Origin of the sequence: Bacteroides sp. AF34-31BH (assembly GCF_003602795.1) — a bacterium.
Classification (GTDB): Bacteria; Bacteroidota; Bacteroidia; order Bacteroidales; family Bacteroidaceae; genus Bacteroides; species Bacteroides uniformis.
Genome location: NZ_QTLV01000001.1, coordinates 358,272 through 473,614 on the forward strand (window position 1 = coordinate 358,272; position 115,343 = coordinate 473,614).

The 115,343-nt window shown below is 47.3% G+C and carries 105 protein-coding genes, 1 tRNA gene and 2 pseudogenes (2 of these 108 cut by a window edge); 55 read left to right on the top strand and 53 right to left on the bottom strand.

Annotated elements, in window-relative coordinates; genetic code table 11:
• The 4 genes from DWZ67_RS01510 to DWZ67_RS01525 all read right to left on the bottom strand — a co-directional run.
• Nucleotides 1-638: the 5' portion of a hypothetical protein gene (locus tag DWZ67_RS01510; protein WP_005833032.1), read on the bottom strand. 541 nt of this gene lie to the left of the window's left edge; only the first 638 of its 1,179 coding nucleotides appear in the window; the start codon lies at nucleotides 636-638; the stop codon falls past the left edge of the window.
• 22 nt (nucleotides 639-660) lie between these two features.
• Nucleotides 661-2,454, bottom strand: a complete 1,794-nt coding sequence (locus DWZ67_RS01515; RefSeq protein ID WP_005833034.1) for a RagB/SusD family nutrient uptake outer membrane protein — start codon at nucleotides 2,452-2,454, stop codon at nucleotides 661-663.
• A gap of 32 nt (nucleotides 2,455-2,486) precedes the next feature.
• The gene (locus tag DWZ67_RS01520) at nucleotides 2,487-5,447 is read right to left on the bottom strand and encodes a SusC/RagA family TonB-linked outer membrane protein (RefSeq protein WP_005827017.1); all 2,961 of its coding nucleotides are present in this window, start codon (nucleotides 5,445-5,447) and stop codon (nucleotides 2,487-2,489) included.
• 206 nt (nucleotides 5,448-5,653) lie between these two features.
• Entirely contained in the window at nucleotides 5,654-7,318 is a 1,665-nt protein-coding gene (locus DWZ67_RS01525) for a DUF6377 domain-containing protein (protein ID WP_005827019.1), read from the bottom strand.
• Nucleotides 7,319-7,549: 231 nt separating this feature from the next.
• Here DWZ67_RS01525 and DWZ67_RS01530 point away from each other — a divergent pair, with 231 nt between their 5' ends.
• Both DWZ67_RS01530 and DWZ67_RS01535 read left to right on the top strand, forming a co-directional pair.
• Nucleotides 7,550-10,015, top strand: coding sequence for a glycoside hydrolase family 9 protein (locus DWZ67_RS01530; RefSeq protein WP_120137997.1), 2,466 nt, complete (start codon nucleotides 7,550-7,552; stop codon nucleotides 10,013-10,015).
• A gap of 35 nt (nucleotides 10,016-10,050) precedes the next feature.
• Entirely contained in the window at nucleotides 10,051-10,854 is an 804-nt protein-coding gene (locus DWZ67_RS01535; protein WP_005833047.1) for a ThuA domain-containing protein, read from the top strand.
• 601 nt (nucleotides 10,855-11,455) lie between these two features.
• Here the strand turns inward: DWZ67_RS01535 and DWZ67_RS01545 are convergent.
• The 7 genes from DWZ67_RS01545 to DWZ67_RS01575 all read right to left on the bottom strand — a co-directional run bounded on the left by DWZ67_RS01545 (nucleotide 11,456) and on the right by DWZ67_RS01575 (nucleotide 25,222).
• Complete coding sequence (locus DWZ67_RS01545) at nucleotides 11,456-13,018, bottom strand: RagB/SusD family nutrient uptake outer membrane protein (protein ID WP_044468636.1); 1,563 nt, start codon at nucleotides 13,016-13,018, stop codon at nucleotides 11,456-11,458.
• A 21-nt stretch (nucleotides 13,019-13,039) separates the two neighbouring features.
• Nucleotides 13,040-16,150, bottom strand: a complete 3,111-nt coding sequence (locus tag DWZ67_RS01550; protein ID WP_120137998.1) for a SusC/RagA family TonB-linked outer membrane protein — start codon at nucleotides 16,148-16,150, stop codon at nucleotides 13,040-13,042.
• 254 nt (nucleotides 16,151-16,404) lie between these two features.
• The gene (locus tag DWZ67_RS01555) at nucleotides 16,405-18,129 is read right to left on the bottom strand and encodes a glycosyl hydrolase family 18 protein (RefSeq protein ID WP_120137999.1); all 1,725 of its coding nucleotides are present in this window, start codon (nucleotides 18,127-18,129) and stop codon (nucleotides 16,405-16,407) included.
• 15 nt (nucleotides 18,130-18,144) lie between these two features.
• The gene (locus DWZ67_RS01560; RefSeq protein WP_008665144.1) at nucleotides 18,145-19,410 is read right to left on the bottom strand and encodes an MFS transporter; all 1,266 of its coding nucleotides are present in this window, start codon (nucleotides 19,408-19,410) and stop codon (nucleotides 18,145-18,147) included.
• 53 nt (nucleotides 19,411-19,463) lie between these two features.
• Entirely contained in the window at nucleotides 19,464-20,195 is a 732-nt protein-coding gene (locus DWZ67_RS01565) for a 6-phosphogluconolactonase (protein ID WP_120138000.1), read from the bottom strand.
• A 22-nt stretch (nucleotides 20,196-20,217) separates the two neighbouring features.
• On the bottom strand, nucleotides 20,218-21,159 hold the full coding sequence (locus DWZ67_RS01570; protein WP_005833057.1) for an ROK family protein: 942 nt from the start codon (nucleotides 21,157-21,159) through the stop codon (nucleotides 20,218-20,220).
• 130 nt (nucleotides 21,160-21,289) lie between these two features.
• The gene (locus DWZ67_RS01575; RefSeq protein ID WP_120138001.1) at nucleotides 21,290-25,222 is read right to left on the bottom strand and encodes a hybrid sensor histidine kinase/response regulator transcription factor; all 3,933 of its coding nucleotides are present in this window, start codon (nucleotides 25,220-25,222) and stop codon (nucleotides 21,290-21,292) included.
• Between the two features lie 125 nt (nucleotides 25,223-25,347).
• Here DWZ67_RS01575 and DWZ67_RS01580 point away from each other — a divergent pair, with 125 nt between their 5' ends.
• Nucleotides 25,348-28,317, top strand: a complete 2,970-nt coding sequence (locus DWZ67_RS01580) for a PEP/pyruvate-binding domain-containing protein (RefSeq protein WP_120138002.1) — start codon at nucleotides 25,348-25,350, stop codon at nucleotides 28,315-28,317.
• A gap of 1 nt (nucleotide 28,318) precedes the next feature.
• Here DWZ67_RS01580 and DWZ67_RS01585 read toward each other — a convergent pair whose 3' ends face one another.
• The gene (locus DWZ67_RS01585; RefSeq protein ID WP_034523237.1) at nucleotides 28,319-29,386 is read right to left on the bottom strand and encodes a metallophosphoesterase; all 1,068 of its coding nucleotides are present in this window, start codon (nucleotides 29,384-29,386) and stop codon (nucleotides 28,319-28,321) included.
• Nucleotides 29,387-29,456: 70 nt separating this feature from the next.
• On the opposite strand from DWZ67_RS01585, the gene menA reads away from it, so the two are divergent.
• The gene (gene menA, locus DWZ67_RS01590) at nucleotides 29,457-30,368 is read left to right on the top strand and encodes a 1,4-dihydroxy-2-naphthoate octaprenyltransferase (RefSeq protein WP_005827044.1); all 912 of its coding nucleotides are present in this window, start codon (nucleotides 29,457-29,459) and stop codon (nucleotides 30,366-30,368) included.
• A gap of 72 nt (nucleotides 30,369-30,440) precedes the next feature.
• On the opposite strand, the gene rfbB is transcribed toward menA, so the two are convergent.
• The 3 genes from rfbB to DWZ67_RS01605 form a co-directional block, all read right to left on the bottom strand.
• Nucleotides 30,441-31,583, bottom strand: coding sequence for a dTDP-glucose 4,6-dehydratase (rfbB, locus tag DWZ67_RS01595; protein WP_087331693.1), 1,143 nt, complete (start codon nucleotides 31,581-31,583; stop codon nucleotides 30,441-30,443).
• 88 nt (nucleotides 31,584-31,671) lie between these two features.
• Nucleotides 31,672-32,544 carry a glucose-1-phosphate thymidylyltransferase RfbA gene (rfbA, locus tag DWZ67_RS01600; protein ID WP_120138003.1) on the bottom strand — a complete coding sequence of 291 codons (873 nt, stop codon included), beginning with the start codon at nucleotides 32,542-32,544 and terminating at the stop codon, nucleotides 31,672-31,674.
• A gap of 364 nt (nucleotides 32,545-32,908) precedes the next feature.
• Nucleotides 32,909-33,403, bottom strand: coding sequence for a metallophosphoesterase family protein (locus DWZ67_RS01605; protein WP_044467334.1), 495 nt, complete (start codon nucleotides 33,401-33,403; stop codon nucleotides 32,909-32,911).
• A 155-nt stretch (nucleotides 33,404-33,558) separates the two neighbouring features.
• On the opposite strand from DWZ67_RS01605, the gene DWZ67_RS01610 reads away from it, so the two are divergent.
• Both DWZ67_RS01610 and DWZ67_RS01615 read left to right on the top strand, forming a co-directional pair.
• Nucleotides 33,559-35,625 carry an RNA degradosome polyphosphate kinase gene (locus DWZ67_RS01610; RefSeq protein WP_120138004.1) on the top strand — a complete coding sequence of 689 codons (2,067 nt, stop codon included), beginning with the start codon at nucleotides 33,559-33,561 and terminating at the stop codon, nucleotides 35,623-35,625.
• A gap of 121 nt (nucleotides 35,626-35,746) precedes the next feature.
• Complete coding sequence (locus DWZ67_RS01615; RefSeq protein WP_034522753.1) at nucleotides 35,747-37,999, top strand: inorganic phosphate transporter; 2,253 nt, start codon at nucleotides 35,747-35,749, stop codon at nucleotides 37,997-37,999.
• 36 nt (nucleotides 38,000-38,035) lie between these two features.
• Here DWZ67_RS01615 and DWZ67_RS01620 read toward each other — a convergent pair whose 3' ends face one another.
• The gene (locus DWZ67_RS01620; protein ID WP_008664002.1) at nucleotides 38,036-39,466 is read right to left on the bottom strand and encodes a CCA tRNA nucleotidyltransferase; all 1,431 of its coding nucleotides are present in this window, start codon (nucleotides 39,464-39,466) and stop codon (nucleotides 38,036-38,038) included.
• Between the two features lie 129 nt (nucleotides 39,467-39,595).
• Between DWZ67_RS01620 and DWZ67_RS01625 the strand changes: the two genes are divergently transcribed.
• Complete coding sequence (locus DWZ67_RS01625) at nucleotides 39,596-40,426, top strand: hypothetical protein (protein ID WP_005827058.1); 831 nt, start codon at nucleotides 39,596-39,598, stop codon at nucleotides 40,424-40,426.
• Nucleotides 40,427-40,494: 68 nt separating this feature from the next.
• On the opposite strand, the gene DWZ67_RS01630 is transcribed toward DWZ67_RS01625, so the two are convergent.
• Nucleotides 40,495-40,896, bottom strand: a complete 402-nt coding sequence (locus DWZ67_RS01630; RefSeq protein WP_005827060.1) for a response regulator — start codon at nucleotides 40,894-40,896, stop codon at nucleotides 40,495-40,497.
• A gap of 86 nt (nucleotides 40,897-40,982) precedes the next feature.
• Between DWZ67_RS01630 and DWZ67_RS01635 the strand changes: the two genes are divergently transcribed.
• The 6 genes from DWZ67_RS01635 to DWZ67_RS01660 all read left to right on the top strand — a co-directional run bounded on the left by DWZ67_RS01635 (nucleotide 40,983) and on the right by DWZ67_RS01660 (nucleotide 50,400).
• Entirely contained in the window at nucleotides 40,983-42,617 is a 1,635-nt protein-coding gene (locus DWZ67_RS01635) for an ABC-F family ATP-binding cassette domain-containing protein (RefSeq protein ID WP_005827062.1), read from the top strand.
• A gap of 83 nt (nucleotides 42,618-42,700) precedes the next feature.
• Nucleotides 42,701-44,077: an FAD-dependent oxidoreductase gene (locus DWZ67_RS01640; protein WP_120138005.1), complete on the top strand. Its 1,377-nt coding sequence runs from the start codon at nucleotides 42,701-42,703 to the stop codon at nucleotides 44,075-44,077.
• A 62-nt stretch (nucleotides 44,078-44,139) separates the two neighbouring features.
• Nucleotides 44,140-44,550, top strand: coding sequence for a DUF6769 family protein (locus DWZ67_RS01645; protein WP_117600050.1), 411 nt, complete (start codon nucleotides 44,140-44,142; stop codon nucleotides 44,548-44,550).
• A 119-nt stretch (nucleotides 44,551-44,669) separates the two neighbouring features.
• Nucleotides 44,670-45,890, top strand: coding sequence for an efflux RND transporter periplasmic adaptor subunit (locus tag DWZ67_RS01650; RefSeq protein ID WP_005833077.1), 1,221 nt, complete (start codon nucleotides 44,670-44,672; stop codon nucleotides 45,888-45,890).
• A 168-nt stretch (nucleotides 45,891-46,058) separates the two neighbouring features.
• Complete coding sequence (locus tag DWZ67_RS01655; RefSeq protein WP_120138006.1) at nucleotides 46,059-49,181, top strand: efflux RND transporter permease subunit; 3,123 nt, start codon at nucleotides 46,059-46,061, stop codon at nucleotides 49,179-49,181.
• Nucleotides 49,174-50,400, top strand: coding sequence for a TolC family protein (locus DWZ67_RS01660; RefSeq protein ID WP_057255759.1), 1,227 nt, complete (start codon nucleotides 49,174-49,176; stop codon nucleotides 50,398-50,400). The genes DWZ67_RS01655 and DWZ67_RS01660 overlap by 8 nt, the downstream gene beginning before the upstream one ends.
• Before the next feature lie 56 nt (nucleotides 50,401-50,456).
• On the opposite strand, the gene DWZ67_RS01665 is transcribed toward DWZ67_RS01660, so the two are convergent.
• From DWZ67_RS01665 to DWZ67_RS01675, 3 genes are all read right to left on the bottom strand, one after another.
• On the bottom strand, nucleotides 50,457-51,689 hold the full coding sequence (locus DWZ67_RS01665) for a serpin family protein (RefSeq protein ID WP_120138007.1): 1,233 nt from the start codon (nucleotides 51,687-51,689) through the stop codon (nucleotides 50,457-50,459).
• A gap of 107 nt (nucleotides 51,690-51,796) precedes the next feature.
• Nucleotides 51,797-52,510: a response regulator transcription factor gene (locus tag DWZ67_RS01670; protein ID WP_120138008.1), complete on the bottom strand. Its 714-nt coding sequence runs from the start codon at nucleotides 52,508-52,510 to the stop codon at nucleotides 51,797-51,799.
• Nucleotides 52,494-53,843, bottom strand: coding sequence for a sensor histidine kinase (locus DWZ67_RS01675; protein ID WP_133302932.1), 1,350 nt, complete (start codon nucleotides 53,841-53,843; stop codon nucleotides 52,494-52,496). The genes DWZ67_RS01670 and DWZ67_RS01675 overlap by 17 nt, the downstream gene beginning before the upstream one ends.
• 909 nt (nucleotides 53,844-54,752) lie before the next feature.
• Between DWZ67_RS01675 and DWZ67_RS01680 the strand changes: the two genes are divergently transcribed.
• From DWZ67_RS01680 to DWZ67_RS01715, 10 genes are all read left to right on the top strand, one after another.
• Entirely contained in the window at nucleotides 54,753-55,421 is a 669-nt protein-coding gene (locus DWZ67_RS01680) for a hypothetical protein (protein ID WP_133302933.1), read from the top strand.
• Between the two features lie 245 nt (nucleotides 55,422-55,666).
• Nucleotides 55,667-57,043 (top strand): radical SAM/SPASM domain-containing protein, encoded by a 1,377-nt coding sequence (locus DWZ67_RS01685; RefSeq protein WP_120138011.1) that lies wholly within the window; start codon nucleotides 55,667-55,669, stop codon nucleotides 57,041-57,043.
• Nucleotides 57,015-57,191 (top strand): hypothetical protein, encoded by a 177-nt coding sequence (locus tag DWZ67_RS20015; RefSeq protein WP_153881081.1) that lies wholly within the window; start codon nucleotides 57,015-57,017, stop codon nucleotides 57,189-57,191. Before DWZ67_RS01685 ends, DWZ67_RS20015 begins: the two co-directional genes overlap by 29 nt.
• A 182-nt stretch (nucleotides 57,192-57,373) precedes the next feature.
• Complete coding sequence (locus tag DWZ67_RS01690) at nucleotides 57,374-58,069, top strand: hypothetical protein (RefSeq protein WP_133302934.1); 696 nt, start codon at nucleotides 57,374-57,376, stop codon at nucleotides 58,067-58,069.
• Nucleotides 58,070-58,558: 489 nt separating this feature from the next.
• Nucleotides 58,559-58,723 (top strand): hypothetical protein, encoded by a 165-nt coding sequence (locus DWZ67_RS20020; protein WP_153881080.1) that lies wholly within the window; start codon nucleotides 58,559-58,561, stop codon nucleotides 58,721-58,723.
• A 109-nt stretch (nucleotides 58,724-58,832) separates the two neighbouring features.
• The gene (locus DWZ67_RS01700) at nucleotides 58,833-59,060 is read left to right on the top strand and encodes a hypothetical protein (RefSeq protein WP_057281623.1); all 228 of its coding nucleotides are present in this window, start codon (nucleotides 58,833-58,835) and stop codon (nucleotides 59,058-59,060) included.
• The gene (locus tag DWZ67_RS01705; protein ID WP_117703640.1) at nucleotides 59,053-59,229 is read left to right on the top strand and encodes a bacteriocin; all 177 of its coding nucleotides are present in this window, start codon (nucleotides 59,053-59,055) and stop codon (nucleotides 59,227-59,229) included. The genes DWZ67_RS01700 and DWZ67_RS01705 overlap by 8 nt, the downstream gene beginning before the upstream one ends.
• A 13-nt stretch (nucleotides 59,230-59,242) precedes the next feature.
• Entirely contained in the window at nucleotides 59,243-59,398 is a 156-nt protein-coding gene (locus DWZ67_RS20025; RefSeq protein ID WP_165852445.1) for a hypothetical protein, read from the top strand.
• 238 nt (nucleotides 59,399-59,636) lie between these two features.
• A complete protein-coding gene (locus DWZ67_RS01710) occupies nucleotides 59,637-60,809 on the top strand; it encodes an HlyD family secretion protein (RefSeq protein WP_120138013.1) in 1,173 nt (390 codons plus the stop codon).
• A 14-nt stretch (nucleotides 60,810-60,823) separates the two neighbouring features.
• Nucleotides 60,824-62,992 (top strand): peptidase domain-containing ABC transporter, encoded by a 2,169-nt coding sequence (locus tag DWZ67_RS01715; protein WP_120138014.1) that lies wholly within the window; start codon nucleotides 60,824-60,826, stop codon nucleotides 62,990-62,992.
• 247 nt (nucleotides 62,993-63,239) lie between these two features.
• Here the strand turns inward: DWZ67_RS01715 and DWZ67_RS01725 are convergent, their stop codons facing one another.
• The 3 genes from DWZ67_RS01725 to DWZ67_RS01735 all read right to left on the bottom strand — a co-directional run bounded on the left by DWZ67_RS01725 (nucleotide 63,240) and on the right by DWZ67_RS01735 (nucleotide 67,596).
• Nucleotides 63,240-64,694: a methyltransferase RsmF C-terminal domain-like protein gene (locus DWZ67_RS01725; protein ID WP_120138015.1), complete on the bottom strand. Its 1,455-nt coding sequence runs from the start codon at nucleotides 64,692-64,694 to the stop codon at nucleotides 63,240-63,242.
• A 90-nt stretch (nucleotides 64,695-64,784) separates the two neighbouring features.
• Nucleotides 64,785-67,208, bottom strand: coding sequence for a TonB-dependent receptor (locus DWZ67_RS01730; RefSeq protein ID WP_120138016.1), 2,424 nt, complete (start codon nucleotides 67,206-67,208; stop codon nucleotides 64,785-64,787).
• A 73-nt stretch (nucleotides 67,209-67,281) separates the two neighbouring features.
• Nucleotides 67,282-67,596 carry a hypothetical protein gene (locus DWZ67_RS01735; protein ID WP_120138017.1) on the bottom strand — a complete coding sequence of 105 codons (315 nt, stop codon included), beginning with the start codon at nucleotides 67,594-67,596 and terminating at the stop codon, nucleotides 67,282-67,284.
• A gap of 271 nt (nucleotides 67,597-67,867) precedes the next feature.
• Between DWZ67_RS01735 and DWZ67_RS01745 the strand changes: the two genes are divergently transcribed.
• The 6 genes from DWZ67_RS01745 (at nucleotide 67,868) to DWZ67_RS01770 (ending at nucleotide 72,045) form a co-directional block, all read left to right on the top strand.
• Complete coding sequence (locus DWZ67_RS01745) at nucleotides 67,868-68,494, top strand: DUF6249 domain-containing protein (protein WP_016272986.1); 627 nt, start codon at nucleotides 67,868-67,870, stop codon at nucleotides 68,492-68,494.
• Nucleotides 68,491-69,036 carry an RNA polymerase sigma factor gene (locus DWZ67_RS01750; protein ID WP_009037971.1) on the top strand — a complete coding sequence of 182 codons (546 nt, stop codon included), beginning with the start codon at nucleotides 68,491-68,493 and terminating at the stop codon, nucleotides 69,034-69,036. The genes DWZ67_RS01745 and DWZ67_RS01750 overlap by 4 nt, the downstream gene beginning before the upstream one ends.
• The gene (locus DWZ67_RS01755; protein ID WP_005827095.1) at nucleotides 69,023-69,349 is read left to right on the top strand and encodes a DUF5056 domain-containing protein; all 327 of its coding nucleotides are present in this window, start codon (nucleotides 69,023-69,025) and stop codon (nucleotides 69,347-69,349) included. The genes DWZ67_RS01750 and DWZ67_RS01755 overlap by 14 nt, the downstream gene beginning before the upstream one ends.
• A 62-nt stretch (nucleotides 69,350-69,411) precedes the next feature.
• On the top strand, nucleotides 69,412-70,641 hold the full coding sequence (gene cls, locus DWZ67_RS01760) for a cardiolipin synthase (RefSeq protein WP_207888797.1): 1,230 nt from the start codon (nucleotides 69,412-69,414) through the stop codon (nucleotides 70,639-70,641).
• Nucleotides 70,642-70,716: 75 nt separating this feature from the next.
• The gene (locus tag DWZ67_RS01765) at nucleotides 70,717-71,511 is read left to right on the top strand and encodes a thymidylate synthase (protein ID WP_120138018.1); all 795 of its coding nucleotides are present in this window, start codon (nucleotides 70,717-70,719) and stop codon (nucleotides 71,509-71,511) included.
• Between the two features lie 45 nt (nucleotides 71,512-71,556).
• Nucleotides 71,557-72,045, top strand: a complete 489-nt coding sequence (locus tag DWZ67_RS01770; RefSeq protein WP_005833093.1) for a dihydrofolate reductase — start codon at nucleotides 71,557-71,559, stop codon at nucleotides 72,043-72,045.
• 2 nt (nucleotides 72,046-72,047) lie between these two features.
• Here the strand turns inward: DWZ67_RS01770 and DWZ67_RS01775 are convergent, their stop codons facing one another.
• On the bottom strand, nucleotides 72,048-72,524 hold the full coding sequence (locus DWZ67_RS01775) for an Lrp/AsnC family transcriptional regulator (protein ID WP_005827104.1): 477 nt from the start codon (nucleotides 72,522-72,524) through the stop codon (nucleotides 72,048-72,050).
• Nucleotides 72,525-72,763: 239 nt separating this feature from the next.
• On the opposite strand from DWZ67_RS01775, the gene DWZ67_RS01785 reads away from it, so the two are divergent.
• A complete protein-coding gene (locus DWZ67_RS01785; RefSeq protein ID WP_016272989.1) occupies nucleotides 72,764-74,041 on the top strand; it encodes an IgA Peptidase M64 in 1,278 nt (425 codons plus the stop codon).
• A gap of 24 nt (nucleotides 74,042-74,065) precedes the next feature.
• The gene (locus DWZ67_RS01790) at nucleotides 74,066-74,602 is read left to right on the top strand and encodes a GNAT family N-acetyltransferase (RefSeq protein ID WP_005827111.1); all 537 of its coding nucleotides are present in this window, start codon (nucleotides 74,066-74,068) and stop codon (nucleotides 74,600-74,602) included.
• Nucleotides 74,603-74,677: 75 nt separating this feature from the next.
• On the opposite strand, the gene DWZ67_RS01795 is transcribed toward DWZ67_RS01790, so the two are convergent.
• The 9 genes from DWZ67_RS01795 to DWZ67_RS01835 all read right to left on the bottom strand — a co-directional run bounded on the left by DWZ67_RS01795 (nucleotide 74,678) and on the right by DWZ67_RS01835 (nucleotide 80,640).
• A complete protein-coding gene (locus tag DWZ67_RS01795; protein WP_005827114.1) occupies nucleotides 74,678-75,142 on the bottom strand; it encodes an ExbD/TolR family protein in 465 nt (154 codons plus the stop codon).
• On the bottom strand, nucleotides 75,142-75,732 hold the full coding sequence (locus DWZ67_RS01800) for an ExbD/TolR family protein (protein WP_005827116.1): 591 nt from the start codon (nucleotides 75,730-75,732) through the stop codon (nucleotides 75,142-75,144). The genes DWZ67_RS01795 and DWZ67_RS01800 overlap by 1 nt, the downstream gene beginning before the upstream one ends.
• 36 nt (nucleotides 75,733-75,768) lie before the next feature.
• Nucleotides 75,769-76,254 carry a hypothetical protein gene (locus DWZ67_RS01805; RefSeq protein WP_005827118.1) on the bottom strand — a complete coding sequence of 162 codons (486 nt, stop codon included), beginning with the start codon at nucleotides 76,252-76,254 and terminating at the stop codon, nucleotides 75,769-75,771.
• 5 nt (nucleotides 76,255-76,259) lie between these two features.
• Nucleotides 76,260-77,063, bottom strand: coding sequence for a MotA/TolQ/ExbB proton channel family protein (locus DWZ67_RS01810; protein WP_009037966.1), 804 nt, complete (start codon nucleotides 77,061-77,063; stop codon nucleotides 76,260-76,262).
• A 77-nt stretch (nucleotides 77,064-77,140) separates the two neighbouring features.
• Nucleotides 77,141-77,228 (bottom strand) — tRNA-Ser (locus DWZ67_RS01815).
• Nucleotides 77,229-77,390: 162 nt separating this feature from the next.
• Nucleotides 77,391-78,170, bottom strand: coding sequence for a TatD family hydrolase (locus DWZ67_RS01820; protein WP_005827124.1), 780 nt, complete (start codon nucleotides 78,168-78,170; stop codon nucleotides 77,391-77,393).
• 8 nt (nucleotides 78,171-78,178) lie between these two features.
• On the bottom strand, nucleotides 78,179-78,880 hold the full coding sequence (locus DWZ67_RS01825) for a hypothetical protein (RefSeq protein ID WP_005827126.1): 702 nt from the start codon (nucleotides 78,878-78,880) through the stop codon (nucleotides 78,179-78,181).
• Nucleotides 78,881-78,898: 18 nt separating this feature from the next.
• Complete coding sequence (locus DWZ67_RS01830; RefSeq protein WP_034525526.1) at nucleotides 78,899-79,873, bottom strand: polyprenyl synthetase family protein; 975 nt, start codon at nucleotides 79,871-79,873, stop codon at nucleotides 78,899-78,901.
• An 80-nt stretch (nucleotides 79,874-79,953) separates the two neighbouring features.
• Nucleotides 79,954-80,640 (bottom strand): energy transducer TonB, encoded by a 687-nt coding sequence (locus DWZ67_RS01835; protein WP_005827130.1) that lies wholly within the window; start codon nucleotides 80,638-80,640, stop codon nucleotides 79,954-79,956.
• Nucleotides 80,641-80,902: 262 nt separating this feature from the next.
• Here DWZ67_RS01835 and cmk point away from each other — a divergent pair, with 262 nt between their 5' ends.
• From cmk to DWZ67_RS01930, 18 genes and pseudogenes are all read left to right on the top strand, one after another.
• Nucleotides 80,903-81,598: a (d)CMP kinase gene (gene cmk, locus DWZ67_RS01840; protein WP_034525522.1), complete on the top strand. Its 696-nt coding sequence runs from the start codon at nucleotides 80,903-80,905 to the stop codon at nucleotides 81,596-81,598.
• A gap of 7 nt (nucleotides 81,599-81,605) precedes the next feature.
• Nucleotides 81,606-82,472 (top strand): 4-hydroxy-3-methylbut-2-enyl diphosphate reductase, encoded by an 867-nt coding sequence (locus DWZ67_RS01845; RefSeq protein WP_005827134.1) that lies wholly within the window; start codon nucleotides 81,606-81,608, stop codon nucleotides 82,470-82,472.
• Between the two features lie 511 nt (nucleotides 82,473-82,983).
• Nucleotides 82,984-83,814, top strand: coding sequence for a DUF4121 family protein (locus DWZ67_RS01855; protein WP_120138019.1), 831 nt, complete (start codon nucleotides 82,984-82,986; stop codon nucleotides 83,812-83,814).
• Nucleotides 83,815-83,826: 12 nt separating this feature from the next.
• Nucleotides 83,827-84,768: a hypothetical protein gene (locus tag DWZ67_RS01860; RefSeq protein WP_120138020.1), complete on the top strand. Its 942-nt coding sequence runs from the start codon at nucleotides 83,827-83,829 to the stop codon at nucleotides 84,766-84,768.
• 80 nt (nucleotides 84,769-84,848) lie between these two features.
• Nucleotides 84,849-87,851 carry an N-6 DNA methylase gene (locus DWZ67_RS01865; RefSeq protein ID WP_120138021.1) on the top strand — a complete coding sequence of 1,001 codons (3,003 nt, stop codon included), beginning with the start codon at nucleotides 84,849-84,851 and terminating at the stop codon, nucleotides 87,849-87,851.
• 11 nt (nucleotides 87,852-87,862) lie between these two features.
• A complete protein-coding gene (locus DWZ67_RS01870) occupies nucleotides 87,863-88,072 on the top strand; it encodes a hypothetical protein (RefSeq protein WP_225226238.1) in 210 nt (69 codons plus the stop codon).
• 1 nt (nucleotide 88,073) lies between these two features.
• The gene (locus tag DWZ67_RS01875) at nucleotides 88,074-88,565 is read left to right on the top strand and encodes a hypothetical protein (RefSeq protein ID WP_032944355.1); all 492 of its coding nucleotides are present in this window, start codon (nucleotides 88,074-88,076) and stop codon (nucleotides 88,563-88,565) included.
• A gap of 12 nt (nucleotides 88,566-88,577) precedes the next feature.
• Nucleotides 88,578-88,892 carry a hypothetical protein gene (locus DWZ67_RS01880; protein ID WP_005801751.1) on the top strand — a complete coding sequence of 105 codons (315 nt, stop codon included), beginning with the start codon at nucleotides 88,578-88,580 and terminating at the stop codon, nucleotides 88,890-88,892.
• Between the two features lie 12 nt (nucleotides 88,893-88,904).
• Complete coding sequence (locus DWZ67_RS01885; protein ID WP_022460396.1) at nucleotides 88,905-89,192, top strand: hypothetical protein; 288 nt, start codon at nucleotides 88,905-88,907, stop codon at nucleotides 89,190-89,192.
• Between the two features lie 84 nt (nucleotides 89,193-89,276).
• Nucleotides 89,277-90,209 (top strand): hypothetical protein, encoded by a 933-nt coding sequence (locus DWZ67_RS01890; protein ID WP_057254240.1) that lies wholly within the window; start codon nucleotides 89,277-89,279, stop codon nucleotides 90,207-90,209.
• Nucleotides 90,210-90,240: 31 nt separating this feature from the next.
• Nucleotides 90,241-90,729, top strand: coding sequence for a DUF4313 domain-containing protein (locus DWZ67_RS01895; RefSeq protein ID WP_025279125.1), 489 nt, complete (start codon nucleotides 90,241-90,243; stop codon nucleotides 90,727-90,729).
• Nucleotides 90,730-90,768: 39 nt separating this feature from the next.
• Nucleotides 90,769-91,350, top strand: coding sequence for a hypothetical protein (locus tag DWZ67_RS01900; protein ID WP_120138022.1), 582 nt, complete (start codon nucleotides 90,769-90,771; stop codon nucleotides 91,348-91,350).
• Between the two features lie 13 nt (nucleotides 91,351-91,363).
• Nucleotides 91,364-91,594, top strand: coding sequence for a hypothetical protein (locus tag DWZ67_RS01905; RefSeq protein WP_005801758.1), 231 nt, complete (start codon nucleotides 91,364-91,366; stop codon nucleotides 91,592-91,594).
• 10 nt (nucleotides 91,595-91,604) lie between these two features.
• The gene (locus DWZ67_RS01910) at nucleotides 91,605-92,201 is read left to right on the top strand and encodes a hypothetical protein (protein WP_120138023.1); all 597 of its coding nucleotides are present in this window, start codon (nucleotides 91,605-91,607) and stop codon (nucleotides 92,199-92,201) included.
• Nucleotides 92,202-92,212: 11 nt separating this feature from the next.
• Nucleotides 92,213-92,422 carry a hypothetical protein gene (locus DWZ67_RS01915; protein ID WP_120138024.1) on the top strand — a complete coding sequence of 70 codons (210 nt, stop codon included), beginning with the start codon at nucleotides 92,213-92,215 and terminating at the stop codon, nucleotides 92,420-92,422.
• Nucleotides 92,423-92,432: 10 nt separating this feature from the next.
• Nucleotides 92,433-93,503: an LPD29 domain-containing protein gene (locus DWZ67_RS01920; RefSeq protein ID WP_120138025.1), complete on the top strand. Its 1,071-nt coding sequence runs from the start codon at nucleotides 92,433-92,435 to the stop codon at nucleotides 93,501-93,503.
• A complete protein-coding gene (locus DWZ67_RS01925) occupies nucleotides 93,500-93,832 on the top strand; it encodes a hypothetical protein (RefSeq protein ID WP_057281950.1) in 333 nt (110 codons plus the stop codon). The genes DWZ67_RS01920 and DWZ67_RS01925 overlap by 4 nt, the downstream gene beginning before the upstream one ends.
• 4 nt (nucleotides 93,833-93,836) lie before the next feature.
• A pseudogene (locus DWZ67_RS01930) lies at nucleotides 93,837-94,550 on the top strand (hypothetical protein).
• A 54-nt stretch (nucleotides 94,551-94,604) separates the two neighbouring features.
• On the opposite strand, the gene DWZ67_RS01935 reads toward DWZ67_RS01930, so the two are convergent.
• Nucleotides 94,605-94,949, bottom strand: a complete 345-nt coding sequence (locus DWZ67_RS01935; RefSeq protein ID WP_120138026.1) for a hypothetical protein — start codon at nucleotides 94,947-94,949, stop codon at nucleotides 94,605-94,607.
• A gap of 335 nt (nucleotides 94,950-95,284) precedes the next feature.
• Between DWZ67_RS01935 and DWZ67_RS01945 the strand changes: the two genes are divergently transcribed.
• The 3 genes from DWZ67_RS01945 (at nucleotide 95,285) to DWZ67_RS01955 (ending at nucleotide 97,717) form a co-directional block, all read left to right on the top strand.
• A complete protein-coding gene (locus DWZ67_RS01945) occupies nucleotides 95,285-95,575 on the top strand; it encodes a DUF4120 family protein (RefSeq protein ID WP_055172636.1) in 291 nt (96 codons plus the stop codon).
• 41 nt (nucleotides 95,576-95,616) lie between these two features.
• Nucleotides 95,617-96,540, top strand: coding sequence for a hypothetical protein (locus DWZ67_RS01950; RefSeq protein ID WP_055172638.1), 924 nt, complete (start codon nucleotides 95,617-95,619; stop codon nucleotides 96,538-96,540).
• Nucleotides 96,541-96,652: 112 nt separating this feature from the next.
• A complete protein-coding gene (locus tag DWZ67_RS01955) occupies nucleotides 96,653-97,717 on the top strand; it encodes a DUF1848 domain-containing protein (protein ID WP_120138134.1) in 1,065 nt (354 codons plus the stop codon).
• A 58-nt stretch (nucleotides 97,718-97,775) separates the two neighbouring features.
• Here the strand turns inward: DWZ67_RS01955 and DWZ67_RS01960 are convergent, their stop codons facing one another.
• The 19 genes from DWZ67_RS01960 to DWZ67_RS02050 all read right to left on the bottom strand — a co-directional run bounded on the left by DWZ67_RS01960 (nucleotide 97,776) and on the right by DWZ67_RS02050 (nucleotide 112,228).
• Nucleotides 97,776-98,288 (bottom strand): glycoside hydrolase family protein, encoded by a 513-nt coding sequence (locus tag DWZ67_RS01960; RefSeq protein ID WP_120138027.1) that lies wholly within the window; start codon nucleotides 98,286-98,288, stop codon nucleotides 97,776-97,778.
• Between the two features lie 13 nt (nucleotides 98,289-98,301).
• Nucleotides 98,302-98,793 (bottom strand): DUF3872 domain-containing protein, encoded by a 492-nt coding sequence (locus DWZ67_RS01965; RefSeq protein ID WP_165852452.1) that lies wholly within the window; start codon nucleotides 98,791-98,793, stop codon nucleotides 98,302-98,304.
• Nucleotides 98,794-98,838: 45 nt separating this feature from the next.
• Nucleotides 98,839-99,717: a toprim domain-containing protein gene (locus DWZ67_RS01970; RefSeq protein WP_120138028.1), complete on the bottom strand. Its 879-nt coding sequence runs from the start codon at nucleotides 99,715-99,717 to the stop codon at nucleotides 98,839-98,841.
• A gap of 6 nt (nucleotides 99,718-99,723) precedes the next feature.
• Nucleotides 99,724-100,296, bottom strand: coding sequence for a conjugal transfer protein TraO (locus tag DWZ67_RS01975; protein ID WP_120138136.1), 573 nt, complete (start codon nucleotides 100,294-100,296; stop codon nucleotides 99,724-99,726).
• Nucleotides 100,297-100,298: 2 nt separating this feature from the next.
• A complete protein-coding gene (gene traN, locus DWZ67_RS01980) occupies nucleotides 100,299-101,270 on the bottom strand; it encodes a conjugative transposon protein TraN (protein WP_120138029.1) in 972 nt (323 codons plus the stop codon).
• A gap of 20 nt (nucleotides 101,271-101,290) precedes the next feature.
• The gene (gene traM / locus DWZ67_RS01985) at nucleotides 101,291-102,583 is read right to left on the bottom strand and encodes a conjugative transposon protein TraM (protein ID WP_120138030.1); all 1,293 of its coding nucleotides are present in this window, start codon (nucleotides 102,581-102,583) and stop codon (nucleotides 101,291-101,293) included.
• A 4-nt stretch (nucleotides 102,584-102,587) separates the two neighbouring features.
• The gene (locus DWZ67_RS01990) at nucleotides 102,588-102,881 is read right to left on the bottom strand and encodes a TraL conjugative transposon family protein (RefSeq protein ID WP_120138031.1); all 294 of its coding nucleotides are present in this window, start codon (nucleotides 102,879-102,881) and stop codon (nucleotides 102,588-102,590) included.
• 12 nt (nucleotides 102,882-102,893) lie between these two features.
• Nucleotides 102,894-103,517 carry a conjugative transposon protein TraK gene (gene traK / locus DWZ67_RS01995; protein WP_120138032.1) on the bottom strand — a complete coding sequence of 208 codons (624 nt, stop codon included), beginning with the start codon at nucleotides 103,515-103,517 and terminating at the stop codon, nucleotides 102,894-102,896.
• A gap of 20 nt (nucleotides 103,518-103,537) precedes the next feature.
• Nucleotides 103,538-104,542: a conjugative transposon protein TraJ gene (gene traJ, locus DWZ67_RS02000; RefSeq protein ID WP_032944415.1), complete on the bottom strand. Its 1,005-nt coding sequence runs from the start codon at nucleotides 104,540-104,542 to the stop codon at nucleotides 103,538-103,540.
• Nucleotides 104,543-104,560: 18 nt separating this feature from the next.
• Entirely contained in the window at nucleotides 104,561-105,193 is a 633-nt protein-coding gene (locus DWZ67_RS02005) for a DUF4141 domain-containing protein (protein ID WP_055172651.1), read from the bottom strand.
• 40 nt (nucleotides 105,194-105,233) lie between these two features.
• The gene (locus DWZ67_RS02010; RefSeq protein WP_120138033.1) at nucleotides 105,234-105,848 is read right to left on the bottom strand and encodes a hypothetical protein; all 615 of its coding nucleotides are present in this window, start codon (nucleotides 105,846-105,848) and stop codon (nucleotides 105,234-105,236) included.
• Between the two features lie 33 nt (nucleotides 105,849-105,881).
• On the bottom strand, nucleotides 105,882-108,380 hold the full coding sequence (locus DWZ67_RS02015; protein ID WP_120138034.1) for a TraG family conjugative transposon ATPase: 2,499 nt from the start codon (nucleotides 108,378-108,380) through the stop codon (nucleotides 105,882-105,884).
• Nucleotides 108,377-108,709 carry a DUF4133 domain-containing protein gene (locus tag DWZ67_RS02020; protein ID WP_120138035.1) on the bottom strand — a complete coding sequence of 111 codons (333 nt, stop codon included), beginning with the start codon at nucleotides 108,707-108,709 and terminating at the stop codon, nucleotides 108,377-108,379. Before DWZ67_RS02020 ends, DWZ67_RS02015 begins: the two co-directional genes overlap by 4 nt.
• Before the next feature lie 2 nt (nucleotides 108,710-108,711).
• Nucleotides 108,712-109,008: a DUF4134 domain-containing protein gene (locus DWZ67_RS02025; RefSeq protein WP_072544864.1), complete on the bottom strand. Its 297-nt coding sequence runs from the start codon at nucleotides 109,006-109,008 to the stop codon at nucleotides 108,712-108,714.
• Nucleotides 109,009-109,304: 296 nt separating this feature from the next.
• Nucleotides 109,305-109,637, bottom strand: coding sequence for a hypothetical protein (locus DWZ67_RS02030; RefSeq protein ID WP_120138137.1), 333 nt, complete (start codon nucleotides 109,635-109,637; stop codon nucleotides 109,305-109,307).
• A gap of 150 nt (nucleotides 109,638-109,787) precedes the next feature.
• Nucleotides 109,788-110,564, bottom strand: coding sequence for a DUF4122 family protein (locus DWZ67_RS02035; protein WP_120138036.1), 777 nt, complete (start codon nucleotides 110,562-110,564; stop codon nucleotides 109,788-109,790).
• On the bottom strand, nucleotides 110,554-111,027 hold the full coding sequence (locus DWZ67_RS02040; RefSeq protein ID WP_120138037.1) for a DUF3408 domain-containing protein: 474 nt from the start codon (nucleotides 111,025-111,027) through the stop codon (nucleotides 110,554-110,556). The genes DWZ67_RS02035 and DWZ67_RS02040 overlap by 11 nt, the downstream gene beginning before the upstream one ends.
• Nucleotides 111,028-111,029: 2 nt before the next feature.
• On the bottom strand, nucleotides 111,030-111,467 hold the full coding sequence (locus DWZ67_RS02045; protein ID WP_005801797.1) for a DUF3408 domain-containing protein: 438 nt from the start codon (nucleotides 111,465-111,467) through the stop codon (nucleotides 111,030-111,032).
• A gap of 5 nt (nucleotides 111,468-111,472) precedes the next feature.
• Nucleotides 111,473-112,228, bottom strand: coding sequence for a ParA family protein (locus DWZ67_RS02050; RefSeq protein WP_120138038.1), 756 nt, complete (start codon nucleotides 112,226-112,228; stop codon nucleotides 111,473-111,475).
• 634 nt (nucleotides 112,229-112,862) lie between these two features.
• Between DWZ67_RS02050 and mobA the strand changes: the two genes are divergently transcribed.
• The 3 genes and pseudogenes from mobA to DWZ67_RS02065 form a co-directional block, all read left to right on the top strand.
• Nucleotides 112,863-113,333, top strand: coding sequence for a conjugal transfer protein MobA (gene mobA, locus DWZ67_RS02055; protein ID WP_120138138.1), 471 nt, complete (start codon nucleotides 112,863-112,865; stop codon nucleotides 113,331-113,333).
• Nucleotides 113,323-114,576: a conjugal transfer protein MobB gene (mobB, locus tag DWZ67_RS02060; protein WP_120138039.1), complete on the top strand. Its 1,254-nt coding sequence runs from the start codon at nucleotides 113,323-113,325 to the stop codon at nucleotides 114,574-114,576. Before mobA ends, mobB begins: the two co-directional genes overlap by 11 nt.
• A 34-nt stretch (nucleotides 114,577-114,610) precedes the next feature.
• Nucleotides 114,611-115,343, top strand: a pseudogene (locus DWZ67_RS02065) (YWFCY domain-containing protein) (its annotated part continues 188 nt past the right edge of the window); the annotation flags it as partial.

Sequence of the window (115,343 nt, forward strand, 5' to 3'; positions counted from 1 at the left end):
TCAAAGTATTTATAGGTAATTCCTTTTATCTCAACGCTACCAGTAGGTGAAATACCGGGCCAACCTCCAAAAAGTTCCGGCAAATCATTTCCCCACGCATAAAGTGTCAGTGCATCCCAACCTGTATTGTCCATCACGAACACAGCATAACCGTCGTGGGTCACTTCACTTGGGTCTTCCGGCTCCTCAAAATAAGCATTCCAGCGGGTTACCGTTATATCAGTGCGAGTACCTACCTTAGCCGAAATTTGATGTAAAGCATCCCCATTCTGCAAAGTACGCTCTATACCTTGTGTCTTAGAAACGAAATAAAAGCCATCGGCAAGTGTCTTTCCATTAACAAAATCTTCCGGATAGAGGTATATGCCCCATTTAACATCATTGTTTGCAGCTTTCTCCATCTGCCACTTAAGGTCTCCGGAAGCAGCATCCTGACCTCCATTGAAATCGCCTGCAATATAAATTATTTCATCGGCACCAGTTCCTTGGGGCATAATCACCTCCAGCAAGATAGCATCGCTACGAAGTTCAAATTGCGGCAACTCATGGTCAAACACAATTTCCTCCTTGTCACAACTACTGATGAAAGCTACAAAAAGCAACAAAAGCCATAGCGGATTACATATATATTTTTTCATTGTTACTATTATTATAGGATGATTAATAATTAGGATTCTGTACCAGTCCCGGATTTACCATAAGGGCAGACTGGGGCAAGGGATACCACTCGTATTTGCGGTCACGTTTAGCCGGATAGCTTAAACCGTCGTCCGTGGCACGGCCAAAGAACCACCATTGCCCTTGCGTAAACTTATCGAAACGACGCAAGTCTGTACGACGACGCCGCCCCTCTCCCAAGAATTCAAGTCCCCATTCACTCAACATCCAATCCATATCAAAGGATGTAAAACCAGGACCGGGCTGTTCGAGAGCCGATTTATCTGTAAAATAGCGTGTTTTAACTCTATATACCAGTTCTTTAGCACCTTCCGTATCACCTGCACGCATTTTACATTCAGCAAGAGTATAGACCACTTCACTCAAACGGAATTCCACCTCATCGATGTTTTGGAAATCAATGCCTGCACTCTCCGGATAAACCGGATATCTTACCAAACGGACACCTGAATTCGTTTCACCCCAGCGAGGTGACATGACAGTCTCCAGATTACGTCCTAAATTAAGGAATGTACCCACCTGATCCACATAAACCAAATCCTGACCGTCACGGTCGGCATCTGCTTTCAAAGCCGCACCCTTACCATAGTTGGCTTTAATAGCCCCTTTCAAAAAAATGCCTTGATAGTTTCCTGTTGTTTCATTATACACATAGTTCTGCTTACGGATATCTTTATCGTGGAAACGTTCATAAACTGCTCCTAACTTATCACCGTAGTCGGTAAGAAAGCTCTTAGGATTGTCAGTACCACCATACGGCTGTACATTTCCAGAATTATCCCATGAAGGTGCCAAGCATACACAATTCCATCCGCTCTGGCTGTATGTACCTCCAAAGTAATCCCAACAATTGTAAGGCATGAAAGGCATGTTACGCATCCAACCGGTATTGACCTGACCGACTTCCATCGCCAATGCCATTACAACTTCCGGACATTCTACATTGTTTATCGAATAAATATCGCGATAGTCATCGGTAATGCTGTAAGTACCATAATCGCCATTCAGAATTTTTTGGCAAAGAGTGGCACACTCATTATAACTGTTTTGTTTGATAAACACCTCAGAATTCAGCAACAAGCGCATCTTAATCATACGATTGGCAGCTTGGTTCATGCGGTTGCGAGTCTTTCCAGAACCATCTTCTTTCATAAGATCTGTAACTGACTCATCTAATTCCTGACTGATAAAATCGTAGATAATCTTGCACCCCTTATCAAAATCAGTATCTGCAGAACCAGGGATTTCCGCACCCGAAGAAATGTTCAAGGGAAGTGCTCCACCCCAAATCTCAAAGATATTGTAGTATGCCCAAGCACGCAGGGTACGTACTTCGGCAATATAACTATTCAAAGCATCCTCAGTCATGCGTATAGATGCGGGGCTGATTGCCTGCAAATCTGTAATAAGCGTATTGCAAAGCCCAATAGTGGTCCACGCATTCTCCCAAGTTTGGCGAATAATGGTTGATTCTGACGTCCAGGTATGTGAAGACAAAGCAAACTTCAATGCCTCATCCCATCCCCAAAGTCCACCGTTCCAACTGCGCCATGCCACCTGGTCGGCAGAAAACTCCTGCAAATACCAGAAGTATTCCAAATAACTATATGCAGCTTTCGAATAGATGGCTGCCACTGCCCCCTGAACACTCGTCTCATCTTGATAATAAATTCCGGCATCCACACGATCGAACACTTCCTCGTCCAAATTAGTACAAGAGAAAAGTGAACATGACATAATCATCGCCAATAACCAACGACATTTTATATATTTCATATCTTTCATATTTTTAATAATTTGTTTCTCATTTATTTGAAGCGAAGAGTCACACCTAAACTCAATTGAGTTGCTGTAGGATAAGCACTATTACTATCTACTCCCGGCTGGATACCATTCACGTCTATAATTGAAGGGTCATTACCAGAATATCCGGTCAAGGTAAACAGATTCTTGGCAGACAGATATATGCGCATATTATCCAGTAACTTACGGTTCTTAGGAGTAAAATTATATCCCAAGGTTACATTTTCCAGTTTTATGAAGCTACCATCCTCCAGGAAATAGGAAGATATTACTCCACCACCGGTACGGATATTCTTATCTTCCAGATACGCAGAGCGAAGAACATTATCTGTACCACATCCCTGAAGCCCCATACCATATTTACGCATATTGAATACATCAAAACCGAATGTACCGCGGAAGAATACACTCAAATCAAAATTTCTCCAAGTCAGGTTGTTACTCCAAGACAAGAAGTGCTTGGGAGCACCATTGCCAATATAACGTTTATACTTGGCATCAGCCTGAGAAATCGGTATTTGCTCATCTTTATCATTCAAAATAAGCATATTGCCATTTTCGTCAACACCTGCATATTCATAACCGTAGAACTGCCCTATCTCTCCCCCTTCCTGCACACGGAAGAAATATTCGCTGGAGCCAGTACCCGGTTTTAAGTAAAGGTCGAGATAAGATGCCTTGTAAATATCGTTAGAAAGTTTGGTCAACTTAGTCTTCCCATAAGAATAATTGATTCCGCTCGTCCACTTCACTGCTGTTTTAGTAAGGATGTCACCATCCAAAGATACTTCTATACCGGTATTTTTCGTTGTTCCAACGTTAACCAAAATAGTGGAATAGACAAAAGGCGGTTGAGGTGCCGTGTACGTATAAAGCAAGTCTTTAGAACTACGGTCAAAATACTCCACTGAACCACGTAAACGATTCCATAGAACAAAATCAACACCCAGATTAATCGCAACGCTCTTTTCCCAAGCCAAATCCGGATTAGCATTACTAGAGGGAGCATAGCCCGTTACCCAACGCCCGTCAAAGAGATAACTACCATTGGTATTGTAAGTAGAAAGTGATTTATAAGCATCAAAATCCGAACGACCGGTAATTCCGAAAGAAACACGCGGTTTCAAACTGGTCAACACTTTCCGGGTATTCTTCATAAAGCCCATCTCCATCATTTCCCAAGCCAAAGAAGCTGCTGGGAAGTACCCCCACTTTTGGTTAGCACCAAATTTGGAAGAGCCTTCATAGCGCAACGAAGCCGATGCAAAAAGCATATCCTTCCAATTATAGTTCAACCGACCAAAGAAGCCAATAAGTGTCGATTCAGAGCGACCGCTATATAAACTTGCCAAACCATCCTTCAGATAAGAGCCACTGCCCAAATCCCAATATTTCGTATTATCAAAAGAGAAGTCGTTGTTACTACCACCAATCTGTTCCCAGATAGACTTCTCATAAGTATAGCCCACTACAGCCTTAATATTGTGGTCGCCCAAGTTCAGTGCATAATTTCCCAACCACTCCAATCGATTGGTGTACCATTTCTGATACTTCATTTCCGCACGTCCTTTATAACCATTCCAATAGGACTCCGAACCGGCAGACGAAGCATAATATTGTTGCTTCATGTCATTGTAATGCAATGAGTAACTTAATGTTGTATTCAACAAATGCTTTTCTGTCTGCAAAATATTCAGTTTAGCCTCAGCCGTACCCAACAAATACATACGCTGGCCGTTGTTATCTCTCAAAGCAAGCTCCGCAACCGGATTGGTTGCACCCGTAGGAGAAGTAGGCTGATAATACGAACCGTCTGCATTATATACCGGCATTGTAGGATTCATTGTGAGTGCCCTATCGAAGAAACCATCATTTCCCCAGGTTTCATTTACACGACGTGCACTCAACGAACCGTTGAATTGTAAGCGATTCTCCAGTACACGCTGTTCCATAGAAAAACGACCTCCAAATTCTTCACGACCACTCACGATGTCAAGTCCATTGGCACTTTTGTAATTGAAGGAAGCACCATAGAAACCATTCTTTGTGCTACCATCAATAGATATATATTGGTTTGTGTCGTATGCTACATCACGAGTAATCAGTCCATACCAGTCAGTGTCGGCTCCATAGTCTGTACCTCGTCTCGAACGACGGAATTCATCAGCCGACAGAATATCCGGAGAGGGCTTGGCTACATTAAAAGCGATGTAACTGTCATATGTGACTACCGTTTTTCCAGCTTCACCCGAGCCACGTTTCGTTGTAACTAAAATCACACCATTAGCACCTCGCGTTCCGTAAATAGCAGCTGAACCCGCATCTTTCAATACCGTAATAGATTCAATATCCTGTGCAGCGATGTTACGGATATCGCCACCTGCCACACCATCTATGACAATCAAAGGACTATTACTTGCAGAAACAGATGTTGCACCACGTACTTGTAATGAAGAACTGGAGTTAGGATTGGCAGCTGCCTGCGTATTGACATTCAAGCCCGCGACTTTTCCCGATACCATTTCCATCGGGTTATTCATAGCCCCCAAATTAAAATTTTTCTTATCCACTTGTACAATGGAACTGGAAACTTCTTTTTTACTCAATGAACCGTAACCCACTACTACAACTTCTTCCAACACCTGCTGGTCATCATGCAAGACAACATCAATCTTGTTTCTACCGGATACGTTCAGTTCCTGCGTTTGGTAACCTACATAAGAAAAAATAAGTATTGCATCAGGATTGACATTCAATAACACATAGTTACCGTCAATGTCAGTTATCACCCCCGAAGTTGTACCCTTTACCAATACACTTGCACCGATAAGACCTTCACCCGTTGCATCGGTCACCTTTCCTTGTACCTGAAGTTGTTGCGCAACAGCAACACCAGTCATCATAAGAAAACCCAGTAAAAGGATCATGCGCTTTTTAAGGCATCTCTTTAGACTTTTCTTTTTCATCTTATTAGAAATTAGTTAAACAATAAATAGATTGATGCAAATGTATTATCAAAACAAACGCACGATTTGGGCTGAGATAAAAATCTAAAGTCCTGCAACAGGCAATCAACTATAATACAACGCATTACAAAAATGCTATTGCTACTAATTTCTAAATCATTTCTAAACTTTTTAAGGCAGAAGAAAGCCTCAAAAGGAGGATAAAATCAAAAAGAAGTTATTTTCATCACTCGTTCTTCAAAGTCCTCTTTACAAAGAGACTTGTTTTTTAGCTTGGAACGATAAGTATAGATGGTAGTTATGGAATAACGCAAAAATTCTGCAATACGCGCACTGTCTGTAATACCTAAACGAATCAGTGCAAATATGCGCAGTTCGGTAACAAGCAATTCTTCATTTTTAGGATGCAATTGTTCTTCAACTGGCAACAAACGATTAAATTCTTCTACAAAGTTAGGGAATATCTTAAGAAAAGATACATCGAAATTGTGATAGAACTCTTTCAACTCTTGATTTATGAAACGGTCGGACTTCAATGTACGATATAACTCCTCAAGTTTACCGGCAGCAGCCTGCTTGTTCAATATGCGGCGATATTCTTCCATCTTACTTATATAAGAGGAACTTAAACTGAGGAAACGTCCCAAATACTCTTCCTTAATATGATTGGCTTCCGTAAGAGTCTGATTAGTATGCAATAATCGTTCATTAGCCTCATGTTGAGACTTGTTCAGCTTCTTCAATTCACTATTCAATATACTCAATTGGGAATTGGCAGCAACAACTTTTTTACGGGCATAAGACAATTTTTTCATTTGCCATAGCACACACAGTACTGTCAATAGAAGGAAAACAGAAAGGATACATATGCCTGTAATAAACATTCTCTGCCGCTGTTGCTGTATTTCCTTTTCTTGCTGATAAGCACGATCTATGAGCGGAAGCATCTTGGAATTCTGCGAACTACGCAACCGAGTAGTATAATAATTAGCATCTTCCATACTAATCTTGATATAGTGATTAGCACGTTCCAAATCGCCCATTCCATAAAGTAATTCCGCTAATGCGCACAAAGAATAATTTTCTTTCACCACTGCCCTAATGTCAGCAATGGCACTGCTAATACGTGCTTCCATTTCTTTCTGCTTGTTCCCCACGACATGATAAGCAAAAGCCAGAATTGAAGTAGCTACTGCATACTCACGCGTATTGGATTTCAACCGAGGTAAAAAATTCTTCAATAAACATATAGCCTCCTGACTTTTTCCCTGGTCAATGAGCTGAGGTGCATGCACGACTACATATCTATAAGTATCTTCCGGTACTAGGCTGATTATAGAATCCCTATACAAATTTGCTATCCGAAGATAATTGTTCACGTAGTTCCGATCAGTGGCGTACTCTGCCTGATAGAGATATAGGTTTTCAAAACATACATAATAGTCCACTATATTTTCACCCTCCAACGTGTTACGAGGAAGCGATTTCAGCAATTCCATTGCTTCAACAAAAAGGCCCGAAGTATTTAGAATATGTACTTTATTTAATATAGAACTATTTATCCATTGCCTATTATTTAGCCGTGTGGCAATAAGAATATTTTCATTTATATAATGTAATGCAGAATCACTAATATAAGAATTATATTCGGCAAAAAGACGATTTTGTATCAGATAACGCTCCATGTCAGTAAGCCTCCCTTGCTTCAACTCATCCTTTATCAAAGAAATATACCGTTCTTTTTCTTCCTCGTATTGTCTACGCATCACGATAGTCTTATCCAGAACAGACAAAAGGCTATCTATTGCAGATGCATACATACCAAGCGAACATGGCAACAGCATTATTATTAAAATCAAGATACGCATCATAGGTTAACATTGTGACATAACTTCGCAAAGTTACAATTTTCTTCTGTTATGAAAATACGATTTTAGTATTTTCTTTGGCATTATAAGTCGTACATCATAGGGATTATACATCTACCGAAATTCATATTTCCTCTACTTCGGATAGCTTTTAAAGCTTTTATGGCAGTTTTCAAACCTCCTTCTGCCTAATAATGGCTAACATTGCAACCGAAACCAAAGGTTGACATCAACATGAGAAAGACATTATTATTTTTATACCTTTTATCTCTCGGCAGTATTGCCGCATACGGTCAGACACGTCTGACCCAAGACCCCAAACTGGAACGACAACTCCACGAAAGCGGACTGATACATCAACCCCTCCCCCTGGATATTGAAAACTCTTTCGAAACCAACGGATGGAAAAAGGAGGTCTTGCAAAGCGCTCCTCTCACCCGCTCGGCAGGTACAGAGGGATGGAGTCATTCCGGCGCAGGAAGCATGTCCTTCAGTACGGAAAAGACCGTTTCCGGCAAAGGCAGCATCAAACTGCAATTCCCCACATTCACCGGGAAAAGGGCGACCGGCTCTCCTTCCGACCCAGACTATGCCACCTACGGAAACAGCAGTGTTACCTATCATCTAGACGGCGCCAATCTGGAGAAGTACAACCGCATCGTATTCTCCATCTATCCCGATTGCGACGGCGCGCGCATCGTCAACATGAACCTCACGTTTCGCAATGCAGATACTCCTGCCAAGAAAGGATATAATCAGCCTTCGGGTTCACACCTCATTAACCTTATTAATAAGGAGTGGAACCAATGCTTCCTCGAAATAGACGAGTATCAGCGCGACAAGGTGATATCCATCACCTTCAGCACAGCCCTCAAAGGCAAAGACCGGACTACAGGAGATTCAGCTATCTACTACCTGGACAATCTACAACTGCAAACGGTGAAAGCCCCTGAGAAAGTCAGCGGATGGATACCTGCCGATGGAAAAATCTCCTACTCGACAACCGGCTATGCCGTCAACCACCCCAAAACCGCCCTCATCAACACAAACCTCACCATAGACGCCGGAAAGCGCTTCCAACTGCTTACCCCAACCGGAGAAATAGCTTACGAAGGAGACATCCGAAAAGAGAAAACCACTCTCGGAGAATTTGGCCTTATTGATTTCACCTCCTTCAATAATCCCGGAGAGTATCAGCTGAAGGTCGGAACATCGCTAACTCCCACCTTCCGGATTGGAGAAAGACTTTGGGAAGATTCACAATGGAAAGTGCTGAACTTCATCTTCTGCCAGCGCTGTGGACATCCGGTTCCCGGCAAGCATTCCACCTGCCACGTAGACCTCATGTCCCGACATGACGGACGCAGCATCTCCTACTCCGGCGGATGGCACGATGCAGGAGACTTGTCCCAGCAAACCTTGCAGACGGGAGACGTGACCTTTGCTCTGCTCGAAGCCTATAATAAACAAAGAAATATCAACCCAGCCCTCGCCGCCCGCCTGCGTGAAGAGGCGGAATGGGGAGTAGAGTTCATCCTAAAGAACCGCTACGGCGATGGTTACCGCGCCAGCAGCATGGGATTGCTTATCTGGCAAGACGGTGTGTTCAATACATTGGACGACATATCTTCCGTACGTGTACAGAACATGGCATTTGACAACTTTCTCTATGCCGGATACGAAGCTTACGCCTCCATGACGCTGGACAACGACCCGATGCTGCAGGAATACCTATTGCGCGTGGCCGAAGAAGACTTCGCTTTTGCTATGGAGAAGTTCAAAAAAGATGGCTTCGACCAGTTCGTCCAGCCTTACGAACACAGTTACAACACTTCGAAAAGTCAGTATATGGCTACCATCTCCTGGTCGGCAAGCCAATTATACAAGCTGACCGGAAAACCTTCTTATGCGGACATCGCCGCCGAATACATCCGCTACACCCTCGACTGCCAGCGCACGGAACCGCTGAAAGACAAAGACGGGACACGCGGATTCTTCTACCGGGACAAATCCCGCAAATCCATCGTACATTACATACACCAGTCGCGCGAGCAGGTCTATATGCAGGCCATGGTGATGCTTTGCGAAACCCAGAAGGAGCACCCCGATTATCCTAAATGGGTGAATTCCATACAACTATATGGAGAGTATCTGAAAGGAATGATGAAGTATACCCATCCCTACGGTATGATTCCAAGCGGTGTTTACCATGCAGAGGAATATAAGGATACCACCAACTTCTACGCCCTCCATCTGTTTCCCCCTGCCAATGCCAAGGAACTGTACACGGAACAGATTAAACGAGGAGTACAACTGGACAAAGAGCACTACATGAAACGTTTCCCCGTGTGGTTCAACATTTTCAACGGCAATACCGCCATCCATCTTTCCAACGGAAAGTCCGCCGCCATCTGCGGAAACTTCCTGAAGGACAAGGAACTGCTCAACATCGGTCTGGAACAGTTGTACTGGACCGTAGGCAAGAATCCTTTCGGACAATCCTTGATTTATGGAGAAGGACACAACTATCCGCAACTGAATACCTTCTCTTCGGGAGAAATGACAGGAGAGATGCCCGTTGGTATCCGTACCCTGGGTAACGACGATGTCCCCTATTGGCCGCAAACCAACAATGCCTGTTATAAAGAGGTATGGATTACCTCGGCAGGCAAATGGCTGTCTCTGACTGCGGAATATTAGATAATGGAGAATTAATAACTTATAAATTACAAATTATGAAACATCTGCTTATTTTATTGTTTACGGCTTGCACCTTGCTGACGTACGCACAAGTCCCCGAAGGTTATCCGGCAAACTATGCCAAAGCTCCTCGCTTCAAGGCCTTGATTTATTACACGCAACATGCGGAAGAAGCACACGTACAATTTGCAGAACAAGCAACCACTTTCTTCAAGAAGCTCAATTACGGTGACGGCTTTGTTCTGGATATTACTACCGATTTTTCAAAATACCCATACGAGAAACTGAAAGAATACAATGTCATTATCATGCTTAACACATCCCCCAACACCAAGGCCGAACGCGATGCTTTTGAGCAATACATGGAAAACGGAGGCGGTTGGGTAGGTTTCCACGCAGCAGCCTACAACGACAAAAACACGCATTGGCCCTGGTTCGTTAAGTTTCTTGGTGGTGGGGTGTTCTATTGCAACAACTGGCCTCCCCAGCCGGTATTGGTCGAAGTCGACAACGAAGAACATCCCGTTACCAAGAATCTGCCTGCATCATTCGTGGCTCCCGCCAGCGAATGGTACCAATGGACTCCCAGCCCCCGCCAGAACAAGGACGTAGAAGTACTCTTGTCCCTATCTCCCAAGAACTATCCACTGGGTATCAAGGATGTAGTGAATTTTGGCGACTTCCCCATCGTATGGTCCAACAAGAATTACAGAATGATTTACCTGAATATGGGACATGGTGACGAAGAGTTTATCGACGGTACACAGAACCTGCTATTGGTTAATGCTTTCCGCTGGGTAGTGAGCAAAGACAAGAACGGTGACCCGTTCCTCAAATGAAACAACTCCCATAACAGTAATCAAAAGAATAAAATAGGATAGTATTCTTCAAATCTTCTCCAAAATACAACACTTTTATGCCGAAACAGATACTTTTCGAAGGAAAAGGTATCTGTTTCGGTTGTTTCATATAGATACCCTTGCTGGTCCCGACAAGTTGGAATGATAGTTTCCTATAGTCGAAACCAAGAGTTTTAACCTTTGAAACGAATGGTTTTATCGAAAGAAACTTTTGGTTTTGCTTGTTGAAACCAATAGTCTTACTTGTCAAAACTTTTCGTATTTAGTCTTGAAACTAAAAGTTTCATGCTGAGAACTAAGATTATAACTATTTCAACGACCCACGAAACAAGTATGCATACCATCTTTTACAAAAATTGGAAAGCGTGATGGATGGTTGTAATGTTTTTTATCTATCACAGGTATCCATCACATTTTAATTAACTTATAATCAAAAGAATAATCTCTTCGCGTGACAGCATGACAGATGTTTTGCCGAAATAAACTTTAGTGAGAGATACCGCCACTGCCTACACATAAAAATCCCCAGTATTCCAAAAGGAAATACCGGGGACTCTTCAGAAAGAAAACCAATCTAAACTTATAACCAGCCAGGGTTCTGTGTCAAGCCACCTTTAGCCCTATCCATTTCCGACTGGTCAATCGGGAAGTACCTGAACTTCTCCGTCCAACCTTTGTTACCTAAAATCTCTGTTCCTTTATCGAAACGCAGAATGTCAAACCAACGCTGCATTTCATCCATAAACTCATACCCACGCTCTTCAAAAAGAATATCCAACAACTCCTGCTTGCTCTTTCCCGCCAAGTTGATACGATGCTCTTTGTCTTTGAAAGCGCGGTCTCTGACCTGGTCGAACCAGCCTTGCGCATCGGCACTGGCAGTTCCGTTGATGCGTACATCAAGCTCCACAGCCAGCAGCAAAACATCGGCATAACGGTAAATACGCCAAGAGTTATAATAGTTATCCGTAGGGTTCACCGTAGACGTCGTCTCCTTTCTCGGATGAATCTTATAGTGCCCCAGGCCTTCATAATTTTCCTGCTGGTCACTGACTTGGAAAGCACTTCCTGCCGGCAGTTCACCTTTGGCCACCATTTCTGCCACTTTCTTAGCCTCGTCCGCATAGACAATGACTGTTCCTTCTCGGCGCGTATCGCCTTCCTTAAACATGTTGTAAACGGAACTCGGCATGGTATTCTGCCCATAACCTTCGCCCAAGCCGCCCTGCTCGGCACTTCTCGGGTCAACAATGTTACGACCACCCAAAGAACGTGCAAGACCAAACCCTTCACCGGAGTTATTGCCGGCATAACATACCTCAAAGATAGATTCCGCACACCATTCTCCGTCTTTCACCCATAAGCTTTGATAATCAGGGTTCAACTGGTATCTTCCACTGGTGATTATTTCTTTCATGTCATTCAATGCCACCTGATATTTAGTCTCATCACGATGGAACAAAATAATTTTAGCACGAAGCAGCTTGGCAGCATCCCGGCAAACGCGTCCCTGCTGTGTAGCACTGCGCTGGGGCAGATACTTAGTCACTTCGTCATCCAAGTCACCCATCATAAACTCATAAATTTCTTCACGGGTTCCTTTGGCAACGCTATACATTTCACTGGCTGCCAGATAATGTTTGATAAGCGGGAATTGCTCATACCCCATAAACAGATGGTAATAGAAAATGGCACGGTAAAAGCGCGCTTCGGCAGAAATGGAATTGACAAAGTCTGCACTGAGGTTGCATCCAGCCAATTTGTCAATCAACAGATTGGCAGCAATGACTCCATTGAACAAGCCAAAATCCCACTCATTCCACCAAGAACCATATCCCCATGCACCGAAACAAGAAGTCGCGTCATAGGTAAAAGTATCCCATTTCGTCTTGTAAGACCCCTCACCGATACCACCGCCGGTTTCGGACTCATCACCCAGCAAAGAAGAGTAAGACCAAACCTCCGGCATGCGGGTCTGCATTTCATTCATCACGGCATACAAGCCCTTCATCATATCGTCTTCCGTCTTATAGAATTCGGTTTCCGACACCTGAGTTCTCGGATTCACTTCCAGAAAATCTGAACAAGCTGTGGTCGACAAAGCCATCGCACCCAAAGCCAATACCTTTAATATCTTATTCATTGTATCTAATTTTTAGGTTAATCAAAATGTAATATTCGCACCGATAGTATAAGTACGTGCTTGCGGATATGTTCCCCCGTCAAATCCATCACGTGTTCCCACTTCAGGATCATAACCGCTGTAGTTGGTAATTGTAAACAGATTTTCGCCCTGCACAAAGAAACGCAGTCCCTTGATGCCGACACGCTGCAACATCTGGCCGGGCAGACTGTAACCTATCTGCAACACTTTCAAACGCATATACGATCCATCTTCTACAAAGAAGTTTGAAACCTGATAGTTATTGTTGTCACCATCTATGATACGTGGTACCCAATTGGAAGTTCCTTCACCGTGCCAACGGTTCAACCAGGATTTGTCGTAGTTACCAAAAGTCACGTTGGAACGTCTGTACAGTTTATAAATATCGTTTCCGATACTTCCTTGAAAGAATGCACTGAAATCCAGCCCCTTCCAATCGGCAGAGAGCGTAAATCCATATGTCCAGTCGGGATTCGGCTTACCTATCATAGTACGGTCATCGCCATTAAGACCATTTTTACCGTCCAAATCTTTAAAACGGATATCTCCGGGCTTGGCATTCGGTTGTATCAACTGAGTCTTTCCGTTAGAATCTACGTAGGTATAGCCGTCTATCTCCTGCTGATTCTGGAAAATGCCATCATGCAAGTAACCGTAGAAGAAGCCGTACGGACGCCCGTTCTCTCTCCAACTGACCTGACCGCCCATACCACCGCCGATATTATTGAGACCGACGCGGTCGGGGCCTTGGTCTGTTACGGTATTCTTCACATAAGAAGCATTTCCATTGATACCCAGATTCACTTCACCCACCTTAAAGCGATAGGACGCTTCGAACTCGATACCTTCGTTCTTCACTGTACCCGAATTGACCGTCATACTGCCATAACTGGTATAAAGAGGAATCGGCATGGAAAGCAGCATGTCCTTCGTCTTCTTCACGAAATAGTCGGCAGAGAATGTCAATGCACTGTTGAAGAAACGCAAGTCAATACCCAAGTCGGTCTGTTCGGAGGTCTCCCATTTCAAGTCTGCATTGGCATAGCCACTGGGCAGCATACCTGTATATACCTTTCCATTTATGACTGCATTCTTACCCTGGCTCATCATACTTGTATAGGCAAAGGAGCCAATACGTTCGTTACCGTTCTGTCCCCAGCTCAGACGTATCTTGGCAAAATCCAACCAGGAAGGTCTGTTTTCCATGAACTTCTCACGAGTCAACACCCAACCCAAAGAAACCGAAGGGAATGTAGCATATTGGTGCTCGCGACTGAAGTTTGACGAACCGTCCCGTCTCACTACCGCTTCGAACAAATACTTTTCATCATAATTATAATTGATACGTCCGAATACGGATGCAATGCGGTGGTCTTCTGCCCCACCCCATACTTTGGACTGCTCTTCGGGCGCTGTGGCCGTGTCTATATATCCCTTGTCTATATCCACCACCAGCAGATTATAATCTTCCGCTTCCAAATTGGAGTAATGGTAGGAAGACATACTTGTACCGAACAGTGCACCTATATTATGACGGCCGAAAGACTTTGTATACGACAGTACATTTTCCCACTGCCAATAGGAAGACTCCCTTTTCTTATCCTCTACCTTGGAAGTGGCATTCTTACTGGTAGCATTCAGCTCGTAGACTGGAGTTACATTCTTAATGGAATTGAACACCCATTCCGCACCATAGGTAGTCTTGAACTTCAAACCCGGTAACAAGTCCACATCAAGGTTAAAGTTCGCACCGAAATTCTGAGGCATAGTCCTCTGGTTATGACTGACCTGCATGGCTGCCAGCGGATTGGTTATTTCACGCATCTCGATGATATTGTATGCCAGGCCGTTAGGAGCAATGACATGATTTGGATAAGTTACGGCATATTGCTCCAGTATAGCAGGGTCGGTCTGATAAACCGGCTCGGTAGGAGGCAACATATTCATGGAAGTAATCAAGCCTGCTGCTTCACTATTGCCAATAGTATTACCAGTCTGGATTGACTTGGAATAGCTTGCAATTGCACCAAAACTAATCTTATTCAACCAATTTCGTGATTTCGTGTCCAGTAATACATTATTGTAATTCAAGCGTACATTGTAGCGTTCATAATCAGCATGTCCTTTAGCATAAATACCTTCTTGCTTTACATAACCGAAAGAAGCATAATAGGTAGAGTTGTCCGTACCTCCACTCAACGAAACCTTGTGGTTCATAATAGGAGCATTCTTGTTCTGCAGTTCCTTTTGCCAGTCGGTATTGACGCTGGAAACAGTCGGGAAATAAGGGTCCTTACCTGCGTTGGCAGCCATTTCATTCATCAACATCTGATAATCCGCACTACCCAGCAAATCCACCTTCTTGGAAGGATTCTGAATACCGTACGTAAATTCATAGTTCAAAGTAGCCTTCCCTTTAGTACCCTTCTTCGTAGTTATTAGCACAACACCGTTAGCACCACGGGCTCCGTAAATAGCGGCGGAAGCTGCGTCTTTCAACACTTCAATAGACTCAATATCAGAAGGATTCAAATGACTGATACCACTTTCAGACGGCATGCCGTCTACTATATAAAGCGGATCGGAGTTGTTGACCGTACCGGTACCCCGAATACGAATCTTTGATTCCGCACCGGGCTGACCTGAATTAGAGATAATCTGTACACCGGAAACTTTACCTTTCAAAGCATTCTGAATATTTGTAGGATTACCTTTATCCAACTCTTCACTGGTAACACGGCTCACAGCAGACGAAAGTACACTCTTCTTTTGTACACCATAGCCTACTACAACTACCTCGTCCAGCAACTCAGAAGAATCAGTAAAACGGACTTTCAGATTTGTATCTGCAGCAGTCAGTTTATACTCAATAGGCTCATAACCGATAAAGGTGAAGACCAACACATCACCCACAGAAGCTTTCAGACTGAAATTCCCATCAATATCCGTCACAGTACCCACAGCCGGATTACTTTTCATACTGACATTAGCACCCGGAACCGTTTCTCCAGAAGGATCATAAACGATACCCTGCACATTAATTTGTTGTGCGAAGAGCTGCAAAGTGCAACTGAGAATGCAAAGCAGCAAAAGGACTCTTTTTCTTTTCATGATAATAGTATTAGTTTATAAAATAGGAAGTTATTCATATTGTATTGATACAAATTCCAATACTTCGATAAGCGAAATTACGTACTAAACAAGAAATGGAAGTTGAATATTTCTCATAAGGAGTTCATTTACTAACACATCCATAAAAAACGTTTTATTTTAAACTTAAAGTGATAAAGTTTAAACCCATAAAAAAACGGATACGTTTCTGTAACGTACCCGTTTTCTTCCAAATCCATTGATTATAAAAAGTATTACCTTTCTAAAGTCCAGTTAATGGCATTTCTGAACATGGTCGTAAACCCTTCCGTTTCGTACAACTTACTACTATGCCCTATCTGGAAATAAACATTGCGTGCCTTTTTGCTTTCATTGACCCAAACCACCGGATGATCGCCCATCTTGATGTCCGATGCAGGCGTGTAGCTCGATTCGTCTACATTGGCTAATACATGTACATTAGGGCGCGGACTCTTGTCATAAGTATACCACTCGTCATCGGGCACCACGAAAGAGGCCAGAACATCCTTCATTACCGGATGCTGTTTATCTTCCACAATCAGCGTACCGTCGGCCAGCGGAGCTATGTAGTTCTTGAAACGTACACCACCCATGAAATCAGAGAACCATTGCCACATGGGATAACCGTCAAACTCGCCCAGCAAAGTAGCATGATGGAAACCGATCCAGCCGCCACGGCCTTCTTCTATATACTTGACGAATGCATCTTCCGCTTCCTTCGGCCAAGTATAAGGCGGGAAATCCAATTGAATAACCAAGCTGAACTGCGACAAGTAAGCCTCCGTTATGTTCCTGGCATTGTTTATCTCGGTAATACTGAAATTCCCTTTTGCACCTTCGGCCGCCAACCACTTCAAGCCGGCATCTGTAAATCCTCCGTGCTGTCCACCACGTTCCGTCAACACCAGTACCTTCGCCTTGTGCGGCTTGCCCAATAGGTTTTCTGCTACCGTACGGCGCAAATCACCCTGCTCATTGTCTCCGCTATAATCCCAATACATGCCTCCCAGCAAATCTTTATCCAGAATATACTGACACTTGATGGCAAGTGAACGGGGATTCTCAAAACCAAATACCAACGTATCATTCTTATCGGCCAGATAAGGCACTTGAGCCACCTCATCCCACTTTTCAGTATATTGGGTATCCGTATTCCCTACCTTATTATAGTCTTGGAAGCTGGGATAACCGTCACCTCCACGACCATAGAAGGGCATACCCATCACCAGCTTGGAAGGCGGTACGCCCGCTTTCAAGTGTGCAGTAACGGCACCGTCCGAAGTAATGTCACCGCTATGTCCTGACGGATAAAGCGCCGAATGGTGCTTGGGAGCAGAAGCCATGTCATAAGCCATGATATTCACAAAATCGACGGAAGGCAAGATAGCCTTGAAGTCAATGTAACGGGCAGAAGCTACGGTGGCAAGTGTCAGTTCCTTTTCATTGCCGATGGCAGCTCTGATATCCTGCATCAGAAGTGTAAAATTCTCCGTATCGTCCGGTGACGAGGATATATTTGCCATAGAGCTGGTGGGATATTCCCAATCGATGTCAATGCCATCCAAAGCGAACTCCTTCACCACACGGTCACAGTCCGCGGCAAAAGCACGGCGATATTCATCATTGGCAGCCATCTCACTGAAACGTCCGCTTCCCCAGCCGCCGATGGAAAGCAGCACTTTCAGCTCCGGCTTCTGTTTCCTCAAATCAACAATCTGTCTCAAACGTTCCTCATTATCAATCTTGACACCGTTAAAGCTCTCGTTTACATGACCGAACGCATAGTTGATATGCGTCATGTACTGCGGGTCGGGCATCACCTCACTCCACGAAGTGACATAAGCAACCACAACCTTTGAATCGCGGGAAGCCGCAACGACCTCTTCTCCCGACTTAACGCTACCGCATGAAACCAATACGCCCAAAGCGGCAGCCATCATCATTCTAATTTTTTTCATAAGTACTATCTTTAATTACAAATTATCGCAGGTCTGACGGACCCGTGAACCTATCAATGCATAATACAGCATAAACGCTTCTCCAAAAAGAACGATGAGCCATGACCATCTCCAGCCTCCAAGAACATCGGCAAGCACTCCTTGCAACAAGGGCAATATGGCACCGCCTACCACTCCAATCATGAACACACCCGAAGCCACCGAAGTGTATTTTCCCAAATGGGCAACGGACAAAGTAAAGATAGCTCCCCACATGATGGAATGGAACAGACCTACTGCCGTGAGCAGCCACGGATTATTCAGAAGAATGGCCAGTAGGGCGAGTAGTCCTGCCGATACCGTAGTAACCGTCAACTGCACGCGGGGAGAAATCCTGCTCAGGCTGCTCCCCACCAGGCGGCCCACAAGCATACCACCCCAATAGAGCGTAGCCATCAGTGCCGGAGAAGCATAATCCATCTCGATGGCATACAGATTGATATTGGCCCCGATACAGACTTCCACTCCTACATAAAAGAAGATAGCCACCACGCCCAATGTCAGATGACGGAAGGACCATACACTTTTTTCCAGCTTTTCTCCCTTCTCTACCCTGGTTCCTTGGATATCGGGCAAAGACAATTTCATCAACAACAATACAATCAAAGAAATAACAGCCATCAATGCCAGGAACGGAACCATCAGCTGGTCAATCTGAATGTCCTCCATAGACAGACCGCCGAACACGACACCGGTCACGAAATAAGGAGCAAGCGTAGTTCCCACAGAATTGGCGGAACCACCTATAGCCAAACGCTGAATGGACTGGGTACCCTTGACATGGCAAGCCGTCAGATAAGGATTTATAACCACTTGCAGAATGGTGGCCGAAGCCCCTACCACGAAAGAACCCAGTAAGAAAATCAAGAACCCTCCAGGGATAACATTATTTCCTGCATGCCAATTCGCTTCAGGAAAGTGTACTGTGAAATAGGAAGAGGCAAAGAACAAACCAAGCCCCACAATCATCACCAGCAATCCACGCATCAATGTTCCTTTATATCCGTATTTGCTAATCCACGACGAGCCTACCCCTCCACAAACCGGATAAGCAAGGAACCAGGAGAAAGTAATCAAAGTAGCAAAAGTATTTTTTAACCCACCCACTTCCGAAAGAAAAGTTTCTTTCAGAGGACCCTGAAACTGAGTATTGGCAGTCGTAAGGAAACCTACAATAAAGAACAAGAACACCATCGTGATGAATGGCCCCATATAGTTTATTTGTTTTTCTTGTTGTGTCATAGTATTTTGATTATTAATTCAAATAATTAGTTATCAGCCGCCTGCAAGGCGACTTAGCAGTTAAGCATGCTTGCCGCCGCCTCATCCAGCAGAAATTCACAGTTGGGATGAAGCTGAAGGATGGAAGCAGGAACATCTGTTGTCACAGGCCCTTCAAGCATCCGCTTGACAATATTCGCTTTATTAGTCCCTTTGGCAACCAGTACAATCCGGCGTGCCTGCATAATGTTCTTTATTCCCAAAGTAGCCCCTCCCAACTCTTTATCGGGAGGAGTACCCGTTTCTCTACGGATGCGTTCTTCCAGTTCCACATTCATCCGGGTCACCCATGCTTCACCGCCAAAGGGAGATTCCGGCTGGTTGAATCCCAGATGTCCGTTCTCACCCAACCCTAAAATCAGCAAATCAATGCCGCCACGGTTCGCAATTTCCTGCTGGAAATCCCTGCATGACTGTTCAAAATCACCAGAAATGGTAGGCAGCATCAAAAAATTCTCTTCCTTGATGCCCAATGTATCCATCAACTCCGTTTTCAGCATCGTGTAGCATGCTCCGGCATATTCGCGCGGCACATTCATTACCTCATCCAATCCGAAGAAAGTAACGGTATCCACCTTAAACGGATATTTAGTATAGATTTCTCCCACCAACCGATGAAGATTGCCGGTAGTACGTCCCGTCGAAAGTCCTATCACACTCTCCGGTTCATTCAACATCTGCCCGATGATGCGCCATGCAGCCGTGCAGTCAAACTCCTTTTCATTCTTTGTTATTGTTATTTTCATATTCTTAATCATTAATTCCTAATCACATATTCATCGCCACCGCACCGGCCCCCAGAAGCCCGATAAATCCGGGATTCAGTTTCGTAATGACAACCCCGTTGCTGACAAAACGCATGGTCGTAGGATGAAGTTTCTCCAGAATCTTCTCGTGCATATATCCGTCGGCCACAATGCCTCCACCCAACACCACCGTGTCCGGGTCAATCACACGTACCAGATTCATGATAAGATTGGCAAGCGCCTCAGCTGCATTCTCCACCAGCACCGTACAGAGAGGGTCACCTTTCTGACTAAGTGCAAACACCTCACTCACAATCACCCGTTCCCCTTTTTCAGCCGGAATATGCAGGCCGGTCTCATACTGGTTGCGGAGCAGACGGGCACAATTGTCAAAACCTATGCCGGCAGCAATCGCCTCCACACAGTCCATCCGTCCACAACCGCATTTAATGCCTATGTTCACACCTACACGCACGTGTCCCACTTCGCCGGCATTGAAATGGCTGCCACGGATTTGTCTCCCATTTATCACCGTACCCACGGCAATGCCTGTACCTACATTTACGTATATAAAGTTTTTGGAAATTTGTCCGAATCCCCAGACACGTTCGGCTCTTGTAGCGCTCTTCACATCATTGTCTATATGGCAAGGCATGCCATATATATCCGACAGTTCCTTTGCCAACTCAATCCGCTGTGTCCTGCTCGGGTCAATCTGCAGCCAGACACCTTCGTTGGGATCTACACGCCCTATCAGCCCAACACCCATCGCTACCGGTTTCTGGTCATACCAGCCCACGGTACGGATATAATCATCGAGCGACGACTTGATGATTTCCAGCGCAGCCTGCTGATTAAAGTAACCGGAGTCATATTTCTTATACCTCAAAATGTTGCCACGGCTATCCATTTCGCCAATCAGCAACTTCGTGCCTCCTAAATCAAGACCTAAATACGTTTCCATTTTTTATATGCGTTTTTTAATATTGTTTACTGTCCACAATATTACGCACTATCAGGGAGACAAGGGTTTATTCTCTGACAAAAAAGGTTTAATACTTGTCAGCGGTGGTTCAAAAGCAGTCTTCATGGCTCTAAATTTTGCTGGGACTGGTGCCAAACTGCTTTTTGAAGCATGTACTAAAATATTTCGGGTCAGAAAATCCGACCATATTCGCCACTTCCCCTATCGAATATTTCCGGGAAACCAGCAGCTCTTTTGCCTTGTTCAAACGGACAATGCGGATGAAGTCATTCGGTCCCTGCCCGGTCAGCGTCTTTATTTTATTGTAGACAGAAGTGCGGCTCATGCCCAGCATCCGGCAGAAGTCATTGATGGAGAATTCCGAATCGGACAACTCCTCCTCAATCACTTTCATAACCTTGTCCAGGAACTCCTTGTCCAACTGGCTGGTATAGTCTGTCTCTTCGGGCTGCGCATCCATCGCCAACACGGTTTCGCGCAAATGCTGCCTATTCTGAAGAATATTCCTGATACGCACTTTCAGCACAGACAAGTCGAAAGGCTTGATGATGTAGTCATTGGCACCGGCCTCCAGTCCGAAGATGATATTTTCCCTCTCACTCAGTGCGGTCAGTAATATAATAGGTATATGGCTTGTATCTACCGATGACTTCAGAATCCGGCACAATTCATCACCTTCCAGTACCGGCATCACAATGTCCGAGATAATGATATCAGGATTGATTTCCCTTGCCGTCTCCAATGCCTTTCCGCCGTCGGGCACGGCAACTACCTTATATTCGGAAGACAAGCTGTCCACCAGATACTCCCTCATATCCGCATCGTCCTCCGCCAGAAGAAGGACATTCTTCCCGGCACGTTCCGTTTCTTCATGCACAGCCCCGGTAGCGGCCTGAGCTTCTTCCCGGCCGTCAGCCTTCGCTTCCACCGCCACGCTCGCCTTTATCCTCTGCGGGAAAGTTACCGTAAACGTAGTTCCCTGTCCCTCCACGCTACTGAAAGAGATGGTGCCGTGATGCTGTTTCACAATGCGGCGCGTAATCATCAGACCGATGCCCGAACCGGTTTCCTCAAAGTTCATGGCATTCTGGGCTCTATAATATTCGTGAAAAATATTGCCCTGCTCCTCTTTTGGAATGCCGATACCCGTATCCTTCACTTCAATAGTCCACTTCTTTCTTGCAGTCTTCACCAGTATGTGAATGACTCCCTTCTCTGTATACTTCAAGGCATTGGAGAGCAGATTGTCTATGATATGATCCATCTTCTCCCGGTCAATCCAAACCTTGGGCATATCCGGCTCCACCTCCAACTCTATCCCGACGCTCTTCTGCATGGCGGCTAAATGAAACTCCGCCATCTTTTCCTCCAGATAAGCCTTAATGTCGTATGGAGAAACCTTCAGACACTCCTCGGCATGCAGTTCCGTTTTCTGCAACTCAAGCAGTTGAGTAATCATTCCCATCAGTTTTTCCACATTCTTCATTGCCACCGCAACGGTTTTCTTACCCTGCTCCGGAAGTCCCTCCTGCGCTTCGAGCTCGCTCAGCGGAGCCTTTATTAAAGTAACCGGTGTACGGATATCATGGGCTATACTGATAAAGGAACGTATCTTGTCCCTTATACGCCCCTCGTTCACCTTATGCCTCCTATACTGCACAAACATGTAGACAAAGACAGACAACAAGATGAAATAGAGGAGCAGCGCCCACCACGAAACCCAGTAAGGGTTATGAATGACAATGTCCAGACTTCTTTCTCCCACCTGCTGCCCGGTGTACTTATCAAATGCCCGCAAGCGGAATACATACTTACCGGACGAGAGATTCATATAGCTCACGTTCCGCACTGAATTGGAGTGTTCCCACTCCTCATTGTGATTTTCGAGCCTATACTCATACCTGATACGATGCGGGACTGCAAAGTTGATGGCAGAGAAGGAAATAGAGAAGGAGTTTTGATTATACTTCAAATCTATTTTCCGGGTATCATTGATATTCGTTTGCAAAAGAGAGCCTTTCATTCCCGCTTTGACCGATTCGTAAAGCAGTTTAAAGTCTGTCAGAATCAGCTCAACAGACACATGGGGCCCTAAGTCCAAAGACGGGAGAAAGGAAAGAACCCCTTCTGCAGTGCCGAAAGCAAGACATCCATTCTTCAACTTAAGGGCAGCATTCGGGTTGTAATATCCCCAGCTGACATCCAAAAAATCATTGGCACTGATGATAATATCCCGGGAGCAGTCCAAGCAATACAATTCCTTCTCCGTACTGAACCAGATACGCCCTTCGTTATCCTCCAGCAGGCTGTTGATGGAATTGGAAACCAGATTGTCATCTACGGTATAGGCATGCGCCTCTTTCCCATCCGGCCCAACACGTATAAGGCCTTCCCCGTCTGTAGCCAGCCAGGTATTGCCGGATGAGGACTGCATCAGGCAACGGACAGGATAATGCAGAGAGATGTCTCCAAACGTCTGATGCCACTGCGTGTCTCCCGACTTCTTATCAAAGACGGCCAACCCGCTGCAACCGGCAATCAGTAATGAGCCCCCCTTACCCGGCTTTATGTCACCTATGCAATCAATCGGGTAATATGTATAAGTATCCGTCCGTATATCGTAACGGGTAAACTCTCCTTCAATACCACCGAACCAGACATAATCCCCTTCCGCATAAATGGCATAAACATAGTCGGTGGCCATTCCCTTCTCCGGATGTGCATTTCTTTTCTCTTTCTTCTGTACCCGTCCGGTCTGTTTATCAATACAATAGACACCGATACCATAGCCACCTACCCAGATGTTTCCCCCGGAGTCTTCGGCAAGCGCCAATACCACTTTGCCACTATATTCCGTACCGTCCAGATAGTGGGTCCATTTGCGTGACCGAGGTTGATAGAGGCTGACGCCGTTGTTTGTACCATACCAATAATCTCCCTCCGAGTCCTGAAACATCACATTTACATGGTCCGACTTCAGGGAATTATCATTATTGCGTTCGTGCCTGATTCTATAGACATCCGGCATCTCCGGATCCAGATAGCTGATGCCATTCGTAGAAGTGCCAATCCATACAACTCCGGATTCATCCACACAAATATCGGATACCGTATTACCACTCAAGCTTTTGTCATCATCCCCGTTATTCATGTAATGGTTCAAAAGTTCTCCGGTAGCGACATCCATGCAAAAAACACCTGCACCGTCGGCTCCCACCAGCAGCAAATTATCCTTTGTCCTTGCAAACGAACGGATAGGTACATGAGGAATCCGGTCATTCAAGGAATGTATTTGCCCTTCGGGACCGTCAAGCACAAATACGCCGTTTGAAAAGGTACCGATGAACAGCTTCGCTCCGAAGACATAGAGCGATTCCACATGCATCTCTGTATGCAGGTCAACCGGCCTCGTCTCAAAAGACGAAGAACCTGCCGCTCCTGCCTTCGTCAGCCGGAAGACACCCTTGTCGGTGCCTGCAAAAAACACTTCATCTTCCATTTGGACCATGCAACGGACAGATTGCCCCTTCAATCCGGCAAAAGACAGTCCTGCACTTTCTTCCCAAGAATAAAGCCCCTTCGACATACACAACCACAAACGGTTTTCGTCATCAAACAGCATATTATACAATACCGGAGAAGGCAGGTAATCGGCCAAGTCCACACGCAATTGGAAAGAGTCCGTCAGTTTGTTGTATGCATAGATTTTTCCATTCTTCAATGCAACCCAGACAATACCCTCCTTATCACACATCATGGTAGTGGAAGACTGGATATTGTCCCTGGAATCAACCATTCCGTCCAGCTTGTAATGCTTGATTTCATTCCCGTCATAACGATCTATCCCGACATGAGTATACACCCAGACAAATCCGGCTGAATCCTTGTTTATCTGGAATACTTGCCGACTGCCCAATCCCTCCTTGATACCCAAGGTGCGGAATGAACCGGCAAACAAGTCAGCGGACAAAAAAACGAACACCCATAACAGCAGAAATGTACATGCAACGGATTTATATGGAAACGGATATGGAGCAGACATAGGTCATATATTGTTTTTCGGATGCAATATTACGCATAAATATAAAAAAAACGGTCGAAAAACTATCCGAATAGGTTCGATTTCTATTACTTTTGCCTTCCGAAACCAACAAATCATGAGAAGCCATGCTCAGTAAGTTCAAATTAAACCAGCTCTATTTCAAGGACACACAGTTTGCCAACCTCATGACACGGCGCATTTTCAACGTCCTTCTGATAGCCAATCCTTACGATGCTTTCATGCTGGAAGATGACGGCCGCATCGACGAAAAGATATTCAATGAATACACTTCGCTCTCCTTGCGCTACCCTCCCCGTTTCACGCAGGTTTCCACTTGCGAGGAGGCGCTGACACAGCTGTCCTCCATCTCTTTCGACCTCATCATCTGCATGCCGGGCACGGGAGACAACGACAGCTTCGACGTGGCACGATACATCAAAAACCTGTATGAACAGATTCCGATGGTGATACTTACCCCTTTCAGCCACGGCATCACCAAGCGTATTGCCAATGAAGACCTCAGTCCCTTTGAGTATGTGTTCTGCTGGCTGGGAAACACCGACTTGCTGGTTTCCATCATCAAGCTGATAGAGGACAAGATGAACCTGGAGCACGACGTCAACGAAGTGGGTGTGCAGCTCATCCTGCTGGTGGAAGACGGCATCCGCTTTTACTCCTCCATCCTGCCCAATCTGTATAAATTCGTATTGAAGCAGAGCCAGGAATTCTCTACTGAAGCACTGAATGCCCACCAGCGCACACTGCGCATGAGGGGACGTCCCAAAATTGTACTGGCACGTACCTATGAAGAAGCCTTTGGCATCTACCAAAAATATAAGAATAATATATTAGGTGTCATCACCGACGTACGCTTCCCCCGCGTAGAACGGGGCGAGAAGGACGGACTGGCCGGTATCAAGCTCTGTGCCGCCATCCGCAAGGAAGACCCGTTTGTACCCCTTATCATACAGTCCAGCGAATCGGACAACGTAGCGTATGCAGCCAAATACGATGCCGCCTTCATCGACAAGAATTCCAAAAAGATGGATGTGGACCTGCGCCGTATTGTATCAGACAATTTCGGCTTCGGCGACTTTATCTTCCGCAACCCGGACACGCTGGAAGAGATTGCCCGCGTAAAGAATCTCAAAGAGCTGCAGAACATTCTTTTTGCTGTTCCGGCAGAATCATTCCTTTACCACATCAGCCGCAACCACGTCAGCCGCTGGCTCTACTCACGTGCCATGTTTCCCGTGGCAGAGTTCCTGCGGCCCATCACCTGGAATAGCTTGCAAGACGTGGATGCCCACCGTAAAATTATCTTCGAGGCTATCGTGAAATACCGCAAGATGAAAAACCAGGGAGTAGTGGCAGTCTTCAGGCGCGACCGCTTTGACCGATACTCCAACTTTGCCCGTATTGGCGACGGTTCGCTGGGAGGCAAGGGGCGCGGACTGGCTTTCATCGACAACCTGGTGAAGCATCACCCCGAGTTCGAAGAGTTTGAGAATGCCCGTGTCGCCATCCCCAAGACCATCGTGCTCTGTACCGATGTGTTCGACGAGTTTATGGATACCAACAATCTGTATCAGATAGCCTTGTCCGATGCCGACGATGACGTCATCCTGCGCTACTTCCTCAAAGCAAAGCTGCCCGACCGCCTGGTGGAGGACTTCTTCACCTTCTTCGACGTGGTGAAGTCGCCGCTTGCCATCCGTTCGTCCTCGTTGTTGGAAGACTCGCACTACCAACCCTTCGCCGGCATCTACAACACCTACATGATTCCCTATCTGGACGACAAGTACGAGATGCTGCGCATGCTGAGCGATGCCATCAAGGGAGTATATGCTTCGGTCTACTTCCGCGACTCGAAGGCATACATGCAGGCAACGAGCAACGTTATCGACCAGGAAAAGATGGCTGTCATCCTGCAAGAGGTAGTGGGCAACCAGTATGGTGACCGCTACTACCCCAGCATGTCCGGTGTGGCACGTTCGCTCAACTACTACCCCATCGGCGACGAGAAGGCAGAAGAAGGTATCGTCAATCTGGCGCTCGGTTTAGGTAAATACATCGTGGACGGTGGCATGACGCTCCGCTTCTCGCCCTATCACCCCAACCAGGTGCTGCAAACCAGCGAAATGGAGATTGCCCTCAAAGAGACTCAGACCCGCTTCTATGCCCTCGACCTGCGCAATGCCGGTCACGACTTCTCCATCGACGACGGCTTCAACCTGCTGAAACTGCACGTCAAAGAAGCGGAAAAGGACGGAGCACTGAACTACATAGCCTCCACCTACGACCCTTACGACCAGATTATCCGCGACGGGCTTTATCCCGGCGGACGCAAAGTCATCACCTTTGCCAACATCCTGCAACACGACGTATTCCCCCTGCCACGCATCCTGCAACTGGCTTTGAAATACGGAGAGCAGGAGATGCGCCGTCCCGTAGAGATAGAGTTTGCCGCCACCATGAGCCGCGAGAAGGACAAAACCGGCACCTTCTACCTGCTGCAAATCCGCCCGATAGTCGACACCAAGGAGATGCTGGATGAAGACCTTACCGCCATTCCGGACGACCAGGTACTGCTCCGTTCCAACAACTCATTGGGACATGGCATCATGAACGAGATACATGACATTATCTATGTGAAGGCAGACGACTATAGTGCCTCCCACAACCAGGAGATTGCCTGGGAGATAGAGAAGCTGAACCAGCAGTTCCTGGACGAAGGCCGCAACTATGTCCTTGTAGGTCCCGGACGCTGGGGTAGCAGTGACACCTGGCTCGGCATCCCCGTGAAGTGGCCGCACATCAGCGCTGCCCGCGTGATAGTGGAAGCCGGACTGACCAACTACCGGGTAGACCCCAGCCAGGGAACCCACTTCTTCCAGAACCTGACCTCCTTTGGAGTGGGATACTTTACCATCAACGCCTTTATGAATGACGGCGTATACAACCAGGAATTCCTGAATACACAGCCTGCCGTACACGAGACGAAGTACCTGCGGCATGTACATTTCCACCAGCCAATGGTGGTAAAGATGGATGGCAAGAAGAAACTGGGAGTGGTGCTGATGCCCGAAGAATAAATCAGTCCGTCAGCCGGTGCAGCACAATCATCACCACCTCTGCGGGAGCAAACATGCGGATGGCCTTCTGCGAAGTGCCGATGCCGTTGGTGACAATCATCGGGATGTTCTTTGAGTTGTACTTCAGCCCGGAGAGGAACCGCTGCCCGTAGTGCGAGGGGACTATCGGTGCATAAAGCCCGAACAGCGTCACCTGCCCGCCATGCGTGTGTCCGGCCAGGATGAGATCGGAGTTTGTCACCGGGACGTCCTCGGCATAGTCCGGCGTATGCGTCAGCAGGATTACGAAATCGTCGGGCGAAAGGCCGAGTGTGGGCGATGTGCCGTTCTTGCCCAAGTCGAAAGGATTGCGCACGCCCGCCACAAGAATCCGCTCACCGCCACGCCGCAGGGTGTCCACCTTATGCTCCAGCAGATGCATGCCATAATGCCTCATTTCGCGCACGATGTCGTCATAGCAAGCCTCGTAGTCATTGTTGCCAAGCACGGCATAGGTGCCCAACGGCGTCTTCACTTGCGCCAGGGCAGCCATGACGGGCGGCACGTACTGGCAGCCTTCGTGAAAGTCACCGCCAATCAGCAGCACGTCGGCCTTCTGGTCTATGAGCAGGCGGACCAGGTCCTTCAATCCCTCCTCCTTCAGCAGGCTTTTGTAGTGCAGGTCGGAGACAAAGGCGATGCGGAAGCCCTCGAAGGCGGCAGGCACGTCGCGATGCGTGAAGTCGTACGTCTTAATGCGGCTGACGCCCTTATAGGCCGAGCCTACGTGGGTGGTTTTCGATGTGATTCTTGTACCTCGCTGCACAATTACCTTTTGTACCGGTGCCGTTTTCTTTATCTGCTGTTTCTTTACCTCGCCCTTCGCCGGCTGGCGGCGGACATTACGCAAATCAGACTGGTCAAAGGTGAACATCGGCGAAAGGCGGGCAGGCAACCCGATAGTATCGCCAAGCTGCGTGCTGTCTGCCTGCATGACTGGCTGCGGCAACGACACGGTAATCATCCGCTTGGAACGGCAGGAAGACAAGAGCAGCAGAGAAAGAATGGATATGTAGACTAACTTCTTCATCATAAGTGGGTACAAATATAGGGATTTTCAGTATTTTTGCTGGCAGATGCCGAACTAAATTGGAACTACGATGAACGAGATTAAACAGAATTCACCCTACGCATGGTTTCTCGCCGCCCGCCCCAAGACGTTGACGGGAGCCATCATCCCGGTATTGCTGGGCAGTGCCCTTGCCTTCAGCGACGGACAGTTCAAGACCGCACCCGCCCTGCTGTGCGCCCTCTTTGCCTGCGGCATGCAGATTGCCGCCAACTTTATCAACGACCTCTTCGACTTCCAGAAAGGGACCGACCGTCGGGAAGACCGGCTGGGGCCGCAGCGCGCCTGCGCCGAAGGTTGGATTACGCCGGCAGCCATGAAAACCGGCATCGGCATCGCACTGACACTGTCGTGCCTGGCAGGGCTGGCAGTGCTGTTCACCGTCTGGGGGCAGCTGCCCCACGGAGGCTGGGAACTGGTGGTGCTGGGCGTGGTGTGCATACTGTTTGCTTTCCTCTATACCACGCTGCTCTCCTATCGGGGCTGGGGCGACGTACTGGTGCTGGTGTTCTTCGGCTTCGTGCCCGTATGCGGCACCTACTACGTGCAGGCCTATACGCTGAATATGGATGTGGTGGTGCTGTCGCTCGTCAGTGGCCTCGCCATAGACACCTTGCTGATGGTGAACAACTATCGCGACCGCGAGCAGGATGCCGTGAGCGGCAAGTGTACGCTGGTGGTACGCTACGGCAAGAAGTTCGGTGAGAATATGTATCTGGCACTGGGCATCGCCGCCGTGCTGCTCTGCTTCTGGTTTGTCTACACGGGCAAGCTGACTCCGCTGGAATTTATCTGGGCTCCCTGCGTCTATCTCTATATGCACGCACTGACGTGGCGCAAAATGATACAGATAGGTAGCGGTAAAAAGCTGAACAGCATACTGGGCGAGACGTCGCGCAATATGCTGTTCTTAGGATTACTGTTAGCGGTGGCGCTGAATTGAGGGGTCAGGGGTTAAGGATTAGCAGTTAGCTGCAACCCTAATCCTTAATCCCTAATCCTTAATCCCTAAACCTTAACCTCTACCTCCATACATCTGTTCGTAATACTTCTGATAATCACCGCTGGTCACTTCTTCCACCCACGGCTGGTTGTTCAGGTACCATTCAATGGTCTTGACGATGCCGACCTCGAACTTCGTCTCCGGATACCAGCCCAGGGCATTGGTAATCTTTGTGGGGTCGATGGCATAACGCTGGTCGTGACCTAGGCGGTCTTTGACGAAGGTGATAAGGTCTTCGTTTATCCAGCTGATGTCAATCGTGCCGTCGGCGGCTTTTACTTGTTTCTTCAGCACTGCACGGTAACGGGGTTCTTCCTCCATCAAGCGGCGGACGGTGGCAATAGTCAGCTTCACGATTTCAAGATTGGTCTTTTCGTTGTGACCGCCTACGTTGTAGACTTCGCCTTCCACACCCTCGCGGACAACCAGGTCGATAGCTTTGCAGTGGTCTTCCACGTAGAGCCAGTCACGCACGTTACTGCCGTCGCCATAGACGGGGAGGTTCTTGCCTTCGAGAATATTCTTGATGATAAGCGGAATCAGCTTTTCGGGGAAGTGATAAGGACCGTAGTTGTTGGAACAGCGGGTGATAGTGACGGGCATCTTATAGGTATCGTGATAGGCCATCACTACCATATCGGCACTCGTCTTGCTGGCGCTGTAAGGGCTGTGCGGGCAGAGCGGGGTTTGCTCTGTGAAGTAGCCTTCGGCACCAAGTGAGCCGTAAACTTCGTCGGTAGACACTTGATGGTAACGAACGCCTTTGCGCCAAGTGGGATAACCGGACTCGTCCTTACCCGTGACCCAGGCACGGCGGGCGGCGTCGAGCAGGTTCTGTGTACCCAGGATGTTGGTCATCAGGAAAAGCTGAGGATTCTCTATGCTACGGTCCACGTGACTCTCGGCGGCAAAGTTCACCACGTAATCGAATTTATACCTGGCAAACAGTTCGTCGGCAAGCACGCGGTCGCAGATGTCACCTTTTACAAAGAAGCAACGTTCGTCGTCAATGTCGTTGGCAATGGTACCCAGGTTGCCTGCGTAGGTCAAGGCATCCAGTATCACCACTTTAATATCATTATGTTTTGCCAGGATGTATTTAATATAGTTGGCGCCGATAAAGCCGGCAGCACCGGTTACGAGATAAGTCTTCATGAGAATTAAAAATTATAAATTAAAAAATTAAAGTCAGCGAACCTTTACAACAAAACAATTCTCCTTCCCTCTTAGGGGAACGAGAAGGTCATCGCTTCGATTCAGCCAGTTCCATCAAGTATTTACCATATTCGGTCTTGCCGAGTTGTTCGCCCAGGCGATACAGCTGGTCTACATCTATCCAGCCCTTGCGCCAGGCAATCTCTTCGATACAGCTCACGCGGAAGCCTTGGCGGTTCTGGATGGTAGCGACAAAGTTACTAGCTTCCAGCAGGCTGTCGCAGTTGCCGGTGTCGAGCCAGGCAAAACCGCGACCGAAAAGTTCCACTTTCAGCGTACCTTCATTCAGATAGAGACGGTTGAGGTCGGTTATTTCGTATTCGCCGCGGGCAGAGGGCTTCAAGGAGGCGGCTTTCTCTGTCACGGTGGAGTCGTAGAAGTACAGACCGGGGACGGCATAGTTGCTTTTAGGGTTGGCAGGCTTTTCTTCCAGCGAGACGGCTTTGCCGTTGGCATCAAACTCCACTACACCGTAGGCACGGGGGTCCTTGACGTAATAACCGAAGATGCAGGCACCCTTGTCTATGGAAGCGGCACGCTTCAGCATGGCGGAGAAGCCTTGACCGTAGAACATGTTGTCGCCCAGGATGAGGCAGCCCGGTCCGCCGTCCAAGAACTCTGCACCCAGCACAAAGGCTTGTGCCAATCCGTTGGGATTCTCTTGTATCTTATAGGAAAAGGACATGCCGAGTTCTTCGCCGGTTCCCAGCAGTTCGCGGAACATGGGTAAGTCACGTGGAGTAGAGATAATAAGCACTTCGCGAATTCCCGCCAACATCAGTGTAGAGAGCGGGTAGTATATCATCGGCTTGTCGTAGACGGGCATTATCTGCTTGGAGATAGCCTTGGACAACGGATAGAGACGAGTGGCACTGCCACCTGCAAGAATAATTCCTTTCATATTTCAGTTCTTTTTCGGTGATACTTCAAAATGGAGAATAAAATAAGAAGGAGGACGATGCCCCACGGCTCTACTTGCTATTCGGGCACAAAGATAATGGAAAAATTCGATTAAGTGAAGGCTTGGTTTCATCTTTTTACTTCATTGCTTTGCTTACTCCGGTACATTGTTTTGCTTACTTCAGTGCGTAACGGCCGTCACCCCTTGATGAAACGGTCTTTACCTCAGCGTGTAACGACCTTTACCAAATAGTGTAACGGCCTTTACCCAATAGCGTAACAACCTTTACATTAGCATGTAACGGCTTTTACACTATAGCGCAAGCAATCGGTAAATACAATCCATTGAAAATAAACAAACTACATCATCGGTCAGCAAGTTCTATCACCTCCAAATCTTTAAACGTTCCCCCATCAACCGCAAAGCGTACCATCGTACGCACCTTATGGAAACCTTGAATGCCCGCAGCGCCCGGATTGATGTGGAGTACATCCAACGTCTTGTCATACTTCACCTTCAGTATATGCGAGTGCCCGCTGATGAACAGCTTTGGGGGACGCACCAGAATGCTGCCCTTGATGGAAGGGTCGTAGTTGCCGGGATAACCGCCGATATGTTTCATCAGCACCTCTGCCCCATCCACCGTAAAACGGAGAATCTGCGGATAGAGCTGCCGTATCTCCTGCCCGTCAATATTGCCATACACGGCACGGAAGGGACGGAAAGCCGCCAGCTTCTGTGCCACTTCCAGCGAACCGATATCGCCGGCGTGCCATATCTCGTCACAGTCTTCAAAATATTGCAGGTACTTTTCATCCCAGTAGCCATGCGTATCCGATAATAAACCAACTTTTGTCATCTTTCCTTTGTTTATTAAGACAAAGGTAATTATATTTGGGAAAGAAATCAATATGCTAATGTGATAATGTGCCAATATGCTAATTGGCTGCGCACCATCCGCGAACTTCTCTTCATTAGCACATTGGCACATTAATCACTTTAGCACATTAAACTATGGAAAACAGATATTTCAAACGTGATATCAGCTGGCTGTCTTTCAACTACCGCGTGCTGCTGGAAGCCGAAGACGATACACTGCCGCTATACGAACGCATCAACTTCATTTCCATATACTCCTCCAATCTGGAAGAATTCTACAAGATACGCGTGGCCGACCATAAAGCCATAGCCACCGGAGCCTCGCAAAGCGATGAAGAGACTATGCAGTCTGCCGCCGAACTGGTAGATGAAATCAACCAAGAAGTCAACCGCCAACTGGAAGACCGTATCCGCATCTACGAACAGAAGATACTGCCCGCCCTACGGAAACACCACATCATATTCTATCAGAGCCGCAACGTGGAACCGTTTCATAACGACTTCGTGCGCAACTTCTTCCGCGAAGAGATATTCCCCTATCTGGCCCCGGTACCCGTAAGCAAGGACAAGGTGATTTCATTCCTGCGCGACAACCGTCTCTATCTGGCCGTACGGCTTCATCTGAAAGGAGCTCCCGTCGGTTCTCCAAACCGCATCCAATATTTCGTGATGAAACTGCCGTACAGCAAAGTGCCGCGCTTCATCCAGCTGCCTAAGGTGGGGAAAGACTATTATCTGATGTTCATTGAAGACATCATCAAGGCCAATCTGGATACCATCTTCCCCGGTTATGAAGTGGACAGCAGTTATTGCATCAAGATTTCACGCGATGCGGATATTCTGATAGACGATGCCGCCAATACCTCCGAAATCATCGAGCAGGTGAAGAAGAAGGTAAAGAAACGCAAGATAGGCGCCGTGTGCCGTTTTGTATACGACCGCGCCATGCCCCAGGACTTCCTCGACTTTCTGGTAGATGCCTACCGCATAGACCGCCGGGAGCTGGTGCCGGGAGACAAGCACCTCAACATGGAGGATTTGCGGCATCTGCCCAATCCCAACCAAAGCGTACGTCCCATCAAGAAACCCCAGCCCATGAAGCTGACCTGCCTGGACGAACGCGAATCCATCTTCCGCTATGTGGAGAAGAAGGACCTGCTGCTGCATTATCCCTACCACTCCTTCGACCACTTCATCCATTTCCTATATGAAGCCGTCCACGAACCCACCGTGCGTGAAATCATGGTGACTCAGTATCGCGTGGCAGAGAACTCCACCGTCATCAACACCCTAATAGCCGCCGCACAGAACGGAAAGAAAGTCACCGTCTTTGTGGAACTGAAAGCCCGCTTCGACGAAGAAAACAACCTCGCCACCGCCGAGATGATGAAAGCCGCCGGCATCAACATCATTTTCAGCATACCAGGACTAAAGGTACATGCCAAAGTAGCCCTCGTGCTACGCCGCGACAAGGAAGGGCGCAAACTGACAAGCTACGCCTACATCAGCACCGGCAACTTCAACGAAAAGACCGCCACCCTCTATGCGGACAGCGGACTATTCACCTGCAACCCGGTGATTGTAAACGACCTGCACAACTTGTTCCGTACTCTGCAGGGAAAGGAAAATCCAGTGTTCCACCGCCTGCTTGTGGCCCGCTTCAACCTGATTCCTGAACTGAACCGCCTCATCAATCACGAAATAGAACTGACCCGGCAAGGCAAGCAAGGACGGATTATCCTAAAAATGAATGCCCTGCAAGACCCTGCCATGATAGACCGCCTCTACGAAGCCTCGCAAGCCGGTGTAGAGATAGACCTCATTGTCCGCGGCATCTGCTGCCTCATCCCCGGGCAGGAGTACAGCCACAACATCCGCGTGACACGCATCGTGGATACCTTTCTGGAACATGCCCGTGTGTGGTACTTCGGCAACGGCGGCGCACCCAAGCTCTTCCTCGGCTCGCCGGACTGGATGCGGCGTAACTTGTACCGCCGTATCGAAGCCGTCACCCCCATTCTGGACCCGGACTTGAAGCAAGAGCTCATCGATATGCTATCCATACAACTGTCGGACAAACGGAAAGCCTGCTTTGTGGACGACCGGTTGCGAAACCGCTGGAAGTCGTCGCGACCGCAAAAGGAGAAGGTACGGTCGCAATATAGCTTTTACGAATACTTGAAACAAGGGATTAAGGATTAACGATAATTATCAATCGTCAATTATCAATCGTCAATCGCTTTGTAACATTTCTGTAACATGTATGACATTTCCCTGCAACACCAAACTCTTTCCTTTGCAGCCGGAAATAAAATACATGTCTATGGAAACAATTTATCTGGGTATCGTCATCTTTCTGTTCGTACTCGCGATTTTCGACCTCGTGGTAGGTGTCAGTAATGATGCGGTCAATTTTCTTCAGTCGGCTGTCGGAGCAAAGGCAGCATCTTTCAAAACCATACTGTTCATTGCAGGCATTGGCGTCTTCATCGGTGCGGCACTCAGCAATGGCATGATGGACATTGCACGACACGGCATCTATCAACCGGAGCACTTCTACTTTGCCGAAATCATGTGCATTCTGCTTGCCGTCATGTTGACGGACGTCGTGCTATTAGATGTCTTCAACACTATGGGAATGCCTACCTCCACCACTGTATCCATGGTGTTCGAGCTGCTGGGAGGTACGTTCGCACTGGCGCTCATCAAGGTCTATAACAGCGATACATTGGGACTGGGCGACCTCATCAATACAGACAAGGCGCTGTCTGTCATCATGGCCATTTTTGTATCCGTAGCCATTGCCTTCTTCTTCGGTATGCTGGTACAGTGGCTGGCACGTATCGTGTTCACCTTCAACTACAAGAAGAACATGAAATACAGCATCGCGCTGTTCGGTGGTATAGCTGCCACCAGCATCATCTACTTCATGCTGATAAAGGGGCTGAAAGACAGTTCATTCATGACTCCTGAAAATAAGCAATGGATACACGACAATACCGCATTGCTAATAACCGGTTTCTTTGTATTCTTCACCATACTGATGCAGATACTGCATTGGTGCAAGATAAATGTCTTCAAAGTAGTGGTTCTGATGGGTACTTTCGCCCTCGCTCTTGCCTTTGCCGGCAATGACTTGGTGAACTTTATCGGTGTCCCCCTCGCAGGATATTCCTCATTTATTGACTATACAGCCAATGGTACGGCCGCCGGCCCCGACGGATTCCTGATGTCCTCACTCCTCGGTGCAGCCAAAACCCCGTGGTATTTCCTTATCGGTGCAGGCGCCATTATGGTTTATGCACTCTGCACATCCAAGAAAGCCCACAACGTTATCAAGACTTCCGTGGACCTTGCCCGCCAGGATGACGGTGAAGAGAACTTCGGAAGTACCCCGATAGCCCGTACGCTGGTACGCTTCAGCATGACTCTGGCTAACGGAATATCCAAAACGATGCCTGAAAGCAGCAAGCGGTGGATGAACACACGCTTCCAGAAGGATGAAGCCATCATAGCCGACGGCGCCGCTTTTGACTTGGTTCGCGCCTCCGTCAATCTCGTATTGGCTGGTCTGCTCATCGCCTTGGGAACTTCCTTGAAACTTCCCCTTTCCACCACTTACGTCACCTTTATGGTAGCCATGGGTACATCGCTTGCCGACCGTGCCTGGGGACGTGATTCGGCGGTATTCCGCATTACGGGTGTGCTCAGCGTTATCGGCGGTTGGTTCATCACTGCCGGAGCAGCGTTCACCATCTGTTTCTTCGTAGCACTGATTATCCATTTCGGCGGTACGGTTGCCATCCTGGCACTGATTGGTCTGGCAGTCTTCATGCTGATTCGTAGCCAAGTGATGTACAAAAAGCGCAAGGAGAAAGAAAAAGGCAACGAGACCCTGAAACAGTTGATGAAGAGTACGGACAACAATGAAGTCATCGAATTGCTCCGCAAGCATACCCGTGAAGAACTGGTGAAGATTATGGAATTCACAGAAGAGAATTTTGAACGTACCGTCACTTCCTTCCTACACGAGAATCTACGCGGACTGCGTCGTGCCATGGGCTCAGTAAAATTCGAAAAACAACTCATCAAGCAGATGAAGCGTACCGGAACACTTGCCATGTGCCGTCTCGACAACAATACCGTACTGGAAAAAGGACTCTATTACTATCAAGGCAACGACTTTGCCAGCGAACTGGTGTACAGCGTAGGCCGTCTTTGCGAACCTTGCTTAGAGCACATAGACAATAACTTCAATCCGCTGGATGCCATTCAGAAAGGAGAATTTACAGACGTAGCCGAAGACATCTGCTATCTGTTACAAGTATGCCGCCACAAGCTGGAAACGAACAATTATGATGAACTGGAAACAGAGATTCGCAAAGCCAACGACCTCAACGGACAGTTGTCTCACCTGAAACGCGAAGAGCTGCAACGCATCCAAAGCCAGAGCGGCAGCATCAAAGTCAGCATGGTATACCTGACTATGATACAAGAAGCCCAGAACGTAGTGACCTACACCATCAACCTGATGAAAGTAAGCCGCAAGTTCCAAGTAGAAAAAGAAGAGTTATGAGTTATAACGCATGGTACATAACATGCAACTTATAACTCATAACTCCTTAAGCCCCATCTTCTCCGCCCGTTGCAACATAAATGCACGGGCGGCTTCGTATTCATTGGGAATGATGCCGTCCAAAATGGCATCCTTAATGGCACTCTTCAAGGCACCTACCTGCTGGCAAGGAGAAAGGCCGAAAGTCTTCATGATTTCTTCACCACTGACCGGAGGCTGGAAATTACGGATACGGTCGCGTTCCTCCAAATCCTTCAGCTTCTGGCGTACCAACTGAAAATTATTAAGGAAGCGTTTCTTACGCTCCATATTCTTGGAAGTAATGTCGGCTTCGCACAGTGTCATCAGGTCGTCTATATCATCACCTGCCTCAAACAAGAGACGACGCACTGCCGAGTCGGTCACTACATCATCCGCTATCACAATGGGACGCATGTGCAGGCTCACCATTTTCTGCACATATTTCATCTTCTCATTCATAGGGAGCTTCATCTTGCGGAAAATATCGGGTATCATCTTCTCGCCAATGAAATTATGGTTATGGAACGTCCAGCCCGCACGGGGTTCCCAACGCTTGGTGGCAGGCTTGGCTATATCATGCAGAAGAGCTGCCCAGCGTAGCCAAAGGTTGTCGGTCTTCTTGCTGATGTTGTCGAGTACTTCGAGCGTATGGTAGAAATTGTCCTTATGGGCGCGTCCATTGCGCGTCTCCACGCCTTGCAGCCTAACAAGTTCCGGGAATATCAGTTCCAGCAGACCACAGCGGTCCAGCTCAATGAATCCCTTAGACGGAATAGGTGACAAGATGATTTTGTTCAGTTCGTCTGCAATGCGTTCTTTGGAGATGATGGAGATGCGTTCGCGATTACGCTCCAGAGAATCGAATGTCTCATCGTCAATATAGAACCCCAGCTGGGTGGCAAAACGGACACAGCGCATCATGCGCAAAGGGTCATCACTGAAAGTTATATCAGGGTCGAGGGGAGTCCGGATGGTCTTTTCCTTCAAGTCTCCAATACCGCCAAAGGGGTCGACCAACTCGCCATAACGCACCCGGTTCAGGCAAACAGCCAGTGCATTGATGGTAAAATCACGGCGGTTCTGGTCATCCTCCAATGTACCGTCCTCTACAATAGGCTTGCGGGAATCGTGTGTATACGATTCTTTTCTTGCACCCACAAACTCAACTTCCGTACCATAGTACTTCAATTGTGCCGTACCGAAATTCTTGAAGACGGAAACATGCGCCCCACGCCCCAGACGCTTACCCAGCGCCTCGGCCATGGCAATGCCACTGCCTACCACCACCACATCAATATCCTTGGAAGGACGTTGCAGGAAAATATCACGTACATATCCACCGACTACGTAACATTCCAATCCCAATTCATCAGCCGTTTCGGATATCCGCTTGAATATATCATCACTAAAATATTGCTTCAGTTCTTCTGCCGTCAAATCTATCATAAATAATGCGCTAATGTAATGAATACGCAAATGTGTTAATGGTCTATTAGCACATTTGCACATTAAAATGCTGCAAAGATAAAGATATTATTTCTATTTTTGTGGACTCTAACTCCAAGAACAACAAATATGAAAAAAGTAATACTCCTTGCATGCCTATGCTGTACACTCTTCTCTTGCGAAGATGTGGAGAAGAAGGCTGGTGAAAAACTACAAGCTGCCCGCGAAGCGTTTGAACTCGGCAACTACAATGAAGCGAAGATTCTGATTGACAGCATCAAGATGCTCTATCCCAAAGCGTTTGAAACTCGCCGTGCAGGCATCGGCCTGATGCAGGAAGTGGAACTGAAAGAGCAGGAAAAGAGCCTGGTCTATCTGGACAGTATGCTTCAAGCCAAGCAAAAGGATTTCGATGCAATCAAAGGGAAATACACTTTTGAAAAAGATGCCGAATACCAGAATATCGGCAATTACCTTCATCCTTCCCAAGTGATAGAAAAAAATCTGCATCGCTCTTTCCTTCGCTTCCAGGTAGACGAAAACGGAGTCATGAGCATGACTTCCATTTATTGCGGAGCCCATAATATCCACCATGTGGCCGTCAAAGTCACTGCTCCCGATGGTAGCTTTGCCGAAACACCCGCCGCCAAAGACAGCTACGAAACCACTGACCTCGGTGAAAAGATTGAAAAGGCAGACTTCAAACTGGGAGAAGACGGAAACGTCATGGGGTTCCTTTATCTGAACAAGGACAAGAATATCAAAGTCAACTATCAAGGGGAACGTCCCTATTCCATCACCATGACTGCCGCCGACCGCCAGGCCCTTGCCAGCGTCTACGAACTGGCACAACTGCTGTCATCCATGACGGAAATAAAGAAGAATATGGAAGAAGCCAATCTCAAAATCGAATTTGTAAAAAAGAAGATGGAAGAGAGAAAAGACAATGCACAAGAATAAAAAGAAGGAAACCGGATGATATATTCATTACTTAGTCATCCGGTTCCCTTTTTATTATCAGTAAAGCCTTACCAAACTAATTTAGGTAAATAACGGCTCAGACATGTACGCAAAGCAGACAGAGTGATGGGTTTTACCAACACTTCCGAGGCTCCGCACTCCAAGGCTTTTTCGCGGTCGGCAGTAAAGGCGTAAGCGGTCTGCATGATGATGGGAAGTTCCTTATCCTTCTTGCGAATAATCACCGTAGCATCCAGCCCGTTCATAATAGGCATTTTTATATCCATCAGAATAGCTTCCGCCTTGTCGCGATTCTCTTCGAACAAATTTACAATATCCTCACCATTCTTTGCCCATAGTATCTCGCATTTCTTGCCGATAATAGCCTTTATCAGTTTAAAGTTACTATCATCATCTTCCGCAACCAGAATAAGCGGACGGTAATCTCCTGACACTTTTTCTATTTCCATGACCTATGCGTTTTGTTTATATAGGGGCAAAGATATAAAAAATAATAGATTTGCACTATCTTTGCAGCTCATTAAAAAAATATATAATGATTTCTATAGACGGACTGGCCGTAGAATTCGGCGGAACTACTTTATTCAGTGACATATCTTTCGTTATCAACGAAAAAGACCGTATCGCCCTGATGGGTAAAAATGGAGCGGGGAAAAGTACATTGTTGAAAATCCTGGCAGGTGTAAGACAACCTACCCGTGGAAAAATCTCAGCCCCCAAGGACAGTGTCATAGCTTACCTTCCACAGCACCTTATGACGGAAGACGGACGTACCGTATTCCAGGAAGCGGCGCAAGCCTTTGCCCACCTGCATGAAATGGAAGCTGAAATAGAGCGCCTCAACAAGGAACTGGAAACGCGTACCGACTACGAAAGCGACAGCTACATGGAACTTATCGAGAATGTCTCCGCCTTAAGCGAAAAGTTCTATGCCATCGACTCCACCAATTACGAGGAGGATGTGGAAAAAGCACTGCTCGGACTGGGCTTTGTACGCGAAGACTTCAACCGCCAGACCAGTGACTTCAGCGGCGGATGGCGCATGCGCATCGAGCTTGCCAAGCTGTTGCTGCAAAAGCCTGACGTGCTGTTGCTAGACGAGCCTACCAACCATCTGGACATAGAATCCATACAATGGCTGGAAGATTTCCTTATCAGCAATGGAAAGGCTGTCATCGTCATCAGCCACGACCGTAAATTCGTAGACAACATCACCACCCGTACCATTGAAGTGACCATGGGACGGATATACGATTACAAAGTAAACTACTCCAAATACCTGGAACTCCGCAAGGAACGCCGCGAACAGCAACAGAAAGCCTACGACGACCAGCAGAAGTTCATTGCCGAAACCAAGGAATTCATCGAACGGTTCAAAGGCACCTACTCCAAAACCCTGCAAGTGCAAAGCCGCGTAAAAATGCTGGAGAAGCTGGAACTGCTGGAAGTGGATGAAGAAGACACTTCAGCGTTACGCCTCAAATTCCCTCCTTCTCCCCGCTCAGGCAATTATCCCGTCATCATGGAGGGAGTAGGGAAAAGTTACGGTGACCATGTGGTCTTCAAGAATGCCAACCTCACCATAGAACGGGGAGACAAGGTTGCTTTCGTTGGTAAGAACGGTGAAGGAAAGTCAACGTTAGTGAAGTGCATCATGAAGGAAATAGAACATGAAGGCACCCTCACGATAGGACACAACGTGCAGATTGGATATTTCGCACAAAACCAGGCCTCATTGTTGGATGAGAACCTGACCGTATTCCAGACCATCGACGATGTGGCAAAAGGGGAAATCCGCAACAAGATACGCGACCTGCTGGGTGCCTTCATGTTCGGTGGCCCCGAAGAGTCCATGAAGAAGGTCAAGGTGCTTTCCGGTGGAGAGCGCACGCGCCTCGCCATGATAAAGCTTTTGCTCGAACCGGTGAATCTGCTGATACTGGACGAACCGACCAACCATCTGGACATGAAAACCAAAGATATCCTGAAGCAAGCGTTACTGGATTTTGACGGTACCCTTATCCTCGTCAGCCACGACCGTGACTTCCTGGACGGACTGGTAAGCAAGGTATATGAATTCGGCAACAAACAAGTGAAAGAGCACTTGAGCGGCATCTACGAATTCCTTGAAAAGAAGAAAATGGACTCCCTCCGCGAACTGGAACGATAAGCATCTGCTAAACCCGGCGTCCGAACAAATGGCCGATACATATTGTTTTCATTTTACTAAACACTTAACTAAGAGATATTAAAATGAAACAATATGATGCCATCATAATAGGATTCGGCAAGGGCGGCAAGTTATTGGCCGCCGAACTGGCCGAACGGAATTGGAAAGTAGCCATCGTGGAACGTTCCCCTCAGATGTACGGAGGAACATGTGTAAACGTAGGATGTATCCCTACCAAAGCTCTGATTCACGAATCGGAATATGCGGAAAAAAGATACTATGACGATTATAAGAACCAGTCCAAACTGTATGCACTTGCCGTGGCGCGGAAAGACAAGCTTGTATCCTTCCTGCGTGAGAAAAATTATGAAAATGTAAAAAACAAGCCTAATATAACCCTCTATGACGGAACTGCTTCTTTCTTGTCCGAAAATACAATCCGTATAGTCTCCGGCAAGGACGAAACGATTCTTGAGGGAAAAGAGATATTCATCAACACCGGGTCCACCCCTATCCTGCCTGCCATCGACGGACTCAAGGAGAGCAAGTACGTATATACCAGTGAGACCTTGCTGCAATCGAACAAACTGCCCGCACACCTGCTCGTCATCGGCGGCGGTGCTGTCGGATTGGAGTTTGCCACTATGTATGCAGGCTTTGGAAGCCATGTCACACTGCTGGAAGCGGGAAACCGCTTTCTGCCTAAAGTGGACCGCGACATTGCCGCCTCCATGCTGGAAGCATTGAACCGAAAGCGTATCAATGTCCGGTTGAACGCCCGTGTCCAATCCGTGTACGACACAGCCGAAGGAATAACTCTGACCTATACGGACAGTGCAAACGGCACTCCCTACTACCTGAAAGGAGATGCCTTGCTGGTAGCCATCGGCCGCAAGCCTATGACTGCAGAGCTGAATCTGGAAAAAGCGGGTATACAAACAGACAAGCGGGGAGCCATCGTTGTCGACAACCAATTACGGACTACAGCCCCACACGTATGGGCCCTGGGGGACGTAAAAGGAGACGAACAGTTCGACAACTTGTCCATCGATGATTTCCGTATCATCCGTAATCAACTCTTTGAAAACAAAAAAAGGAGTACAAAAGACCAGTATCCAATCCCCTTTGCCATTTTCACCGACCCACCGCTGGCACATATAGGACTGACGGAAGAGGAAGCGATGAAGAACGGTTATTCCATACATGTGGCACGTATCCCTGCTGCCATGATTCCACGTGCCCGTACGCTACACAGCATAGACGGTATGCTCAAAGCTATTGTAGACATCCATACCGGACGGATTCTGGGTTGTACCCTACTTTGTGCCGATGCACCAGAAGTAATCAATACCGTAGCATCAATCATGAAAACGGGACAGCGTTACCATTTCCTGCGGGACTTCATTTTCACCCACCCCAGCATGAATGAGGGATTGAATATGTTATTCAAACCTTTTTAGCATTTTCTATTTGGTAATTAAGTCCTTAACCTCTATCTTTGCATCCGTCCAAAGATAGAGGAATGAAAAAGAAACAGTACATAACCTATATTCTTTTTTTCATCAGCTTGATAATGCTGGTGATACCCGTCATTCCCCACCATCATCATGCCGACGGAATGATATGCATGAAGAATGATATCACCGCCGATTGCTGCGGACACCGTCATAGCCCGGGCAACGAGCACTGCTGTTGCGACACGGGATGCATGACAACCCACTTTGTACAACAGACGCCCAGCTCTTCCAATGATGTGTGTTCACATCCGGATGCCTTGTGGACAGTCACCCTACTCATTGAACCTTTTTCCAAGTTACTCATCCTACCCGAGTTTGATATAAGCAGGCAGGAGTGTATCTATTTGGAATCTCTTCATAGTACATTTATCATATGTGCTACGGGACTTCGTGCCCCTCCGTCTCTTCTTGCTTAACTGTTACCGGAACATCACCGGGACAGATTTCTATCCGGCATAAGGAACAATGCAATTTGGTTGCACGCCCTATGCCCTAACTTTGTATTCAAAATCAAAAAGTAAGAACAAATATCATCATGAAAAAAGTTATTTTCATGGGAGTCTTGGGATTATTCCTTTTAGGCTCCTGTAACAGCAAGTCCGGAGACAGCCACGAAGGACATAATCACGAAACAGAAGAGCACAATCATGACGGACATGACCACGAGGGACATGACCACGAACATGAGGGACACAACCATGAGCACGAAGAGCAGGAAAACCATGCCGGAGGAAGCGATGAAATCATCCTGCCACCAGCAAAGGCGCAAGCTGCCGGCGTAGCAGTCAGCACTGTTGAACCGGGTAGTTTCCATCAAGTCATCAAGACCAGCGGCCAGGTGATGGCAGCCCAGGGAGACGAGAGCGTAGCCGTAGCTACAGTAGCAGGCGTGGTTTCCTTCAAGGGAAAAGTTATCGAAGGAATGAGTGTCAGCAAAGGTACTCCTTTGGTGGTATTGTCATCCAAAAACATGGCCGACGGAGACCCGGTACAGAAAGCCCGGATAGCCTACGAGGTTTCCAAAAAAGAATACGAGCGTATGAAAGCGCTTGTAGGCAACAAAATCGTATCTGAAAAGGAATTCGCGCAAGCCGAACAGATTTACGAAAATGCCCGTATCAGTTACGAGGCAGTCGCAAAGAACCATTCGGCAAGCGGCCAGGCTGTTGTTTCTCCCATCAGCGGTTATGTGAAGAATCTGTTGGTGAAAGAAGGGGACTACGTCAGCGTCGGCCAGCCGTTGGTAAGCGTCACCCAGAACCGCAAGCTTTTCCTGCGTGCGGATGTATCCGAAAAGTACTATCCTTACCTAAACAGCATCGGTTCTGCCAACTTCTGTACTCCTTATAATAATAAGGTATATACATTGAAAGAACTGGGCGGGCGCATGCTTTCTTATGGAAAGGCTTCGGGTGAGAACGGATATTATGTACCCGTAACTTTTGAATTCGACAATAAGGGAGACGTTATTCCCGGCTCGTTTGTAGAAGTATTCCTATTATCCTCACCAATGGAGAACGTGTTGTCTCTTCCTCACAGTGCGCTGACCGAGGAACAAGGCAGCTTCTTTGTCTACCTGCAACTGGATGAAGAGGGCTACAAAAAACAGCTTGTCACCCTGGGTGCCGACAATGGCGAAAGTGTACAAATCCTTTCCGGCATAAAAGCAGGCGATCGCGTCGTAACCCAAGGAGCCTATCAAGTGAAGCTGGCATCGGCAACGAATGCTATTCCGGCACATAGCCATGAACACTAATCTCATGTACAATTTGACAATTTACAAAGTACCATTTCGCTATGCAGTATAAGGGTTACGTGACGAATGGGGAGTGTAAAGTCAGATAAACAAGAAATATTAGATAAAACAGCAAGTGCGGCTGACATTGCGCAGCCCAATTGTACATTGTAAATAGTAAATAAAAAGATGTTAAACAAAATAATTGGTTTTTCTCTTCAGAACCGCATCCTGGTGCTGGTAGCATCGGTGCTGTTGCTGATTGGCGGTACTTATACCGCCATGCATACGGAAGTGGATGTGTTCCCTGACCTCAATGCGCCGACCGTGGTCATCATGACCGAAGCAAATGGTATGGCAGCAGAGGAAGTGGAACAGCTGGTCACTTTTCCCGTAGAAACGGCTGTAAACGGTGCAACGGGTGTGCGCCGTGTACGCTCTTCCTCAACGAACGGTTTTTCTGTAGTCTGGGTAGAATTCGACTGGGATACAGATATCTATCTTGCCCGGCAGATTGTCAGTGAGAAACTGGCAGTCGTCAACGAATCCTTACCGGCCAACGTAGGCAAGCCGACACTAGGCCCACAATCGTCCATTTTGGGCGAGATGCTGATTGTAGGTCTGACAGCAGATTCGACCTCTATGCTGGATTTGCGTACCATTGCCGACTGGACCATACGTCCCCGCCTGCTCTCTACGGGCGGTGTGGCACAAGTAGCCGTACTGGGTGGCGACATCAAGGAATATCAAGTGCAGCTGGACCCGGAACGGATGCGCCATTACGGCGTAACATTGAGCGAAGTGATGAACATCACCCGCGAAATGAACCTGAATGCCAATGGTGGAGTGCTCTATGAATATGGCAATGAATATATCGTACGCGGCGTACTTTCTACCGACAAGGTAGACCAGATAGCCAAGGCCGTGGTGCGGAGCAACGGAGTCTCCGGCGCCCCTATCCTGCTGGAAGATATTGCCGACGTTCAAATCGGAGCCAAACTTCCTAAACTGGGTACCGCCTCGGAACGCGGTAAGCATGCCGTACTGCTGACAGTCACCAAGCAACCCGCCACAAGCACGCTGGAGCTTACAGACAAACTGGAAGCTTCCCTGCAAGACCTGCAGAAGAATCTACCGGCGGACGTAAAGGTTTCCACAGACATCTTCCGTCAAAGCCGTTTCATCGAAAGTTCCATCGGAAACGTTCAGAAGTCGTTGTTGGAGGGAGGTATTTTCGTTGTCATCGTGCTTTTCCTGTTCCTTGCCAACGTACGTACCACAGTCATCTCGCTGGTGACACTGCCGTTGTCACTGATTGCCTCCATCCTTGCCCTGCACTATATGGGCTTTACGATAAATACCATGAGCCTGGGAGGTATGGCTATCGCCATCGGTTCGCTGGTGGATGATGCCATCGTGGACGTGGAGAATGTCTACAAGCGTTTGCACGAAAACCGACTGAAACCTGCCGGCGAGCAACTTCCTATTCTGGAAGTGGTGTTCAATGCTTCGAAAGAAGTGCGTATGCCCATCCTCAATTCAACGCTGATCATCATTGTCAGCTTCGTACCACTATTCTTCCTTAGTGGTATGGAAGGTAGGATGTTGGTACCACTGGGCATTGCATTCATTGTGGCATTGGCGGCTTCAACCGTTGTGGCACTGACCGTAACGCCTGTACTTTGCTCCTATCTATTGGGAAAAGAGAAAATAAAGAAACAAAACAACGAAAACAGCGACTCTGCCGTAGCACGCAAGATGAAGCAATGGTATGGTTCTGCACTGACTTTTGTATTGGGGCATAAGAAAGGGGTACTGGGAGGTACTATCGGACTATTTGTAGTGGCACTCGGCTGTTTCTTCACCCTGGGCCGCTCGTTCCTGCCGCCTTTCAATGAAGGTTCGTTCACCATCAATATCTCCTCGCTTCCAGGCATCTCCCTGGAAGAAAGCGACAAGATGGGGCACCGTGCCGAGGAGCTGCTGCTCTCCATCCCCGAAATACAGACCGTGGCCCGTAAAACGGGACGTGCAGAGCTGGACGAACACGCTCTGGGAGTAAACGTCTCTGAGATCGAGGCACCGTTTGAGTTGAAAGACCGCTCGCGCAGCGAGCTCGTGGCAGAAGTCCGCGAAAAACTGGGTACCATTGTAGGGGCAAACGTGGAAATAGGCCAGCCTATCAGCCACCGTATAGACGCCATGCTATCCGGTACAAAGGCGAACATCGCCATCAAACTGTTCGGCGACGACCTGAACCGCATGTTCACTCTGGGCAATGAAATCAAGAGTGCCATCCAGGGGATTCCCGGTATTGCCGACCTGAACGTGGAACAGCAGATTGAGCGTCCGCAACTTGTCATTTCACCCAAACGGGAAATGCTTGCCAAATACGGCATTTCACTGCCCGAATTTTCGGAGTTTGTCAATGTCTGCCTGGCCGGTGAAGCCGTTTCCCAAGTTTACGAAAAGGGAAAGAGCTTCGACCTGACCGTACGCGTGAAAGACAACCTGCGCGACGAAATGGAAAAAATACGCAACTTGATGATTGATACGGGCGACGGACAGAAAATTCCACTGAACTATGTAGCGGAAATCCGCTCGGCCATGGGTCCGAACACCATCAGCCGCGAGAATGTAAAGCGTAAAATCGTCATCTCCGCCAACGTGGCCGACCGCGACCTGCGAAGTGTAGTCAACGATATACAAGCCCAGGTAGACGCACAAATCAAACTGCCGGAAGGATACCACATCGAATACGGCGGACAATTCGAAAGCGAGCAGGCAGCAAGCCGCACGCTGGCACTTACTTCGTTCATGTCCATCGTGGTGATATTCCTGCTCCTCTACCATGAATTCCGCAATGTGAAAGAGAGTGCCATCATCCTTATCAATCTGCCGCTGGCATTGATAGGCGGTGTATTCGCCCTGCTCATCACAACGGGAGAAGTGAGTATCCCCGCCATCATCGGTTTCATCTCACTGTTCGGTATCGCCACCCGAAACGGAATGCTGCTCATCAGCCATTACAACCACTTGCAGCAGGAAGAAGGCTATGGCGTCTACGACAGCGTTATCCGCGGTTCGCTCGACCGTCTGAATCCAATCCTGATGACCGCCCTATCCAGTGCACTGGCACTTATCCCGCTGGCTCTCAGTGGCGACCTGCCGGGCAACGAGATACAAAGCCCGATGGCAAAGGTTATCTTGGGCGGCCTTTTAACATCCACGTTCCTGAACGGTTTCATCATTCCGATTGTTTACCTAATGATGCACCGTAACCAACAACCTAAAACGTCAGACAATGAATAAAAGATTTTTCATATTCAGCGCCGCCATCCTCGCTTTTGCGGGGATGAGCGCACAAACGTCCGGCATTGATGCCGTGCTCCAGCAGATAGAGGCCAACAACAAGGAGTTGCAGGCTAACTCCCACCTCATTTCCTCACAAAAACTGGAGAACAAGACAAACAACAACCTCCCTGACCCTACACTGTCATACGCCCACCTTTGGGACTCCAAGAACAGTGACGAGACAGTCGGCGAAATGGTCATCTCGCAAAGCTTCGACTTCCCCACGCTTTACGCCACCCGAGGGAAGATGAACCGACTCAAGACAAATGCACTGGATGCACAAGCCACCGCCTTCCGCCAGCAGATATTGCTGCAAGCGAAGGAAGTATGCCTGGACATCATCATGCTGCAACGCCAGCAAGCCCTGCTCGACGAACGGTTAAAGAATGCGGAGGAGCTATCGGCCATGTACACCCGACGTTTGGAAACGGGAGATGCCAATGCACTGGAAACCAACAAGATTAATCTGGAGTTGCTGAATGTACGCACGGAAGCCCGCATGAACCAGACGGCACTTAACAACAAACTGAAAGAGCTGCTTGTCCTCAACGGAAACCAGCCGCTCACACCGGGACGTCCCAGACCCGGTACCACACCCGACGCCCAAACACTCGGATTGACAGAATACCCGGCAGTGCCGTTGCCGGCCGACTTCCACCCGCTGGCCGACGAACTGCTGGCTTCAGACCCCACCCTGCAATCCTTGCAGGGTGAAAGTTCTGCCGCCCGGAAACAGATTTCGGCAAGCAAGCAAGGCTGGCTGCCCAAACTGGAACTGGGTTACCGTAGAAATACCGAATCGGGGCATCCGCTGAACGGTGTAGTAGTAGGCTTCTCTTTCCCGCTTTTCGAAAACCGCAATAAGGTCAAGATAGCCAAGACACAAGCGCTCAACATTGACTACCAAAAGGAGAACGCCGCACTGCAAGCCAGCTCCGCCTTGTGGCAACTCTATGAAGAGGCCAAGAACCTGCACGCTTCCATGGAGGAATACGAGCGCACCTTCCATCAACAGCAAGACCTTTCTTTACTGAAACAAGCACTTATGGGAGGACAAATCAGTATGATTGAATACTTCGTTGAAATATCGGTTGTCTATCAAAGCAAGACAAACCTCCTGCAACTGGAAAACCAGTATCAGAAGGCAATGGCACAGATATACAAGAGCCGGTTATAAATAGAAAGAGCTGTCTGCGGTTGGCAGACAGCTCTTTCTATTTCAATATATTGTAGTTATAGTTTTGTGACTTTACCCATAAACAGAATAACTCCCGTACTCTTCTCCTTTATCAGGAAGATGAAAGGACGGTCCACATAGAACGGAATTACCGTACTTGGTCCGGGAGCGGCCACGTCCATTCCTCCGACAGTTACAGCCGCAGCTTCCGTCCCCTCTTCATTCACTTTCACATAAGTGAACTGTTGCAGCAAACTGATAAACAAATCCTCATCCGCCATTCCGGAAAAATCGGCCGATGGAGTAAAAGCCTCTTGCATTCCCATTGCCATCATATCGTCAATGAGTTCTTTATCATATTCCATTTCAAACCGGGGTAACTTAAGGTTCAAGGCAGAGCTTGATAAACTACTGTTCCATTCCCCCCAGCGCTCGTCATTCAGCTGCGGCAGGCACTCATCCAACGATTTTCCCTCTGCCGGCAAGAGCACCACCATACTGAAAGCCTCATTGCCGTAAGGCAACTCTGCCATTGAGAAATACTCATTCTCGGCATAGTTGAATCTCTCGTCACGAAGATTCATCATGTGTACAGTCGATTTGCTTCCGTCAGCATTCGTAAAAGCCTCTTCTGCCGTATCCGATTTTTTGAATTGATTCTTCCAAATCCCCTTGAAATAAAGCGCATTCAATAGATAAAGACGCGCCGTCTCCGGAATCTCATTCAAGACTTTGGGGATGCAATTATTCGTTTTCCCGGCACACCAGCCGTTTATAATGCCCGGAGCTTTGGGAGAGGCAAAATCCAGCTCCTGCACTTGCGCGTCATACATCTTTTTGTTCACGCTTACAAAGTCGTCATGAACACCGAACCCTTGCTTTATCCAGATGGAATTGGCAATTCCCAGCTGCGTGGTATTGTCCAAATCGAGCAACGCCTCCACCAGCTTCTTATTATAGTTGTTCATTTCCTCCAACGAATAGCCCGAAAAGCCCAGGACATCTGTCATCTCAGACAGTGTGTTTCCCGACGCTCCATTGGCAATCATAGACAGACAGAGCGAAGCGCTCAAAGGAGAAATGAACAGATTGGGCTTCTCCACCTCCGTTTTACAAACCTGATTAAAGAAACGGAAAGCAAAATCCGTTCCTAAATCCGTCATCTCCTGCTCGGCACGGGTCAAGGCAATGTCTTTGCGAGGCTTGGGTTGTGGTGAAGAGTTGTCGTCACTCTGGCAGGCTGCAAGGATACAAAGTAGGCTTAACGCAGCAATCGTTTTTTTAAGCATAAGCAAAATAGTATTAGTTTTAAAACAGTTATCTATATATAGAAAATGCTTGAACAAACAAAATACTGCATTGAAGAAACAATAAAAAATGATACACTCCTACTCAATTATTCCTCTACCAACATCAACCCCACCCCTCTGACTGTCTTTATGGACACCGTAGGATCGTCTTCCAAGCATTTGCGTAGTTTCACCAGATAGGTATCAAGGCTACGCGAGATAAAGTAGTCGTTTTCATCCTGAGTCTCCCAATTGTGGCTGACAATAGCACCCCGTTTCACTACTTGATTCTTGTTCTGTGCAAGAAGTCTGAGAATTCCGGCTTCGCGCCGACTTAACACTGTTTTCTCACCGTTTTTGTCATTCCTAAGGGTTGCGTGTGCGGCATCCAGTGTGTATTGCCCGAAGTGGTAGCAATCTGTTTCATTGCGCGAAGGCTGTCCTTTTCTCAATTTAAGCAAAGCATGTATATGTGCATCCAGTTCTTCAGCCACAAAAGGCTTCTTCACGTAATTATCGGCTCCTAACTTATATCCACTGGTCACATCTTTGGGCGAGCCCAACGCCGAAGCCAGTAGGATAGGTATATTTCCATCCACTTCACGGATGCGCTCCACCATCTGAAAACCATTCATCACCGGCATATCCACATCCGAGATAATAATATCCGGATGATACTCCTGATATGCTTTCAAGCCTTCTTGCCCATTAACAGCCGTAATAACCTCATATCCTCCAATCAGTCCTTCCAGACTGCTCTTTACGACATAGGTCAACATGGAATCATCTTCCACCAAAAGCAATTTAATTTTGTTTTCCATCTATCATTTTGTTTTCAGTATCCTCTTCCTCCGATGCCGGCATATACAATGTAAATTCACTGAATTTTCCAACCACGCTGCTTGCCGTCACTGTCCCTCCATGTGCCTCCATCACCCGATACACATAGTTCAGTCCCAATCCAAACCCTGCGACCTTGCCCAAACGGGAGCTTTTGATGGCAGAACCACGCTCAAATTTATCAAATATCTTACGTTTATCTTCTTCAGAAAAACCGATACCGTTGTCGCGCACCTTGATGCAGGAATAACCTCCGCTGCACTCCGAAGTTATTTCTATCTCTACCTCCCCCTCGTCTTTAGAATATTTCACGGCATTGTCCACCAAGTTATAGACAGCCTCTTCCAGATATTCCTTGTCAGCATTCACTTCCTTGGCTTGCAGGTTTAACGTGAAATGCAACGGCTTGGTAGATTTTGCCTTAAAGGTTTCCCTTATTCTTTCAAGCATCGGTTCTAGCTTCACTTTCTCTTTTACCATCGTTAGTTTATCATTTTCCAGCTTCGAGATAGTCAACAGTCTGTTTATCAACTTCAGCAAATGCACGGTTTCAGACTTCACCACTCCCAGAAAGCTTTTTTTCAATTCCGGCATACTTTCTATCTTCTCGTCATTCAACGCATCAGAGCACATCATGATAGAGCTAAGCGGTGTCTTCATGTCATGAATCATAGCATATGAGAAGTCTTCACGAAGCTTGGCCACTTTCTTCTGATAGATGATTACTTTAATCTGATAGATAATGCAACCGATTACCAAAACCAGCATGATAAAGGAGGCTATCATCAACAAGCCCATACGTTCAAAAAAAACTTTATAAGGATTAATAAGGAGAAGTTGTACCGCTTCAGTGGAATCTGATTTTATAAGAAATGGTTCAGATTTTATGACTCCCCAAAGAGATAAATTTTCTTTCTTGCTTACTTGCAAGATACTATCGTTCTGAGGATTCATGGTACAAACAACAAAATTACTTTCAATACTATATTCCTTCAATAAGGCAGATGCGATGGAATCAATTCTTACCATGGATATTTCTCGCCCCATATTAGATAAGTTTTCACAAAAATACGTCAGCGGCTTTATAGTATCATTCACTTCTCCTCCTATTACCTGTGAACCTTCAGGAAGATTATCCATCCTTATTACCATTTCATTTTCAAGAGTCTTTTCTACGACCTCACAACAATCTTTTTGGATATTGTTCCTTATAAGCATATAAGTATTGTATATCCATGCTGCTTGCAATGACAATACAGCCACCAAACCTAAAAAGGTAAACAAGCGAATATATCTATACTTTTGTTTCTTCACTAACTTCTTATTTTTCTGCAAATATACAATTCAAATTAAAGTTTTAACCTAAAACTAACATTTTTCTAACATATTATCAGCAAATAGCACTGTATATTTGCAACATCAAAAGGAAATACAATGTACAACTTTAATTATTTAAAACATGAAACAACTTACTATTGAATTAACGAAGGAAGAACAAAGAAACATTTTTGGTGGGAAAGCCACATACAAAATAGTTATAATTGACGGGAAAATAGTCTATGTTCTAGAAACCAATCAATAACCAAAGATATATAAACACAAGAAGCGATAGGTTTAACGTAAAACTAACATTGTCCTAACATTAATCCCGAAACAAAGCCCATAACTTTGCAACATCAAACAAAAAGAGCACTAACAATTAAAGACTAAAATCAATGAAAACGAAAAAGAAGTATTATAACCCGCAGCATCCGCAGAACACACTAAAGTTTCTGCCCCTGCTCTGTTGAGGAACAATGAAAGTTTAACGTAAAACTAACATTACTCTAACAAAAGATACAAAGTGAAGCGCTTAACTTTGCAACATCAAATTAAAACAAATACAACAACAGTAAAAAAACAAAGAACAATGAAAGACATCAAATTCACAAAAGCTCGCAGATGCAGCAGGCCCAATCTGTGGAAACCACCCCGATAGGGAGAAATAAAGGAGATTCTTGAAAAAGTCTATGCTTGACAGAAAGTTAAAGCAACACAAACACAGCATCAACACAAACACACTCTCTTAAAGACTGGGAAGGATTTCAAGACTGACTTTTTCAAGCAAATCTCTTGCTGTAAATATAACGTAAGGTTAACTTCTTGATAATATAGTATAAAATGGCAAACATTTAACTTTATAACAACAAATAAAATATTCATCAACTTTTAAATTAATTATTTATGACAACTAAAAGTTTTTTATTCTATACGTGCTTACTGTTGACAATAATGATTACAACAGCATGTTCAAACGAAGAAATTACATCAAAGGACTTCAACCATGACACTGATATCGAACAAAAAATGCTTCTCAATGAATTAGGTGACTTTACAACCTACTATATTAACAGCATATATCGTTTTTACGATCCACGGTTAGATTATATCGATTTAGATTCACTTAATTTATACATGCTACAATATAAATTTTCAGCTGCGAAAACACGCAGTAATCCAAACATATATGTTCCAATGGATTACAATGATTATTTCAGCAACATTTTATCAGAAGACGGTTATAAACTAGTGCTGAATCTCATCTCGCAAGAGAATATCTCTACGAAAGATTTTCAACAATTCAAAGAACAAGTTTCTCTTATGAAAGAAACAGATAGAGAGCAGTTAGATTTTATTATCAAAGCAACAGATATTATCTATGAAAATATCATGAGTAATATTACAAATAAAGGTGTGATAACACGAAGCCGTACCAGCTGTAATATAGCGACCACTGTCGCCAGTTTTGCAGCAGGTGCAATCTGGGGAGCTGCATTTGGAGGCCCTGTCGGTTTGGCAATCAACTTGGCTTGGAGTATAGCAGGTGCAATCGCAGCAGATTCAACATGTTAAAAATAACAGTATGAAGAAAGCTTCCATTTATTGCTATGCAGGATTAGGGGTATTAATTGCCTCATGTACCATATTTGCCGTTTTTGAGACAAGGTCGATTCTATATATCGGTTCAACCATTGCATCTCTCTGTTTTTTTTATGCAAATGAAGTATATAAGAAAGGGATAAAATAAAACAAGAAAGTATTTTACTTTAAAGTACTTTCCATAACATATTACCAACCGTCTTTAATTCATTTCAGATATGAGCAGTTTATTAAAACAAGGAGATTTTCATGTCTTTTCTTTCGACAAAAAGAAATATGTATTCCTATCCGGCAGCCAGCAGATTCTGGAAATAAGCAATCCCACGACGGATGCCTATTTCAAAAGATGCGCGGGAAGAGACGACGGCAATACCTTAGGAGACACCACCATTGACAAGGTGACGGAAACCCTTAAAAGTTTATGTACAGTACCTTCCGCCTGCTACGAAAAGCAAAAACAAGATATGCTGACACTGAACGTAACGCATGGCTGCAACATGTCCTGCAAATATTGTTTTGCTTCGACCCTGCAAGACAAAAAAAGCGTGATGCCCCTTTCGGTAGCCAGAAACGCAATTGCCAACATGCTTGAAGGTAATCCCGACAGCGAACGATACACCATTTACTTCTTCGGCGGCGAGCCGCTATTACACAAGCAGTTTGTCAGAGACGTAGTGGAAATAGCCAAAGAAGAAATCATATTCCGACGGAACAAAAACGTATGCTTCCTGCTGAATACCAATGGCACATTGATAGACGATGACATGATGAACTTCTTTGTACAAGAAAAGTTCACCGTTACAGTCAGCATTGACGGGCCGCAAAAGGTGAATGATGCAAACCGGGTATTCCTTAACGGTCGCGGCAGTTTCAGACGAATAGCCGAAAATATAGAAAGACTCAAAAAAGGTGGTGTAGACTTCAATCTAAGGGCTACCATCAGCCCAAAGAGCACAAGGTTACTCGAGACGTTCCATTTTTTCGAGAGCATGGAAGTCCCTTACTCTTATGCCTTTACTATTGATTCCGATATAAAGGACCGGAGCACGACCCACTTTGATGCCAACGGCATTAAGGCAATAGACAAGCAACTGGGCGAGGTCATGAACTTTTTTACCCGAAAGCTAATGAACAAAGAAACCATCTACTGCAACGACTTTCATAGGAATATCAACCGCCTAAGAACCAAGAGTGTAAGATACCAAGGATGTGCAGCGGGCAGAAGCAGTCTTATTGTAGACGAAGCAGGAGAGTATTATCCATGCCAGAACATGCTTTCCCATCAAGATATGTCCGTAGGAAATGTGTCCGAAGGTATTGATAACAGCAGATTACAGCTTTTCCGTTCAAAAGAAGTATCACAACTTGCAAGTTGCCGACAATGCTGGGCTAAATACTTATGTGGTGGCAGTTGCGAAGCAGAGCGACAGCTTCTGGGTCAAGAAAGTAAAGACTGGAAACAAAAATGCAAAATGATTCGGTTGGAATGGAAACATTTGATTCATTCCTATATCAAGCTAAACGATTTTATTAACAATATGTCTAACAAACACAAAATTATCGATTATGAAAAATTTAAAAGAGCTGGGGCTTAACCCCATTGACGAGAAGCAAGCAGAGAGTATTAACGGTGGATATATTGGAATACCTCCAATGATTATAAGACCGGAAGATTTAGTAGTATGTTGCCACAATATACCACCAATAAACATGCCAGGAGACATATGGAGCGACTTAATGTAATGTCTCCTTATTGGGGAAAAGAGTCAATCGAGCTATGAGAGCCCTCACATTGGAAGAATGTATCAACACGTATGGCGGTTGTTGCGTCTGCGATGCAGATACCGGTTTCAGCAATGTATTTGCAACACCGCTTACTATCAGAGACTCACTATTCAAACAGTAACTTTAAAAAAGAAAAAACAATGAACAAGTATTTTTATTTATTAGCATCATTATGTTTGGCTGCATTCTTCGGATGCCAAAACGACAATGACATGAATGCCTCCTTCAGCAAAGAAAAGGGAACAATTTCTGCTACTATAGATAGTGTCGGAAAAGTTCACAATTACCTATTGGAACAAATGAAAGATTCGGAAATCGGATTATGCATAAGCAATAAAACTAAAATGAAAGATTTAGTCAACTGTTTTCAGAGGCTGAATGACAATGGCAAATATTGCTATAATGAAATTATGACCAGAGCGGACAACGACAATGCCGACTTCAGCGAGTTTGAGAATATGGCAATCGAAGACTTTGACGTAAAAAGCATCCGCACACTCGTCTTAAAACGCATTAATGCAAATGACAATATCGACATTGACGTAAAAAAGGCTATTGAAATCATTTCCGACCCAGACGGAAATCCATTAAGCGAACAGAACCTTTCACTCATTGAGCAGAACAAGAACAAGAAAGGAGGGCATCTTCTAATCGTATTCAAAAATATAGCCGAAGGCTCGGATGAATATTGGCCACAAACAAGAGATTCCCAATCACGGGCCGTAATCGTTGCAGATGGGATAGGAGGAGTACTTGGCACAACCTGTAGCGAAGTGATGGGAATACTTTGGGGAGCAGGATTTTCATATGCCTGCGACATGTGTTTAAGCAACTAAATTGAGACTTATGTGTGCAAATACTACTGCAAAATACAATATGTCAATCATCGTGCTTTATATGATTTTCATTGTGTCATTTCTATATGACAAGCATTATGACATCATCGGAATATTGACATCAATCGCATTTGCCGTCCTATTTCCCCTTAGCATCCGAAAAGAACCAAAACAGACGGATGGCAAGCGTTTAAAGTCTCTGCTATTTGCTTGTACCTTTATGATAGGATTTCCTTGCGCTTTGAAAATAACTGAATTCCTAACAAACAAATCGTTTCAAGCAGACGGATGGCTGGTTGTATTAACTGGAATTGCCTTACAAAGCGCCCATTATATCATAAGTGTACGTAGAGAAAAATCAAAACCCTAAGATATGTTTTTAAGCGGTTGTTGCATCTGCGATGCAGATATCGGTTTCAGCAGCGCATTTACAACACCGCTTACTATCAGAGATTCATTATTCAAACATTAACTTTAAAAAGAAAAACAATGGAAAAGAACATCGAACACAAGGTAAAGCCTTTAACAAAAAAAGAGCAGAGAGTTGTATCGGGAGGATATGCCCCCACCGATTCTCCCATTAAGCCCATAGACGACAACAATGGTATGCCGGATTTTAAGACACCAAGCAAAGAGGATTTCAAATTCTATTAATCGCAATAGAAAAGCGCATTAACTAATAATAACCTAATAATATGAGAATTAGAGACACCCCGATTAAGAAAATAAACGAATAGAACGCAAATTAACAACATTAAAGAAGATGAAAACAATTAAATTGTGTGATGACAGAAGATTGGATGCAATACTTAAGACTATAATCGCATTTACATCATTAACATTAATGGCGCTTTGCGTTTTATATTTAAAAGATGAATGTTTTGATTTAAAAAAGGAAATAATGCATTCGATGAGAGTAGCTATTAGGATTTTAGTACTCTTTATAATGATAGATTATATTAAAATAAAAAAAAGAATGAACAATGAATAATACAGAAATACTTATCAGTTTGAGTAAGACTGAATTACAGAACATTAATGGTGGAGAGGTTCCTAGAGCATACTATATGGACCAAGATGTTATAAACCAAAATTGGGATAACCTTTGCACTTTGGGAGGTTTAATATGTGGCTTTTTTCAAGGATTAGTAGGTCTTTAATAAAATATGAAGTATGAAAAATTTAACACTTAATGAACAGCAGGAAATATATGGTGGCGGCTTTGAAGAAGGCCGAGAAATTGGGCATGCAATTGGCTCAACCCTTACTGGTGCCTTAGCTCTCTTCGGTGCATATGTATTTTTCAAAGGATTCATTCCTATTGTATAGAAAAAAATATTTGTGAAAGCCTGCTTTAATGCAGGCTTTTTCTTTTTCGCATCCCGAAGATGCCTTTCACCGTTAGCCCTCAAAAGAAAATCTGCAAATAAGATCTTTACAGACAAGCGGAGTCAGCGTGGAACTTTAACCTACGACTAACATTCCCCTAACATATCTTCTTCCTTTATCGCCCTACCTTTGCTCCATTAATTAAGAACAAAAGTATTAACCCTTAAAGCAAGAAGATATGTCACTTTTACCGAACGAATGGATAGAAAACAGCATTGAAGTCTACAACTATCAGCACACCACCAAATCACAAGCCATCTATTGGGTAGTATTGGCAGCCGTTACCGCCGCCCTCATCTCCCTCCCCTTTATCTATATAGACATCTCCGTACAAGGCAGCGGAGTGATACGCCCGGTAACGGAAAAGACGGAAATCAAGGCAGCCGTCACCGAACTGGTAGATTCCGTATACGTCCGCGAAGGGCAGCAAGTGAACAAAGGGGATATTCTGCTGCGATTCCGCACCAGCAATCCCGATTACAAGATTACTTATCAGACCAACTGCCTGAACGACTATGAAGCGCATCTGGCAGACCTCACCTATCTGTCACGCGGAGAGGTACCTGCAAATTTCCGTTCTCCGGTGCGCCGACAAGAGTACGCCTACTTCACCAAACGGAAAAACGAACTGGAAACATCCCTCACTAAAGCCAAGAAGGAATACGAACGCGAAAAGATTCTGTTCAACAAAAAGCTGATTTCGGAAGAAGAATATGACAGCTACTACTTTCAATATCAAAGCCAGCAGAATGAACTTGCCTCACTGATACAAAGCCAAATCAGTACTTGGCAAGCAGACCTGAACAGCTATCGCAACCAGTGCAACGAAATGAGCACCACACTGAAACAAGAGCAGAAGGACAAGGACATGTACATTGTACGCAGCCCGGTGGCAGGTACCGTAGACCAGTTCTCGGGCATCTACAAGGGCAGCAGCATTCAGGCAGGCCAGTCGCTTGCAGTAATCAGCCCCGACTCCACGCTGTGTACGGAAGTCTACGTAGCCCCACGAAACATAGGGTTCATGAGCATAGGCATGCCGGTGCATGTGCAAGTGGAATCCTTCAACTACAACGAGTGGGGAACTCTACCGGGAAAGGTGAAAGACATATCATCGGACTTCCTGACCGATGCCCAAGGCAACTCCTTCTACAAGGTGAAATGTGAAATGGAGCGCGATTACCTGAAACGGAAAAACGGACGGATAGGCCGGTTGAAGAAGGGAATGACAGTCAGCGCCCATTTCATGGTGACACGCCGTTCGCTCTTCGACCTGCTATACCAGAAGATGGACGACTGGGCAAACCCGCGACAATATGAAAGCGAAAACATGATGGCAAGAAACAATTAAAAAAGGAAACAATTATGAGACTCAGAAAAGGAATCAAAATCAAACAACACGACATTACGGACTGTGGGGCTGCCTGCCTCGCCTCGGTATGTGCCTACTACGGGCTGCAATTTCCCGTGGCACGCATCCGCCAATATGCCTTCACCGACCAGAAGGGAACCAATGTGCTGGGAATGATAGAAGCAGCCGCCAAGCTGGGGCTGTCTGCCAAAGGCGTGCGCGCCGAGTTCGATGCATTGAGGCTGGTGCCCAAGCCCGCCATTGCCCACATCGTAGTGAAAAGAGAGCTGCAACACTTCATCGTAATCTACAAAGTGGCGGACACGCACATAGTCTACATGGACCCCGGAGACGGACAGATGCACAAAATGGACCATGAGGACTTCCTGATAGAGTGGACGGGAGTGCTCATCTTGATGGAACCGGAAGCAACCTTCAAAACCGGAAATGAGAAAACCGGCATGACGAAGAAATTCCTTTCGCTGATGGCACCGCACAAAAGCGTAATGCTGCAAGCCGTCTTCGGAGCACTTATCTACAGTATTCTGGGACTATCCACTTCCATTTACGTCGGGAAAATCACCGACTATGTACTGGTGGACAGAAACCTGAACCTGCTCAACCTCATGGGGGTCATCATGCTCGTCCTGCTGTTGCTGCGCACGTTCATCGGCGCCATGAAAAGCATCCTTGCCCTGAAAACCGGACAAAGGATTGATGCGGCGCTGATACTGGGCTATTACAAGCACCTGCTGACACTGCCCCAGCAGTTCTTCGACACCATGCGGGTGGGCGAAATCATATCGCGCGTGAACGATGCCGTAAAAATCCGCAACTTCATCAACAACGTATCGCTCGACCTGCTGGTCAACGTCATGATACTGCTGTTTTCCGTATGCCTGATGTTCGTCTACTCGTGGAAGCTAGCACTGATTACCCTGCTGGCCGCGCCTCTGTTCCTGGTGATATTCTACAGCTTCAACAAGCTGAACCGCAAATACCAGCGCCACATCATGGAGAGCAGTGCCGACCTGGAGGCCCAACTGGTAGAATCTCTCAACTCCATCTCCACCATCAAGCGCTTCGGCATCGAGGAATATGCCAACCTGAAAACGGAAACGCGCTTCGTACATCTGCTGAAGAACACTTACCGCAGCATCTACGGTTCCATCATGGCGCAAGGAGGCATACAGTTCGTATCAACCGGAATCACAATCGCCATCCTGTGGCTGGGCAGTGTGCTGGTCATCGACCAGGAGCTTACGCCGGGCACGCTGATGGTATTCTACTCGCTGGTAGGATACGTCATATCGCCCATCGGTTCACTGATTTCTTCCAACCAGACCATACAAGACGCACTGATTGCCGCCGACCGCCTTTTCCAAATCATGGACCTGGAACGCGAACAGAACGAGGAGCAGAAGATAGAACTGACCGAGGAGATGGTAGGAGACATCAGCTTTGAAGACGTCTGCTTCAGGTATGGTTCGCGCAAGGAAATCTTCTCTGCGCTGAACCTGACGATAGAGAAGGGAAAGATGACAGCCATCGTGGGTGAAAGCGGTTCCGGAAAAACCACACTGATGTCACTGCTGCAACATATCTACCCCATTCAAGGAGGACATATCCGCATCGGCAAGCATGACATCGCCGAAATAGACAACCGGAGCCTGCGCCAACGCATCGGCACCGTGCCCCAGCACATCGAGCTTTTCTCCGGAACCATCGCCGAAAACATTGCCGTAGGCGAACTGCATCCCAAGATGATACGGATAAAGGCCTTGATGGAAATGCTCGGACTGGAAGAGTTCATCGAACGCCAGCCCAAAGGCTACCAGACCCAAATCGGTGAGCACGGCGTGAACCTCTCAGGCGGCGAACGGCAACGGATTGCCATAGCACGTGCCTTGTACAAGAATCCGGAGATTATTATTCTGGACGAAGCAACCTCTTCGCTGGACAACATTGCCGAAAATCAGGTAAAAATAGTAATGGAAGTGATGAAGGATGCGGGCAAGACAGTTATCATCATTGCCCATAGGCTGAGTACCGTGAAGCATGCCGACCGGATTATTGTGCTGCACAATGGTGAAGTAAAAGAGGAAGGGACACACGAGGAACTTTCGCAGAAAGACGGTTTATACCGCAAACTCTGGAAAGAACAGTTCGAGGTCCTTAAATGACAAGAACCCGAAAAGCTCCCGGACTGCAAATCCGGGAGGACGAAGCTCCTTGCCCGCTGTAGCCGAAAAGTATTTTCCTGCCTACGGAAAGTGAGCCTCGCCCCTACGGAAATATGGAATAGAGGTTTCATTTCTACAAACAAAGCCTTTATTCTTAAAAATAGAACTTCTATTCTTAGGAACAAAGGCTTTATTCTAAGATTTCTTAGGCACGAAAGGAACTTTGCATCACATGGAAAGGGAGTTTCTATAGAATCGCAGCCAATTCCAGTACCTCTTCCGGCAAATGCCCGCTGCGTATGCGCCATTCCTGGGGATAGAGGTTGTTGGCACGGTTACCTATATTCTTGACAAATCCCAAAGGAATCTGTTTGTAGGTGAGCAGAACAATGCCGCGCGGAGCAATCTCCGAAAGGACAACAGCCTCCTTGCGCAGATAGTTGATGGCTTGCTCGTAACTAATGTCTTCACGGGCAAAGGCATCCGGTTGCAATGCTATATTCATGGCAAGACCGTGAGCAGGCATCCAGTCTTTTCCTTTCAACTCGGCAACATCCACCCCGGCCTGCACGATACGGAGTGACGAACGCAAAGCCGACAACTCGGAGAGATATTCTTTAGGGAAAGCGCTGACGTTATTGTCATTGACGATAAATTCATAATTGTCCGGAGCCACAAGCCACTCACGCAGTGCCGAAAGCTGTTCTTTGGAAACACCCGGAATTTTCGCTCCTTTTCCTTGGGGTTTTCTTCCTTTTTCCCTGGATTTCACCTGCCCGGCCCAGATATTCCCGTCGCTCACGCCCGGTTTGCGGAGAACTGCCAAAAAGAATCCTTCCCCCTTCGTCCGATGGGGCAGGAAACGATAGGCGGGAAAGTCCTCTCCCGACAATAGATTACCCGTAATATTCCAGTCAGCAGAGATTTCCAACGGCAATACTTCCGCCCCGAATTCATCCCGTATCCAACGGATGTTCTCTTCGTTTTCCTTTGTATTATAGGTACAAGTACTGTAGATGAGAATGCCTCCGGGCTTCAAGCAAGGCCAGATATCCGTAACGATGCGACGCTGGCGCTGCCAGCAGATTTCCACATTCTCCCCACTCCACTCACTTACCGCAACGGGGTCTTTACGGAACATCCCCTCGCCAGAGCAGGGGACATCCGTCAATATGACGTCGAAGAAGTCCGTCAAGGAAGAAAAATCTGCCGGGTCATTATTAGTGACCACCACACCGGAATGCCCCCATTTCGTAAGATTCTCCGCCAATACCTGCGAGCGGTTGCGGATTACCTCATTGGCCACCAGCAAACTGCCTGCGGGCAACACGCTACGGGCATGCGTGGATTTCCCGCCGGGAGCCGCACAGAGGTCAAGCATCACCACCGGTCCTTCGCCCACATACCGCCTCAAAGCCTGCTCCACAAACATGGACGAAGCCTCCTGCACATAGTAGCAGCCTGCATGAAACAGCGGGTCGAAAGTGAATGTCAGCCGCTTGTCCAGATAGTATCCGGCAGCAGACCAGGGAACATGCTCCAAAGAGGAACGAAAAAGACTGAATGAAGATTCCGGTAATTTATCTTCATTCAGTCGGATACTGACCGGCTGCTCCCCTTCCAGGGCAGCAGCCAGCTTTTCATATTCTTCCACACCCAAGAGGGCGCGTGTATAATCGGTGAAAGATGAGGGTAACTCCATGCTTTGAACTGTTTTATGGCAGCAAAGATAGTGCAAAATACGTTTCACCAATCTACGGGGCTAAACAAAAAGCACGGTTCAATACTCTTTTTAAAAACTGAGTTTCACCCCTGCAAAATAGGAACGCGGTGCACCCGGTCCGTAGATATAACCGGAGTCACGGCTTGCCCCCTTGTCAAAATCTTTTTGATAAGAATTGAATATATTCTGTACACCGGCATTGAGCTGTAAACAGAACCCTTGAAAATCAAAGTCGTAAGCTATCTTTGTTCCAAGCTCAAAGAAGTCCGGACTCTTTACCAATACGTCTGCCTCACCGTTCACCTCCGAAAGCAGATGGGGAACGTACATCCGCCCGGTATAATTGCCATTCAAAGCTATTGAGAAGGCTTTAACCGGCATATAGGTAGCTGTAAAGTAGCCGTAAACGTCGGGAGTACGCAGTATCTTGTCGCTGTAACGTTCTTTCTCCGACAAGTGCTCCTCATCCGCACTCCATTCTTCGAGAGAGTCATAGATACTTCGTTGAAGCGTCAGCCCTGCCTGCAACTGAACCTTATCCTTATAGGCAACCTTTCCTTCCAATGTGCCGCCATACACTTTAGCTCCCGAACCATTGATGCGGGTCTGTATCAGATAAGCGCTACCATCCGGGTCTTTCACCGGAGGCGTCAGGACAAACGGGTCGGAAAGTTTCGTGTAGAAGCCTTCCACCAGTAGGTTTGCCTGGAAATCTCCGAAATAGTGGTACCAATCTACCGAAGCATTGAAGCTGCGCGAACGCTCTTCCTTCAATCCTTTGGCGCGGACAATGGAAACCAACTCTCCACCCACATTACTGATATGCAGATCTTCATCAAACGCTTGTGGAGCACGGAATCCCTCAGCATAACTGAAACGGATATTCACATCCTGAGTAGGATTATAACGGATATTGGCACGGGGACTGAAAACAGCCTTGTCCATGATGCTGTTTTTATCCACGCGCCCGCCAATCAGGAAACTCCACTGTTCGTTCTTCCACTCATTCTGGGCATAGGCGCTTGCTATATTCACCATTTGGTTCAACGGGACGGGGGTATATTTCTCAATCAGTTGTTGCAAGCGGTCACCCGTTGCCGTAGGATCTTCGGCCAAAGCAGCATCACGATACTTCTGTACGTCCGTTGCCTTGTCATGCAGATTGTCGTGATTGAACTCAATGCCTCCGGTCAAATCGGCAGGCATGAACAAGCACTTGTCAAAATGATAAATATACTGGGCACCCAGCACACCGGTAAAGTCCGTAGTCATCCCATAAGCGCTGTAATAACTATCGCGCACGATATGCTGAGCCGAAGCATAGGTGCTGAACGTATGTTTCTGGTCCTTAGAGAAAGCTGTGAACTTGAGCCCACCCGTATTGATAGAGTGCTTCAGCTGCTCCACAAGTCCGGGTGCTCCGGTACCATTCAAGTCGGCATCCTCGGCTATATGGGGCGGCAAGCTGAAACCACTTCCACCACGGCGGAATTCCTCCATATGATGGTATTCAAGGCTTAGCTTGGAATAGGCACTTGTCCGGTAGTAAGCATTCAGACCGATAGTCTGGTTCTTCAGTTTCGGCAATTCGGAGAAACCGTCTCCATTGGAATCCCAGGCCGAACGGTGCCTATTTTGTCCATACACATAAGCCCCCATCTTATTGTCCGAAGAGACAAGGGAGAGGTTCAAGGCCGTATTGTTATCGAACGAACCGGAACTGTCGAAATTGGAAATGGTATGCGAGAAAGAACCTGAATTACGGACCGGTTCCTTCGTAATGATGTTCACTGTTCCGGCAATGGCCGAAGAGCCGAACAAGGCGGAACCGCCTCCACGCACCACTTCCACACGCTCTATCATATTGGCCGGAATCTGCTCCAGCCCATACACACCTGCCAAAGAGGAGAAAATGGGACGCGAATCTATCAATATCTGGGTATATTTTCCATCCAGGCCGTTGATGCGTACTTGTGAGTAGCCGCAATTCTGGCAATCGGTCTCTACCCGCACACCGGGCTGAAAGACCAGTCCTTGCGACAAAGTATGCGAGTTTGTCTGTTCAAACAGTTTAGGAGTGACCACTTTGACCAAGGTAGGTGCCAAGCGCCGGGCAGTCTCGCTACGATTGGCAGTAACTACCACTCCATCCAGTGCCACCATATCTTCTTCCAATTCAAAGTTCTCCTCCAAGGTCTTGCCACGTTTCAGAACGACTTTGCGCTCCTGCGACTTATACCCTACAGCACTGACGGACAAGGTAAACTCACCTTCAGGCAGATTCTTTAGAAAATAGTGACCTGTGGCATCGGTCATGGTCCCGATGGTGGTGCCTTTCAGCGAAACTGTCATATAAGGCAAATGTTCCCTTGTACTTTTTTCTATTACATGACCGACAATATTGGCATCGGTACTCTTCAAATCTTCGGCATAAACGGTTGATGAGAGTAACAGACATACTGCTCCCACCACAAAAAATATATATTTTTTCATGTACTTCTAAAATAATATGTTAATCAATGAGGTTGACGCAATCCCACAACGGAATCGCCATAATCTATCGGATTCAAAGAAAGGAAGGGGGAGCGCGCAAACAGATGCCGCCACGAGGCTTTACACACTTAATGCATTCCGTGGCAGGCATGCTCAGTACACGCAACAAAACAAGTAAAACCGTCGCGGCAACCGGAAACGGTGGAAGGGAAGAGGAAACGAAAGAGGCAAGATAGAAAATGGTTTCCAACTGCACCTCTGTATGCTCATGCTGGCCCTTGAATGGATGGGAATGCACAATGATGACACCATTCACCACATGCGAGTGGGTAAACAGCGTAATCCCTCCCAGATAGGCAATGAACAGCAGAGGGAGGATATACTTCATTATATTCTTCAACTTCGTCAAGACTTCCCAATAAAACAGATGTGCGAAGATAACAGTATTTACAATAAGAGACAACCCGGTTTATATATTTACCTCTATTTACAGTCACAAATACCTACTTCTTGTTATTCCAGGAAAAAGACAATAGAGCATTTCCATTAAAAATATCGTCTTATTTCCGGTTTTCTAAAAAAAATATCTTCTCTTTGCAACTTTATAAAGGTGACGATACGTCTAACCAACAAAGAAACAAATTAAAAGACCATAGATTATGAAACGTATCATTTTTGGATTAATGCTTGCCATGATGTTCTGCACACTGATGCAAGGCGCAAACAGAACCGTAACAGAGAACGACGGTCAGGGGAACAAGAAAAGAGTCATCGAATTGAGGGACACTGTCATCAATGGAGAAACCGTAACAGACACACTCAGTGTCATGACTTATGAAAACGGTGCCGGCAGTAGCAATGCTCCGGAAAAATGGAGAACCCACCATAGCAGCGGTATGGACTGGAACGGGTTCGACCTCGGGAGCAAGACCTCGGAAACCGTGATTGCCGTAACAGCCATCGTCTTTGTATTCGGACTGCCGCTACTCATCATATTCGTAGTATTCTTCTTCCGCTATAAAAACCGGAAAGCCAAGTACCGCCTGGCGGAACAGGCCCTGGCCAGCGGACAGCAACTGCCTGAAAACTTCTTCAAAGAAGCCGCAGCAACGGATATCCGCAGCAAAGGCATCAACAACATATTCGTCGGCATCGGCCTGTTCATCTTCCTTTGGGCCATTACCGGAGAATTCGGTCTCGGATGTATCGGCTTGCTCGTCATGTTCACCGGCTTCGGACAATTGGTGATTTTCTACAGCCAACAGAAGAAGAACGAAGAAAAATGAGTCAGATGGGTGACATATCGTTAGTCGCACAGGTCGTGGTGTTTCACAACACCAGGGCCTTCGACCAGTTGGTAAAGAAGTACCAGTCGCCCGTGCGGCGGTTCTTCCTGCACCAGACCTGCGGCGACAGCGAGTTGAGTGACGACCTGGCACAAGATACGTTTATCAAGGCCTATACAAACATCGCTTCGTTCAAGAATTTGTCCAGCTTCTCAACCTGGCTCTACCGTATTGCCTATAACGTTTTTTATGATTATATTCGCAGCCGGAAGGAAACGGACGATTTGGATACGTACCGAGTGGACGCTCAATGCAGCACACTGCAGCAGGACGTGGGACAGCACATGGACATTTACCGTGCCCTGGCCACACTGAAGGAAATGGAACGCACCTGCATCACGCTCTTCTACATGGAAGACCAAAGCATCGAAAAGATTGCAGGTATCACCGGATGTCCGGCGGGAACGGTAAAAAGCCACCTCTCGCGGGCGAAAGACAAAATGGCTTCCTACTTAAAACAAAATGGTTATGATGGAAAATGATGATAAACTCCTGACTTCATTCTTTGCCGAACACCGGCAGGAAATAGCCGATAACGGGTTCAGCCGCCGCGTACTGCGACATCTGCCCGACCGTAGCCGCCACTTGGCGCAGATATGGACAGCATTCTGCTTTACTCTGGCCCTCGTACTGTTCGTCTCCCTCGACGGAGTGCAGCTGATACTGGACACCTTGCGCGAAACCTTCGATACTGCCATCCGGAGCGGAGCTTCGGAGCTTGACCCCAAGTCGTTAATCATTGCCGGAGTGGTATTGCTCTATTTCGGTTACCGCAAGATTTCATCTATGGCATAGTTGTTTTTCAATGATAAATCGTATCTTTGTCCCCTCATAAAACTAACTAAGAGGAGAAAGTTTTGAGAAAGATTCTATTCATCATATTATTCGTTTTTTCTATTGGGAATGCCGGGGCGCAAGCAACAAGCGATTCCATCGTCATGAATTATTTGAAGGAAATGGGCGCCCCCGTCACTTATAACAATGAAGTGAAATTGCTGATGACCGGCCATGACAAGTTCGTCGATCTCTTCGAGAATATCCGCCATGCCCGGCATCATATCCATTTGGAATATTTCAATTTCCGCAACGACTCCATAGCCAATGCCTTGTTCAGCCTTCTGGCAGAGAAGGTCAAGGAAGGGGTTGAAGTCCGCGCCATGTTCGATGCCTTCGGCAACTGGTCCAACAACCAACCATTGAAGGAACACCATCTGAAATCCATCCATGCCCAAGGCATCGAAATCGTCAAGTTCGACCCTATCACTTTTCCCTGGGTAAACCATGCCATACACCGCGACCATCGGAAAATAGTAGTGATTGACGGAAAGATAGGTTATACCGGTGGCATGAACATCGCCGACTACTACATCAACGGATTGCCTAAAATCGGTAAATGGCACGATATGCACATACATCTTGAAGGAGATGCTGTGCGCTATCTGCAAGGCATCTTCCTGACCATGTGGAACCGGGAGACGGGACAACACGTTGGAGGTCCAGCCTATTTTCCGGACACTCCGCAACTGCCCGACAGTATTGCCGAAGAAATAGCCATCGTGGACCGCACGCCACGCGAAACACCACGCTCCATCAGCCATGCCTATGCAGCTTCCATACAAGCCGCACAGAAGAATATCCGAATCGTGAATCCCTATTTCGTTCCGACCAAATCAATCCGCAAGGCAATCAAGAACGCACTGAAAAAAGGTACTGAAGTGGAAATCATGATACCTGCCGTGTCAGACATAGCCTTTACACCGGATGCCTCATTCTATATAGCACATAAGCTGATGAAGAAAGGAGCCAAGATATATCTCTTCAACGGCGGCTTCCACCATTCCAAGATAATGATGGTAGACAGCACTTTCTGCACAGTAGGTACCGCCAATCTCAACAGCCGCAGCCTGCGCTACGACTACGAGACAAACGCTTTCATCTTCGACCCCAAGACCACCAATGAACTGAATGCCATGTTCGAACGAGACATGCAAAACAGTACGCTGCTCACTCCTGAAGTCTGGAAAAAGCGTTCCGGATGGAAGAAATTCGTAGGCTGGGTGGGAAACTTGATGACCCCCTTCCTCTAAGTTTTTAATTTTTAATTATTAATCTTTAATTAATTCCCCTACCTTTGCGTTCGGATAAAAACAGAGCATTACATCATGAAACAATATTTAGACCTGCTGAACCGCGTACTGACCGAAGGCGTAGAGAAAAGCGACCGTACGGGTACCGGCACCATCAGCGTATTCGGCCACCAAATGCGTTTCAACATGGATGAAGGCTTCCCCTGCCTTACTACCAAGAAGCTGCATCTTAAATCAATCATATACGAACTGCTATGGTTCCTCCAGGGAGACACCAATGTGAAATATCTCCAGGACAACGGTGTACGTATCTGGAACGAATGGGCAGACGAAAACGGCAACCTAGGACATATCTACGGATATCAATGGCGCTCCTGGCCGAACTATAAAGGCGGATCCATCGACCAGATCAGCGAAGCTGTAGAAACCATCAAGCACAATCCCGACTCACGCCGGATTATAGTCAGCGCATGGAATGTAGGCGATTTGGACAACATGAACCTCCCTCCCTGCCACGCTTTCTTCCAGTTCTATGTCGCCAACGGACGGCTGAGCCTGCAACTGTACCAGCGTAGTGCGGACATTTTTTTAGGAGTGCCCTTCAACATCGCTTCCTATGCCCTGCTCCTGCAGATGATGGCGCAAGTCACCGGACTGAAAGCCGGGGATTTCATCCATACCTTAGGAGACGCTCACATCTATCTGAACCATTTGGAGCAGGTAAAACTCCAACTATCTCGTGAACCGCGGGATTTGCCGCAGATGAGAATCAATCCGGATGTGAAAAACATCTTCGACTTCAAGTTCGAGGATTTCGAGCTGGTCAACTATAACCCGCATCCGCATATTGCAGGGAAAGTGTCAGTATAAATCCTACAATAAAAAGATAGAAAGAGAAAAGAATTTTACACACATATGATTAGTATTATCGCCGCAGTAGATAGAAAGAGAGGTATCGGTTATCAAAACCGGTTGTTATTCTGGCTTCCCAATGATTTGAAGCGTTTCAAAGCCCTCACCACGGGAAATACCATCATCATGGGCCGAAAGACCTTTGAATCTCTCCCCAAAGGCGCGCTTCCCAACCGCCGCAACGTTGTTCTGTCCACTCAAAAAGATTTGATTTGTCCCGATGCAGAAGTTTTTTCCTCACTGGAAGAAGCACTGAACAGTTGCCAGCCCGACGAACACGTCTACATCATCGGCGGTGCAAGCGTTTATCGCCAGGCACTCCCCTTTGCAGGTGCCCTCTGCCTGACCGAGGTGGATGCAGAAGCCCCTCAGGTGGATGCCTACTTTCCCGAAGTCGCTCCGACTGTATGGCAAGAAAAAAGCAGGGAGTCCCATCCCGCAGATGAGAAGCATCCCTGCCCTTATGCATTCGTCGATTATATCCGCCGGTAGAATTAATCTTCCTCTTCTTCTACCGTTATAGGCATCTGCCGCTTGATGGCTTCATGGAAAGATATCAAGGTTTCCGTACGCGCCAGTCCCAGCGGTTGCAACTTATCATGTATGATGCTCAGCAAATGATGGTTGTTGCGGGCATAAAGCTTTATGAACATATCATACTTGCCTGTCGTAAAATGGCATTCCACAATCTCGGGAATGGCTTCCAATGCTCTCGTCACAGCATCGAAGGAAGCGGGATCCTTTAGATAGATACCGATATAGGCGCATGTTTCGTATCCTATCTTCTCCGGATCAATCACATATTCAGAACCTTTCAATATACCTAAGTTTGTCAGCTTTTGAATGCGCTGATGAATGGCTGCTCCCGATACATTACAAGCTCTGGCCACTTCAAGGAAAGGAATGCGTGCATTATCGGCTATAAGTTTTAAAATCTGTTCGTCTAAAGTATCCAATTGATGATGTCCCATTTCAAATTCTAATGATTAATAAATTACTATATCTCCCGCATATCTATACGGCAACATGCAAAGTTAGCTATTTTTTCGCCAATAAAAATACGGTTTATAACTTTTCTTGCAAAAAAAAGAATAATACCGCATATCAGGCATTTCAAAGTGCATATGCAAAATTCCATCTCGCACGACCGGAAAATTGCAGATGAGCTTTAAAGATATTATCTTTGTAGTAGCAATAATAATGAACTGTTATGAAAAAGTATTCCTTATTCCTATTATGCCTGATGGCGGCAATATCCTTGCATGCCCAACGCTTTGCCGATTATTTTGCAGATAAGACCCTGCGTGTCGACTATATCTTTACCGGAAATGCAGCCAGACAAGAAATATGCCTGGACGGATTGTCTTGTCTCCCCTCTTGGGCAGGAAGGAAGCATCATTTGTCTGAGTTGCCCTTGCAAGGAAACGGACAAATCATTATGCGGGATGCAGCCAATGGCAGCGTAATCTACAAAACATCCTTTTCTTCGCTCTTCCAGGAGTGGCTGGAAACGGATGAAGCCAAAGCAGTGACCAAAGGATTCGAAAACACCTTTCTCCTTCCCTATCCCCTTCGTCCTGCAGAAATAGAAATAACACTTCTCGACCCGCGTAGAAATGTACGGGCAAGCATGAAACATACGGTCAGTCCCGACGACATCCTGATACATCAGAAAGGTACTGCCCACATCACACCACATAAATATCTGCTGCAAAGCGGCAATACGGCCAAATGCATCGACGTAGCCATCCTTGCAGAAGGATATACTCCCGAAGAGATGCCGGTATTCTACGAAGACGCAGCCATTGCCTGCGAAAGTCTGTTTGCCCACGAACCCTTCCGGTCCATGAAAAAGCACTTCAACATTGTAGCAGTGGCCAGCCCCTCCGAAGACAGCGGAGTAAGCGTACCACGCCTCGGAGAATGGAAACGGACAGCATTCAGCTCTCATTTCAGCACATTCTATTCAGACCGGTATCTGACAACCTCCCGTGTCAAATCCATACACGATGCGCTGGCGGGAATACCGTATGAACACATCATCATCCTTGCCAATACGGAAGAATACGGAGGCGGTGGAATCTATAATTCCTATACCCTTACTACCGCCCACCATCCCATGTTCCGCCCCGTTGTGGTACATGAGTTCGGGCATAGCTTTGGCGGACTGGCCGATGAATACTTCTACGACAATGACGTGATGACAGATACCTATCCACTAGATGTGGAACCCTGGGAACAGAACATCAGCACAAGAATCGATTTCACTTCCAAATGGAAAGATATGCTTGCTCAAGGAACTCCCGTTCCTACTCCCTCTTCTGAAAGTGGAACATATCCCGTAGGCGTATATGAAGGAGCTGGCTATTCTGCCAAAGGCATCTACCGTCCGGCAGACAATTGCCGCATGCGCACCAATGAATACCCTACTTTCTGCCCGGTCTGCCAACGGGCCATCTGCCGCGTCATTGAATTTTATACTGAATAAAAACAAACTAAACTAAAAGAACTTATGATCAGACTTCAACGTATTACAACAGCTGACACAGACTTGTACAGCTACATGGAGAAATTAATGACTCAATCGTTCCCTTCAGAGGAGTACCGGGAACTAGAGGAATTGCGCAAGTATACAGATACCAAAACGCACTTCTATAACAATATCATCTTCCATAACAACACCCCGGTAGGTCTCATCACTTACTGGGATTTCGGACATTTTTACTATATAGAGCATTTTGCCATTGACCCCGCACAGCGTAACGGCGGATATGGAAAGAGCGTACTGAACCATTTATGCCAACTCTTAAAACATCCCATCGTCTTGGAAGTGGAAATACCCGAAGAAGAAATGGCTAAACGCCGCATTAACTTCTATCAACGGCAAGGATTCTCCTTATGGGAAAAGCCCTACCAACAACCACCCTATAAAACAGGCGACAACTACCTGCCTATGCTCATCATGGCCTATGGAGATATAGAATGTGGAAAGGATTTTGACTCTGTAAAGGAACACATCTACCGCGAAGTATATAATGTGAAATCTTAAAAACCCAATATACTTAAAACAATAAAGGTCGTTTCAACAAATGAAACGACCTTTATTATATCATTAAACTAACTTTTACTGACGCGGTTGCGCAGAATAGTTAATCTTCAAAGCATAAGCCTTACGAAGCGCTTCTTTGATATCTGTTACGATACCCATTTTCGTATCTTGGTCAACTTTCAAAGACACTGTCATCTGCGGCTGATCTTCTTCCTTCATACTGGCACGTTCACCAATAATGTAATCTTGAATTTCAGCAACTTCAGCATAGCTGTCGTTCAACTGGATACGGCTCTCATTACCTAACTTCTTACGAAATTCGGCAGTAGGTTTTCCTACATAGATAAACGTAACCAAAGACTTCTTTTCAAGTTTCTCCAATTCTGTAGCTTGCGGAACCTTAAACTCAACCTTCAATGTTACCTCACGCATCGTTGTTACAATCATGAAGAAGAACAACAAGGTGAAGATAAGGTCAGGCAGAGAAGAAGTGTTCAACGCCGGCATTCCACGTTTACCAGTCTTATTAAATTTTCCCATTACTTCTTTTCTCCGTACTTTTTAGGTTCTGCCTCAGAAATCTTCTGAGAATAAATTTCACGAATTGCATCTTGTTGTTCTTGATCCAACTCCATATAATTCTTCTGCCACTTTTCCTGAGCCAATTCATCACGCAACTCGTTATAAGCTGCTACCAACTCATTCTGTACAGACATATATGCTTTGTATGAAGAACCACGGTCACAACGCAAAGAAATCACATGGCCTTCCGTCACTTGTACTGTACCGAAGAAAGGAACATTCTTAGAAATCTTTTCCGGTTTTGTATCTTCGTTATACGGATTGGCAATAAATTCTTTTGCTTTTGCACGCAATTGGTCAACAGTAATATAATCATTCCCGCACATTAACTGGTCCTGCATGTTCAAGAAGACTTGCAATACGTTGCGTTCCTTCTTCTTTGCATCGTCCAACTTCTGGTCCTTTTCCGGTGGAGGCGGCAAACGTCTTGCCAAACCACGGTCGGTATCCATAGATGTTGTAATCAAGAAGAAAATCAGCAACAAGAAAGCGATGTCCGCAGTAGAACTTGAGTTAATTTCAGGAACTTCTCTTTTCTTTTTAGCCATTGTAATTATATCTTTAAATTGAGTTACCTCAATTGATTATGATAATTTTTTCTTAATGCTACTAAAAATGATTGCCAAGACTGTACCAGCAAACAAGATATAGATAGAATAAAGGAACATGTCAGTAAGCTTCAACCAGAAAGGTACGTTCTCAGTTCCGCTATAACCCGGAATAACAAGTGGTTCTTCACTACCCATAGTCCAAGAAATAACAACAACTGCAACCAATATAACCAAACCAATCAAAGATTTCAACGCTGCTCCCGGATTGTCTTTCAGTGCAGCTCCAAATTGGAACAAAACACCAACCACGGTAGCAATAATAGCTACAAAGAACAGAATGTACATCAAATAAATCAATGCGTCTGTATGAGCCGGTTGCCACATTTCTGCGTCAACGCTTGCCAACACTGCATCGCCCTGAGCATCTCCACCGAAGAAGAACATGCCCAACACTACCAAGATGATAGCGAACATGACATACAGTGCATAGTATGATACTTTATATGATAACTTAGCCATCTTAATTATTTTTTGTATTTCAAGTCATATTTGATAACCATATCCAACAGAGAGATAGAAGAATCTTCCATTTCGCTGGTCAAAGCTTCAATCTTAGCCAGGATGTAGTTATAGAATACCTGCAGAATCAAGGCAACGATCAAACCGAAGATAGTTGTAATCAAGGCAACCTTCATACCACCTGCTACAACCGTCGGAGAGATATCACCTACCTGCTGGATCTTATCAAATGCCTGCACCATACCGATTACAGTACCCAAGAATCCCAAAGACGGAGCCATAGCGATGAACAGTGTAATCCAAGAGCAACCTTTTTCCAGGTAACCAGCTTGTACACCACCGTAAGAAACTACTGACTTTTCTACTACGTCGATACCTTGGTCAATTCTCATCAGACCTTGATAGTAGATAGAAGCGATAGGACCTCTAGTGTTACGTGCGATGTCTTTAGCAGCTTCAACGTCACCTTTTTCCAAAGCAGCTTCAATAGCAGCCAAGAACTTCTTTGTGTTGATTTCAGCCAAGCTCAAATAAATGATACGTTCAATACAGAATGCAAGACCGATAACCAATGCGATAGCTACCAAACTCATGAAAGATGCAGTACCTTCAATAAACTTAGTTTTGAGTTCTTTGTGGATACCACCTTCTGCAGCTTCCATTGCGGCAGGAGCAGCAGCGTCAGCAGCAGGTGCTACAGCTGCTTGTTCAGTTTGTTCAGCTGCAGGAGCATCTTGAGCCTGAGCAAGTTGAGTTGAGCCAAATGTTAAGACTCCCATCACAGCAACAATTGCAAATAACTTTTTCATTGTGTGTCTAATTTTTAAGATTAATTAATTAATTTATTTATTATAATTTGTTGTTTTATCTCCATTTTATCACACTGCGGAGAGACGGGGATTCGAACCCCGGATACCCTTTAGGGGTATACACGCTTTCCAGGCGTGCCTCTTCAACCACTCGAGCATCTCTCCAATAGACGCCTTTTCTGAAATCGGGTGCAAATTACAAAAAAAATGCGAACCACCAGCGTTTTCAGCTACAAATGTATTCTTTTTTTTGTTGTTCTGCCTCATTCTCCCCGTTTTATATTAAATAAAATCTCAAAATTAATAAACTTTAAAATCTTAAAGAGCTTATTTGAGCATTCCGAACACTTTTAAAGCGTTATCAGAAGTAACCTGGGCCACCTTTTCAGGAGAGTTCCCATAGATTCCGGCCACCTTTACCAAAGTATCCTTAACATATGCGCTTTCGTTCCTCTTGCCTCGATTGGGAACCGGAGTCAGATAAGGGGAATCGGTTTCCAGCACGATGCGTTCCAAAGGAATATTCTTCAAGACTTCGGGCAAAGTTGATTTCTTGAAAGTCACCACACCATTTATTCCTATCATGAAATCCGCAAATTCCATAATCCTGCAGGCCTCTTCCGAGGTTCCCGTAAAACTATGGAAAATTCCTTTCAAAGGAGTCTGCTGATAGGGTTTCAACACATTATATATATGGTCAAACGCTTCCCTACAATGCAGCACTACCGGCAAACCGTATTCCAAAGCCCACTCAATCTGCTTGTCCAACACCCTTTGCTGCTCTCTAAGAAAAGTCTTATCCCAATACAAGTCCATACCAATCTCGCCAACCGCAACAAATTCATTCGGTGAAGCCAGCTCCCGGGCCACTATTTCCAACTCCTTTTCATAATCCGCACCCACAGAGGTAGGGTGCAATCCAATCATCGGATAGCAATACCCTTTATATTCACGGCACACCCGAAGCATAGGTCCTATGGTGGTACTATCGATATTGGGCATAAAAATATGCGTGACTCCTGCCTCACGGGCACGAGCCATCACTTGAGGCAAATCCTCTGCAAACTCTTCTAAAAAAAGATGGGAATGTGAATCAATCAATCTCATTCTTCAACTTACTCTTTGCGTTTCTCACCGGTACGGTAATAATAGATTATTCCATAATCACGGCATAAATCCAAACGTTTCTCATTGGGAGTGACCTCCTCGAATTTCTTTTCAACCTGGTTCCATATATCCAAAATCAAACCATCCGCCTCTGCACGCATCGAAGCCAAGGTGTCCAAACTGCGGGCTGTCAAAGATTGAAGATTCTTTTGCTTCTCATAACTATCCATGAAAATATCATAATGCACCCTCACTTTTGCAATCGTAGGGTTATAAATGGGAATTCCTCCCTGGGATATACGTTTGTTTTCCCCATCCACGATTTTACGCCCCCACTCTGCCAAGGCAGGCTCTGTCGATAAATCAGGCACATTATTGTTGCTTGTGTCCAAACCGTAATATTCCTTATGAGCAATACGCACTTCAGAACGGATGACAGCTAAATTCAACACCTGGATAAAATGAGAAATATACAGACGGGCAGTCTTTACATTAGCCTGATGCTTACGTCCCGCCCGAGCCTGCCGCTCAAAACAGTCGGCATAATAAGCTTGCGCAGCTTCAAACTTTGTAAGAAAATTCCGCGCATCAGTCAACGCCTTCAAAGATACGGCCAAATCATACACATTACATATATCACCCTTGACGACCACTGCTTTCAGCGCCCGTATTCTCGCTTGATCTGTATTAGGCAATCTTCTATAAGGCATTTTCTCCCGGATTTAAAGTTATACTTCCCGATGCATCAGGTTAGCCATCAGGTTCTTCAATTCCTCTTTCTTTTCATCTGCCACCTTCACCGCCAACAGACTTTCCATTGCGCGTTCACAATACTCTTCCATCTTTTTCTCACACAGTTCCTTGACGCCAATCCGGTTATACAGTTCCGTCACCGCAGCAACTTTCTCCTCCGGGTTGAATGCAACAGCATCCACCCAAGCATTCAAGCGGGTCAACTGCTCCTCATCCGCATGTTCAAAAGCCTTTATCAGCATGTAGGTCTTTTTATTGCACAGAATATCACCTCCAATATTCTTTCCAAAGACGGCAGCATCGCCATAAACATCCAGGAAATCATCTTTCAACTGAAAAGCGACACCCAAGTTCATGCCAAAATCATACAACTGCTCCGCATCTTCAGAAGAAGCCCCTCCCAAAAGAGCGCCAATCTTCAAGCTTGCAGCCAACAATACCGAAGTTTTCAGACGAATCATTTCCAGATACTCCTCTGCCTTCACATCCTTCCGATGTTCAAACTCCATATCCAGCTGCTGTCCTTCACAGATTTCCAGTGCAGTCAGGCTAAATATATCCATCACCTCTTTCAGGTGTTCAACCGGGCATTGAGCCATAAACTGATAAGCTAATACAAGCATTGCATCCCCCGAAAGGATGGCAGCATTGTCATCCCAAACTTTATGTACCGTCTCCTTACCACGGCGACGGTCTGCACGGTCCATCAAGTCGTCATGCAAAAGAGTATAATTATGATACACTTCAATCCCCGTTGCAGGGTTAAAAATACGGGTAATATCCTCCTGATACAGATTGTAGGCCATCAACATCAATACCGGACGGATTCTTTTTCCGCCCATGGACAACACATAGGTAACGGGAGCATATAAACCTTGAGGAGTACGGGTAAACTGCAATTCTGCAATATGAGAATTTATTCTTTCTAAAAGCTCGGAAGCTGTAAACATGGCATTTTCAGAATTTAGGGAATAGCGGATAATGAAAAGAGGCTGCATTCCGGCAGCCTCTCCCACTTATAGATATTTTATTACTGCAATCTAAACATTACAGGCACGGTATACTTAACACGAACGGGTTTACCACGCTGCATACCGGGTTTCCACTTCGGCATGCCCATAATCACGCGGACAGCTTCTTTGTCCAAATACGGGTCAACGCCTCTCAGAACTTTAGCATCTACGATACTACCGTCCTTATTAACCACGAACTGTACAGTTACACGGCCTTGAGTTCCGTTTTCCTGTGCAATAGTAGGATATTTAATATTCTTGCTCAAATACTGCATCAAACCAGCCATACCACCATTCGGGAACTCAGGCATCTGTTCTACCACCTCGAAAATAGTCTGTTCTTCCGGTTCTTCCTCTTCCACTGCTACGGGAACATATTTGATTTCCACTGCCTGGTTCAATTCTTCAGAAGATACAATGGCCGTTTCTTCCACGTCAGCATCGTCTTCAACGATAGTCAACGTCTCTGCAATTGAAGGGGCTTCGGGAGGCGGAGGAGTAACCTGCTCCGGCTGTTCTGTAATAGGGATGATTTCCTCTTCAAAAAATACGTCGGTAATAGCCTGGCTCGTGTCAATCTTGATGTCACGCTTTGTCCACTCGAACGCAACAAACATGAAAGCGAGCACGATTACATAACCGACAAGCAGCCAAGTCGACTTCTTACTCTCCAGGTCTGCCTTAGGTGATTTCTTAATTTCCATAATTTATAATATAATTTTAGTGTTTCTCATTTGGGGCAAATATAGCACTTTTCCCAAGAATGTTCACGCTCTGCTGTTTTTTTTTACACAATAGGCGCTCCATTTTCATTTTTTTAATCCTTCAAAAACCTCCATGTGCTTTTGTGCCACAAATGTAACGAGATATTTTAAAAATACCGTATCTTTGGCAAGAATTTTAAATGAAATATTGAAATTTTCTGTTTTGCAGGTGTTATACCTATATAACTATAGCATAAAAGTCATGAAAAAGATAACAATAGCAATCGACGGTTTTTCCTCTTGCGGGAAAAGCACTATGGCCAAAGACCTCGCCCGCGAAATCGGTTACATATATATAGATAGTGGTGCCATGTATCGGGCAGTAACATTATATAGTATAGAGAATGGTATTTTCCAGGGTGACCGCATAGATGCCGAAAAACTGAAAAGTCTAATAAAGGATATACATATTTCTTTCCGCCTGAACCCCGAAACCGGACGCCCAGATACCTACCTGAACGGAGTAAATGTAGAAAACAAAATCCGTACCATGGAAGTATCTTCACGTGTCAGCCCCATTGCAACATTGGATTTCGTACGCGAAGCTATGGTAGCACAGCAACAAGAGATGGGCAAGGCCAAGGGTATCGTTATGGATGGGCGCGACATCGGCACTACCGTTTTTCCGGATGCCGAGCTGAAAATTTTTGTAACCGCCACCCCCGAGATACGGGCACAACGCCGCTATGACGAACTAAAGGCCAAAGGGGAAGAAGCCAGCTTTGACGAAATTCTGGAAAATGTGAAACAACGGGACTATATTGACCAAAACCGGGATGTAAGTCCGCTGCGCAAAGCTTCTGACGCTTTATTGTTGGACAACAGCCACCTGAGCATTTCCCAACAAAAGGAATGGCTGGCGGAACAATTCGAACGGGTTATAAAGGAGAAGAACTGAACCGGATATGGCAAAAGTAGAAATAGACGAAGGCTCCGGCTTCTGTTTCGGAGTTGTCACCGCAATAAACAAGGCAGAAGAGGAACTGGCGAAAGGAGGAACCCTCTATTGTCTGGGAGACATCGTGCACAACAGCCGTGAAGTGGAACGCCTGAAGGCAATGGGGCTGATTACCATCAACCATGAGGAATTCAACCACCTCCACAACGCCAAAGTGCTGCTGCGTGCTCATGGAGAGCCCCCTGAAACTTATGACATTGCCCGCCGCAACAATATAGAAATCATTGACGCAACCTGCCCGGTCGTACTCCGCCTGCAAAAGAAGATTAAGCAAGAGTACGTCCAGGAAGACAACCGCGACAAGCAAATTGTCATCTATGGCAAAAATGGACACGCCGAAGTACTGGGTCTGGTAGGACAAACCACCGGAAAGGCCATCGTCATCGAAAAGCAGGAAGAGGCAAGGAAACTGGATTTCAGCAAAGACATCCGTCTCTACTCCCAGACCACAAAGTCTCTGGACGGATTTCAAAACATTGTGAAATACATAGAGGGACATATCTCACCGAAAGTCACTTTCGAGTCCTATGACACTATCTGCCGACAAGTAGCAAACCGGATACCTAATATCCGGAAATTTGCAGCTTCCCATGATTTAATATTCTTTGTCAGCGGCAAAAAAAGCTCTAACGGCAAGATGCTGTTCAGTGAGTGTAAAAAAGTCAATGCCAATTCACATTTGATAGACAGTGCCGAAGAAATAGATAGTTCTCTGTTAGCCGGTGCCAATTCCATCGGTGTCTGCGGAGCCACTTCCACCCCCAAATGGCTGATGGAAGAAATTTCAGAAGCCATAAAGTCAAAACTTAAATAACAGTTTGTCATCCTTTTGGAACAGCAAATTAACGTAATTTATTAGTCACCGCCTCAGCTTTTTCCTATATTTGTTGTAATCAGGTAGGTTTTATTTGACTATCAACAGATTGGATAAAACTCGCACGAGAACGGGCAATGGATAAGAAAAAGCCGGACTGTTCCGAACCGCCATATTTCTCATGCTTTCAAATAACTCTTTATCTCACCTGCAAAGATAACATTTCTTTCTGAAAAGGCCATATAAACGGCTGCAATCTTACGGAATAAAAACATATCGGGAAAAACGAGCATACCGTAGCCGAGTCCCCATAACCACAGGCAAAGGTAATTCGTGTTCTTCCCGTACAAGCAAGGCCAAGCCCTTCGGGTTCGTGGAAAAAATCATCCTCGCCCCGGAGGGCTTGCGGTATTTTTTCCCGAAGCCTTGCATGTACGGAACACGACCTTTTTAGGCCTGTAGTTATGGGAACTCCGGCCCCAGAAGCCGGACTAACAAAAAATCAAATGTTATGTTACAGGCAACAAAGAACAAGTACACGGTGGAAACACTCAAGCCACTGAACATTCTGTACGATCATGAACACTGGCTGACACAGCAGGACGTGGATATGGCCAACGGCTATGTGGAACTGATAGAAAGGACACGCTCGGAAAAGACTCCACAGATAGGTGACAGACTCATCTATGTGGACAGATACGGGAAATATTACAGCAATGCCCTTATTGAAAACAATGATGAAGAGAACGGTCGGATTTCCATCTGTGAAGAACCTTATATTCCCTTTGTATGGGAGCAGGACGCCAATATCCGGCTGAGCGTCAGCGGAGGGGCCTTCCACCATATTGACCCCAAGCAATTGAAATTCGTCAGATGGACGGAAGGTGCATTCAAGGACTGGGGAAACTGCGGAGCGTGTGCCAACGGTGCCGTCACATTCACGGCAAAAGTACCGTTATGGTCCTATTCCGAACCTGATCCGTTCTACGGTGATTTCACCACGGAAACATGGAGACAATATTATTTGACCAAGGACACGGGTCCGGACGCACGCAACCTGTACCAGGGCTACGACATAGCTTTCAGGACCGAAGAGAACTTTCGGCAGTTCCTGAAGGACTATGAAGGGACTGTGTTCAAGGGCAACTGGGAAAACCAGATCGTACTCTGGTGTTTCCGACATGAAAACCGGTTCCTGCCGCAGCACGAATGGGACAAGATAGATGCCCCGGCCATGGAACGGCGTCTCAACTTCCATCCCGAACAGGTCAAGCTGGTCAAGGACATGGACAGCCACATCACCTACTGTTACCGTATCAAACCCGAAATTGACAATCTCTAAAACAATACAGTTATGCAGACAACAGCAACAAGAACAGCAGGCAGCCACACTGACCTGCTTACAGGTATCCTGAACGTGCAAGTAAGGAACGAGGACAAGATTACAGAACAGGACCGGCAGTATTGCCAGCTACAGCAGGACCAGCTCTACAAGACACTTGACCGTATCGACCGATGGTATGACATCTTCAAGGAAGAAGCGGAACGGTATCGGGAAATCAAGAGCTTCAAGTATGAGGATAACGGTAAGGTCTCCATACGGAATTTCTATTTCAACAACAGCGGGGAGGATGACTATACCCACAACGAATTCAAACCGTTTGACCTCATCAACGAGCTTGCGGACAACAACTGCAATGCCAACGCGAATTTCGCGAGTCGCATCATTTCCTATTTCAACAGGACCTACAATGTAGATGTCCCCATTCCTGTAATCGACGAGAAGGCCATGCGCATGGGATTCCGTCCGGTCTACCAGACTTACGTGGACATGGTCATCGAACACCTCGGCGGAAAAAGTTTCCGTGAGACCGCAGAGGAAGAACTGCTGGCCCGTTTCCTAAAAACGGTACAGCCTTCCCGCTGGAGCAAGGTGAAGCCCGAACTGAAAAAGGACAAGATAACTTTCCCTGACATCGTATCCTGGGACAGCATCCATCTGGAATACCACCGGGAATATGAGTTCTCGTATGACTGCGGAAGGAAAGTGGACATTTTCTGCGAAGGTATCGCATACGGAGCAGATGACGTGATAAACGGTTCAAGCGGTATGGTCATCGGCCTTGACAGACGCGATGTGGATATAACCGAATGGTACAACCTCACCCTGAGCAACGCAGAACAGATCAAGTTCTACAAGAACGGACGCATCGACGTACGCTTCAAGGACAGCCAGGCCGCAGAGAACTGCTACAGAAGGCTGCGGCTGGATGAAATCACACTCAGAGAAGAGTGATTCATGAAATACTTATTCAGACACCCCGTAAGACATCCTTGCGGGGTGTCTTCGTTTCCAACCATTAAAAAAGAAAAGACATGTATGCCATCATACCCCAACAGATTCCTCAGGACAGGCGTGCCGAGATCAACGAGAAAATCCTTTTCGCCATAGACTCCGGCAAGGACCTCGTTCCGAAGGAAAGCATCTACAACTGCTACACGGGAATCGGAGGACTGCACAACCTCAGGCAGGCGGATTTCACCAGCTACCATGAATACGCCGAGGCCAAGAAGGAATTCGAGATGGGACAGTTCTTCACCCCGCACGACATATGCCGAAGCATGGTGGAGACCCTTTCTCCGACATCGGCGGAAATGGTACTTGACATGTGCTGCGGCATGGGCAACTTCTTCAACCATCTGCCCAACCTGCACAATGCCTACGGATTCGACATTGACGGCAAGGCGGTGGCCGTTGCCAGATACCTCTACCCGGAAGCTCATATCGAGAAATGCGACATACAGCTGTACAATCCCGAACAGCGTTTCGACATCATTGTCGGAAATCCGCCCTTCAACCTGAAATTTGATTACAGGCTGTCGCAGGAATTCTACATGGACAAGGCCTATGACGTGCTCAACCCTGCCGGAATCCTGATGGTCATCGTCCCTCTCTCCTTCATGCAGAACGAGTTCTGGGAAAAGACACGCGTGGCGAAAATCAACTCGAATTTCTCCTTCATCGGCCAGACCAGGCTGGAACATTCAGCCTTCTCTACGGTGGGCGTGCAGAATTTCGCAACAAAAATCATGGTATTCCTCCGCCGTTCCCTCCATATTGAAATGCAGCCGTACAACGCGGAAGAGTTTGTCAGCATGGATGAGCTGAAGAAACGCATAGCCGAAGTGCGGAAAATGAAACACCGGCTGCGCCTCCAGCTGATGCGGGAGTGCAACCATATAGACAAAGAAGAGCTGGAACAGTTCGAGTACAGGCTTGCCAAATACATGTACGAGCTGAAAGCCCATGCCGTGCTGAACAGGCATGTCGAAAAGGCGGAGGCGCTGGTGTCCAAATTCCGCAACCAGAAACCGCCGGAAAATGCCACCCGGGAACAGATAAAGGAATGGGAACGTAAGAAGCTGACCACCGGCAAGGTTCTCGGCATCATCCGCAGGTACATCACCTCGCAGAACGTGGTGCAGCGCAAGGAAGTGGCATTGGTGAAGACATCCTACGGCTTCAAGCTGAAGCAATATGCCCCGCGTCTGCTTGACAAGGTCACGCACAAGGCCGCAGGCATCAACGACCTCATACTCGGAAGGGCCGAACTCCCGATGCCGGAAAACGTCACAGAAAAGAACATGCGGCAGATCCGTGCCGCCAGTAAACTGATACGGCGCAAACAGAGGCAATACGAGACCCAGAATCTCCAGTTTGCGGATATGCGGGAAGATGCCGGCCTGAAGGAATACCTGGACCGCACCACATTCATCAACAAGGACGGTGAAGTCTGCGAATTCACGGACTTGCAGAAACACGACCTGAACCTCGTGTTGCAGAAACGCTACGCCCTGCTGAACTGGCAGCAGGGTTCAGGCAAGACTGCCGCCGTCTATCACAGGGCGAAATACCTGCTCAAGTTCAGAAAGGCAAAGAACGTCATCATACTTGCCCCGGCCATCGCCACCAACATGACCTGGATACCGTTCCTTACCATAAACAAGGAACGCTTCCGTACAATACAGACCGCCGGCGACCTCAACAACATACCGGAAGGGACATTCCTTGTCGTCTCCACCTCCATGCTCCGGAAACTGAAAAGAGGACTGATGCGTTTTGTGAAACGCACTTCCGGCAAGCTGTGCCTTGTCTTCGACGAGTCGGACGAAATCACCAATCCCACATCGCAGCGTACAAGAAACATCCTGTGCATATTCAGGAGGCTCAGGTACAAGATCCTCGACACGGGAACAACCACCCGCAACAACATCGCGGAACTGTACAGCCAGTTCGAACTACTCTACAACAACTCCGTAAACATGATATGCTGGAGCCCGCAGGTCTACCACGAAAACAGGGACCACGAGATAGAGGAAGAGAACAACCCGGATTACGGAACACCGTTCCCCGCCTTCAGGGGGCATGTCCTTTTCCGTGCCTGCCACTGTCCGGGGAAAGCCACTGTATTCGGCATCGAGAAACAGAACCAGGACGTGTACAACAAGGACGAACTCTCCGAACTTATCGGCAAGACGGTCATCACCCGTAAATTCAGGGACTTCGCAGGAGAGAAATACCGGATACGGACACATACCGTCCGTCCCTCGGAAGGAGAACACGAGGTATACCGTGTCATCATCGAGGAATTCTGCCGCATCTGTGAGCTGTACTACAACAGCACGGGAGACACGAAAAAGGATGCAGGACTGAGACTCATGAGGCAGATCAAGCTGCTTATCAAAGCCTGTTCGGTACCTCACCTGATAGAGGGATACTACGGTGACAGTTATCCTTCCAAGACCCGCTATATTGAAAGGCTCATAAGGACAATACCGGGTAAGGTTGCCATCGGATGTACCACATTGGCGGCCTTCGACCTCTACGAGAGCTATATCCGGGAATATTTTCCCGACAGACCTGTATTTGTGGTCAAGGGAGATGTAGCCTTCAAGAAACGACAGAGCATCGTGACCGAATTCGACTCCACCATCAACGGCATCCTGATATGCACACAGCAGAGCCTGAGCAGCTCCGTGAACATACCTACCTGCAACGACGTGATACTGGAATCCCTGCAGTGGAACATCCCCCGTATGGAACAGTTCTACTTCCGTTTCATCCGTCTCGATTCCAAAGAAATGAAGGATGTCCACTACGTCACCTACGAAGATTCGGTCGAACAGAACCTGATGGCACTGGTACTGACCAAGGAGCGTCTGAACGAATTCATCAAGACCGGTGAGGTCAAAGAACAGTCAGAAATCTTCGAGGAGTTCGACATCACGATGTCTGTCATCGACAGCCTGCTCATCCGCACGCAGGACAGTGAAGGCAAAATACACATCAGCTGGGGAAGCCAGCGCATAACAGAATAAATATGAACCGTATGAAGAAGACCGGGAGTTCCATTCCCACCGACAAAGGTAAGCCGCGTCCCCATCGGCTGAGCAAGGTCAGGCCGCAGGCGGTTTTCAGGAAAATCATCCTCGCGGAGCTGCGGTATTTTCCCGAAAAACCCTGCACAGCCGGGACACGGCACCTTGTCGAGGTCGGTGGAATGGAATCCCCGGCATCCACATACATAAAAGACAAGTAATATGGATCTGAACAATGCAGAGATTGCCGTGACCACACAGCATCTCATTGACATAAAGGATTACAGGGACTACTGGCTGCACCTGTCCGACTACAGCGACATGGGCGAGTTCCTGAGTGCCTGTTCCGACCTGTTTCCCGGGGAAAAGGAACCGGAATACCGGTATCCGAAATGGGAAAACATTCCGGACACACTGGTCAGCCGTGAATGGCTCTGTCCCAACTTCTTCGAGATCAGGGATGCCCTTGAAAGGCTCGAAGAGGAAGAAACGGAGTTTTTCATAAGCTGGAGCAGAAGTTACGGATATGACATCACCACGGATGACCCGCACATGATGGTATCACACTACCATGACCTGTACGGGGATACCGTCACGGAAACGGAAGAAGACGCGGACACGGGAGAAGATGCCCTGATATACACGGGCGTATCAAGCTACTACTGCGACATGCTTCCATTCCGTTACGAAATATTTGATGACAATTATGACTAAAAGACAAAAGATATGGAAATCAACTTCAAAGGACCTGTAATGCCTATCGACCCATACTCGCAGCTGGCATTCGTGGAAATACTGAACATACTACTGACGGCGGGACACATCGTGGACGTGAACCGCTTCCTCATAAGCAGGAATGTCAATCCGCAGTTCGGCTCACTGTCAGGCTATTTCAGATGGTCGTTCGCCGGAGACCATTTTACCCTCTGGCAACGCACGGACTACAATTCAACGCTATGTTTTAACCACAGGATACTCGATCTGCCTTTCGGTGTCCTGGCAGCAAAAGACAGCGGGAAAGACAAGGAAACGGCAAACTGAAAATGAAACGATATGGAAACTACGATAAAAATACCCAACCGGGAAATCGCGCTCGCGGCATTTGACAGGCTCCGCCGGGAAAAAAGGAAGGATGCCGCACTGAGGCTGGCCGGGTGTATGCTCAGAGGGACATACATATCCCTCGGCATCGGTGATACCGACTGGGAAATAGACACCGCACTGCACAAATGCGGCGGTGAGCCTAAAACCGGATACGGTCATATGGCACATTTCCACTTCGACGGCGAGACGGAAATGGAAACAGAGAAATATGAAAGGCTCAAGGAAGAGTACGAATGACAAGGGAGCGGCCGAAAGGTCGCTCTTCTCATTTATAAACGACATGTACGGGAAACAGAATCCTGCCGTACACAGGTAACAGAAATGGAAGAACAGGAAAGACTGACAATGGAACTCGTGAAATCGCTCATGGACAAGTCCTACACGCTGGTATGGGTGGACTACAACGACAATCTCGACAACTGCCGTGACACCATCCAGAAGTGTCTGGAAGAAAGGAGCTGTGAAAGTCTGTGGGAGAAAGTGGACGAATGGTACGGTGACGCCGAATGGGAAGCTGTCCGTGAAATCGTCTCAAAGCTGAAGGATGAATGTATCCGTTTCCATGATTTCGGGGAAGAGGAAGTGGACAAGTTCTTTCAAGAACACGAAGACGAAATCAGGGAAGAAATCTATGACAGAAACGACTCTGACACGCTGAAAGAACTTCTCAAAAACACGGATGACATCCCCGTGCGTGTCGAGATGCTGTCCAACTACGACTGCATCAATTCCAACTGGCTGGAATCGCAGGAAGGATACCGGTACAAGGAATCCTATTTCGGGGATATGATAGACGCGCTGAACCTCAATCCAGCCAAAGTGAAGAAAATGCTGGTGGAGAAAGGCTACACGGTATATGGCCGGTTCCCCGACAAAAAATACAGGGACGGCAAGGAACAGGTATCCTATGAACAGTTCTACCATGAACTTATCAACTCCTGCTGCGGTGCCAACCTGCTGACCTATATCGGCAAGGTAAGCCTGCAGGAACTTTATGATGCCGGATTCTCGCTTGGGGAAGTCATTATTCCCAAAGGCAACTGCTGCGGCATCTTCAGCTCCATGTACGGCGGTGGAAGCCTCCTGGAAATGGAACTCCTGAAAGATGTCAGACTGAAACTGGAAGTCAGGGACTATCACGGATTCCGCTTCCGTCTTGACAGCGAGAACTCAAAATATGAATGCTCCATCAAGCATGTGTACGGGGTATGCGATTCCTTCTTCGGAGAAAAGATAGGTCTTGTCGCTTCATAAATCAAGTATGGTCACTTAAAGATATCAAATCATGGAAAAGAAATATGCAATCATCCTATTCAAGGGAAAAGAATACCTGTGCGGACACGAAGACGGCTGCCATTACGATGTGTCCTGCCCGGTGAGGACATTCACTGAAGGAGAAGACGACTTCAAAATTCAGGAATCCGGGAAAAACCGGTCTGAAAGGACATTCCGGTACCATGGAAAGGAATTCAGGCTTGTCACCGGCTTCTACCCGAACGGATGGCCGGTTCTGAGTCTGGAATCACCGGACAACGGGGAACTATACACGGTACTTACCGTCAATCTGGAAGACTCTCCGGCATTCGGGATTCCCGACCAGGCATTCATTGACATAAACAACAATCCGGAAGCGATGGAATTCCTCATAAGGAACAGCCTTGCCGAAGATACGGGATACAGACGCAAAAGCGGATGGGTAGAATACCCGATGGCCAAACTGAACCTGGCTGAACTGTACCGGTTGTCACCGGAATCGTTCGAGAACCAAGAATAAGAATCAACAATAGAAATCATTAACCAAATCATAGGAATTATGGCAAAGTACGATGTAAGAGTAAGGTACACCTTCGAGGGTACCTACAAGGTCGTGGCGGAAGACCGCGACGAGGCGGAAAGAATTGTAACGGAAGACTGCGGTCTGGTATTGGGCGGAAACATCCACACTACCCGCGATGATGACGAGGTGACAGACTGGAGATTCGGCTCTCACCCAGACATGCAGATCCTTTCTTTCAGGGAACGGGTTGACAAAGGCAAGGTCAGATACACGTCCATGTGTTTCAACGACAGGATTGAAGAACTGCGTAAGGACATAATCGGAGCCATCAGGGAGCTGCTTGATACGCACGGACTGAAAGAAATCTCATTCTGTGACAGCAATGACGATCCGGTATGGGTCATCTGGTTCGGGAAAAACGGCGATCCATATGAATGCCGGGTAACGAAGCTTAAAGTTACGGAGGATAGTATGACAGTAATCGCATTGGAGAAGGAAAGCGGGGACGAAGTGGCCTGCTACACTCCCTACGACCTTGGAGCCAGCAACATTGATTGGCTTAATCAAATGTACGAAGCAGTAAGGCTTCAACTTGAAAATACAAAAGGAAACTCTTGAAACAAAAGACAATATGGCAACAAAAATCAATATGGACAGATACGTCTGGGAAGGATGGACTGTCGGAGCGTTCATCAGGGAACTGGCCCCGCAGGTGGAAATGATCATGAGCGGGCAAAGCTGGAGGGAACCTTTCAGGAACAAACAGGAACTGGCGGACTGGTGCAGGGACAACCAGCCCTATTACAAGAAAAGGATCCCTGAAGTGAACAGCTATTTTGCAAGGATGTATAACCTTAAATAAAAACAACATTATGAAATATCAAGCGGAAAATGCAGTCTCCAGCTTCTTCTATTACATGTGGAATGCCTGGTGCGAGGAAGAGTGCAGGACAGTATTCAAGGAAATGCACCCACACTTTTGGGAAAAATGGTCTCTGATGACGGACAAGGGAATATTCGGAGCAGCTGAACGGTTCTATGCGGAACTGACGGACCGTTACAGGGAAAAGCTGGTGGAACGGGCCGTCAGCCTGTATGACGGCAAAGCCAGGCGCAAACATCCGGACGATTCCGAAATCAAGGTGTGCAGTGATTGCGGTTCAACAGAGATTGAAATCCAGGCATGGGTGGATGTAAACACGAATGAATACCATAGTGACGTGGACGATGACATCTGGTGTTCCCGGTGCGAGGACAATGTGGAGACCTGCTCCAAACAATCCTTTCTGGAAAAGATGCAGGAATGGTGGAAATCCAACAGCACCGATAACCTTGAATACCTGACCGGATTCAAGACATCCGATTTCCCTTCAGCCAATTCCGGACAGACATTCGCCGAGGCCGCCGACGAATGGTGGAACGGCAAAAACTATGACGAGAAGAGGAACATATACCTGACAAACAATTAAAGACAACGGCTATGGCACGGAACATCATTGACCTGATCTGCAACTCATGCAGTTGCGGCAAGGAAGAGGCACAGGAATACCAGGACGACGAGATAAGAAACCTGCAGGAACTTCAGGAAGACAACGACCTGAGATGCGAAGACTTCGAAATCGCGTGCAGCAACCTCGGACTCGACCAGGACTGGCAGATATATTTCATCAACCGTCTTGCGGGACTTTAATATCTACACTATGACTTATTTTCAGAACATACACTCACTGGCGGAGCTGAAAAAAGAATACCGCCGTCTGGCAATGCTTCACCACCCGGACAAGGGTGGTGACACTGCCCTCATGCAGCAGGTGAATACCGAATTCGGAAAGCTGTTCGAAGTCTGGAAAGACAAGCCTTGCGTTTCCACAACCCCGACAGGCTACGAACACGACTTTCAGGATGCCACCGCAAAGGAATACACCGAATACGTGTACAATGAATACCGCTGGAAAGGGCGCAACTACAACGGGCAGTCCGCGCCGGAAATCACGGAACTGGTCAGGGCATGGCTCAAGGAGACCTATCCGAGATACACCTTCTCGGTCCGCAGGGACGGATACAACTCAATCCTTATCCGGCTGATGAAAGCGGATTTCGAGGCTTTCACCAGAAAATCCGGCAAGGTACAGGGAGACATCAACCACTACAACATCCAGGCATCGGACAGTCTGACCGACCGGGCCAAGAGGGTGATGACAAACGTCAGGGATTTTGTGATGTCATACAATTTCGATGAAAGCGACCCCATGACCGACTATTTCCACACCAACTTCTACCTCACGCTCGGAATCGGCAGCTACAGACAGCCGTACCGGATGGAACTGCCGAAGATTACGGGAAAAGACACTCCTGAAGTGTTCAGGTATCCTGAAGGACCTGCACACAAGGCTATGCGACAGGCACTGGGCAAGGCGCGTTTCGGCTTCATCGAGAGCCGGAAGCATATCGGGGAAATGATACTCGGAGAAGACTTTTACGGCTCACAGGGAGAACATTATTTCTGGCCCAAGGAGTATTCAAGCGCGAAGACGGCACAGAAACGCATCGGAAAACTGGAGGCAGCCGGAATGCACTGCGAACTGACAGGCTGCAATGGCGGATACATACGCCTGCTCGGATATACTCCGGAGACGGAAAGCAGTCTGGAACGAGAAAGGCAGGAATATGCCACGGCATACCGGAAGTGGGTGTCAGAACACGGCATATCCCCAAATACGGGAACAGTACACCAGAACATTTCAAATCCAATCAGACAGATACAATTATGACAAACAGGGAAATCATCAGAGAACTGAAACGCTGCGGCTACAGCCGGGTGGACATTGATACGGACAGTAGAGCCGCAAAGACTTTCTACACCTACCGTGGCGGGCTTCATATCAACGGTACGGAAGATCTGTCATTCCATATCGTACCGCCACAGGACAGTCTCGGACTGGGACGGTTTGCAATATGCGCCACCCGTAACGGGGAAAGCTCACAGCTGGGGACAGACCAAGCCCCGTTCTTTTTCCGGTGGCTGTTCGCCTTCCTCAAAGGTGAGAGAAAAGAGAATGAGATAATAGATGGAATATGTACCGACAGAAAAACAGAATAGAAATATGAAAGCAAAAGTATTGAAATACAAGTTTGACGGCAACACCATCGTTGCCCCATACATGGAACTTGAACCGTATGCGGAGAATGTATTCATCTCGCTGGCAAGAAAAAACGAATATGGAAACGAAAGTGAAGACAGTTTCCATGTAATCTGCAAGATAGGTGATATCCATTTTTCCTGTGGACAATATTCACGCAGAATCCTTGACAAGGAGGGTCACCGGGAAGAAGCAGCGACCTATTGCAGAAACTGGATTGAAAACACCCTGAAGGATGCAGAGGATGGAAAAATCATCCCACTCTTGTCTGTCCATGTATTCAAAGAACTCGGTCTTGACCCGACACCTTTGGTACAGGCCCGTGAGACGTATGCAAAAAGGCAAAAAGAAAAGCGACTGGAACGGAAAAGAAAAGAAGAACTGGAAAGAAAGGAGAAAGAAACCCGATGGTAACAGTTGCTTGACGAGAACAAACAGAAATTCCTGAGCGGTGAGAAAATAACGGCAGAAATGTTTCTTGAAATCACCGGAAGGGACGGATTTGACATCCATATCAGAACCAAAGGGACATTCAACCGACATGTGGCAGCAATCGACCGGAACGGAACCGTCAGTTTCCGGAAATACAAAGGCCGCCGTACTCCCGACTTCAGCGGATGCCATAAGGCTGTAGCCGACTATCTTGCATTTTTTGCCGGAAATGAAATCAGAAAATAAAATCCAAAGCGGTAACAGCCATCCTATGCAATTGTTACCGCTATTATCTGAATTTTACAGCTTCCTGTTCAGTACCATCGCCAAGGGATATATAAACTGGTTATAAACCTTGAGCTTCTTCAGATCCAGCACATACCCTGCATAGGGATTGGTACAGTCCGAATAGAAAAACACATCGGTAAAACCCGCATGTTCCTTTATGATTTCACCTTCCAGGGGAATCTCGTCCACATCAAAATCCTCCAGAGGCAGTTCCTCCAGACGGGCATGTTCCCCATTGCCCAACACATTGAGATTACGGTTGAACAGCACGTATCCCCGCTTACTGTAATCCACGCGCATACCATACGGACGCTCCACAAGGAAAGCATCCGCAGCTTTCTTTATATAATCTTCCATGATTTTTCAAATTAGGATTTGCAAAAGTACACCATTCCTTTGTCAAAGACGAACAAATCAATGGGTTTCTCACCGACATACCTGCAAGAAAATACAACGACACACAACCTGTATATTTTATTTTCCTCCCTGCAAAGGTAGTCCCGTGTCCAACGTATCCGGACAAGGTCAGGCCCCTATGGGGTTGGCTGAAAGAAAATCATCCTCGCCGATGGCTGCGGTATTTTCTTTCGCCAAACCTTGCGGGTACGGTCACGGGACAGTCAGGCAGGTGAAAAATAAAAAATACCGGCTCTCGGAGCCGGACGTGTTTAACAGATAAAATACAATGAGTCATGAAAATCCTGAATGAAGAACATTTCCAGAATGTAAAGCGTTACGCCGAATCCATCGGTGACACATCACTCCAGAATTGTCTGGACAGACTGAAAAAATGGGAGGAGAATCCAGACCATCCAAGCGAAATCTCGCTCTATTATGACCATGCTCCGTACTCGTTCGGCTTCACGCAACGCTATCCCGACGGAAGCATCGGCATCGTGGGCGGTCTGCTCTATCACGGAATACCCGACCAATCCTTTGCCGTGACACTTGAACCGTTCCACGGATGGCAGATACATACCTAAAAACAGACAATCATAGTATTAACTTTATAAAATTCAAGATTATGGAAGCAATGGCAGTATTGGAAAAACAACAGCAGTTTGATTTTCAGAACAACGGAATCGAAGTAATGAACTTCGAGACTCTCCAACGTACCTACAAGGAGAATGACATCTACGGCAAGCCTGTCCAGGGCATCTATCACTACCAGGTCCTGCAGCGTATGATGGACATTTGCGAGAAGTACAACCTCGATTACGAGGTGGAAGAAATCTTCGCGGCACAGAACAGGAACAAGACACAGCCGGGAGTAAGCATTCTCCCGCAGGTGGAACAGACACTTGGTGAAAAAGCAGTGGAAGCCCACATACTCCGACGCATCTTCGCTACCATCCGGATCAAGGACTGGGAAACGGACGAGCTGACAACAACGCTGGTCGTCGCCTATCATCAGGACGGCATACAGGCTGCCATAGGCCCGTGCGTGAAAGTATGCCATAACCAGTGTATCCTCTCGCCGGAAAGGAGCATCTGCAATTACGGGAAGAACAAGGTGACAACGGAAGGGGTATTCGAGACGGTGGACGGATGGCTGGCAAACTTCGAGGTGAACATGAACGAGGACATCGCAAGGATTCAGCGACTGAAACGCAGAATCGTCTCACTGGAGGAAGTATATATGTATATCGGACTGCTGACAGCGTTGCGTGTCTCCCATGACAGTTCGGACAGGAACCTGTCATCCTCCGTGGAAACCTACCCGCTTAACCAGAGCCAGATTTCCATCTTCACGGAAGAGGTGCTGAAACTGGTCCGCGAAAAGGGACAGGTTACCGCTTGGGACTTGTATAATGTAGCGACTGAGATATATAAGCCGGGCAGAACGGATTTCCCGGCACTGATTCCGCAGAACGGAGCAATGGCGGAACTCCTGCTTTCCCGTCTGCCCTCAGAGGTGGAGATACAGGATGCCGTTCTGGTAGGCTGAACAGCTACAGAATGAAATATTCATATTATTTTTGCATAGAAACAAACCAATGACATATCAACAACCCGGACAGGCGTTCATAACCGACGCCTGTCTTTATAATCTTAACAATATGACTTGGAAAAAAGCAAATATCATCATAGACGGTCAAAAAATGGAAGTTCCGGCTCCCGACATCATATCGGCAAGCCGCAGCACGGACATCCCGGCATTCTATGCGGACTGGTTCTTCCATCGGCTCGAAACCGGCTATTCCGTGTGGAACAACCCGTTCAACGGAAAAAAGAGCTATATCTCTTACCAAAATACAAGATTCATAGTGTTTTGGTCGAAAAATCCCAAACCTCTTCTTCCTTATCTGCCGATCCTGAAAGAAAGAGGTATCGGTTGCTATATCCAGTTCACTTTGAATGATTATGAGGAAGACGGACTGGAAACCGGTGTCCCTCCGCTGACAGAACGTATTGAAACATTCAGGACTCTTTCCGATATATTGGGTAAAGAAGCCGTAATATGGCGATTCGATCCGCTGATACTCACAGACAACATATCCGTGGATACTCTGATTGAAAAGATCGAACGTGTGGGAACGGAGATACACAATTGTACGGAAAAGCTGGTTTTCAGTTTTGCAGACATAGACTCGTACAGAAAGGTCAAGGCCAACATGACAGACAGCGGAATCCCGTATCATGAATGGAATAAAGAAAAAATGAAGGAACTTGCCGGAAAACTGACGGTACTGAACCGTAACAGAGGATGGAATCTGGAGCTGGCTACCTGCGGCGAAAATCTGGATTTTGGTAAATACAGGATATCCCGTAACCGCTGCATCGACGGTGACCTGATAGCACGTCTGGCATGGAAAGACAAGGAACTGATGTCTGCATTGGGAGTCACCATACAGGAAATGCCGTCTCCAGCCTTTTTCGACATGAATGACCTTCCTTACGGTGCTGTGCTTCTACCTGGGAACAAATACTTCGTCAGCAATCACAAAAAGGATCCGGGGCAACGTGCCTCATGCGGATGTATGGCAGCCAAGGATATCGGGGAATACAATACCTGCCCCCATCTCTGCGAATACTGCTATGCAAATTCAAGCAAAAAATCGGCAATCATGAACTGGGAAATGCACCGGCAGAACCCTATGACGGAAACGATAACCGGAAAGTAGAACAACAGACGAGGAAGAAACTGACAGTCAAAAGACTGAAAGATTCTTCCTCGTTTTTTTATTCCTCGAAGAGCAGCATATATTCCACCTTCCTTCTCCGTTCAATGCTCGGCACTACCTTGCCTTTGTAACACCGGAAGGAAACATACTCCTTATAGATATTCCTGTCACCTGCCTCCAGCTTCTTCAACAATTTGCTTTTGGGCATTTTGCCGTAACCTTTCAGACGGTATGCCCCCACATTGTAGCTCAAAACAGCGGCAATCAGCGAATCACGTCCCAGATAACTGAACATACGGCACAGCTTGCGTAAATCCGCTCTCAGGATTGAATCACCCTGTTCTTTTGTAATGTCATTGGTCAGCCTTTCCCCGGGAAGGACCTTATGCCCGTACCCGACATAAGGCCAGTGTCTTTTTTCTCCATGCCAGCCCTCGAACCGCTTAATGCACTCAACCGCAAGGCTGAACCTATCCTGTTTCTCCCTTACCGGATTCTCCGCCCGCAACGGTATGCTCCCGAAGCAGGCTATGGCGAAAAATGCCGCAAACAATTTTGCTCTTATTCCCATAGGCAGGTCAGGTTCATTGTGATACGATGACGACAGGCTGTTCCTTGCCGCCGGAAGTAACCACAGTATCCTCGTCCTCCGTCTCATTGTTGAAATCGAAGGTCAGCTGAAAAAGCTGTGCCGGCTCGCTGTTGTCCTCAAAATAGATGTCGATACTCTGCTGGTCCTCACACTCCGAGGTGTAATAAAGGCGGAACACCTCCCTGTCCAGGGGATAACGGTCGTTGGGCAGCAACACCATCCCGTCGTCCATGCGCAGCTTGCCTTCACCGTCCGGCTGGAAATAACGGATGGTATATCGGGCATCAGAGAACCGTCCTTCACGTTTCAGTTCACAGCGGATTTCAACGGTTTCACCCTTCACAATACGTGTGGGAACCGGCATCGTCTCCACCGTAAAGGGATAGGACTGCTGCACGTCAAGGTCATCGCTGCACGAGGTCAGCATACCGAAGGTCAGGCCCATCAGGGCGCATACAAGGACATACAGCCCTTTTCTGTTCATATTAGGTTTCATATTCATTTCTTGTTTTAACGGTTTATAAAAAAATTACTGTTCAGGCGGAAAATTACTTTCCAGGTATTCGTTCAGGTCCTTGCATCCGGCATACAGGTCGGAACAGTCGTCAATCCTGTCACCGTAGCGTTTCCGGAGAACGGCCAGCGTCCTTCTTCCGGCATCGTCATTGTCCAGGTAGCACCGGATCTTCCCGTAATTGTCCAGATAAGGGAACGAGCGTTCAAGCAGGGAGACCGAATTGAAGACCAGATAATCCTCACCGCGGCTGATACCGAGTACCTTCCATGAAAGAAAGTCGATAAAGCCCTCAAAAAGGTTACAGGTAAGCGAGCCGTTACGGATGAGGGAAATGTCCTTGGGCGGCAGACACCATTTCATGAATCTGGTCCGCAGCTCATAGCCTCCGCCCATATTCCTGAAACCGACAGCGAAATACCGCTTGCCGTACAGACGGAACCGTATTTCCTCGCACTCCGCACGGGCGATTTCCTCTGGAATACCGCGTCCCTTCAGATAGCCAAGCAGTGCATTACACCGCAAGGGACCGCAAACCACCTCCTCGAAGCGGGAAGGCTCCTTGCGCATTTCTGTCCTGACACTTTCCTTTTCTCTTTTCTGTCCGACATATTCAGGTATAGTTCCTCCATATACTCCGGCGATGAACCTCGCCTGTGCCATGAAGCCGTCACTTCCTGAAAGCTCCCCCGCAAGGGTGAAGATGTCGCCTCCATGTCCGGTACCGAAGTCATGCCATACACCCTTACGGGTATTCACATGGAACGAAGGTGTCCTTTCCTCACGGCACGGGGAGAGATACCAGCATTCGTCGCCGTGCCTTCTGACGGGCTCATGTCCCAGACGGGACAGGAATTCCTCAATGGGAATGCCTCTTATCATCTCTATATCCATAGGCGTCTAATTGATGATGAAACGGACTCCAAGCCCGAACTGTGTCGTGAACTTTCCCAGAGAACTGCCCCATAGCGCACGTTCGTGCACATGGGCAAGCAGCACGATACGGTCAGTCACATAGCTTTCCAGCTCCAGCGTCAGGGCTCCGCCATAGACAAATGCATCACGGTAGGAAAGCATGGAACCGTCATACAGAACCTTTTCTCCCCAGTTCAACGTTTCATATCCCACCAGGGCAGAACCGCCTACAGAAAGGAAGAATATCTTCGCCGGGTCGGACAGGAACTTCAAATAATAGCCGCCCTCGGCAGTAAACTGGGCCCGTGGGACGGAAGTCCCGCGATAGCCGTAGTTCTTCAGCAGGTATTCCACGCCAGCCACCCAATGGTTGGCCTTTTTCGTATATCCCGAAACGGCAAAGCCCGTGTACCAGTCAACCGGTGATTTCAGGTTTCCGGCAAAGCCTCCCCTGAGTTCCACGCCCTTCATTCCCGGAAGGTAACGCTGGGCGTATGCCTGCCCCGATGACAGGGCAAGCGATACGCATACAGCAAAAAGAAACAAATACTTCTTCATGGTCATTTCACTTTAAGTTCATTGATCACCCTCGCTCTCACGATGTCCTCACTCTCCACGGTGAAGGTCTGGTGACGGCCTCCGCTCTTCTCGTGCATCTCCACCACCAGCATCTTGTCGGCGGGAATAGTGAACTTGTCAAAGACAAAGACAGTACGCTCATCCTTCTTTCCGGCGACAGCCGTGGCATAGTTGTAGGCACGCAGTGGAAATATCACCTGCTCCTGGATAGCCGTACGCTTGAGTACCTTCTTGTCCACAATCTTGAACGTCACGAAATCCACCTCATAAGGCACATTCGACGTGTTCTTCACCTGAGTGTGGAAATAGAGCAGCCCGTTATGGGTATAGAGCCCGCGCAGCAGGTACTGGATGCCGAACGCCTTGCTCCCGATATGCTTGATATGACGTCTGTTATCCTTGTGGATGGCCTTGGATATAAGGTGTACCAGCTTGGGCGACTCGCTGCCGAGTTCCTTCAGGTAGATGTCAAGGGCATTGTTCGGGCGGTTCACCTCGCTGCCGTCATGAACAAAATCGGCCATCTCGATGTTGAGCAGCAGAGGCTCATCGGCATACTTCACATTGAAGGTGTAGAAACTTCCGCTTTCGGTAATCACCGACATGTTGGTCTCCTCACGGAAGTTCTTTCTGGTAGCCTTTACCCTGATTACATTCTCAGAACCGTCCGCCTTGCCCGCAATCAGATTCGGAGAACCGAGATCCACGTAACGGACAGCCGAGGGAAAGATGATATGGGTCGTCTTGTCATACGTCACTTCCAGACCGTAAGGCGGAATCATCCGGTCAAAGGTGAGCTTTCTGGACAGCCCGTGATAGAGGTCGCCGTCCTCCTGCTGCGGATAGATATCCGCCTTCAGGGTCAAATCATTTACGGCCGTGGTATCAGCCGACTGTGCATGTGCACTTGCAATGCCGCCTGCGAGGGCAAGCATCAAAAGAATCTTTTTCATGTCTTTACTGTTTTAATGGGTTATTGATTGTTGTTCTGATAAAGCATCAGTCCGTAGCCTGATTTGAGGTGTACCTTCTCCTCGCGCATCTTTTTGGAGATGTACTGCGACACGCCCTGTATGGCCCCTCGTCCAAGCTCGGAGAGAAGCTGGTCGCCTGCCGACTGGTTGGTGATGGAGATGGTCGTGCCGAGATTCTGTCCCATGTTGGCGGCCACTTCCCTTACCGCATTCGCTTCCGTCGAACCGGGAATGAATATCCCGGCCTGTCCGTCACTGTCCAGCACGGTCAGTTCCACGGGAATGACATTGCCGTCATATTCGACCTGCAGGATTTCAATGCCAAGCCGCTCGCCCTGGATACGTCCCTCACCGGTCAGCAAGGTATTGCGGGGAAGCACATATCTTCCCACACGCATGGCCTCCAGCAGCCTGAGACGCACGCTTTGTCCGCTGATAACGGTCTGGTCGCCATGCACGCAGGCCCGTATGGTATTCCTCGCCATCTGTGTCCCGGCACTGCCCACAGCCGTATGGAAGCCGATATCCGCACCGGAAAGCAGTCTCGCGAACTGCACCGAATCGGCAAGAGGATGAGGAAGGGACGACACGACCGGAGAGGAAACCAGCCCGACGGGAACGGCTTTCGCCTTCCTCTCCCTTGAGGGGCTTTCCGTCTCCTGACTCTCCGCTGTTCCCGTGCTGCCGCCCGAAGGCATATATTTGGCGGCAAGCTCATAGGACTTCTCCAGCAGGGCCACCTGCTCCTCGTAGCTCGGTCCGGCCGTCTGCGTTGCGGCAGCCTGGCGGAGCTGTTCCACCTCTGCTTTCAGCGCCTCTTTCTCCGGGTCTTCCTCCGGACTCTCGTAAAAGCTGCCGAGCGTGGCGTTGATGTCGTTGTAGGCCGAGGCGGAAGAGGCGAAGGCTCCCGTCCTGCCGTTTCCTACGGAACGGTACACACGGCTTTCATTTTCACTTCCAATCTCCTGAGCCGGTTCTGTTTCCGGGACATTCTCCTGTCTGTGTCCATCGGCCAGGGCGGAGAAGTCGGCCAGCGTACGCTTCTTCTCCTCCTGTCGGCGAATCAGGTCCGCCTGCTCATAGGCAGCCATCTTGTCCGCCTCGATACCCGTACCCCTCGGGTCGGGAAGTTCGGCATTGAAGCCCGTCTTCCTTTCCGCCTCCTGCCTCTCTTTCTCAGACGGGGCGAAAATCAGCCACATGCACCCGAGGAACAGGAGGAACATGCCGATGAAAACCAGATATTTCCTGATTTTCTGCTTCTGTTTTAATTTTTCTGCATCCGTACTCATAACCTTACCTGTTGAACTGGTTAAAAAACTCTTCCATCTCACGGATTTTCATGTCGGAAAGGGTATCCGCCGGCACAAAGTCGGGAACCTCAAGCGGGGTTATCCTGATGATTTCCTGCCGGGCATCCTCCCGTCCGATGTCATAAATCGCACGGAAAATCATGTAGAAATTCACCAGTGCGAAAAGGGAAGCCATCACGATGACGACAATAGCCCTCTGACGGGGTGTAAGCCTGTCACACAGGCCGCGCAGCCTGCCCCCGATACATTCCTTGAACTTTACATACATTTTTCTCATACATACATTGTTTTATCTGTCATACATTCTGATATCCCTGTTCTCCAGCACATGGAACCCTTCCAGGATGAACCCGTGCGGATTGTTGTCACTGCGGGTGGAATTCCGCAACCTGCCATGCGTGACAAGGCTGCGTTCCGTCACGCTCTTCTCACGGATGATGAAAAGGCGTGCGTATGTCATGACATCATACGGATAGGTGTTGAAGTCGCATTTCACGCTGTCTATCTCGATACGCTGGCTGACATTGCCCGAAATTATTCTATTGTAATAACCCTGTTCGGCCAGATCCCCGTAATGGGAATAGGCGGAACGGTCACTCAGGAACATGGCACGCTGTACGTTCCCCTCGATGGCACTCTTATCAGGGGCCAGCGTGAAGAACAGCTCATGGAAACGTCTGACATGTTCCCTTGCCTCTACGGGACGGTTCTGCTCCAGGTTCTGCGAGAGGGCGAGCATGAGCGACTTCCCCTCATCCAGCACATAGATCTTCTGGCGCTGGGCTTCGGCAAAACTGTATGCCTTCCACACGGAATAGCCCACAAGCAGGGTGCAGACACCCAGATAGACTATTCCGAACAGGCGCAGATGCCGGAAGCTGGTCTCGATATTTTTCAATGATTTGAATTCCATTCTTATTCGTTTTATGATTGTTACTTGATTAGTCTTCCGGCCACATTTCCTACAGTAGCTCCTGCGGCACCGCCCACAATGGAGCCCGTCTTGGAAGCAGCCTGATTCACGTTCTTGCCGTAATTTCCCGCACCTCCACCGGCCTGAACAATCCAGTTGGCTACGGTCGGAATCGTGAAATACCCGATGATGCCGATAATCAGGAACGTGATGTACACGGCATTGGAACTGTCCGGAATGAAGTTGGGGTCGGACAGCTGCTCGATGTCCCTCTGAAGCATCAGGGTCTGTATGCGTGCCAGCACGCTGCTGAAAAGATCAGAGACGGGCAGCCACAGATAGATGCTGATATAGCGGACAAACCATTGGCTCAGCGAGGCCTGAAAGCCGTCCCAGCACGAAATGGCAAAGGAAATCGGTCCGAGAATGGAAAGGACAATCAGGAAGAATGTCCTTAGCGTGTCCACCACAAGCGCTGCCGCATTGAACATCAGTTCCAGCAGCTCACGGAAAAAATTCTGCACGGACTTCTTCATGTTGTACATGGCACGGTCCACATACATACCGCAAGCCTCGATAGCGTCCAGAGCTCCCAGTTCATCCAGTTTGTTGTCAAAAGCCTCCTTGTCCACCAGGTAGGCCGTCTCGGGATTCCTCCGCATCGCCTCAATCTCCAGCTTGTCCTTCTGCTGCCGATACTCATTCATGTCAAAGGTTTGCGTCTCCAGAATCCTGTGCGTTCCGGTCACGACGGGTGACAAAATGCTGTTGAGCGTACCCAGCACGATGGTCGGAAAAAACATGATGCAGATACCCAGAGCAAACGGACGCAGCAAAGGGAACACGTCAATAGGTTCGGCCCTGGCCAGTGACTGCCAGACACGATACGCCACATAAAAGAGGGCTCCCAATCCGGCAAGGCCCTTGGCCACGCCGGTCATCTGCGAACAGAGCGGCATCATGTCCGTGTACAGACTTTGCAGGATCTGGTGCAGATTGTCAAAATTCACAGCCAACAATACCATAAGCAATCCTCCCTGAAATTACCAGTAGCGTTCGTTGGGTGAACCGTACAGAGCCATCACACGGTCAAGATCATTCTGTTTCTTGGCACGCAGGTACGACACGCCGATGTTCTTGTTGGTATAGTACTGCACCAGACTGCGGTATTGCAGCATGTCGGTATAACAGCGGTCGATGATGTCCATACGTTCCTTGTCGTTCATCGAAAGGCCGTTCTCGTTGACCACCGTCTTCAGGTCCGTCAGCAGATTGGCACTCTCCTCCAGCAGCTTCGTGTAGCCGAGGGCGATGGCACTCAGTTCCTCAGGGGTGAAATAAGGGTCACTGAGCATACGCTCATAACTGGTCACATAGATTTCCGTGATGTCGCCGACCATCAGGATGGTCTGCTGCACCTTGCGGGCATCGCGTACCAGATTCTTCACCTTCCTAAGGCCGTCATAATACTCCTTGCCCTGCTTGTAAATCTTGACCGTCTCCTGAAAATTGTTGAGCATGTTGCCAGCCGTCGAAGACGTGTGGACGATGTTCTTGGCGGCATTGATGATGCCCTGGGCAAGATTCCCGGGATCGGTCACTACCCATTGGGCGTGTGCCCTGCCTGCCGAAAGGAGGCAGATACAGCATAAGGCTGTCAGAATTCTTTTCTTCATGTCGTTAATCTTTAATGGTTAATAAATCTTTTCCGTTAGTTCAGAGTCCCATCTTGCGGCCTTTCGGCTTAGGACGGACGTTGATGTGCGGTTTTCTCCGCAGTGTTGTTTTCGAAGAGACCGTGCGGGCAGGCCTGATATTCCTGAAGAACTCGTCCGCATAGGGACGTCTGCCGGTCATCCTGACAAATCGGGCATCCAGTTCCCGGTAAGCCTTCTCCGCCTGTTTCCGTATCACATCCTCCGGACTGCTCCTGTCAATGCCGTATTTCACAAGAAAATCCGGGCGGATATGTATCGGGTCATGTACGGAACCCGGCGAGGCGGCAATACTGCCCAGCCTCTCCAGTTCCCCGTTCAGCTTGTCAAGGTATTCAGCCGGAGGACGGGGACACACACTTTCAAAAATCTTCTCCACCGCGTGTGTCAGTCTTGCATCCACCTCCAGAATGTCGGGTACTTCCCCCGTCTGCCTCTTCCGCAGGTATTCGTCAGGAGCCATCCCTTCAAGCTGATGGAACAGACGGTAATCCTCCGTGAGTCCGTAATACTCCTGTATGGAAAGAGGAATATTCCAGCCCTGCATCAGGGACCAGTAGAGGGATGACACGACCTCACGGCGTTTGCTTTCATTAGATTCCAGATCGCTATACATAGATTCAGAAGTTTAATGGGTTGATAAATGATTTCACTTTTTCCTCTTGCTCTCGGCCAGCTGCTTGATTGCCAGCTCGATATTGCCACCCAGCTTCCGGGTAAGCCGCATCAGTTCCAGCTTTTCCGTCTCCTCGGTCGTGTAGGTGCAGTACTCTTCCGGCGAGACCTCTGTGGCATAGACCGCCGACTGTGTTCCGCCAAGACCTATCCACACTTCCTTGTACTTGCGGGACGGGCTGTTGGCCATGTTGATGGAGAGAATCTGGGCACGTTCCTTGTCGGTCAGCCCCAGCAGGGACTGGATTTCATCGAACTTGTTGACATACTTCCTCTGGTCCAACAGAATCTTGCAGTCGCTGTTGTTGATGATGGTTCCCTTGACGATGGGTGAAGAGATGATGTCTTCCACCTCCTGGGTAACGACAACAGCCTCTCCGAAAAACTTTCGGACGGTCTTGAAAAGGTAGCGGATATAGTTGCTCATATTGGCGGATGCCAATGCCTTCCAACATTCCTCAATGAGTATCATCTTTCGGATACCTTTCAGCTTTCGCATCTTGCTGATGAAGGTTTCCATGATGATGATGGTGACAATCGGAAGCAGCACCTTGTTGTCACGGATATTGTCCAGCTCGAAGACAATAAACCGTTTGCCAAGCAAATCAAGCTGTCTGTCGGAATTCAACAGGAAGTCATACTCGCCACCCTTGTAATAAGGTTCCAGCACATTCAGGAATCCCCACACGTCAAAATCCTTCTCCCGTGTACGCTTGGTCTTCAGGATTTCCTGAAATTCGTCTCGGATGAACTCATAGAAGGTGTTGAAGGACGGAACCACGGTACTGTCCGTGCGGATCTTCTCCAGAAAGAGATTGACCGCGTTGGAGAGCGCCACCTCTTCGGCACGTGTCGGCGGCTCGTCGTCACGTTTCCACAGGGTAAGGATAAGCGTCTTGATGGACTCCTTCTTCTCGATATCAAAAGTACCGTCCTCCACGTAGAAAGGATTGAAGGCTATCGGATCGCTCTCCTCATAAGTGAAATAGATGCCGTCCTCGCCATGCGTTCGGGCATGGATAAGGCTGCACAGTCCCTGATAGGAATTTCCCGTGTCCACCAGCAGCACATGCGCTCCCTGTTCGTAATACTGGCGCACCATGTGGTTGGTGAAAAATGACTTTCCGCTGCCCGAAGGTCCGAGGATGAACTTGTTGCGGTTGGTAATCGTACCGTTCTTCATCGGCAGGTCGGAAATGTCCAGATGGACAGGCTTTCCGGTCAGACGGTCCACCATGCGGATGCCAAACGGAGAAAGCGAATCCTTGTAGGACGTTTCCCCGATAAACAGGCACAGGGCCTGCTCGATGAAGGTGTAGAAACTTTCCTCAGACGGAAAATCGCCGGCATTGCCGGGAATGGCCGCCCAGAAGAGTGTCGGCACATCGACCGTGTTGTGGCGGGGCTTGGCCTCCATCAGGGCAATCTGGCTGCCCACATCATTCTTGATACGCTTCAACTTCTCCCGGTCGTCACTCCATGCAAAGACATTGCAATGCGCACGGATGGAAGTGAGCCCCTTGCTGTGCGCCTCGTTCAGATACTCCTCAATCCATTCACGGTTGATCTGGTTGGAACGGCTGTAACGGGACAGCGAATGCATATTGCGGGTGGTCTGCTCGAACTTCCTCAGGTTCTCCGCCGAATCGTCTATGAAGAGATACTGGTTCACGATATGGTTGCACGTGAGCAGTATCCCTATCGGTGCGGCAAAGGAGAGGCGGCAGTCGCTGCGGTCCGTGGACAGCCGTTCATAACGGCTGTCCGTACCCACGGATGACGGCAAATCCTCAGTTTCAGAAAGGGTATGCAGGCAGAGAACATTGTCGCCGACCTTCATTTCCCCGGCTCCGAGAGTGATGTCCTGCAGGCTGGTCGTATTTTCCTGCGAAAGCGAAAAATACTTTTCGATAATGCCCGCGGAGGTTTCCGTACCGGTAATCTCTTCGTCCGTCAGCCTGACCATGCGAACCAGGCCGCTGTCGTTCACGATACGCTCGAACTGCCCGCAGCATTCCAGGAAGCGTGCGACGGTATCCTTGTCCTGCATCTCCTTGGGGATGATAAACCCGCGCGTGAGGGCATTGAAGCTGCTGGTCGTGCGGCTGTGTTCCTTCGTGGTCTTGGTCAGGAACAGATAGCAGGTATGGTTCAGGTACGGCCGTTCGTTGAAATGCCTTTCAAAACTGCGGCTGAGGAAACTCAGGTCGTCACGGCAGATATCAGGTCTGTAGCTCTCCTCGATGAAGATGTCCTGCTTGTGGACGATGCTGTAGTTAGGCAGAACCCGCACTGCCTTCGCCCATGTGGAATGGAGGGCCTCGTACTCGGCGCGTGTCAGCGTGAACACTTCCGGAAGCTCCACCCTGTAGGCCACGGTAATGTCGGCATCCTTGCTGATGATACACCCGTGCTCGACGGCCATCAGCGGAAACCGGCTTTCCAGTGTGGCGGCTTTCATTACATTTCTCATACATTTCGTTTTTTCGGGGTTGGACAAATCAACCGGAGAAAACCCTTCCGGCTGATGATGTAGCGGGGATGGCGGCGCAGCGCCTGCAATTTCATCAGTCCCCATTCACCGTATTTCGTGTTCAGGCGGAAAGTCACCCAGACAAGCACCGAGGCGCAGATGACACCGAAACCGATACATACCCACTGGTCGATGCCTGCCATGTACATGATGACAAACAGGACGAACAGGGCGAGCAGTCCGCCGGCGAAGATGAACAGGTACTGGCTTTTCAGCCCCTTGAACTCAGGGCTGCGGCCGATTCCCTTGTTGATAGGATACTCCGCCATAATCAGAGGAAGAATGAGCGTAAGATTGTGGCGGCTACGATTAAAAAGATACAGGCGCCGAACCAGCTGGCTGCCGTCTTGGAGGTGTCGGGATCTCCCGAGGAAAACTTGGAATAGACCTTCACGCCTCCGATAAGGCCGACCACGGCTCCGATGGCATAAATCAGTTTGGTTCCCGGATCGAAATAGGAAGTGACCATGTTGGTGGCTTCAGTGATACCGCTGATACCATTACCCTGGGCGAAAGCCCCTGTCGTTGCAAGCAGCATCATGGCTGCAAAAAAGAATCTTTTTTTCATGTGTCGAAACTTTTAATTGGTGAGACAAAAAATGATTTCGACCACGAATATATAATGCTTAACTCATTGATTTACAACATTGACGATGCGTGACATCGGGTGTCATTACGTTACATCGGAAAGGGATTTCCAAGCGATATGAAAAAGATTTTTTGGCAGCCGATTGAAAAAAGGAGAATATAAAAACGGGCACTCTCCATGAAAAAATGAGAACGCTGCAACTTGTCAGAATCAAAAAAGCGAAGTCTGAAAACCGGGCGGCTTTCAGACTTCGCTTCATGTCATGTGAACGCAGTTTACTCTGCTGCTGAATCGGAAGAGAAGACACGCTGTTTCCTCTGTTCCTCCTTTTTCTCTTTTTGCAGCTTCTTTTTGAATTCCATTTCCTTCAGAATCTGTTTCAGCGGCCTGACAGTTTCAGGCTGATCGCGCTTGAACCTCTTGAAGTAGATATTCTCTATGAACTGTGGAAGCGGAGCTTTCCACAGCTCCTGTCTGTGGTTGTCAATCTTCCCGAGTTTGTCAGGATTCAGACCAAGTTCACGTGCCATCTGCACATGCCTGTCCGACAGACGGTGACGCTTCTGGGCAGCCATCCATTTTTCCAATATTGCTTTTGTTACTGCCATAATCATTCATTTTTTGCAAAGGTACGAATCTTGCCATTATGATAAGGATATGACTATTTGTATTTTATCCGACGTTGTTTTCTGAAAATGAAGAAGGCACGCCGATATCACATCGACATGCCCCCAAAAATATGGCAACAAAAGAAACAATTAAACGAATTTACCTATATCGAAAACTTCTTTTTTCTTCGGAGTACCCCTTCGTCTTAAAAGCGGTTTTCCGGCTTCATCCAGATATTCGTTGAGCAGATGCCCGATTTTATGCTGGCATCCGATTTCGTTTTCAAGAAGATTCAATATTTCCGTACCGGATAACTTGTGATAAATTGTCATGCTCGCACGAAAAGCCTTCTGTTCATCACGGGTAGCGGAAGTCAACACTTCCACCACATTATTCATTTCCTCGAATGTCATTGCCGTGTTGAAATCAGGATCAGGTTCCGCACCCACCGGAGCCATAAGTTCTTCCTTTTCCTCCTTGGTCAACCCTTTGTTTTCCTGTACCACATCCTCGGGATTGATTTCTTCATCTTCTTCTATAGGTTCCCTAACCAATGGTTCGGAATGTGTTGGCTTTTTTCTTGCCACATCAGGGTCTTCCAGATAGACGATTCTGGTCTTGCCAATCACGTCATTACCGTCAACCTGAGAAGGCCGTTCTACAGTTATAGGCTTCTCCTGTACCACTTTTGTTTCCGGCACATTTTTCTTACGCCTTGCCTTTTTCCTGGCTTTTTCAGCTTTCTTTTCCCTGTATATCCGATATTCTTTACGATATTTCCATAACTTGATACGGGCTATACGCATCATACGGTACACTTTCTCCCAAGTGTCATACATTTGCTGACTGAAGATGAATATCCACAATCTGTATAATATGAAGATGGCGCACAATACTTTGACTATAAAAAATATATCAATTTCCATAATCTAAAAATTTAGAGGTGTTCTCGTTATACATTTCCATGATTTCCTTTTCGTACTTCTGCAAATGGTCTGCGATTATATTGCTTATAAAGCCTGAGACAGTTGCTTTAGGGGCAATGACAGGGAGTATCCGTTTTATCCATTCGATGTCACTTCTGTTTGCATATACCTGAATACGATTCGATGCAGGATGGCAAATCAGGAACTTTTCAATATAATCGGCTTTAGTCTGTTCCGATATCTTTTCATACACTTCTTCAAATGTCATGGAATCTATTGGTGAATATTCAATAGGACTTTCCTTTTGTTCAAGCTGTTCTTTTTTCATGTCATTGTCAATGTTATTATTGGGTGAAACTTTCTTGTTCTTTCTACCGCTTATAAAATTAGCGATTAGCCATGTGAGATTAAACACAAGCAATACTGCATTAATAATCAGCATATAAATGATAATTGCGTCCATAATTATTTCTTATATAAAGGTTCGTTATTGATTTGATTGTAATAGAGGCCGTCTATTTCCTCCTTATATTGCTCGAAATGAGCGGTCAGTACATTGTCAATGAATTTCGACATACTGATTTTGGGGGCTACAACCGATAAAAACTTCTGTATAAGCCGATAATTGTCGATACCGATATAAGCCTGCTGCCTTTGCAGGACATTTCCTCCCGAAAGGAACTCTTTGCGGTACGAATCCGTGACGTCCTTTCGTTTTTTTGGTTTGCCTGTACTTTTCTCAACAGTTACAGGTCCCGGATTGTCCGCTTCGCACTCATTCCCATCGGATTCATCAGTGGTTATTACATCATCCACGGATATGTCTTTCCCATAATTGGGTATATCCCCGGCCATAATGCCTCTGATCATCTCTTCGTTCACGGTTACTTGTTTTTTTGCCATAGTATTTATTTTTTGAATTTGATCAATAGTTCTTCCGCCAATTCTGTCAGCCCGCTACCCTTCAACGATTTGGCCGGAGGAGGAAACAAGGTACAACGAAAGAAGTTTCGGGTTGTCAAGGATAGTTCCTTGTTGTAGCGGTTGGTTTCCGGGATGATGGTATCCAATACCGTAAATTCCAATTTTTGCATGATGATGTTGTAAGCGTCGAAAACTTCCGTGGAAGCGCGGGCATCTTTACGGGTCCAGAAAAAGAGGAATTCTCGCAAAGGAGCTTCCTTGCTTGTCTTGGCATAGTCCCATACGATAGTTGAGAACGAAAGACTGCTTTGCATTACAATACGGTCAGGAATAATCGGGGTTATCACATAGTCCATGTTCACGATGGTGTTGATTACGCCGGAAGAATTCACTGTTCCGGGCAAGTCCACGATAATCAAATCGTAATTCCCATTATTCATAAGTTTCTCCGCTGCATCACGGGCATTTTCCGCTTTTGAGCCGACAATCGTATAGGCTTTCTTCCGGATACGTTCGTACTGGGATTTCAGCAGTTGTTTGAAATAATCACTGTTTTCGACTATGCGCATGTCCCTTTCCTTCATACGTACCAGGCTGTACTGCGGATAATCACAGTCGATGACAGCTACATTCAGTCCTTTCAGGTAATGATAATACCCGGCAAGCATAATCGTCATGGTTGATTTTCCCACTCCGCCTTTCTGGTTGCAAACGGCAACTAAAACTGTGTCTTTTTTCATTTTTCTTTCTTTTTTATAGTTAAACATTAATCGGATTCAGTATTCCGGTAAGTAAGGAATGACTGGATATATGCCGTAATACGGTATCTGATCCATTCAGTCCGACGGTCATTACTGCACATCACAAGTCTGTCTGTCAGACATTCCTTACTGCCTGTGTGCAGTACTCCATTCGTGCATCATTCCAGTCATACATTCTCTCATTCAGACAGTCAGTCAGCAGGTCCTTCACATACTCTTTACTGCACATATTCTGTCGTTCATGCCGCAAATAAAAAGGAAAATTTTCATACCGGCACTATGTTTCGGGTGAGGTGACGACCCTTGTCACCGTATGACATCTTGTTACATATAATCAACTGTTTTACAGATAGATATACCGCCGTAACTTTGCCACCGACAACGGAATGGATGCCGGATGGAGTTATCCCGAAGCCGAAGAATGAGGCTGAAGGTCAAAACTCAATTTGACTTCAGGCAAATTCATGTTCAAGCGAACATAGCAAGTTGTGTTTTGAGGCACCCGAAATAAATTCGGGCACTCAAAACAAACTTGCCGTTCGCCTGAAGGCTCGGGAGGGATTTCCTCCAAAGTCGGAAATCCATGACGGAAGAAACAGAACAGAAAATCTCAATGCGTATGGAAGAAAACAGTAAAAGAAAGACAAGAAAAGGTGCGGGACGGAAGCCGAAAACAGACCCGGCGGTACACCGCTATGTAGTACGGCTGAACTCGGAAGAGAACGGGCACTTTGAAATCCGGTTCCAGAAATCGGGATTGAAACAGCATTCCAAGTTCATCAAGGCAATGATTTTCGGACACGAAATGAAGGTGGTCAGAATCGACAAGGCGGCGATGGACTACTACATCAGACTGACCAATTTCTACCACCAGTTCCAGGCCATCGGCAACAACTACAACCAGACTGTGAAAGCCGTCAAGTCCAATTTCGGCGAGAAACGGGCGTTCGCCCTGCTCCGCAATCTGGAAAAGGCCACCATCGATCTGGTGGTGCTGAGCAAGCGGGTTATCATGCTTACCCGGGAGTTCGAGGAAGAATACCTTATAAAGAGAAAGAAGGAGGAACAGCAGAATGGTGGCTAAGATCAACAGGGGTGTATCGCTCTACGGGGCGGTCATCTACAACCAGCGTAAAGTGGACGAGGCAACCGCCCGTATCATCGCGGGCAACCGCATGATTACCGACCTCACCGGAAATCCTCACAACGTCATGCAGCAGACACTGTGGGCTTTCGAGAGCTACCTCGCCGCCAACAGGAACACGGAGAAGCCGGTACTGCATATCTCTCTGAACCCATCGGTGGACGACCGCCTCACGGACGGGCAGTTCGCGGAACTGGCACGCGAGTACATGCAGAAGATGGGCTACGGCGACCAGCCCTACATCGTCTATCTGCACGAGGACATCGACCGCAGGCATGTCCATATTGTCTCCACCTGCGTGAAGGAGAACGGCGAGAAAATCAGTGACGCATACGAATGGAACCGTTCGATGAAAGCCTGCCGGGAACTGGAAAACAGATTCGGACTCAAGCCTGTGGCTGACAAGCGGAACGAACTGCTGGAACCGTATCTCAAGAAGGCGGACTACCGGGACGGGGACGTAAAGCGTCAGGTCGGCAATATCCTCAAAAGCGTGTTCACCGCCTACCGCTTCCAGACATTCGGGGAGTTCAGTGCCATGCTCTCATGTTTCAACATCGAGGCCAAACAGGTTCGGGGAGAATTTGAAGGTTCACCCTACAACGGCATCGTATATACCCTGACGGACGATGCAGGCAGGCCGGTATGCACGCCCATAAAGTCTTCGCTCATCGGCAAGCGCTTCGGTTACGAAGGGATAGAAAAAAGGATTGCCGTCAATGTCCGAGATTTCAGAAACCGGAAGTGGCAGCCGAAAATCCATGATGCCGTCACGCTGGCCATGCACGGCTGCCGAGGAAACCGGGAAGATTTCATCCGGCTGCTCGGGGAAAAGGGCATTGACGTGGTGTTCAGGGAAAACGAGGAAGGCCGTATCTACGGCGTGACCTTCATAGGCCACAGGAACCGTGAGGTATATAACGGTTCCCGTCTGGGCAAGGAGTTTTCCGCCAACGCCTTCGAACAGCTTTTTAACAGGCCGCAGGAATTTCCGGAGCCGGAATCCACCGGACAATATGCCTCCACACGGGAGAGCCTTTCCGACAACATGGAAAGCGCCATCGAGCAGGCTTTCGGAATATTCAGTCCCGACATCAACGGACCGGACCCGCAGGAGGAGGCACTCGCCCGCAGACTGCAACGCAAGAAAAAGAAGAAACGCCGTTCACGCGGCATATCCTGATTGTCAATTACCAACCATCAAAATTTTTACAGTTATGCAACAAGAAGATGATTTAAGAGGACTGGCCAAGGTCATGGAGTTCATGCGTGCCATTTCCATCGTGTTTATTGTGATCCATGTCTACTGGTTCTGCTACAGCGCATTCGTGGATATGGGCATCAACATCGGAGTCGTGGACAGGATTCTGCTGAACTTCCAGAGGACGGCAGGATTGTTCAGCAACCTGCTCGTGACGAAAGTGTTCGCCTTCATATTTCTGGGACTTTCGTGTCTGGGTACGAAAGGTGTCAAGAACCAGAAGATGACGTGGCGGAAAATATACGCCGCCTTCCTCGGCGGCATCGTCCTGTTCTTCATGAACTGGTGGATGCTTGACCTGCCGTTCAGTACGACATTGAATGCTACCGTATATACGCTGACGCTTACCATGGGCTACATTCTCCTGCTTATGTCGGGAATATGGATCAGCCGTATGCTGAAACACAACCTCATGGAAGACGTATTCAACACCGCCAACGAAAGTTTCATGCAGGAAACAAGGCTTATGGAAAACGAGTATTCCGTCAACCTGCCCACGAAATTTGTCTATCAGGGCAAGGAATGGGACGGCTGGATCAACATCGTGAACCCGTTCAGAGCCTCTATCGTACTGGGAACACCGGGCTCCGGAAAGAGCTATGCCGTGGTGAACAACTACATCAAACAGCAGATTGAGAAATCATTTGCCATGTATATCTATGACTACAAGTTTCCGGACCTCTCGGAGA

What these genes read in the sequence shown, in the direction of transcription:
- DWZ67_RS01630 (WP_005827060.1), bottom strand. Translation starts at nt 40,896, where the DNA reads ATGGAAATAGAAAAAGTGTCAGGAGATTACCGTCCGCTTATTCTGGTT.
- DWZ67_RS01785 (WP_016272989.1), top strand. Translation starts at nt 72,764, where the DNA reads ATGAAAAAGTATTCCTTATTCCTATTATGCCTGATGGCGGCAATATCC.
- DWZ67_RS01825 (WP_005827126.1), bottom strand. Translation starts at nt 78,880, where the DNA reads ATGCCTTATAGAAGATTGCCTAATACAGATCAAGCGAGAATACGGGCG.
- DWZ67_RS02030 (WP_120138137.1), bottom strand. Translation starts at nt 109,637, where the DNA reads ATGGCAGTAACAAAAGCAATATTGGAAAAATGGATGGCTGCCCAGAAG.
- traK (WP_120138032.1), bottom strand. Translation starts at nt 103,517, where the DNA reads ATGGAATTCAAATCATTGAAAAATATCGAGACCAGCTTCCGGCATCTG.
- DWZ67_RS01975 (WP_120138136.1), bottom strand. Translation starts at nt 100,296, where the DNA reads ATGAAGAAGTATTTGTTTCTTTTTGCTGTATGCGTATCGCTTGCCCTG.
- DWZ67_RS01830 (WP_034525526.1), bottom strand. Translation starts at nt 79,873, where the DNA reads ATGTTTACAGCTTCCGAGCTTTTAGAAAGAATAAATTCTCATATTGCA.
- DWZ67_RS01650 (WP_005833077.1), top strand. Translation starts at nt 44,670, where the DNA reads ATGAAAAAAGTTATTTTCATGGGAGTCTTGGGATTATTCCTTTTAGGC.
- DWZ67_RS01665 (WP_120138007.1), bottom strand. Translation starts at nt 51,689, where the DNA reads ATGCTTAAAAAAACGATTGCTGCGTTAAGCCTACTTTGTATCCTTGCA.
- DWZ67_RS02050 (WP_120138038.1), bottom strand. Translation starts at nt 112,228, where the DNA reads ATGAAAAAAGACACAGTTTTAGTTGCCGTTTGCAACCAGAAAGGCGGA.
- DWZ67_RS01580 (WP_120138002.1), top strand. Translation starts at nt 25,348, where the DNA reads ATGCTCAGTAAGTTCAAATTAAACCAGCTCTATTTCAAGGACACACAG.
- DWZ67_RS01895 (WP_025279125.1), top strand. Translation starts at nt 90,241, where the DNA reads ATGGAAAAGAAATATGCAATCATCCTATTCAAGGGAAAAGAATACCTG.
- DWZ67_RS01545 (WP_044468636.1), bottom strand. Translation starts at nt 13,018, where the DNA reads ATGAATAAGATATTAAAGGTATTGGCTTTGGGTGCGATGGCTTTGTCG.
- DWZ67_RS02020 (WP_120138035.1), bottom strand. Translation starts at nt 108,709, where the DNA reads ATGGCGGAGTATCCTATCAACAAGGGAATCGGCCGCAGCCCTGAGTTC.
- DWZ67_RS01610 (WP_120138004.1), top strand. Translation starts at nt 33,559, where the DNA reads ATGGAAAACAGATATTTCAAACGTGATATCAGCTGGCTGTCTTTCAAC.
- DWZ67_RS01870 (WP_225226238.1), top strand. Translation starts at nt 87,863, where the DNA reads ATGAAGAAGACCGGGAGTTCCATTCCCACCGACAAAGGTAAGCCGCGT.
- DWZ67_RS02045 (WP_005801797.1), bottom strand. Translation starts at nt 111,467, where the DNA reads ATGGCAAAAAAACAAGTAACCGTGAACGAAGAGATGATCAGAGGCATT.
- DWZ67_RS01715 (WP_120138014.1), top strand. Translation starts at nt 60,824, where the DNA reads ATGAGACTCAGAAAAGGAATCAAAATCAAACAACACGACATTACGGAC.
- DWZ67_RS01690 (WP_133302934.1), top strand. Translation starts at nt 57,374, where the DNA reads ATGAACAAGTATTTTTATTTATTAGCATCATTATGTTTGGCTGCATTC.
- mobA (WP_120138138.1), top strand. Translation starts at nt 112,863, where the DNA reads ATGCGTATGGAAGAAAACAGTAAAAGAAAGACAAGAAAAGGTGCGGGA.
- DWZ67_RS01570 (WP_005833057.1), bottom strand. Translation starts at nt 21,159, where the DNA reads ATGGAAACGTATTTAGGTCTTGATTTAGGAGGCACGAAGTTGCTGATT.
- DWZ67_RS20020 (WP_153881080.1), top strand. Translation starts at nt 58,559, where the DNA reads ATGGAAAAGAACATCGAACACAAGGTAAAGCCTTTAACAAAAAAAGAG.
- DWZ67_RS01620 (WP_008664002.1), bottom strand. Translation starts at nt 39,466, where the DNA reads ATGATAGATTTGACGGCAGAAGAACTGAAGCAATATTTTAGTGATGAT.
- DWZ67_RS01805 (WP_005827118.1), bottom strand. Translation starts at nt 76,254, where the DNA reads ATGGCTAAGTTATCATATAAAGTATCATACTATGCACTGTATGTCATG.
- DWZ67_RS01775 (WP_005827104.1), bottom strand. Translation starts at nt 72,524, where the DNA reads ATGGGACATCATCAATTGGATACTTTAGACGAACAGATTTTAAAACTT.
- DWZ67_RS01800 (WP_005827116.1), bottom strand. Translation starts at nt 75,732, where the DNA reads ATGGCTAAAAAGAAAAGAGAAGTTCCTGAAATTAACTCAAGTTCTACT.
- DWZ67_RS01625 (WP_005827058.1), top strand. Translation starts at nt 39,596, where the DNA reads ATGAAAAAAGTAATACTCCTTGCATGCCTATGCTGTACACTCTTCTCT.
- DWZ67_RS20015 (WP_153881081.1), top strand. Translation starts at nt 57,015, where the DNA reads ATGAAAAATTTAAAAGAGCTGGGGCTTAACCCCATTGACGAGAAGCAA.
- DWZ67_RS01835 (WP_005827130.1), bottom strand. Translation starts at nt 80,640, where the DNA reads ATGGAAATTAAGAAATCACCTAAGGCAGACCTGGAGAGTAAGAAGTCG.
- DWZ67_RS01820 (WP_005827124.1), bottom strand. Translation starts at nt 78,170, where the DNA reads ATGAGATTGATTGATTCACATTCCCATCTTTTTTTAGAAGAGTTTGCA.
- DWZ67_RS01885 (WP_022460396.1), top strand. Translation starts at nt 88,905, where the DNA reads ATGGAAACTACGATAAAAATACCCAACCGGGAAATCGCGCTCGCGGCA.
- rfbB (WP_087331693.1), bottom strand. Translation starts at nt 31,583, where the DNA reads ATGAAGACTTATCTCGTAACCGGTGCTGCCGGCTTTATCGGCGCCAAC.
- DWZ67_RS01770 (WP_005833093.1), top strand. Translation starts at nt 71,557, where the DNA reads ATGATTAGTATTATCGCCGCAGTAGATAGAAAGAGAGGTATCGGTTAT.
- DWZ67_RS01710 (WP_120138013.1), top strand. Translation starts at nt 59,637, where the DNA reads ATGTCACTTTTACCGAACGAATGGATAGAAAACAGCATTGAAGTCTAC.
- DWZ67_RS01905 (WP_005801758.1), top strand. Translation starts at nt 91,364, where the DNA reads ATGGCAACAAAAATCAATATGGACAGATACGTCTGGGAAGGATGGACT.
- traN (WP_120138029.1), bottom strand. Translation starts at nt 101,270, where the DNA reads ATGAAAAAGATTCTTTTGATGCTTGCCCTCGCAGGCGGCATTGCAAGT.
- DWZ67_RS01685 (WP_120138011.1), top strand. Translation starts at nt 55,667, where the DNA reads ATGAGCAGTTTATTAAAACAAGGAGATTTTCATGTCTTTTCTTTCGAC.
- DWZ67_RS01585 (WP_034523237.1), bottom strand. Translation starts at nt 29,386, where the DNA reads ATGAAGAAGTTAGTCTACATATCCATTCTTTCTCTGCTGCTCTTGTCT.
- DWZ67_RS01555 (WP_120137999.1), bottom strand. Translation starts at nt 18,129, where the DNA reads ATGAAAAAAATTAGAATGATGATGGCTGCCGCTTTGGGCGTATTGGTT.
- traJ (WP_032944415.1), bottom strand. Translation starts at nt 104,542, where the DNA reads ATGGTATTGTTGGCTGTGAATTTTGACAATCTGCACCAGATCCTGCAA.
- DWZ67_RS01960 (WP_120138027.1), bottom strand. Translation starts at nt 98,288, where the DNA reads ATGGGAATAAGAGCAAAATTGTTTGCGGCATTTTTCGCCATAGCCTGC.
- DWZ67_RS01670 (WP_120138008.1), bottom strand. Translation starts at nt 52,510, where the DNA reads ATGGAAAACAAAATTAAATTGCTTTTGGTGGAAGATGATTCCATGTTG.
- DWZ67_RS01515 (WP_005833034.1), bottom strand. Translation starts at nt 2,454, where the DNA reads ATGAAATATATAAAATGTCGTTGGTTATTGGCGATGATTATGTCATGT.
- DWZ67_RS01950 (WP_055172638.1), top strand. Translation starts at nt 95,617, where the DNA reads ATGGAAGCAATGGCAGTATTGGAAAAACAACAGCAGTTTGATTTTCAG.
- DWZ67_RS01795 (WP_005827114.1), bottom strand. Translation starts at nt 75,142, where the DNA reads ATGGGAAAATTTAATAAGACTGGTAAACGTGGAATGCCGGCGTTGAAC.
- DWZ67_RS01655 (WP_120138006.1), top strand. Translation starts at nt 46,059, where the DNA reads ATGTTAAACAAAATAATTGGTTTTTCTCTTCAGAACCGCATCCTGGTG.
- DWZ67_RS01865 (WP_120138021.1), top strand. Translation starts at nt 84,849, where the DNA reads ATGTATGCCATCATACCCCAACAGATTCCTCAGGACAGGCGTGCCGAG.
- DWZ67_RS01530 (WP_120137997.1), top strand. Translation starts at nt 7,550, where the DNA reads ATGAGAAAGACATTATTATTTTTATACCTTTTATCTCTCGGCAGTATT.
- DWZ67_RS01680 (WP_133302933.1), top strand. Translation starts at nt 54,753, where the DNA reads ATGACAACTAAAAGTTTTTTATTCTATACGTGCTTACTGTTGACAATA.
- DWZ67_RS01855 (WP_120138019.1), top strand. Translation starts at nt 82,984, where the DNA reads ATGTTACAGGCAACAAAGAACAAGTACACGGTGGAAACACTCAAGCCA.
- DWZ67_RS01705 (WP_117703640.1), top strand. Translation starts at nt 59,053, where the DNA reads ATGAATAATACAGAAATACTTATCAGTTTGAGTAAGACTGAATTACAG.
- DWZ67_RS01935 (WP_120138026.1), bottom strand. Translation starts at nt 94,949, where the DNA reads ATGGAAGATTATATAAAGAAAGCTGCGGATGCTTTCCTTGTGGAGCGT.
- DWZ67_RS01615 (WP_034522753.1), top strand. Translation starts at nt 35,747, where the DNA reads ATGGAAACAATTTATCTGGGTATCGTCATCTTTCTGTTCGTACTCGCG.
- DWZ67_RS01790 (WP_005827111.1), top strand. Translation starts at nt 74,066, where the DNA reads ATGATCAGACTTCAACGTATTACAACAGCTGACACAGACTTGTACAGC.
- DWZ67_RS01605 (WP_044467334.1), bottom strand. Translation starts at nt 33,403, where the DNA reads ATGACAAAAGTTGGTTTATTATCGGATACGCATGGCTACTGGGATGAA.
- DWZ67_RS01875 (WP_032944355.1), top strand. Translation starts at nt 88,074, where the DNA reads ATGGATCTGAACAATGCAGAGATTGCCGTGACCACACAGCATCTCATT.
- DWZ67_RS01745 (WP_016272986.1), top strand. Translation starts at nt 67,868, where the DNA reads ATGAAACGTATCATTTTTGGATTAATGCTTGCCATGATGTTCTGCACA.
- DWZ67_RS01880 (WP_005801751.1), top strand. Translation starts at nt 88,578, where the DNA reads ATGGAAATCAACTTCAAAGGACCTGTAATGCCTATCGACCCATACTCG.
- DWZ67_RS01925 (WP_057281950.1), top strand. Translation starts at nt 93,500, where the DNA reads ATGACAAACAGGGAAATCATCAGAGAACTGAAACGCTGCGGCTACAGC.
- DWZ67_RS01575 (WP_120138001.1), bottom strand. Translation starts at nt 25,222, where the DNA reads ATGTCTGCTCCATATCCGTTTCCATATAAATCCGTTGCATGTACATTT.
- DWZ67_RS01860 (WP_120138020.1), top strand. Translation starts at nt 83,827, where the DNA reads ATGCAGACAACAGCAACAAGAACAGCAGGCAGCCACACTGACCTGCTT.
- DWZ67_RS01660 (WP_057255759.1), top strand. Translation starts at nt 49,174, where the DNA reads ATGAATAAAAGATTTTTCATATTCAGCGCCGCCATCCTCGCTTTTGCG.
- DWZ67_RS01565 (WP_120138000.1), bottom strand. Translation starts at nt 20,195, where the DNA reads ATGAAAATAACAATAACAAAGAATGAAAAGGAGTTTGACTGCACGGCT.
- DWZ67_RS02010 (WP_120138033.1), bottom strand. Translation starts at nt 105,848, where the DNA reads ATGTATAGCGATCTGGAATCTAATGAAAGCAAACGCCGTGAGGTCGTG.
- DWZ67_RS01945 (WP_055172636.1), top strand. Translation starts at nt 95,285, where the DNA reads ATGAAAATCCTGAATGAAGAACATTTCCAGAATGTAAAGCGTTACGCC.
- DWZ67_RS01810 (WP_009037966.1), bottom strand. Translation starts at nt 77,063, where the DNA reads ATGAAAAAGTTATTTGCAATTGTTGCTGTGATGGGAGTCTTAACATTT.
- DWZ67_RS20025 (WP_165852445.1), top strand. Translation starts at nt 59,243, where the DNA reads ATGAAAAATTTAACACTTAATGAACAGCAGGAAATATATGGTGGCGGC.
- DWZ67_RS01535 (WP_005833047.1), top strand. Translation starts at nt 10,051, where the DNA reads ATGAAACATCTGCTTATTTTATTGTTTACGGCTTGCACCTTGCTGACG.
- DWZ67_RS02040 (WP_120138037.1), bottom strand. Translation starts at nt 111,027, where the DNA reads ATGGACGCAATTATCATTTATATGCTGATTATTAATGCAGTATTGCTT.
- cmk (WP_034525522.1), top strand. Translation starts at nt 80,903, where the DNA reads ATGAAAAAGATAACAATAGCAATCGACGGTTTTTCCTCTTGCGGGAAA.
- DWZ67_RS01755 (WP_005827095.1), top strand. Translation starts at nt 69,023, where the DNA reads ATGATGGAAAATGATGATAAACTCCTGACTTCATTCTTTGCCGAACAC.
- DWZ67_RS01525 (WP_005827019.1), bottom strand. Translation starts at nt 7,318, where the DNA reads ATGATGCGTATCTTGATTTTAATAATAATGCTGTTGCCATGTTCGCTT.
- DWZ67_RS01520 (WP_005827017.1), bottom strand. Translation starts at nt 5,447, where the DNA reads ATGAAAAAGAAAAGTCTAAAGAGATGCCTTAAAAAGCGCATGATCCTT.
- DWZ67_RS01725 (WP_120138015.1), bottom strand. Translation starts at nt 64,694, where the DNA reads ATGGAGTTACCCTCATCTTTCACCGATTATACACGCGCCCTCTTGGGT.
- DWZ67_RS02005 (WP_055172651.1), bottom strand. Translation starts at nt 105,193, where the DNA reads ATGAAGAAAAGAATTCTGACAGCCTTATGCTGTATCTGCCTCCTTTCG.
- DWZ67_RS02035 (WP_120138036.1), bottom strand. Translation starts at nt 110,564, where the DNA reads ATGGAAATTGATATATTTTTTATAGTCAAAGTATTGTGCGCCATCTTC.
- DWZ67_RS01955 (WP_120138134.1), top strand. Translation starts at nt 96,653, where the DNA reads ATGACTTGGAAAAAAGCAAATATCATCATAGACGGTCAAAAAATGGAA.
- DWZ67_RS01845 (WP_005827134.1), top strand. Translation starts at nt 81,606, where the DNA reads ATGGCAAAAGTAGAAATAGACGAAGGCTCCGGCTTCTGTTTCGGAGTT.
- DWZ67_RS01645 (WP_117600050.1), top strand. Translation starts at nt 44,140, where the DNA reads ATGAAAAAGAAACAGTACATAACCTATATTCTTTTTTTCATCAGCTTG.
- menA (WP_005827044.1), top strand. Translation starts at nt 29,457, where the DNA reads ATGAACGAGATTAAACAGAATTCACCCTACGCATGGTTTCTCGCCGCC.
- DWZ67_RS02015 (WP_120138034.1), bottom strand. Translation starts at nt 108,380, where the DNA reads ATGAGAAATGTAATGAAAGCCGCCACACTGGAAAGCCGGTTTCCGCTG.
- DWZ67_RS01700 (WP_057281623.1), top strand. Translation starts at nt 58,833, where the DNA reads ATGAAAACAATTAAATTGTGTGATGACAGAAGATTGGATGCAATACTT.
- DWZ67_RS01900 (WP_120138022.1), top strand. Translation starts at nt 90,769, where the DNA reads ATGGCAAAGTACGATGTAAGAGTAAGGTACACCTTCGAGGGTACCTAC.
- traM (WP_120138030.1), bottom strand. Translation starts at nt 102,583, where the DNA reads ATGAGTACGGATGCAGAAAAATTAAAACAGAAGCAGAAAATCAGGAAA.
- DWZ67_RS01640 (WP_120138005.1), top strand. Translation starts at nt 42,701, where the DNA reads ATGAAACAATATGATGCCATCATAATAGGATTCGGCAAGGGCGGCAAG.
- mobB (WP_120138039.1), top strand. Translation starts at nt 113,323, where the DNA reads ATGGTGGCTAAGATCAACAGGGGTGTATCGCTCTACGGGGCGGTCATC.
- DWZ67_RS01990 (WP_120138031.1), bottom strand. Translation starts at nt 102,881, where the DNA reads ATGAGAAAAATGTATGTAAAGTTCAAGGAATGTATCGGGGGCAGGCTG.
- DWZ67_RS01635 (WP_005827062.1), top strand. Translation starts at nt 40,983, where the DNA reads ATGATTTCTATAGACGGACTGGCCGTAGAATTCGGCGGAACTACTTTA.
- DWZ67_RS01965 (WP_165852452.1), bottom strand. Translation starts at nt 98,793, where the DNA reads ATGAACAGAAAAGGGCTGTATGTCCTTGTATGCGCCCTGATGGGCCTG.
- DWZ67_RS01970 (WP_120138028.1), bottom strand. Translation starts at nt 99,717, where the DNA reads ATGGATATAGAGATGATAAGAGGCATTCCCATTGAGGAATTCCTGTCC.
- DWZ67_RS01890 (WP_057254240.1), top strand. Translation starts at nt 89,277, where the DNA reads ATGGAAGAACAGGAAAGACTGACAATGGAACTCGTGAAATCGCTCATG.
- DWZ67_RS01560 (WP_008665144.1), bottom strand. Translation starts at nt 19,410, where the DNA reads ATGACACAACAAGAAAAACAAATAAACTATATGGGGCCATTCATCACG.
- DWZ67_RS01550 (WP_120137998.1), bottom strand. Translation starts at nt 16,150, where the DNA reads ATGAAAAGAAAAAGAGTCCTTTTGCTGCTTTGCATTCTCAGTTGCACT.
- DWZ67_RS01910 (WP_120138023.1), top strand. Translation starts at nt 91,605, where the DNA reads ATGAAATATCAAGCGGAAAATGCAGTCTCCAGCTTCTTCTATTACATG.
- DWZ67_RS02025 (WP_072544864.1), bottom strand. Translation starts at nt 109,008, where the DNA reads ATGAAAAAAAGATTCTTTTTTGCAGCCATGATGCTGCTTGCAACGACA.
- DWZ67_RS01915 (WP_120138024.1), top strand. Translation starts at nt 92,213, where the DNA reads ATGGCACGGAACATCATTGACCTGATCTGCAACTCATGCAGTTGCGGC.
- DWZ67_RS01730 (WP_120138016.1), bottom strand. Translation starts at nt 67,208, where the DNA reads ATGAAAAAATATATATTTTTTGTGGTGGGAGCAGTATGTCTGTTACTC.
- DWZ67_RS01920 (WP_120138025.1), top strand. Translation starts at nt 92,433, where the DNA reads ATGACTTATTTTCAGAACATACACTCACTGGCGGAGCTGAAAAAAGAA.
- DWZ67_RS01765 (WP_120138018.1), top strand. Translation starts at nt 70,717, where the DNA reads ATGAAACAATATTTAGACCTGCTGAACCGCGTACTGACCGAAGGCGTA.
- DWZ67_RS01735 (WP_120138017.1), bottom strand. Translation starts at nt 67,596, where the DNA reads ATGAAGTATATCCTCCCTCTGCTGTTCATTGCCTATCTGGGAGGGATT.
- rfbA (WP_120138003.1), bottom strand. Translation starts at nt 32,544, where the DNA reads ATGAAAGGAATTATTCTTGCAGGTGGCAGTGCCACTCGTCTCTATCCG.
- DWZ67_RS01750 (WP_009037971.1), top strand. Translation starts at nt 68,491, where the DNA reads ATGAGTCAGATGGGTGACATATCGTTAGTCGCACAGGTCGTGGTGTTT.